At 63.7% G+C, this 107,092-nt stretch carries 100 protein-coding genes and 2 pseudogenes (1 of these 102 only partly in view); 50 read left to right on the top strand and 52 right to left on the bottom strand.

The annotated features are described in order from the left end of the window. Nucleotides 1-142 precede the first annotated feature (142 nt). Nucleotides 143-1,339 carry a formaldehyde dehydrogenase, glutathione-independent gene (gene fdhA, locus NCS00_RS20615; RefSeq protein WP_008354157.1) on the bottom strand — a complete coding sequence of 399 codons (1,197 nt, stop codon included), beginning with the start codon at nt 1,337-1,339 and terminating at the stop codon, nt 143-145. A 227-nt stretch (nt 1,340-1,566) separates the two neighbouring features. On the opposite strand from fdhA, the gene betI reads away from it, so the two are divergent. The 3 genes from betI to betA are packed head-to-tail and all read left to right on the top strand — an operon-like array spanning nt 1,567 to nt 5,366. After that, nucleotides 1,567-2,154 carry a transcriptional regulator BetI gene (betI, locus tag NCS00_RS20610; protein ID WP_250440857.1) on the top strand — a complete coding sequence of 196 codons (588 nt, stop codon included), beginning with the start codon at nt 1,567-1,569 and terminating at the stop codon, nt 2,152-2,154. Nucleotides 2,155-2,183: 29 nt separating this feature from the next. Then, nucleotides 2,184-3,653, top strand: a complete 1,470-nt coding sequence (gene betB / locus NCS00_RS20605; RefSeq protein ID WP_250440856.1) for a betaine-aldehyde dehydrogenase — start codon at nt 2,184-2,186, stop codon at nt 3,651-3,653. Between the two features lie 12 nt (nt 3,654-3,665). Continuing rightward, on the top strand, nt 3,666-5,366 hold the full coding sequence (gene betA / locus NCS00_RS20600; RefSeq protein WP_250440855.1) for a choline dehydrogenase: 1,701 nt from the start codon (nt 3,666-3,668) through the stop codon (nt 5,364-5,366). A gap of 115 nt (nt 5,367-5,481) precedes the next feature. On the opposite strand, the gene NCS00_RS20595 is transcribed toward betA, so the two are convergent. Genes NCS00_RS20595 through NCS00_RS20565 form a run of 7 tightly spaced genes read right to left on the bottom strand, consistent with a single transcriptional unit; the run spans nt 5,482 to nt 12,817 of the window. Continuing rightward, the gene (locus NCS00_RS20595) at nt 5,482-5,748 is read right to left on the bottom strand and encodes a hypothetical protein (protein WP_008354170.1); all 267 of its coding nucleotides are present in this window, start codon (nt 5,746-5,748) and stop codon (nt 5,482-5,484) included. After that, on the bottom strand, nt 5,745-6,188 hold the full coding sequence (locus NCS00_RS20590) for a dihydroneopterin aldolase (protein ID WP_250440854.1): 444 nt from the start codon (nt 6,186-6,188) through the stop codon (nt 5,745-5,747). Before NCS00_RS20590 ends, NCS00_RS20595 begins: the two co-directional genes overlap by 4 nt. Further along, nucleotides 6,185-6,838 carry a sarcosine oxidase subunit gamma gene (locus tag NCS00_RS20585; protein ID WP_175982377.1) on the bottom strand — a complete coding sequence of 218 codons (654 nt, stop codon included), beginning with the start codon at nt 6,836-6,838 and terminating at the stop codon, nt 6,185-6,187. Before NCS00_RS20585 ends, NCS00_RS20590 begins: the two co-directional genes overlap by 4 nt. Continuing rightward, the gene (locus NCS00_RS20580) at nt 6,828-9,830 is read right to left on the bottom strand and encodes a sarcosine oxidase subunit alpha family protein (protein ID WP_250440853.1); all 3,003 of its coding nucleotides are present in this window, start codon (nt 9,828-9,830) and stop codon (nt 6,828-6,830) included. The genes NCS00_RS20585 and NCS00_RS20580 overlap by 11 nt, the downstream gene beginning before the upstream one ends. Continuing rightward, nucleotides 9,827-10,126, bottom strand: a complete 300-nt coding sequence (locus NCS00_RS20575) for a sarcosine oxidase subunit delta (protein ID WP_250440852.1) — start codon at nt 10,124-10,126, stop codon at nt 9,827-9,829. Before NCS00_RS20575 ends, NCS00_RS20580 begins: the two co-directional genes overlap by 4 nt. Nucleotides 10,127-10,146: 20 nt before the next feature. After that, nucleotides 10,147-11,391 (bottom strand): sarcosine oxidase subunit beta family protein, encoded by a 1,245-nt coding sequence (locus NCS00_RS20570; RefSeq protein WP_008354176.1) that lies wholly within the window; start codon nt 11,389-11,391, stop codon nt 10,147-10,149. A 31-nt stretch (nt 11,392-11,422) separates the two neighbouring features. Continuing rightward, nucleotides 11,423-12,817 (bottom strand): L-serine ammonia-lyase, encoded by a 1,395-nt coding sequence (locus tag NCS00_RS20565; RefSeq protein WP_250440851.1) that lies wholly within the window; start codon nt 12,815-12,817, stop codon nt 11,423-11,425. A 368-nt stretch (nt 12,818-13,185) separates the two neighbouring features. Between NCS00_RS20565 and NCS00_RS20560 the strand changes: the two genes are divergently transcribed. From NCS00_RS20560 to NCS00_RS20550, 3 genes are all read left to right on the top strand, one after another. After that, nucleotides 13,186-13,500, top strand: coding sequence for a hypothetical protein (locus NCS00_RS20560; protein WP_033535841.1), 315 nt, complete (start codon nt 13,186-13,188; stop codon nt 13,498-13,500). Nucleotides 13,501-13,637: 137 nt separating this feature from the next. Beyond that, complete coding sequence (locus NCS00_RS20555; protein WP_175982375.1) at nt 13,638-14,726, top strand: GlxA family transcriptional regulator; 1,089 nt, start codon at nt 13,638-13,640, stop codon at nt 14,724-14,726. A 49-nt stretch (nt 14,727-14,775) separates the two neighbouring features. Further along, nucleotides 14,776-15,540: a class II aldolase/adducin family protein gene (locus tag NCS00_RS20550; RefSeq protein WP_008354180.1), complete on the top strand. Its 765-nt coding sequence runs from the start codon at nt 14,776-14,778 to the stop codon at nt 15,538-15,540. 30 nt (nt 15,541-15,570) lie between these two features. On the opposite strand, the gene NCS00_RS20545 is transcribed toward NCS00_RS20550, so the two are convergent. The 7 genes from NCS00_RS20545 to NCS00_RS20515 form a co-directional block, all read right to left on the bottom strand. Continuing rightward, nucleotides 15,571-16,506, bottom strand: a complete 936-nt coding sequence (locus NCS00_RS20545) for a choline ABC transporter substrate-binding protein (RefSeq protein ID WP_033535840.1) — start codon at nt 16,504-16,506, stop codon at nt 15,571-15,573. Nucleotides 16,507-16,600: 94 nt separating this feature from the next. Further along, nucleotides 16,601-17,593: a GlxA family transcriptional regulator gene (locus NCS00_RS20540; protein ID WP_008354182.1), complete on the bottom strand. Its 993-nt coding sequence runs from the start codon at nt 17,591-17,593 to the stop codon at nt 16,601-16,603. 15 nt (nt 17,594-17,608) lie between these two features. Beyond that, nucleotides 17,609-18,511, bottom strand: a complete 903-nt coding sequence (choW, locus tag NCS00_RS20535; RefSeq protein ID WP_008354184.1) for a choline ABC transporter permease subunit — start codon at nt 18,509-18,511, stop codon at nt 17,609-17,611. Continuing rightward, complete coding sequence (locus NCS00_RS20530) at nt 18,504-19,682, bottom strand: quaternary amine ABC transporter ATP-binding protein (RefSeq protein WP_008354185.1); 1,179 nt, start codon at nt 19,680-19,682, stop codon at nt 18,504-18,506. The genes choW and NCS00_RS20530 overlap by 8 nt, the downstream gene beginning before the upstream one ends. Before the next feature lie 456 nt (nt 19,683-20,138). Then, nucleotides 20,139-20,291 carry a hypothetical protein gene (locus NCS00_RS20525; protein ID WP_008354186.1) on the bottom strand — a complete coding sequence of 51 codons (153 nt, stop codon included), beginning with the start codon at nt 20,289-20,291 and terminating at the stop codon, nt 20,139-20,141. A gap of 68 nt (nt 20,292-20,359) precedes the next feature. Continuing rightward, nucleotides 20,360-21,520 carry a hypothetical protein gene (locus NCS00_RS20520; protein WP_250440850.1) on the bottom strand — a complete coding sequence of 387 codons (1,161 nt, stop codon included), beginning with the start codon at nt 21,518-21,520 and terminating at the stop codon, nt 20,360-20,362. Nucleotides 21,521-21,710: 190 nt separating this feature from the next. Further along, nucleotides 21,711-22,394: an MgtC/SapB family protein gene (locus NCS00_RS20515; RefSeq protein ID WP_008354188.1), complete on the bottom strand. Its 684-nt coding sequence runs from the start codon at nt 22,392-22,394 to the stop codon at nt 21,711-21,713. A 124-nt stretch (nt 22,395-22,518) separates the two neighbouring features. Between NCS00_RS20515 and NCS00_RS20510 the strand changes: the two genes are divergently transcribed. Then, nucleotides 22,519-23,631, top strand: a complete 1,113-nt coding sequence (locus NCS00_RS20510; RefSeq protein ID WP_250440849.1) for an AGE family epimerase/isomerase — start codon at nt 22,519-22,521, stop codon at nt 23,629-23,631. 6 nt (nt 23,632-23,637) lie between these two features. Here NCS00_RS20510 and NCS00_RS20505 read toward each other — a convergent pair whose 3' ends face one another. Beyond that, nucleotides 23,638-25,179 (bottom strand): methyl-accepting chemotaxis protein, encoded by a 1,542-nt coding sequence (locus tag NCS00_RS20505; protein WP_250440848.1) that lies wholly within the window; start codon nt 25,177-25,179, stop codon nt 23,638-23,640. A 270-nt stretch (nt 25,180-25,449) separates the two neighbouring features. Between NCS00_RS20505 and NCS00_RS20500 the strand changes: the two genes are divergently transcribed. Further along, nucleotides 25,450-25,890, top strand: coding sequence for a PaaI family thioesterase (locus NCS00_RS20500; RefSeq protein ID WP_008354191.1), 441 nt, complete (start codon nt 25,450-25,452; stop codon nt 25,888-25,890). 72 nt (nt 25,891-25,962) lie between these two features. On the opposite strand, the gene NCS00_RS20495 is transcribed toward NCS00_RS20500, so the two are convergent. Genes NCS00_RS20495 through NCS00_RS20470 form a run of 6 tightly spaced genes read right to left on the bottom strand, consistent with a single transcriptional unit; the run spans nt 25,963 to nt 31,173 of the window. Next, complete coding sequence (locus NCS00_RS20495; RefSeq protein WP_175982371.1) at nt 25,963-26,811, bottom strand: ureidoglycolate lyase; 849 nt, start codon at nt 26,809-26,811, stop codon at nt 25,963-25,965. A gap of 41 nt (nt 26,812-26,852) precedes the next feature. After that, nucleotides 26,853-27,596 (bottom strand): SDR family oxidoreductase, encoded by a 744-nt coding sequence (locus tag NCS00_RS20490; RefSeq protein WP_250440847.1) that lies wholly within the window; start codon nt 27,594-27,596, stop codon nt 26,853-26,855. 43 nt (nt 27,597-27,639) lie between these two features. Continuing rightward, a complete protein-coding gene (locus tag NCS00_RS20485) occupies nt 27,640-28,485 on the bottom strand; it encodes an amidohydrolase family protein (protein WP_175982390.1) in 846 nt (281 codons plus the stop codon). A gap of 8 nt (nt 28,486-28,493) precedes the next feature. Continuing rightward, entirely contained in the window at nt 28,494-29,543 is a 1,050-nt protein-coding gene (locus NCS00_RS20480; protein WP_250440846.1) for an aldo/keto reductase, read from the bottom strand. A gap of 35 nt (nt 29,544-29,578) precedes the next feature. Next, nucleotides 29,579-30,847, bottom strand: a complete 1,269-nt coding sequence (locus tag NCS00_RS20475; protein ID WP_250440845.1) for a UxaA family hydrolase — start codon at nt 30,845-30,847, stop codon at nt 29,579-29,581. Nucleotides 30,848-30,855: 8 nt separating this feature from the next. Continuing rightward, nucleotides 30,856-31,173 carry a UxaA family hydrolase gene (locus tag NCS00_RS20470; RefSeq protein ID WP_175982368.1) on the bottom strand — a complete coding sequence of 106 codons (318 nt, stop codon included), beginning with the start codon at nt 31,171-31,173 and terminating at the stop codon, nt 30,856-30,858. A 211-nt stretch (nt 31,174-31,384) separates the two neighbouring features. Between NCS00_RS20470 and NCS00_RS20465 the strand changes: the two genes are divergently transcribed. Further along, a complete protein-coding gene (locus NCS00_RS20465) occupies nt 31,385-32,182 on the top strand; it encodes an IclR family transcriptional regulator (RefSeq protein ID WP_372492614.1) in 798 nt (265 codons plus the stop codon). A 93-nt stretch (nt 32,183-32,275) separates the two neighbouring features. Further along, complete coding sequence (locus NCS00_RS20460) at nt 32,276-32,821, top strand: hypothetical protein (RefSeq protein ID WP_008354201.1); 546 nt, start codon at nt 32,276-32,278, stop codon at nt 32,819-32,821. On the opposite strand, the gene NCS00_RS20455 is transcribed toward NCS00_RS20460, so the two are convergent. Continuing rightward, nucleotides 32,818-35,217 carry a GNAT family N-acetyltransferase gene (locus NCS00_RS20455; protein WP_239295341.1) on the bottom strand — a complete coding sequence of 800 codons (2,400 nt, stop codon included), beginning with the start codon at nt 35,215-35,217 and terminating at the stop codon, nt 32,818-32,820. The genes NCS00_RS20460 and NCS00_RS20455 overlap by 4 nt on opposite strands. Nucleotides 35,218-35,549: 332 nt before the next feature. Here NCS00_RS20455 and parA point away from each other — a divergent pair, with 332 nt between their 5' ends. The 3 genes and pseudogenes from parA to NCS00_RS20445 form a co-directional block, all read left to right on the top strand. Further along, on the top strand, nt 35,550-36,212 hold the full coding sequence (gene parA, locus NCS00_RS20450; RefSeq protein WP_250440844.1) for a ParA family partition ATPase: 663 nt from the start codon (nt 35,550-35,552) through the stop codon (nt 36,210-36,212). 24 nt (nt 36,213-36,236) lie between these two features. Continuing rightward, a pseudogene (locus tag NCS00_RS33710) lies at nt 36,237-36,342 on the top strand (ParB/RepB/Spo0J family partition protein); the annotation flags it as partial. 77 nt (nt 36,343-36,419) lie between these two features. Then, nucleotides 36,420-37,301, top strand: a pseudogene (locus tag NCS00_RS20445) (ParB/RepB/Spo0J family partition protein); the annotation flags it as partial. 76 nt (nt 37,302-37,377) lie between these two features. On the opposite strand, the gene NCS00_RS20440 reads toward NCS00_RS20445, so the two are convergent. Then, the gene (locus tag NCS00_RS20440; protein WP_008354205.1) at nt 37,378-38,724 is read right to left on the bottom strand and encodes a replication initiation protein; all 1,347 of its coding nucleotides are present in this window, start codon (nt 38,722-38,724) and stop codon (nt 37,378-37,380) included. Nucleotides 38,725-40,465: 1,741 nt separating this feature from the next. On the opposite strand from NCS00_RS20440, the gene NCS00_RS20435 reads away from it, so the two are divergent. Further along, complete coding sequence (locus NCS00_RS20435) at nt 40,466-41,665, top strand: DNA-binding protein (RefSeq protein ID WP_250440842.1); 1,200 nt, start codon at nt 40,466-40,468, stop codon at nt 41,663-41,665. A gap of 24 nt (nt 41,666-41,689) precedes the next feature. Here NCS00_RS20435 and NCS00_RS20430 read toward each other — a convergent pair whose 3' ends face one another. After that, nucleotides 41,690-42,718 (bottom strand): tyrosine-type recombinase/integrase, encoded by a 1,029-nt coding sequence (locus NCS00_RS20430; RefSeq protein WP_250440841.1) that lies wholly within the window; start codon nt 42,716-42,718, stop codon nt 41,690-41,692. Between the two features lie 186 nt (nt 42,719-42,904). On the opposite strand from NCS00_RS20430, the gene NCS00_RS20425 reads away from it, so the two are divergent. Further along, entirely contained in the window at nt 42,905-44,329 is a 1,425-nt protein-coding gene (locus tag NCS00_RS20425) for a DUF2252 domain-containing protein (RefSeq protein WP_250440840.1), read from the top strand. Between the two features lie 64 nt (nt 44,330-44,393). Here the strand turns inward: NCS00_RS20425 and NCS00_RS20420 are convergent, their stop codons facing one another. Continuing rightward, complete coding sequence (locus NCS00_RS20420) at nt 44,394-44,750, bottom strand: DUF2471 family protein (RefSeq protein ID WP_250440839.1); 357 nt, start codon at nt 44,748-44,750, stop codon at nt 44,394-44,396. 264 nt (nt 44,751-45,014) lie between these two features. On the opposite strand from NCS00_RS20420, the gene NCS00_RS20415 reads away from it, so the two are divergent. Beyond that, nucleotides 45,015-45,203 carry a CsbD family protein gene (locus NCS00_RS20415; RefSeq protein WP_008354211.1) on the top strand — a complete coding sequence of 63 codons (189 nt, stop codon included), beginning with the start codon at nt 45,015-45,017 and terminating at the stop codon, nt 45,201-45,203. Between the two features lie 129 nt (nt 45,204-45,332). Here the strand turns inward: NCS00_RS20415 and NCS00_RS20410 are convergent, their stop codons facing one another. Beyond that, nucleotides 45,333-45,935, bottom strand: coding sequence for a helix-turn-helix domain-containing protein (locus tag NCS00_RS20410; protein WP_250440838.1), 603 nt, complete (start codon nt 45,933-45,935; stop codon nt 45,333-45,335). Between the two features lie 155 nt (nt 45,936-46,090). On the opposite strand from NCS00_RS20410, the gene NCS00_RS20405 reads away from it, so the two are divergent. Next, nucleotides 46,091-47,293, top strand: a complete 1,203-nt coding sequence (locus tag NCS00_RS20405; protein ID WP_250440837.1) for a glycine C-acetyltransferase — start codon at nt 46,091-46,093, stop codon at nt 47,291-47,293. Between the two features lie 82 nt (nt 47,294-47,375). Beyond that, nucleotides 47,376-48,413: an L-threonine 3-dehydrogenase gene (tdh, locus tag NCS00_RS20400; protein WP_008354214.1), complete on the top strand. Its 1,038-nt coding sequence runs from the start codon at nt 47,376-47,378 to the stop codon at nt 48,411-48,413. A 10-nt stretch (nt 48,414-48,423) separates the two neighbouring features. Here the strand turns inward: tdh and NCS00_RS20395 are convergent, their stop codons facing one another. Further along, entirely contained in the window at nt 48,424-49,062 is a 639-nt protein-coding gene (locus NCS00_RS20395; RefSeq protein ID WP_034472270.1) for a YceI family protein, read from the bottom strand. A 180-nt stretch (nt 49,063-49,242) separates the two neighbouring features. On the opposite strand from NCS00_RS20395, the gene NCS00_RS20390 reads away from it, so the two are divergent. Continuing rightward, complete coding sequence (locus tag NCS00_RS20390; RefSeq protein ID WP_250440836.1) at nt 49,243-49,761, top strand: hypothetical protein; 519 nt, start codon at nt 49,243-49,245, stop codon at nt 49,759-49,761. A 344-nt stretch (nt 49,762-50,105) separates the two neighbouring features. Beyond that, nucleotides 50,106-50,597: a phosphate-starvation-inducible PsiE family protein gene (locus NCS00_RS20385; protein ID WP_008354218.1), complete on the top strand. Its 492-nt coding sequence runs from the start codon at nt 50,106-50,108 to the stop codon at nt 50,595-50,597. Between the two features lie 33 nt (nt 50,598-50,630). On the opposite strand, the gene NCS00_RS20380 is transcribed toward NCS00_RS20385, so the two are convergent. Further along, nucleotides 50,631-50,873, bottom strand: a complete 243-nt coding sequence (locus NCS00_RS20380) for a hypothetical protein (protein WP_250440835.1) — start codon at nt 50,871-50,873, stop codon at nt 50,631-50,633. 214 nt (nt 50,874-51,087) lie between these two features. Beyond that, nucleotides 51,088-51,981 (bottom strand): LysR substrate-binding domain-containing protein, encoded by an 894-nt coding sequence (locus tag NCS00_RS20375; protein ID WP_033535848.1) that lies wholly within the window; start codon nt 51,979-51,981, stop codon nt 51,088-51,090. A 132-nt stretch (nt 51,982-52,113) separates the two neighbouring features. On the opposite strand from NCS00_RS20375, the gene NCS00_RS20370 reads away from it, so the two are divergent. The 4 genes from NCS00_RS20370 (at nt 52,114) to NCS00_RS20355 (ending at nt 57,420) form a co-directional block, all read left to right on the top strand. Further along, nucleotides 52,114-53,295, top strand: coding sequence for a M20 aminoacylase family protein (locus NCS00_RS20370; RefSeq protein ID WP_250440834.1), 1,182 nt, complete (start codon nt 52,114-52,116; stop codon nt 53,293-53,295). 16 nt (nt 53,296-53,311) lie between these two features. After that, nucleotides 53,312-54,628: an MFS transporter gene (locus NCS00_RS20365; RefSeq protein ID WP_034472267.1), complete on the top strand. Its 1,317-nt coding sequence runs from the start codon at nt 53,312-53,314 to the stop codon at nt 54,626-54,628. 142 nt (nt 54,629-54,770) lie between these two features. Further along, the gene (locus NCS00_RS20360; RefSeq protein WP_008354222.1) at nt 54,771-56,486 is read left to right on the top strand and encodes an IlvD/Edd family dehydratase; all 1,716 of its coding nucleotides are present in this window, start codon (nt 54,771-54,773) and stop codon (nt 56,484-56,486) included. 13 nt (nt 56,487-56,499) lie between these two features. Then, complete coding sequence (locus NCS00_RS20355; protein WP_008354223.1) at nt 56,500-57,420, top strand: dihydrodipicolinate synthase family protein; 921 nt, start codon at nt 56,500-56,502, stop codon at nt 57,418-57,420. 1 nt (nt 57,421) lies between these two features. Here the strand turns inward: NCS00_RS20355 and NCS00_RS20350 are convergent, their stop codons facing one another. Beyond that, nucleotides 57,422-58,408, bottom strand: a complete 987-nt coding sequence (locus tag NCS00_RS20350) for a bifunctional helix-turn-helix transcriptional regulator/GNAT family N-acetyltransferase (protein ID WP_175982358.1) — start codon at nt 58,406-58,408, stop codon at nt 57,422-57,424. Nucleotides 58,409-58,759: 351 nt separating this feature from the next. Beyond that, nucleotides 58,760-59,149 carry a hypothetical protein gene (locus NCS00_RS20345; RefSeq protein WP_250440833.1) on the bottom strand — a complete coding sequence of 130 codons (390 nt, stop codon included), beginning with the start codon at nt 59,147-59,149 and terminating at the stop codon, nt 58,760-58,762. 198 nt (nt 59,150-59,347) lie between these two features. On the opposite strand from NCS00_RS20345, the gene NCS00_RS20340 reads away from it, so the two are divergent. The 4 genes from NCS00_RS20340 (at nt 59,348) to NCS00_RS20325 (ending at nt 62,797) form a co-directional block, all read left to right on the top strand. Then, on the top strand, nt 59,348-60,010 hold the full coding sequence (locus NCS00_RS20340; RefSeq protein ID WP_008354227.1) for a response regulator: 663 nt from the start codon (nt 59,348-59,350) through the stop codon (nt 60,008-60,010). Beyond that, a complete protein-coding gene (locus tag NCS00_RS20335; protein ID WP_008354229.1) occupies nt 60,007-61,386 on the top strand; it encodes an ATP-binding protein in 1,380 nt (459 codons plus the stop codon). The genes NCS00_RS20340 and NCS00_RS20335 overlap by 4 nt, the downstream gene beginning before the upstream one ends. 78 nt (nt 61,387-61,464) lie before the next feature. Next, entirely contained in the window at nt 61,465-61,689 is a 225-nt protein-coding gene (locus tag NCS00_RS20330) for a hypothetical protein (protein WP_239295342.1), read from the top strand. 61 nt (nt 61,690-61,750) lie between these two features. Continuing rightward, complete coding sequence (locus NCS00_RS20325) at nt 61,751-62,797, top strand: Gfo/Idh/MocA family protein (protein ID WP_250440832.1); 1,047 nt, start codon at nt 61,751-61,753, stop codon at nt 62,795-62,797. 21 nt (nt 62,798-62,818) lie between these two features. On the opposite strand, the gene NCS00_RS20320 is transcribed toward NCS00_RS20325, so the two are convergent. Further along, nucleotides 62,819-63,673, bottom strand: coding sequence for a class I SAM-dependent methyltransferase (locus NCS00_RS20320; protein WP_034472261.1), 855 nt, complete (start codon nt 63,671-63,673; stop codon nt 62,819-62,821). A 153-nt stretch (nt 63,674-63,826) separates the two neighbouring features. On the opposite strand from NCS00_RS20320, the gene NCS00_RS20315 reads away from it, so the two are divergent. Continuing rightward, nucleotides 63,827-64,840 carry an AraC family transcriptional regulator gene (locus NCS00_RS20315; protein ID WP_250436292.1) on the top strand — a complete coding sequence of 338 codons (1,014 nt, stop codon included), beginning with the start codon at nt 63,827-63,829 and terminating at the stop codon, nt 64,838-64,840. Between the two features lie 36 nt (nt 64,841-64,876). Then, the gene (locus tag NCS00_RS20310; protein WP_250436290.1) at nt 64,877-65,761 is read left to right on the top strand and encodes a bifunctional helix-turn-helix transcriptional regulator/GNAT family N-acetyltransferase; all 885 of its coding nucleotides are present in this window, start codon (nt 64,877-64,879) and stop codon (nt 65,759-65,761) included. Here NCS00_RS20310 and NCS00_RS20305 read toward each other — a convergent pair. Both NCS00_RS20305 and NCS00_RS20300 read right to left on the bottom strand, forming a co-directional pair. Beyond that, a complete protein-coding gene (locus tag NCS00_RS20305; protein ID WP_250440831.1) occupies nt 65,712-66,671 on the bottom strand; it encodes a LysR family transcriptional regulator in 960 nt (319 codons plus the stop codon). The two genes, NCS00_RS20310 and NCS00_RS20305, sit on opposite strands and share 50 nt — an antisense overlap. Before the next feature lie 99 nt (nt 66,672-66,770). Next, nucleotides 66,771-68,180, bottom strand: a complete 1,410-nt coding sequence (locus NCS00_RS20300) for an MFS transporter (RefSeq protein WP_008354237.1) — start codon at nt 68,178-68,180, stop codon at nt 66,771-66,773. Between the two features lie 267 nt (nt 68,181-68,447). On the opposite strand from NCS00_RS20300, the gene NCS00_RS20295 reads away from it, so the two are divergent. Then, nucleotides 68,448-69,215 (top strand): IclR family transcriptional regulator domain-containing protein, encoded by a 768-nt coding sequence (locus NCS00_RS20295; RefSeq protein ID WP_008354238.1) that lies wholly within the window; start codon nt 68,448-68,450, stop codon nt 69,213-69,215. 236 nt (nt 69,216-69,451) lie between these two features. Beyond that, nucleotides 69,452-69,595, top strand: a complete 144-nt coding sequence (locus NCS00_RS20290) for a hypothetical protein (protein WP_250440830.1) — start codon at nt 69,452-69,454, stop codon at nt 69,593-69,595. 11 nt (nt 69,596-69,606) lie between these two features. On the opposite strand, the gene NCS00_RS20285 is transcribed toward NCS00_RS20290, so the two are convergent. Then, the gene (locus NCS00_RS20285) at nt 69,607-70,278 is read right to left on the bottom strand and encodes a hypothetical protein (RefSeq protein ID WP_008354239.1); all 672 of its coding nucleotides are present in this window, start codon (nt 70,276-70,278) and stop codon (nt 69,607-69,609) included. Further along, nucleotides 70,278-70,760, bottom strand: coding sequence for a glycoside hydrolase family 108 protein (locus NCS00_RS20280; protein WP_008354240.1), 483 nt, complete (start codon nt 70,758-70,760; stop codon nt 70,278-70,280). The genes NCS00_RS20285 and NCS00_RS20280 overlap by 1 nt, the downstream gene beginning before the upstream one ends. 401 nt (nt 70,761-71,161) lie before the next feature. Between NCS00_RS20280 and NCS00_RS20275 the strand changes: the two genes are divergently transcribed. Genes NCS00_RS20275 through NCS00_RS20265 form a run of 3 tightly spaced genes read left to right on the top strand, consistent with a single transcriptional unit; the run spans nt 71,162 to nt 73,740 of the window. Then, nucleotides 71,162-71,548: a tellurite resistance TerB family protein gene (locus NCS00_RS20275; protein WP_250436278.1), complete on the top strand. Its 387-nt coding sequence runs from the start codon at nt 71,162-71,164 to the stop codon at nt 71,546-71,548. 30 nt (nt 71,549-71,578) lie between these two features. Next, the gene (locus NCS00_RS20270; RefSeq protein ID WP_250436277.1) at nt 71,579-72,166 is read left to right on the top strand and encodes a universal stress protein; all 588 of its coding nucleotides are present in this window, start codon (nt 71,579-71,581) and stop codon (nt 72,164-72,166) included. After that, the gene (locus NCS00_RS20265) at nt 72,124-73,740 is read left to right on the top strand and encodes an alkaline phosphatase D family protein (protein ID WP_008354243.1); all 1,617 of its coding nucleotides are present in this window, start codon (nt 72,124-72,126) and stop codon (nt 73,738-73,740) included. Before NCS00_RS20270 ends, NCS00_RS20265 begins: the two co-directional genes overlap by 43 nt. 7 nt (nt 73,741-73,747) lie before the next feature. Here the strand turns inward: NCS00_RS20265 and wrbA are convergent, their stop codons facing one another. Beyond that, a complete protein-coding gene (wrbA, locus tag NCS00_RS20260; protein WP_250440829.1) occupies nt 73,748-74,350 on the bottom strand; it encodes an NAD(P)H:quinone oxidoreductase in 603 nt (200 codons plus the stop codon). 159 nt (nt 74,351-74,509) lie between these two features. Between wrbA and NCS00_RS20255 the strand changes: the two genes are divergently transcribed. Together NCS00_RS20255 and NCS00_RS20250 are read left to right on the top strand one after the other, a co-directional pair. Next, nucleotides 74,510-75,148, top strand: coding sequence for a LysE family translocator (locus NCS00_RS20255; protein WP_175982348.1), 639 nt, complete (start codon nt 74,510-74,512; stop codon nt 75,146-75,148). 88 nt (nt 75,149-75,236) lie between these two features. After that, a complete protein-coding gene (locus tag NCS00_RS20250) occupies nt 75,237-76,523 on the top strand; it encodes an FUSC family protein (RefSeq protein ID WP_175982347.1) in 1,287 nt (428 codons plus the stop codon). A 1-nt stretch (nt 76,524) separates the two neighbouring features. Here the strand turns inward: NCS00_RS20250 and zwf are convergent, their stop codons facing one another. The 5 genes from zwf to NCS00_RS20225 form a co-directional block, all read right to left on the bottom strand. Beyond that, nucleotides 76,525-78,000, bottom strand: a complete 1,476-nt coding sequence (gene zwf, locus NCS00_RS20245; RefSeq protein WP_033535836.1) for a glucose-6-phosphate dehydrogenase — start codon at nt 77,998-78,000, stop codon at nt 76,525-76,527. 174 nt (nt 78,001-78,174) lie between these two features. Then, nucleotides 78,175-79,074: a LysR family transcriptional regulator gene (locus NCS00_RS20240; protein ID WP_008354248.1), complete on the bottom strand. Its 900-nt coding sequence runs from the start codon at nt 79,072-79,074 to the stop codon at nt 78,175-78,177. Nucleotides 79,075-79,143: 69 nt separating this feature from the next. Continuing rightward, nucleotides 79,144-81,228, bottom strand: a complete 2,085-nt coding sequence (locus NCS00_RS20235; RefSeq protein WP_250440828.1) for a 2Fe-2S iron-sulfur cluster-binding protein — start codon at nt 81,226-81,228, stop codon at nt 79,144-79,146. Nucleotides 81,229-81,289: 61 nt separating this feature from the next. Beyond that, the gene (locus NCS00_RS20230; RefSeq protein WP_008354250.1) at nt 81,290-81,919 is read right to left on the bottom strand and encodes a glutathione S-transferase family protein; all 630 of its coding nucleotides are present in this window, start codon (nt 81,917-81,919) and stop codon (nt 81,290-81,292) included. Nucleotides 81,920-82,075: 156 nt separating this feature from the next. After that, nucleotides 82,076-82,378, bottom strand: coding sequence for a hypothetical protein (locus NCS00_RS20225; protein WP_008354251.1), 303 nt, complete (start codon nt 82,376-82,378; stop codon nt 82,076-82,078). 276 nt (nt 82,379-82,654) lie between these two features. On the opposite strand from NCS00_RS20225, the gene NCS00_RS20220 reads away from it, so the two are divergent. After that, entirely contained in the window at nt 82,655-84,643 is a 1,989-nt protein-coding gene (locus NCS00_RS20220) for an AI-2E family transporter (protein WP_008354253.1), read from the top strand. On the opposite strand, the gene NCS00_RS20215 is transcribed toward NCS00_RS20220, so the two are convergent. The 4 genes from NCS00_RS20215 to NCS00_RS20200 form a co-directional block, all read right to left on the bottom strand. Beyond that, nucleotides 84,640-84,873 (bottom strand): hypothetical protein, encoded by a 234-nt coding sequence (locus tag NCS00_RS20215; protein ID WP_008354254.1) that lies wholly within the window; start codon nt 84,871-84,873, stop codon nt 84,640-84,642. The genes NCS00_RS20220 and NCS00_RS20215 overlap by 4 nt on opposite strands. Nucleotides 84,874-84,917: 44 nt before the next feature. Continuing rightward, nucleotides 84,918-86,477 (bottom strand): methyl-accepting chemotaxis protein, encoded by a 1,560-nt coding sequence (locus tag NCS00_RS20210; RefSeq protein WP_250440827.1) that lies wholly within the window; start codon nt 86,475-86,477, stop codon nt 84,918-84,920. 154 nt (nt 86,478-86,631) lie between these two features. Further along, complete coding sequence (locus tag NCS00_RS20205) at nt 86,632-87,426, bottom strand: 3-hydroxybutyrate dehydrogenase (RefSeq protein WP_008354256.1); 795 nt, start codon at nt 87,424-87,426, stop codon at nt 86,632-86,634. Nucleotides 87,427-88,171: 745 nt separating this feature from the next. Then, nucleotides 88,172-89,572 carry a GntP family permease gene (locus NCS00_RS20200; protein ID WP_008354257.1) on the bottom strand — a complete coding sequence of 467 codons (1,401 nt, stop codon included), beginning with the start codon at nt 89,570-89,572 and terminating at the stop codon, nt 88,172-88,174. A 307-nt stretch (nt 89,573-89,879) separates the two neighbouring features. Here NCS00_RS20200 and NCS00_RS33705 point away from each other — a divergent pair, with 307 nt between their 5' ends. The 3 genes from NCS00_RS33705 (at nt 89,880) to NCS00_RS20190 (ending at nt 91,693) form a co-directional block, all read left to right on the top strand. After that, nucleotides 89,880-90,089 carry a PAS domain-containing protein gene (locus tag NCS00_RS33705; RefSeq protein ID WP_502801592.1) on the top strand — a complete coding sequence of 70 codons (210 nt, stop codon included), beginning with the start codon at nt 89,880-89,882 and terminating at the stop codon, nt 90,087-90,089. Beyond that, nucleotides 90,086-91,333: a sigma-54 interaction domain-containing protein gene (locus NCS00_RS20195; RefSeq protein ID WP_502801591.1), complete on the top strand. Its 1,248-nt coding sequence runs from the start codon at nt 90,086-90,088 to the stop codon at nt 91,331-91,333. The genes NCS00_RS33705 and NCS00_RS20195 overlap by 4 nt, the downstream gene beginning before the upstream one ends. A gap of 93 nt (nt 91,334-91,426) precedes the next feature. Beyond that, nucleotides 91,427-91,693, top strand: coding sequence for a hypothetical protein (locus NCS00_RS20190; RefSeq protein ID WP_250440826.1), 267 nt, complete (start codon nt 91,427-91,429; stop codon nt 91,691-91,693). Nucleotides 91,694-91,697: 4 nt separating this feature from the next. Here NCS00_RS20190 and NCS00_RS20185 read toward each other — a convergent pair whose 3' ends face one another. Both NCS00_RS20185 and NCS00_RS20180 read right to left on the bottom strand, forming a co-directional pair. Continuing rightward, entirely contained in the window at nt 91,698-92,267 is a 570-nt protein-coding gene (locus tag NCS00_RS20185) for a lipocalin family protein (protein WP_250440825.1), read from the bottom strand. A gap of 649 nt (nt 92,268-92,916) precedes the next feature. Continuing rightward, nucleotides 92,917-93,156: a DUF4148 domain-containing protein gene (locus NCS00_RS20180; protein ID WP_008354261.1), complete on the bottom strand. Its 240-nt coding sequence runs from the start codon at nt 93,154-93,156 to the stop codon at nt 92,917-92,919. Between the two features lie 499 nt (nt 93,157-93,655). On the opposite strand from NCS00_RS20180, the gene NCS00_RS20175 reads away from it, so the two are divergent. Next, nucleotides 93,656-94,207: an NADPH-dependent FMN reductase gene (locus NCS00_RS20175; RefSeq protein WP_008354262.1), complete on the top strand. Its 552-nt coding sequence runs from the start codon at nt 93,656-93,658 to the stop codon at nt 94,205-94,207. A gap of 65 nt (nt 94,208-94,272) precedes the next feature. Here the strand turns inward: NCS00_RS20175 and NCS00_RS20170 are convergent, their stop codons facing one another. Then, the gene (locus tag NCS00_RS20170) at nt 94,273-95,634 is read right to left on the bottom strand and encodes a hypothetical protein (RefSeq protein ID WP_250440824.1); all 1,362 of its coding nucleotides are present in this window, start codon (nt 95,632-95,634) and stop codon (nt 94,273-94,275) included. Nucleotides 95,635-95,812: 178 nt separating this feature from the next. Then, nucleotides 95,813-98,071: a hybrid sensor histidine kinase/response regulator family protein gene (locus tag NCS00_RS20165; protein ID WP_175982388.1), complete on the bottom strand. Its 2,259-nt coding sequence runs from the start codon at nt 98,069-98,071 to the stop codon at nt 95,813-95,815. A 785-nt stretch (nt 98,072-98,856) separates the two neighbouring features. Here NCS00_RS20165 and NCS00_RS20160 point away from each other — a divergent pair. The 8 genes from NCS00_RS20160 (at nt 98,857) to NCS00_RS20125 (ending at nt 106,421) form a co-directional block, all read left to right on the top strand. Next, nucleotides 98,857-99,225: a response regulator gene (locus NCS00_RS20160; protein WP_008354266.1), complete on the top strand. Its 369-nt coding sequence runs from the start codon at nt 98,857-98,859 to the stop codon at nt 99,223-99,225. Further along, nucleotides 99,218-99,841 carry a chemotaxis protein CheC gene (locus tag NCS00_RS20155; protein ID WP_008354267.1) on the top strand — a complete coding sequence of 208 codons (624 nt, stop codon included), beginning with the start codon at nt 99,218-99,220 and terminating at the stop codon, nt 99,839-99,841. Before NCS00_RS20160 ends, NCS00_RS20155 begins: the two co-directional genes overlap by 8 nt. Nucleotides 99,842-99,844: 3 nt before the next feature. Continuing rightward, nucleotides 99,845-100,786, top strand: coding sequence for a sensor domain-containing diguanylate cyclase (locus NCS00_RS20150; RefSeq protein ID WP_008354268.1), 942 nt, complete (start codon nt 99,845-99,847; stop codon nt 100,784-100,786). 248 nt (nt 100,787-101,034) lie between these two features. Further along, entirely contained in the window at nt 101,035-101,883 is an 849-nt protein-coding gene (hpnD, locus tag NCS00_RS20145; protein WP_250436266.1) for a presqualene diphosphate synthase HpnD, read from the top strand. Next, the gene (gene hpnE, locus NCS00_RS20140) at nt 101,883-103,157 is read left to right on the top strand and encodes a hydroxysqualene dehydroxylase HpnE (protein ID WP_250440823.1); all 1,275 of its coding nucleotides are present in this window, start codon (nt 101,883-101,885) and stop codon (nt 103,155-103,157) included. The genes hpnD and hpnE overlap by 1 nt, the downstream gene beginning before the upstream one ends. Further along, nucleotides 103,157-105,136 (top strand): squalene--hopene cyclase, encoded by a 1,980-nt coding sequence (shc, locus tag NCS00_RS20135; RefSeq protein WP_250440822.1) that lies wholly within the window; start codon nt 103,157-103,159, stop codon nt 105,134-105,136. Before hpnE ends, shc begins: the two co-directional genes overlap by 1 nt. Nucleotides 105,137-105,162: 26 nt before the next feature. Continuing rightward, a complete protein-coding gene (locus tag NCS00_RS20130; protein ID WP_239295351.1) occupies nt 105,163-105,819 on the top strand; it encodes a phosphorylase in 657 nt (218 codons plus the stop codon). 128 nt (nt 105,820-105,947) lie between these two features. Further along, the gene (locus tag NCS00_RS20125; RefSeq protein ID WP_250440821.1) at nt 105,948-106,421 is read left to right on the top strand and encodes an acyl-CoA thioesterase; all 474 of its coding nucleotides are present in this window, start codon (nt 105,948-105,950) and stop codon (nt 106,419-106,421) included. A 44-nt stretch (nt 106,422-106,465) separates the two neighbouring features. Here the strand turns inward: NCS00_RS20125 and NCS00_RS20120 are convergent, their stop codons facing one another. Beyond that, nucleotides 106,466-107,092 carry the 3' portion of an MlaA family lipoprotein gene (locus NCS00_RS20120; RefSeq protein WP_175982338.1) on the bottom strand. Its footprint extends 348 nt past the window's final position, so only the last 627 of its 975 coding nucleotides appear in the window; the start codon falls outside the window, past its right edge; its stop codon occupies nt 106,466-106,468.

Below are 107,092 nucleotides of genomic sequence, written 5' to 3'. Positions count from 1 at the left end.
GAGTCGTGCGCTGTACTTGCTCATGAAAAAACACCCCAAATCGTTGAACGGGTGTCCAACTTTTGGGGTGCAGTTCATAACGGGATCCGGCAACAACAAGAAAACCGAAGGCCCCCAACCCGCCGGGGGCAAAAACAAAGGCTCAAGCCGCCTTCAACAACCCATGCGGATCGATAACAAACTTCCTCGGCGCTCCGCCATCAAACTTCCGATACCCATCCGGCGCTTCATCGAGCGAAACCACCGTCACATTGACGATATCGGCAATCGGCAACCGATCCCACAAAATCGCCTGCATCAGATTGCGGTTGTACTTCATGACCGGCGTCTGCCCCGTATGGAACGAATGCGACTTCGCCCAGCCCAGGCCGAAGCGAATGCTCAAACTCCCCTTCCTCGCCGCAGCATCGACCGCACCGGGATCGTCAGTCACGTAAAGACCCGGAATCCCGATCGCGCCCGCCGCCTTCGTAATCTCCATCAGCGAATTGAGCACCGTCGCGGGCGCTTCGTGACCGGCATCGCTGCCGTGACCGTGCGCTTCGAAACCCACGCAATCGACCGCGCAATCCACTTCCGGCTTGCCGAGAATCTGCTCGATCTGCTCGCCGAGCGTCGCATCCTTCGACAGGTTGATCGTCTCGAAGCCCATCGCGCGCGCATGCGCAAGACGCTCCTCGTTCATGTCGCCGACGATCGTGCAAGCCGCGCCCAGCAAGCGCGCCGACGCAGCCGCCGCCATCCCGACCGGCCCCGCGCCCGCGATATACACCGTCGAGCCCGGCCCCACGCCCGCCATCACCGCGCCGTGGTAACCCGTCGGAAGAATGTCGGAGAGACAAGTCAGATCGCGGATCTTGGACATCGCCTGCGCTTTGTCGGGAAACTTCAGCAGATTGAAGTCCGCGTACGGCACCATCACGTATTCCGCCTGACCGCCGATCCAGCCGCCCATGTCGACATAGCCATACGCGCCGCCCGCACGCGACGGATTCACGTTCAGGCACACGCCCGTATGCTGCGCCTTGCACGTCGGACAACGGCCGCACGCGACGTTGAATGGCACCGAAACCAGATCGCCGATGGCAAGCGTCTCGACATCGCGCCCCACTTCGATCACTTCGCCCGTAATCTCATGGCCGAGCACGAGGCCGACTTCCGCTGTCGTGCGGCCGCGCACCATATGCTGATCCGAGCCGCAAATGTTCGTGCTGACGACCCTCAGAATGACGCCGTGGCCGATGTCCCGCCCGCGTGGATCGACCATCTTCGGATAGTCGATGGATTGCACTTCGACCTTGCCCTGCCCCAGATACACGACGCCGCGATTGCTGCTCATTTATCGTCTCCTTGTTTCGTGGACGGCATGCGCGAACCATCCGACCGATGACCGCGCCCGTGCAACGAGGGTAGCGCTCTCGCGACGCCGCGACTCGCACTCAATGCGACGCACGTTTGACTGAAACCGACATCGCGCGCAGAAAACCTTTCGACCCGCTTTTTATTGATTGACCGTTCAAAATAAAAAAAATAGTATCTGCGCACATCGTCAGTCACGAAAAGACCATGCCCAAGCTCGGAATGCGCGATATCCGCCGCGCGCAACTCATCGACGCCACGTTGCATACCATCGACCAATCCGGACTTTCCGGCGCGACGCTCGCTTCGGTCGCGCAGCGCGCGAGCACGTCGACGGGCATCGTCAGCCATTACTTCGGCGACAAGGACGGTCTGCTCGAAGCCACGATGCGCCATGTGCTGCGCTCGCTATGGCAAGGCACGTCGCGCCGCCGCAAAGCCGCGAAGCCCGATCCGCGATCGAAACTGCGCGCGGTCGTCGCGGCGAATTTCGATGTCGAACAGGTGAACGGGCCCGTCATGAAAACCTGGCTCGCGTTCTGGTCGGAAAGCATGCACAAGCCGGAATTGCGCCGGCTGCAGCGCGTGAACACGCGGCGTCTGCATTCGAACCTGTGCGCGGATTTCGCGCGTGCCTTGACGAAGCCCGCCGCGCGCCGCGCCGCAAGCGGCCTCGCCGCGCTGATCGACGGCCTGTGGCTGCGCGGCGCGCTGGCCGGCGAGCCGTTCGACACGAAGGACGCGCTGCGGCTCGCTTACGAATACATCGACCTCGTGCTGGAAGCGCACGGCTGATTAATCACATTCAAGGAAAGGAGCGCGACATGTCCGCATTCGGAGAGCAACGGCTTTATATCGGCGGCGAATACGTCGATGCGACAAGCGGCGAAACCTTCGACACGCTCGATCCCGCGACCGGCGAAACGCTCGCGCGCGTGCAGCGGGCGTCGCAGGCGGATATCGATCGCGCGGTGAAATCGGCGCGCGAAGGCCAGCGCGAATGGGCCGCGATGACCGCGATGCAGCGCTCGCGCATCCTGCGCCGCGCGGTCGATCTGCTGCGCGCGCGCAACGACGAACTCGCCGCGATCGAAACACGCGATACCGGCAAGCCGATCGCGGAGACGCGCGCCGTCGATATCGTCACGGGCGCGGATGTCATCGAGTATTACGCGGGGCTCGCGACGGCCATCGAAGGTGAGCAGATTCCGCTGCGCGAATCGTCGTTCGTTTATACGCGGCGCGAACCGATCGGCGTGTGCGCGGGCATCGGCGCGTGGAATTATCCGATTCAGATCGCGTGCTGGAAATCCGCGCCCGCGCTCGCGGCGGGCAACGCGATGATCTTCAAGCCGAGCGAAATCACGCCGCTGACTGCGTCGAAGCTCGCGGAAATCTATACGGAAGCGGGCCTGCCCGCGGGCGTCTTCAATGTCGTGCATGGCGACGGACGCGTCGGCGCGATGCTCGCGGAACATGCGGGCATCGAGAAGATATCGTTCACGGGCGGCGTCGAAACCGGCAAAAAAGTGATGGCGCGCGCGGGCGGATCGACGCTCAAGGAAGTGACGATGGAACTCGGCGGCAAGTCGCCGCTCATCGTATTCGACGACGCCAACCTCGAACGCGCCGCCGATATCGCAATGAGCGCGAACTTCTTCAGTTCCGGACAGGTATGCACGAACGGCACGCGCGTGTTCGTCGAACGCGGTGTCATCGGCAAGTTCGAAGCGCTCGTGATGGAGCGCGTGAAGCGCATTCGCATCGGCGCGCCCGATGATCCGCGGACGAATTTCGGGCCGCTCGCGAGCGCCGCGCAGTTGCAGAAGGTGCTGACGTATATCGAGAGCGGCAAGCGCGAAGGCGCGCGGCTCGTCGCGGGCGGTGGGCGCATGACCGACGGCGCATTCGCGCGCGGCCAGTACGTCGAGCCGACCGTGTTCGCTGATTGCCGCGACGACATGCGCATCGTGCGCGAAGAAATTTTCGGGCCTGTGATGAGCATCCTCGCGTTCGATGACGAAGACGAAGTCATCGCGCGCGCCAACGATACCGACTACGGCCTCGCGGCGGGCGTCGTGACGGAGAACCTGTCGCGCGCGCATCGCGTGATTCATCGGCTCGAAGCGGGCATCTGCTGGATCAATACGTGGGGAGAGTCGCCGGCGGAAATGCCCGTCGGCGGATACAAGCAATCGGGCGTCGGGCGCGAGAACGGCATCGTCACGCTGAGCGCCTTTACGCGCATAAAGTCCGTGCAGGTCGAGCTCGGTCCCTATCAGCCTGTGTTTTAAGGAGCATGTGCGATGAGCGCGAACGAATACGATTACATCATCGTCGGTGCGGGATCGGCGGGCAACGTGCTCGCGTCGCGTCTCACGGAAGACGAAGACGTGACGGTGCTGCTGCTCGAAGCGGGCGGGCCGGATTATCGCTTCGACTTTCGCACGCAGATGCCTGCGGCGCTGGCTTATCCGCTGCAAGGGCGGCGATACAACTGGGCCTATGAAACCGAGCCCGAGCCGCATATGAACAACCGTCGGATGGAGTGCGGGCGCGGCAAGGGGCTGGGCGGATCGTCGCTGATCAACGGCATGTGTTATATCCGCGGCAATGCGCTCGATTACGACAACTGGGCGTCGATGCCCGGTCTCGAGAACTGGAGTTATCTCGACTGTCTGCCGTATTTCCGCAAAGCGGAGACGCGCGATATCGGACCGAATGCGTATCACGGCGGCGATGGTCCCGTGCATGTGACGACGAGCAAGCCCGGCAACAATCCGCTTTTCGCCGCGATGGTCGAGGCGGGCGTGCAGGCGGGTTATCCGCGTACCGAGGATCTCAACGGTTATCAGCAGGAAGGCTTCGGTCCGATGGATCGCACCGTGACCGCGAAGGGACGTCGTGCGAGCACGGCGCGCGGGTATCTGGATCGCGCGAAGCATCGTGCCGGGTTGACCATCGTGACGCATGCGATCACGGATCGTGTGTTGTTCTCGGGTAAGCGGGCTATCGGCGTTGCTTATCTGCATGGCGGGCAGCGCGTGACGGCGCATGTGCGGCGCGAAGTGCTCGTGTGCAGCGGGGCGATTGCATCGCCTCAGTTGTTGCAGCGCTCGGGCGTCGGACGGTCTGACTGGCTGAAGGAGTTGGAGATTCCTGTCGTGCATGATCTGCCGGGCGTCGGTGAGAACTTGCAGGATCATCTCGAGATGTACATGCAGTACGAATGCAAGGAGCCGGTGTCCTTATATCCGGCGTTGCAGTGGTGGAATCAGCCGGCGATCGGGCTCGAATGGATGCTGAACGGGACGGGCATCGGCGCGAGCAATCAGTTCGAAGCGGGCGGCTTCATCCGCACGCGCGACGAGGATCTTTGGCCGAACATCCAGTACCACTTTCTTCCGGTCGCGATCAATTACAACGGCTCGAATCCGATAAAGATGCATGGGTTCCAGGCGCATGTCGGATCGATGCGCTCGCCGAGTCGGGGGCGCGTGAAGCTCAAGTCGCGCGATCCGAACGCGCATCCGAGCATTCTTTTCAACTACATGGCCGATCCGCTCGACTGGCGCGAGTTTCGCGATGCCATTCGGATTACGCGCGAGATCATGCGGCAGCCCGCGCTCGCGCGATATCGCGGGCGGGAGTTGCATCCGTCGGATGATCTGCAAAGCGATGCGGAACTCGATGCGTTCGTGAGGGCGAAGGCGGAGACGGCTTTTCACCCTTCGTGCTCGTGCAAGATGGGTTATGACGATATGGCTGTCGTCGACGGCGAAGGACGCGTGCATGGGATGGAAGGATTGCGCGTCGTGGATGCGTCGATCATGCCGCAGATCACGACCGGGAATCTCAATGCGCCGACGATCATGTTGGCGGAGAAGATTGCGGATCGGATTAGAGGCGTTGCTGCGTTGGGGCGGGCGGAGACGGCTTATTTTGTGGCGCGGGGGAAACGGGCGCGGGAGGTGGTGGGGGCGAAGGGGGGGTTGGTGGGGGTTTGAGGTGGGAGCTCCGCTTGGGCGGAGGGGGCTAACGGGGGTTGTAGGTGTGTGGAGACAAATCGGGTCTATCTCCGCGCACGGCTCGATCGTCGCATTCCTCCGCCCCCGCGGAGCTTCAACTCCCCCCAAACCTCCCCCTAGCCGCCTCCACCACCCTAACCACCGCCTCCGCGCTCAACCGCGCCGCCACGACCCTCACATACTCATGATGCCTGGCCTCTAACGGCGCATCGAGATACTGCGCATGCAGATACCGAATCAACGCAATCCGCCGATGCTTCAGCGCGATACTTCGATCCAGCAGCTTAAGCGCCGCATCCGCATCATGCTTCTTGCATGCACGTTCGGAGAGCTGCGCAGCCGAATCACGCGACGCGTTCATCGCCGGACTACAGCCGCATCCCACGCATCGACGCGCAACCGCCAAGCATCGAAATCCGCCCGACGCCAGTCGAGTTCAAGCCCAAGCCGCTTCGTGCCCTCACGAATCTTCGGCTTGTGCAGCACCAAAGTAAGCGCATCCAGCGCCGGCCACTCTTCGAACGACAACGCGGCGATCTCCACCGCGAGCGTCTCCAGCAAGCGCGTATGCGCCTTCCCTTCAAGAAACGCGCTCACGCGATTGCACCACGCCTCGTAATCAATGAGACCATCGTCCGATTCATGCGGCATGCCGCGATAACGCAGGCTCGCATCGATGCACACGGGCTGCGGCCCTTCATGCTCATGCTCATACAAGCCGACGCGCGTCTTCACGATCAACTCATCGACGATCACGCGCCAGCCCAGGCCACCCGCGGCAAGCGGTTCGAACGGCTTCATGAGAGCAACGGCGCGGCGGCGTCGAGCATCATCTTCACGAAGTAATCGGCGAAGCTGCGGCGCACGATTATCTCGAAGCGATCGCCGCCCAGCGGCACGAGCGTAAGCGATGCCTTGAAGTAATGGCTCTGCGCGCATTGTCCTTCGCCGAAAACCTTCGGATGCAGATCGAGCGGACAACCGCGCGAAAGCACGTCACGCGTCTTCGGGCCATCGATTTCGAGCACCGTATAACCGCTGCCGATATCCACCGCCGCCGAGAACTGTCCGACGAACGCGTCGCGCAGTTTCGCTTCGAGCGGCGCGGGACGCGATGCATCGTGCGCCGTATCCGAATGCACGAGCCATTCATCGGGACCGAGCCACAGCATCGTATAACCGTTGCCGCGCGCAATAGTGTTCGCCTTCTCGGGCGGCGTGCAGCCGATCACGCTCTGCACCGCCTTCGCGAACGCCGGATCGCGCGTATCGCCACGCACGTTCACGAGTTCGAGGAACGGCCGCTCGGCCAGACGAAACGCTTTCGGCGAGCCCGACTGATGCGTCTTCATCAACGCATCCGCGCCGACGAGCGGAGACTCCTGCCACACACCCTGTCCGCTGATTGCGCGATCGACGACCGTCGAGGAACCTTTGATCTCATTCAACATGCTGACGTGCTCCTTCGCTGTCGTAGAACACTGAACTGGTGATTTTTGCGTTGACCCGCTTGCCGTTCGCGAGCGGAATCATGACCGATTCGCCGATCTTCTCCAGACCGCCCTTCACGACGGCCAACGCAATCGAGCGCTTCAAAATAGGGCTGTAATAGCTCGACGTGACGTGTCCGAGCATCGGCGCGGTATCGCCCTGAAACGGTCCCGCGACGATCTGCGCGCCTTCCGGCAGCACGAACGAAGGATCGTCGGTGAGCAGGCCGACGAACTGCTTTCGCCCTTGTTTTGCAGTGTCCGAACGCGTGAGCGAGCGCTTGCCGATGAAGTCCTTGGACTTCGCGACAAGCCCGCCCATGCCGAGGTCGTAGGGCGTCATCGAGCCGTCCGTATCCTGTCCGACGATGATGTAGCCCTTCTCCGCGCGCAGCACGTGCATCGTTTCCGTGCCGTACGGCGTAATGTCGAATTCAGCGCCCGCGAGCATCAGCGCTTCCCACACCGCGCGTCCGACATTCGCGGGCACGTTCACTTCATACGCGAGCTCGCCCGAGAAACTGATCCGCATCACGCGCGCCGATGCGCCCGCCACCGTGCCATCGCGATAGCTCATGAACGGGAACGCCGCGTTCGCGAAGTCGATGTCGTGACACACTTTCTGCAGCACCTTGCGGCTGTTCGGTCCGACGACCGCGAACGTCGCCCAGTGATCCGTCACCGATGCGAGACGCACGCGCATGTCGGGCCATTCGGTCTGCAGCCAGCGTTCGAGCCACGTCAGCACGCGCGCCGCGCCGCCGGTGGTCGTCGTCATCATGTAATGCTGTTCGCCGAGACGCACCGTGACGCCATCGTCGAAGATCATGCCGTTCTCGTCGAGCATCAGCCCGTAACGGCACTTGCCGACTTCGAGCTTGCTCCACGGATTCGTGTACATCCAGTTCAGGAGCTTCGCCGAATCGGGGCCTTGAATGTCGATCTTGCCGAGCGTCGATGCATCGAGAATGCCGACGCTCTGACGCACCGCGAGCGACTCGCGCGCGACCGCCGCGTGCATGTCCTCGCCCGCCTTCGGGTAGTACCAGGGACGCTTCCAGTTGCCCACATCCTCGAACATCGCGCCGTTCTCGACGTGCCATTCGTGGATCGCGGTCTTGCGCACCGGATCGAGAAACTCGCCCAGCTCGCGGCCCGCGAACGTGCCGAAAGTGACAGGGGTGTAATTCGGGCGGAACGTCGTCGTGCCGGTCTCGGGAATCGTCTTGCCCAAGGCTTGCGCGAGAATCGCCATGCCGTTGATGTTGCCGAGCTTGCCCTGATCGGTGCCGAAGCCCATCGCCGTATAACGCTTGACGTGCTCGACCGATTCGAAGCCTTCGCGCGCCGCAAGATAGATGTCGGCCGCCGACACGTCGTTCTGGAAGTCGACGAATTGCTTCGGACCGCGCGTCGACAATTCCTTGTTGCCGACGATCCACAGCGGCAACATCGGCGCTTCGACGATTTCAGCGACTTGCACGGCAGCCGGCTTCACGACGATATGACCCGCGGCGCGCGCCGCTTCCGCGCCCGCATCCGCGCCGAGGCGAATGCCGCGCGACAGCGAGAACTCGCCCGCGCATGCGCCGACGCTGCTCTCCAGTTGCATCGCCTTGCCCGGCACGAAGCACGCTTTCTCTTCGTGCCAGTGCGCCTTGCCGCCCGATTGCGCGAAGAGATGCAGCACGGGGCTCCAGCCCCCCGACATGGCGACGAGATCGCATGGCAGGTCTGTCTGCTTCTGACCGACCTGGCCTTTGTCGTACGAAGCCACTTCAACCGATGCAACCCGCAGCTTGCCGCGCGCAGCCGTGATGACCGCGTTGTTCAGCACGCGCACGCCGTAGCGTCGCGCGGCCGCGGGCAACGTGCCCTTCGATTCGGCCGGACGCGGATCGACGACGGTCACATCCGCGCCTGCCGCCTTCAGATCGAGCGCGCATTGATATGCGTCGTCGTTGTTGGTGAACACAACGGCGTTGCGGCCCGGCATCACCGCATAGCGATGCAGATACGTCGACACCGCCGACGCCAGCATGATGCCCGGCAGATCGTTGTTGCCGAAAACGATCGGGCGCTCGTGCGCGCCGGTCGCGAGCACGACGCGTTTCGCGCGCACTTTCCACATCAGTTCGCGCGTGCCGCTGCGGCGCGATATCGGCAGATGCTCCGTCAGACGCTGCGTGACCGTGACGAGGTTGTGATCCTGATAACCGAACGCCGTGCTGCGCGAAAGAACCTTCACATCGGGCATCTTGCGCAGTTCGCCTTCGATTTTCTGCACCCATTGCAGCGCGGGCTTGCCGTCGATCTCCGCGCGGCACGACAGAAGGGATCCGCCGAGTTCGCGCTGATCGTCGACGAGAATCACGCGCGCGCCCGACAAACCCGCCGCATGCGCCGCCGCGAGACCCGAAGGTCCGCCGCCGATCACGAGCACGTCGCAATGCGCGAAGCACTTGTCGTAGCGATCGGCATCGAGTTGCTTCGGCGCTTCGCCGAGACCCGCTGCATCGCGAATCACTTCCTCGTATTTCGGCCACAACTTGCGCGGCCACATGAACGTCTTGTAGTAGAAGCCTGCGGGAATGAAGCGCGCGATCTTCTGATTGACCGCCATGCGATCGTTTTCGATGTTCGGCTTCGCGTTCACGCTCTGCGCGACGAGCCCTTGATACAGCTCGACTTCGGTAGCGCGCGCATTCGGCACGGTGTACGCGCCGGTTTCGAGTTGCACGATTGCGTTCGGCTCTTCGACGCCCGCCGTGATGATCCCGCGCGGACGGTGATACTTCCAGCTGCGCGCGACGAAGCGCTCGCCGTTCGCGAGCAGCGCGGACGCGAGCGTATCGCCTTCGAAGCCCTGATACGTCTTGCCGTTGAACGTGAAGGTGACGGGAATCGCACGATTGATGCGCCCGCCCATGCCGAGTCGGTCTTTCTGGCTCATTTCGACGTGCCTCCGTTGTCATGCATCACAGCCAGCGGACGGTCGAACGTCTCGTAGCCTAGAATTTCATATGAAACCGTATCGCGCTGCACTTTGAACCAGCGGCGGCAGCCTTGCGCATGATTCCATTGCTCGCGATGCACGCCGCGCGGATTCTTGCGCATGAAGAGGTAGTCGCCCCACTCGCGGTCGGAGAGCTTTTCGGTGTCGAGCGGGCGCGCGATATCCGCTTCGCCGCCGCAGGAAAATTCGGTTTCGGCGCGCGGCCCGCACCAGGGGCATTCGATCAGCAACATGTTTTTCGCTCCTAATGCGATTAGTGGGCCACGGCAGCCGCGCCGTGTTCGTCGATCAGATGACCGGTATAGAAACGATCGAGCGAGAACGGCGCGTTCAGCGGATGCGGCTCGTCCTTCGCGATCGTGTGCGCGTAGGCCCAGCCCGAACCCGGCGTCGCCTTGAAGCCGCCCGTGCCCCATCCGCAGTTGAAGTACAGACCCTTCACGTCGGTCTTGGAGATGATCGGGCACGCATCCGGCGATACGTCGACGATGCCGCCCCACTGACGATTCATCCGCACGCGCGAGAACACGGGGAACATCTCGACGATCGCTTCCAGCGTGCCTTCGATGATGTGAAAGCTGCCGCGCTGACCGAAGCCCGTGTATTGATCGACGCCCGCGCCGATCACGAGGTCGCCCTTGTCGGACTGGCTGATGTACGCATGCACCGCGTTCGACATCACGACCGTGTTCACGACCGGCTTGATCGGCTCCGACACGAGCGCCTGCAACGGATGGCTTTCGAGCGGCAGGCGCACGCCGGCCATGTCGGCGAGCGTCGTCGTGTTGCCCGCCGTGACGACCGCGACCTTCTTCGCCTTGATGAAGCCCTTCGTCGTATCGACGCCCGTCACCTGACTGCCGTCGCGGCGAATGCCCACGACCTGGCAGTTCTGGATGATGTCGACGCCCGCGCGATCCGCGCCGCGCGCGAAGCCCCACGCGACCGCATCGTGACGCGCGACGCCGCCGCGACGCTGAATCGACGCGCCCAGCACCGGATAGCGGCTGTTGAGATTGATCGTCGGCTCGATTTCCTTGATCTGCTGCGGCGTGAGGAACTCGGCATCGACGCCGTTGAGACGGTTCGCGTTCACGCGGCGCTCGGTATCGCGCACGTCCTGCAGCGTATGCGCGAGATTCATCACCCCGCGCTGCGAAAACATCACGTTGTAGTTGAGGTCTTGCGAGAGGCCCTCCCACAGCTTCATCGCTTTTTCGTACAACGCCGCCGATTCATCCCACAGATAGTTCGAGCGCACGATGGTCGTGTTGCGCGCGGTATTGCCGCCGCCGATCCAGCCCTTCTCGAGAATCGCGACGTTCGTGATGCCGTGCTCCTTCGCGAGGTAATACGCGGTCGCGAGACCATGACCGCCGCCGCCGACGATCACCACGTCGTACTCGCGCTTCGGCTCGGGACTTCGCCACTGGCGCTCCCAGTTCTCGTGATACGACATGCCGTTGCGTAAGAGGCTGAAGATGGAATAGCGGCTCATGGTGTTTCTCTTCCTTCGTGGGGTCCTGAATTCAGCATTCGATGACGTTCACGGCGAGGCCACCGCGCGACGTCTCCTTGTATTTCGTCTTCATGTCCGCGCCGGTTTCGCGCATCGTCTTGATGACCGAATCGAGCGACACGTAATGCTTGCCGTCGCCCTTCATCGCCATGCGCGCGGCGTTGATCGCCTTGATCGCGCCCATCGCATTGCGCTCGATGCACGGAATCTGCACGAGGCCGCCAACGGGGTCGCACGTCATGCCGAGGTTGTGTTCCATGCCGATTTCCGCGGCGTTTTCGACTTGCGCGGGCGTGCCGCCCATGACGGCGGCGAGCGCGGCGGCGGCCATCGAACAGGCGACGCCGACTTCGCCCTGACAACCCACTTCCGCGCCCGAGATCGACGCCGTTTCCTTGTAGATGATGCCGATGGCCGCGGCTGTCAGAAGGAAGCGCACGATGCCGTCATCGTTCGAGCCGTGCATGAACTTCACGTAGTAATGCAGCACGGCGGGAATCACGCCGGCCGCGCCATTGGTCGGCGCGGTGACGACGCGGCCGCCCGCCGCGTTCTCTTCGTTGACGGCCATCGCGTAGAGATTGACCCAGTCGAGCATCGACAGCGGGTCGCGCAGCGACTCTTCCGAGCGCGACCGCAGCGACGCGGACAGATCGGCGGCGCGGCGCTTGACTTGCATCGGACCGGGCAGCTCGCCGCGCTCCTTGCAGCCGCGCTCCACGCACGCGGCCATCACGCGCCACACCGCGAGCATGCCTTCGCGGACTTCGGATTCGCTGCGATTCGCGCATTCGTTTTGCATGGTCACGTCGGCGATAGACAGACCTGTCTCCCGACAGACGCGCATGAGATCGTCGCCGGTGCGAAACGGGTACGGCACCGTATTGGCCGCGCGCAAGCCGTTCACGCGATCGCCTTCGCGATTCACGACGAAGCCGCCGCCGACCGAGTAATACTCCTTCTCGACGAGAAGCTGGCCGTTCTCGTCGAACGCCTGAAAGCGCATGCCGTTCGGATGCACGATGCTCGATCCCGGCGCGCCCGGCATCAGCTTGCGATAGAAGCCGATATGCTCGCGCTCCTCGAACATCACATCGTGCTTGCCGAGCAGCTTCAGGCGCTTCGTCGCGCGGATTTCCGCGAGACGCGGCGCGATGACGTCCGGATCGATGAGATCGGGCAGATTCCCTTCGAGGCCGAGCAACACGGCCTTGTCGGTGCCGTGGCCTTTGCCGGTCGCGCCGAGCGAGCCGAACAGCTCGGCGCGCACGCGCGTGACGAAGGCGAGCAGATTGGCGTCTTCGATATGCGACGCGAAGCGGCACGCCGCGATCATCGGCCCGACGGTATGCGAACTCGACGGTCCGATGCCGATCTTGAACAGATCGAAGACGCTGACGTTCATTGGCGTGTCCCTTGGGTTGGCGAGATGTTCCGGCATGGCGCTCATTGCACCAAACCCAGAAAAGACCCGATAGAACAAAAACGCCATCGAAATGGGATCGCGGCGTCAGCGCCGTTTTTCGCGCGTGGACGACGTCGGATTTCCGATGATTTCAGGCCCGGCGACGCAAGCGCGACGGCGCGTAACAGAGCATTTCGCGCCCGGCGCGTTTTTGCGCATCTTCGTTGCACATCCCGCATTTTTGAGACTGGTCCGAAGCGTCGCGCCGACAGGCATCGGTATATTCCCTAGGTCTTGAGGTGAGCCACGCCTATAGGTTTCGGATCACTCGTCCTTTCCGCCTTTTCTTGCTTATCCGGTTCGCATCGATGGAAACTCACGCCTTACCCGACCAGTTCTTCAAATCCTGGATCCTCGCTTTCCTTATCAGCGTGGCTGTCGTCGGCACGCTTCAGGCAGTCGATCTGCTCGCCGTCGATCGGGTGCTCACGCGTCAGGTGCCCGTCTGGATCGCGCTGATGCTGCTCTGCTCGATCGATCCCGCCCTGCGCTACTTCGGCGTGTTGAAGGCCGAAGTCGAACAGCGCTGGGCCGATTACACGATCGCGAGCGTGCTCGGCCGCGCGGCGGGCGCGCTCATCGGCGGCGCTTTCGCCTGGGGCTTCGCGGTGCTCGGCGGCTGAAGCGCACCGCTTCGATTCATGGTTATTTGCGCGGCCGGCGTCACACGACGCCGGCCGCGTTCCATTTCTGACGCACGCCCGATGCTCGCGGCCGAGTGATATGCTCGCTGGATAACGTCCAGCCGCATGTCTCCCGCATGAACGCCGCAGAATCTCTTCCGCCGTCGTCTGTCGACGGTCAATCGAAATCGCGCATCCGCTTCGGCATCATCCTGCTGCCGAATTTCACGCTGACCGCGTTCTCCGGTTTCGTCGATCTGCTGCGCCTTTCCGCCGATGAAGGCGATTTCAGCCGACCGGTGCGCTGCTCGTGGAGCGTGATCGGCGAGACGCTCGCGCCCGTTCGCGCGAGTTGCGGCATACAGATCACGCCGTGGGAAACCTACGATCAGGCCGAGCCTTTCGATTACGTCGTCGTGGTCGGCGGCCTGCTGCATTCCGGCCCCGCGACGAGCGATGCGACGCTGCAGTTCATCCGCCGCGCGGCTGCCTCAAATGCAACGCTCGTCGGCATGTGCACCGGCGTGTTCTCGCTGATGCGCGCGGGCGTGCTCGAAGGCCATCGCATCTGCGTGAGCTGGTTTCATTATTGGGACTTCGTCGAGCGATTCCCGCACGCGGATGAGCAATCGCTCGTCGCGGACCGGCTCTTTGTCATCGACAGAAGGCGCATTACGTGTTCGGGCGGGCGCGCATCGATCGATGTCGCCGCCGCCATTCTGCTGCGTCACTTCGAAACGGCGACGGTGCAAAAGGCGCTGCGCATCCTGCTCGTCGATGACATGCAGAAGGGCAACGCGCCGCAGCCGCATCCGCCGGGTCTCGCGCCCGCGACGCATCCGAAAGTAAAACGTGCGATCCTGCTTATGGAGCAGCACGTCGGCCGTTCGCTTACGCTCGATGAACTCGCGCACAAGCTCGATCTTTCGACGCGGCAACTCGAACGGTTATTCAAGGCGGAGACGGGCAAGGCGCCGCAGGCGTATGCGAAGCAGGTGCGGCTGCGCACGGCGGCGTGGCTGCTGACGAGTTCGGACAAGACGGTCGCCGATATCGCATCGAGTTGCGGCTTTTCCGACGCATCGCATCTGGGCCGCGAATTCCGCAAGCAATTCGGCCTGCCGCCGATGATGTATCGCGAGCAGGGCGGCGCGCCGGATGCGCCGGATGCAAATCACGCAATGGATTACGACGAAACTTTCCCGGGCCGCGCGCAGGCAATCTAGCAGGATCTGAATACGTTTTCCGCGGCTCATCAAACCAAGGAGGAACGGCATGGAGACTCACGGATACTCGCAGGAAGAATGGAAAGTGCGCTGTGATCTCGCGGCGCTGTATCGCGTGATCGGGCACTTTCGCTGGACCGACATGATCTTCACGCACATCAGCGCGCGCGTGCCGGGCACCGATCATCACTTTCTGATCAACCGTTATGGCGTGCTTTTCGACGAGATGCGCGCATCGGATCTCGTGAAGATCGATCATGAAGGGCGGCCGGTCGAAGCGGGCGCACGCGATGATCCCGCGCGATATCTCGTGAATCCGGCGGGCTTCACGATTCACTCCGCGATTCACATGGCACGGCCCGATGTGTTTTGCGTCGTGCATACGCATACGGCGGCGGGCGCGGCGGTATCGGCGCAAAAACAGGGCTTATTGCCGATCAGTCAGCATGCGTTGAAGTATTACGGACATATCGCGTATCACGACTATGAAGGCATTGCGCTGGACCTCGCGGAGCGCGATCGCCTCGTCAACGATCTCGGCTCGCATAACGCGATGATCCTGAAGAATCACGGGTTATTGTCGTGCGGAAAGTCCATTCCGGAAGCGTTCCAGGAAATGTACTTTCTTGAACGCGCTTGCGAGATTCAGATTCGCGCGCTGGCGGGCAATGCGGAATTGAATCTGCCGTCGCAGAGGGTTTGCGAGTTGACTGCGGAGCAATATCGGCGCGATGAAGCCGATGGAATCATGGCGTTGCAGTGGCAAGCGGCGTTGAGAATGATCGAAGGCGCGAAGCCGGATTATCGGACCTGACGCGCCTTCGTTGAATCACTGCGTCAGTTTTCAGTTGCCGGCGACATACGCCTTCACTGCCGGCAACCCATCCTTCCCGTCGAACGTCTTTACGCCCGCAAGCCATTTATCGAGCACCGCCGGATTCGCCTTCAGCCATTCGCGCGCCGCCTTGTTCGCATCCGTCTTGTTCATGATCGGCAGCATCACGTGGTTCTCGATATCCGTCGTGAACTGCAGGTTGGACACGAGCTTCGCGACATTCGGACAGCGCGTGTCGTAATCCGTCGGCGTGACGGTCAGCACTTTTGCTTCGCCATAGTTCGGCCCGAAGACATCGTCGCCGCCCGCGAGATAGTCGATCTTCATCTGCACGTTCATCGGATGCGGCTCCCAGCCGAGGAACACGATCGGCTTCTTGTCGCGAATCGCGCGATTCACTTCCACGAGCATGCCCGCCTCGCTCGATTCCACGAGCTTGAACTTGCCGAGCCCGTACAGGTTGTTGTCGATCATCTTCTTGATGAGCGCATTGCCGTCGTTGCCCGGCTCGATGCCGTAGATCTTGCCGTCGAGCTTGTCGTAGTTCTTCGCGATGTCGTTGAAGTTCTTGATGCCCGCCTGATACGCATAATCCGGCACCGCGAGCGTGTACTTCGCGCCCGTCAAGTTCGGCGTCGGCAAGACCTTCACCTGATTCGCTTTCCTGAACGAATCGATCATCGGGTCCATCGTCGGCGACCAGTAGCCGAGGAACACGTCGATCTGCTTGCTCTTCACGCCCGCGAACGTGATCGGCACGGACGCGATCGTCTTCGTCGGGTTGTAGCCCAAGCCCTGAAGAACGGTCGATGCAAGTCCGGTGGTCGCGGCGATATCCGTCCAGCCGACATCCGCAAAGCGCACGTTCCTGCACGCGGCAGGCTCGGCTGCATACGCTCCCGACAAACCAGATAGCAAAGCTGCCGCGATCCACAATCGTTTCATCGATCTCTCTCCGAAGTTATTTTCAAGGCATGACGCGGCCCGCACGCGAGGCTTTCATACCAAGCCCGCGCGGCCAAAAAAGAAAAAGAAAAAGTCAGGCCGATAATCGCCGCTCGACGCTCGGCGCATGTCCGAACTGCGCGCGATACGCCTTGCTGAAGTGACACGGCGAATGGAAGCCGCAGATGCTCGTCACGCGCGCGATCGACGCATCGGTGTTGCGCAACAGTTCGCGTGCGCGACGCAATCGCAACGTCAGGTAGTAATGCGTCGGCGATACGTTGAGGAACATCTTGAACATGCGCTGCAAATGCCGCTGCGACAGATGCACGAGCCGCGCGAGTTCTTCGAGCGACAACGGCTCTTCGATGTTCGCCTCCATCAGCCGCACCACTTCGACGAGTTCCGCACGCGAGAAGCCGACGCGCGCATCGACGGGAATGTGCTGATAATCCGTCGATCCGCGAATTCGCTCGACGATGAACTGCTCCGACACCTGCGCCGCATGCGCCTGCCCGAGCCGCATGCCGACGAGATTGAGCATCAGGTCGAGCGGCGCGGTGCCGCCCGTGCACGTCAGGCGGTCGCGGTCGATCACGAAGAGCTCGTCGGCGAAGCGCACATGCGGAAAGCGCTTGTTGACCGGCGACATGTCTTCCCAGTGCAGCGTGCAGCGATAACCATCGAGCAGTTTCGCCGCGAGCAGCGCATACGGCCCGGTGCAGATTCCGCCGAGCGGAATGCCCGCTTCATGCGCGCGCTGCAGAAGACCGATCACCTTGTCGTCGACATAATCGGCGACATGCCAGCCCGCGCAGACGATCAGCACGTCGGGCATGCCGGCTTCGTCGAGCGTCATCGTCGGCTTGATGGTGATGCCGTTGCTCGCACGCGCGGGCTCGCCGTCCGGCGTGATGATCGACCAGCTGTAGTGCTGCGCGCGGCCGACGTAATTGGCCATGCGCAGCACCTCGACCGCGCTCGTGAACGCGATCATCGAGAAGTTCGGCAGCGTGAGAAAGCCGAAGCGCGAAAGACTGGACAACGGTGATTCGGTACCCGCCGGAACGATCGCGTCGCGCTTCATGGGTCGTGTGCCTTGTTAGCCTTGTTGCGCCGCCGGCTCGCGGCGCACTTTCATCACGCTCTTCAGACCGGCGAAGAGCGGGGCGCGTGCCATGCCGGGCGCCCGTCCGAAGCTCTCGGTGATGCGGTCGAGGATGATCGCCAGCAACACCACCGACAAGCCGCTCTCGAAACCAAGCCCGATATCCAGACGCTGAATCGATGCGAGCACGTCGTTGCCGAGACCGCCCGCGCCGACCATCGACGCGATGATGACCATCGACAGCGCCATCATGATCGTCTGGTTCACGCCGGTCATGATCGACGGCAGCGCGTTCGGAATCTGCACCTTGTAGAGCAGCTGGAACGGCGTGCAGCCGAATGCCTGGCCGGCTTCGACGATCTCGCGATTCACCTGCTTGATGCCGAGCGCGGTGAGGCGCACGGCCGGCGGCATCGCGAAGATGACGGTTGCGAGAATCCCCGGCACCCGGCCGAGACCGAACAGCATCGCGGCCGGAATCAGGTAGACGAAGGCGGGCATCGTCTGCATCAGATCGAGCACCGGGCGCACGCCCATTTCGACGTACTTGCTCTTCGACGTCCAGATGCCGAGCGGAATGCCGAGCAGCAAGCTGATGAACGTCGAGGACAGCGTGAGGCCGAGCGTGATGACCATCTGATCCCAGAAGTTCGTCGCGTAGATCAGCAACAGCGACGCGAGGACGAACACGGCGAATCGCCAGCCCACTCGCCACAAGCCGATGCCGACGAAGATCGCCATGAGCGCCCACATCGGAATGGCCTGCAGGCCGTGCTCGACGGCCGCAGCGAATGTTTCGATGACCTTGCCGATGGAGTCGAAGGTCTTAGCGTCGTGATCGAGGAGATAGTGGACGCCGTGGTCCACCCAACTGCCAAGCGGGATGATTTCAGACATGGGAACCTCGATGGTGCGTAAGGACCTTCAGGACATTGGTCTTGTTGATCGAACCGCAGTACGAACCGTCCGCTTCGACGACCGGCAGCGGGGCGGGACTTGCGACCACGCGATTCACGACCTCGTCGAGCGCGACGTGACGCTCGATGCATTCGATCGGATTGATGCGCGGCGCGGCGTTGCCGTTCGCATCACGTCCGACGAAACCGCGGATGCGGCGCTCGGCGTCGAGCACGAACGCGTAGTCGGCGCTGCCGTTGAGCGTCGCCGCGACGCTCGATGCGTCGATTTGCGGCGAATGTTTGATGAGCGGCACGTCGTCGGTCTGCATCAGATCGCCGGCCGTGAGATAGCGGCTCGTGTCGATGCCTTCGAAGAACGCTTCCACGTAGTCGTCCGCGGGATTCGTGATGATTTCCTGCGGCGTGCCGATCTGCACCACGCGGCCGCCTTCCATGATCGCGATGCGCGTGCCGATGCGCATCGCCTCTTCGAGATCGTGCGACACGAACAGGATCGTGCGGCGCTGCTCGCGTTGCAGATCGAGCAGCACGTTCTGCATTTCCTTGCGCTTCAGCGGATCGAGCGCGGAGAACGCTTCGTCCATGATCATCAGCGAAGGATTCACGGCAAGCGCGCGGGCGAGACCCACGCGCTGCTGCATGCCGCCCGATAGTTGCGCAGGTAACTTTTGGGCGAACGGAGCCAGGCCGACCTGCTCCAGCACGGTCATGGCGCGCGCTTCGCGCTCCTTCTTGCCGACGCCCGCGACCTCGAGGCCGAATGCGGCGTTGGAAAGAACCGTGCGCTGCGGCATCAGCGCGAAGGACTGAAACACCATGCTCATGTCCTTGCGCCGCAGGGACGTGAGTTCGGAGCGCGGCACGGCGGCCACGTCGCGGCCATCGATCAGCACCTTGCCCGCCGTCGGCTCGACCAGCCGGTTGATGAGCCGGATCAGCGTGGATTTGCCCGAGCCGGAAAGGCCCATGAGCACGAAAATCTCACCTTCCTTGACGTCAAAGGAGACGTTATGGACGCCGACGATCTGTCCGGTGCGCTTGAAAACCTCTTCCTTCGTCGCACCACCGGCCAGCATGTCCAGCGCCTGTTTGGGACTGTTGCCGAAAACCTTGCACAGTCCTTCGACTACCACCTTGGGGGAATTCATCGAATATCTCCTGGCGTGTGCGGACGTGCGTCCGCGCTGTGCATACATAGTTGCCAGAAAAAAGTCACATCAGCCGACTATTTGCGACAACCACATGTGGAAATACGACACCGGAATAAGCGCGAAAGTGCCAGCGGTCGATCGAATCCTTGCTGGATAAGGGTTTGCGGGAAGCGCAGCGAACGATCTTGCGATTTTCGGCATGTCGCGCATGAACAAGTCGCGAAGCCTTTTTGCGATGCAGGCGGCTTGCGAACCGCGCGTCAGCAATACGAAAGAAAGAAAAGACTGGCGTCGCGCAGGAAGCGCGAAGAAGGATGCGTCCGGCACGAAGCCGAAGCGATGTGGAATTGCTAGAAAAACTACATAAAACGGAAGAACTGGCGGGCGGGTCGTACGGTTCGTGCCGTCGTAAGTTGCTGGTGTTGTGTTTCCCGCGCCGCCGTTAGCTGCGCATTACAGGCGGAAGCCGAAAGCCGTGCCGCGCGCCTTGCGCTGACGCTCGGATTCACGGAAACGCGCTTGATACGAGTAGTCTTTGTCCATCGGCAGGTGGGCCGATTCGAACATCGAAGCAAATTTTTGCAGCAGGGCGAAGAGGTAGCTCATGACTGACTCCGGTTAGTTACAGAGGGTTTTCCCTTAGAGAGGATTATAGGGTTGTCCCTAACCGATTTCTAGTGCAATGCAACATTTCGTGGCAAGAAACTTGGTAGTTTTTCTACATTCTTACCGGTTTGCCGTCTCCTTGAAACGGGGACGGATCTGCGAAGCCCGTACGACGGCATTCCGATCCGAGGACGAGCGGCTGCGCGACACGCCGCCGCAGAACGGCGTGTCGCGCGAATCTGACAGCGGGAATCAGTGCGCCGAGGAAGTGGCGCGATGGTGCGCGTGACGCGTGTGCTTTTCGGCGCGGGATCGGGCGTCGCGGCGCTGATCGGCCGAACCGGTGATGCGTCCGTCAGGTCGGGAGGACGGCGCACGCTGATATTGGCGGAATCGGTATCGAAGAGCGACGCGAGCGTCGCCTGCTGGTTGAGCATCAGTTGCTCGGTGCGGTCCTGCTGCAGCTTGCTATCGTGGTTCATGCGCAGCAGTACAGCGGTTTGCGCGATGCCCGTCGCCACCGTGACGAGCACCACGCAGACGATGATCGTCAGCATCGTCTTCATGCGGCGCGCGTGGGCGGCCGTCGAAGTGCGCTGCTCCGCGATCACCGCATAGAGCGCGTCGATGGTGTCCGCGAACGCCGTGGCGCGGGCGCGATCGAGTTCGGGCGCGGCGGCATCGCGGATGCCGGGCTGCGCGAACGGCGCCGCTTCGTTGCGGTCGCCGCGAGCCCCGCGATCGCGGGCGATGAGCGCTGAAGCGAGCGCGGCGAGCGATGGCGCCGCATTCTCCGGCGCAACCGACGTGCTGATGCTCGCCGATCGCGTCGTCACCGCGGCCATCGCGCCGGTTCTCGCGGCTGGTTGGCTCGCGTCCGGCGGCGGCGCATCGATTTGAGGCAAATCGTCCCCGAAGAGGCCCTGCTCCGGCGCAACCGATGTCACGCCGCCACGCGCCGCCCGTTTCCCGACGACGGATTCCGGCGCGTTCCCGCCATTCGATTGCACGGCCGCGAGAAACACTTCTGGCAGTTCGAAACCTTCGAACGTGCCTTGGCGGATATCGGTGTTCATCGCCTGAAGTTGCGCGCGCTCGGCGTCTTCGGCGAACAGATCGAGCGTTTCGCCCGCACGCGCGCCTTCGCTCAGTTGTGCGAGACGCTGCGCGGAACGTGCGGCGCGAGCGAGTTTCTTTTCCGTGTCGGCGCTGGTCTGCGGCGCCCGCATCTCATGCTTTTGCGTTGCGCGCCGGCGGCGGGACGAGGCGTCGGCGTCTCTCTTTACTGCGGAATCTGACATAGGTTCGAAAGGCGGCTGCCCGAACCGGCGTGCAAGGCGCACCGGCGCATCGGCGATTATTTCGAGAGGCCGCATTGTCGCATGGCTGCGCGTGCAAACCCGCATCCCGAAGGCGATTTCAGGCGGCATCGTCCTCACGAAACTCGCGCACGACGTCGAGTTGACGCAAACGATCGCAAATCGCGCGATATTCCACCGCAGATGCACGCGACAGTTCGACTCGCACCTCGTCGAGATCGGGCGAATCATCGCTTTGCTGCACGACGAACTGCTTCACGCGCACGCTGCCGGGCCCGAGCGCCTCGTGCAGCGCATGAAAACTGAGCGCGCCGCGATCGACGAGCATCGTCAGTTGACGGCGCTGCTTCACGCTGATGAAGCGGCGTTCGAGCGGCTTGATCCCCGCCAGAATGATGAGGATGATCGCCGTCGCCGCGATCGACGCCGTATAGAGCCCGCCGCCGACCGCGAGGCCAATGGCCGCGACCGACCAGAGGCTCGCCGCGGTCGTCAGGCCGCGCACGATCTCGCCGCGCAGCAGAATCGAGCCCGCGCCGAGAAAGCCGATGCCCGACACGACCTGCGCCGCGACCCGCGACGGATCGAGCACGACGTGGTCGTACTTCAGCGCATCCTCGAAACCGTAAGCCGACACGATCATGATGAGCGCCGAGCCGACGCACACGAGCATGTGCGTGCGCAGTCCCGCCGCCCACGAAAGCCGCTCGCGCTCGAAGCCGATCACGCTGCCGAGCGCCGCGGCCATCATGAGCCGCGACACGAGTTCGATATTTCCTATCATGTTCTCGTCCTCCTCTCGGTGAGTCGCCCGCGAATGCGTCGCGCTGCGGGCCGGTTTTGCTATCCTTTCCCGTTGCGTAGGCGCCTCACGGCCGCGCATCCCCCGAAACAATAAGAGTCGTCCTATGCAGGATCAGCAACCAAACGCATCGCCGGCGATGCAATCGGCGAACCCGGAATCCGCCGCGCCATTGCGCGCGCATTACGCGAACATCGTGCTGCCCATCTGGCGCGGTCCGGGCTTCAACGCGGCGCTCGGCCTCGCCTATGAAGCCGTCGCGCCGGGGGATCACGCGCCGCTGGCGCCGAAGCGCTATCGGGCGATGGCCTGCGCGCGCCAGCTCTTCGTGTTCTCGGAAGCCGGCGATCTCGCGCACGCCGCGACGCTGTTCGAATCGCTACGTCACTATTTTCAGGACAAACGCAACGGCGGATGGTTCTACAGCGTGGACGCGAGCGGCGCGCCGCTGGAGCGTCAAAAGGATCTTTACACGCATGCGTTCGTCGTTTTTGCGTGCGCGCATTACGCGAAGAAAAGCGGTTCCGCCGATGCTTTCACGCTGCTCGATGAAACGTCGCGGCTCGTCGAGGCGCGCTTTTCGAGCGGCGGCGATCTGCTGAACGCGGTGCTTGCCGAGGATTTCGGCGCGACCATCGAGACGCCGCTGCAAAATCCGCTGATGCATCTCGCCGAAGCGTGGCTCGCGGCGCGCGAAGCGACCGGCGAGCCCGCCTACGACAAGCGTCTCGCGCAGCTCGCGAAATCCGTCGCGGATGCGTTCGTGCACGAGCCGAGCGGCTCGATCGCCGAATTGCCGATGGGCACGGCGGGCAACCGGCTGGAGCCGGGCCATCAGTTCGAGTGGTATTTTCTGGCGCTGGGCAGCGGTCACGCCGCATTCGAAGCGGCGGGGCTGAACGAACGGCTCACGCGCGCGTTCGACTTCGCGCAGCGGCACGGCGTGGACGAGCAGACGGGCGGCGTTCATGCCGCCATCGACGAAACCGGGCGCGTGATCGACGGGACGCAGCGCATCTGGGCGCAGACGGAATATCTGCGCGCGCTGGCGACGCGCGGCGACGCCGTCGGTCCGCAAACCGAGCGGTTTCGCGCGCGCTTCCTGCACGAAACCGGCTGGGTGGAATGCCGCTCGGCGACGGGCGAGATCAGCCGCGCCGAGATGCCGTCGACGACGCCGTATCACCTCGCGACGTCGTACGCGGCCTTGCCTCTTTAAGCGAACTCAGACGAGCTGAAACACCGAAACCGCAGCCTTCAGTTGCCGCGTCTGCTCATGCAGCGACGACGCGGCAGCCGCAGCCTGCTCGACGAGCGCCGCGTTCTGCTGCGTCATCTCGTCCATCTGCGTGACCGCCTGATTCACTTGCTCGATGCCCACGCTCTGCTCGAGCGACGACGCGCTGATCTCCGCCATCATCTGCGTGACGCGTGAAATCGACGCCGACACTTCGCGCATCGCCGTGCCCGCGCGCTCGACGAGCACCGAGCCGTCGCTCACTTGCGCGACCGACTCGCCGATCAGTTCCTTGATTTCCTTCGCCGATTGCGCCGAACGCTGCGCGAGACCGCGCACTTCGCCCGCGACGACCGCAAATCCACGGCCCTGCTCGCCCGCGCGCGCCGCTTCGACAGCCGCGTTCAACGCGAGGATGTTGGTCTGGAACGCGATGCCGTCGATGACCGAGATGATTTCCGCGATCTTGTCCGAGCTCGACGCAATGCCACGCATCTTCTCGACGACATCGTCGACCACGCTCGCGCCGCGCGACGTCGCGTTGAGCGCTTCGCCCGCGAGCGTGTTGGCCTCGCGCGCGTGCTCGGCGTTCTGGCGCACCGTCGCGGTCAGCTCTTCCATGCTCGATGCGGTTTCTTCGAGCGACGCCGCCTGATTCTCTGTGCGCGCGGACAAATCCGCGTTGCCACTCGCGATTTCATCGGCGCCGAGGTTGATCGAATCCGACGTTGCGCGCACCGTTTTCACCGTGTTCGCGACGCTTGCCTGCATCGTCGCGAGGCCCGCGAACAGACGGCCGATTTCGTTCGTGCCGCGATCTTCGATACGCTCGTCGAGACGGCCGTTCGCGATGCGCTCGAAATGGCGGCCCGCTTGTTCCAGCGGCTCGATCACGGCACGGCGCAGCGCGACGTGCACGAGCGCGATGCCCGCGACCAGCGTCACCAGAATCGCGATGCCGACCGCGCGGAACCACGCGTAGCGCGTGTCGATCGACGACAGATAGCCGCGGCCCGCTTCATCGCCGAAATCGACGAACTTCTGCTGTTCCGCGAGATAGCGATCCTGGAAGCCTTGCGTCGGCTGGTCGAGGAACGCCTGGAGATTGCCCGCGTCGAGATACTGCACGAGCTCGCTCAGCGCCTTCGAATACTCCGCGTATTTGGCCTGCAGCGCGCTCATGCGCGCCGTGTTTTCATCGCCGGTCTTCGGCGCGTTCAGGAACGCCGTGAACGACTTGTCCGCCGCCGCGATCTGCTCGCGCGCGTGCTGGACGATTTCCGTCGGCTCGGTTCCGCCGCGCACCATGCGCGTGCCCGCGCGCGACAGGTTGATGCGCGCATCCATCAGATGCTGGGTGGTCTTGTTGACCGCGTTGACCTGCTTGAGCGCGATGTTGGACAGACTGCCGACATCGTCATGCGTGCGCGACAGGGACCAGAAACCGAGCCCTTCGGTCACCAGTTGAAAGAGACAGAACACCACCAGAACGGCGAGCAAACCCGATGAAACCTTGATCTTTCCGAACATCACTAGCACCCACACTTTCCGAATTAAGGCCCGCCGATGCGGGGACACTGCGGGTTTACGGCAGTCGGCGACAAAGCTTGAATCGTTTGCCGCAGCGGCTTGTCTATGCGAATGCAGGGAACGCGCCGCTTCGGCGAATCGTCATCGGAGAGCGCGCGTGCCGCCCGAAACGCACCATTGCACAATTTTTGCGTGACTTCCTTGCAGTGCGCGCGATCGCTTCCTATTGTCTTTGCAGGACGGCACCGAACCCACCCAAGGAGTGTCCGAATGGCCGAAATTGTCGATATCGCGCGCGGTGCGCTTAATGCGCAACCGTTCAGCGCCCTGCTCGGAACAAAACTGATGCAGGTCGATTCAGCGAGTCTCACGCTGTGTCTGACGATCAGGGACGAGCTAAGGCAACAACACGGCTTCGTACACGGCGGGGTGGTGAGCTATCTCGTGGACAACGCCCTGACCTTCGCGGGCGCGCTGCGGCTCGGGCCGAAGGTCGTCACCGGCGAATACAAGATCAACTATCTGCGCCCGGCCGTCTCCGGAACGCTGATGGCGCGTGCTCGCGTCGTCCATGCCGGCATGACGCAGGCAACCTGCCAGTGCGACGTGTTCGTCACCGATGGCGGCGCCGAGCGGCTCGTCGCGGTCGCGCAGGGCACGATCACGCGCATCTCCGAAGGCGTTGCGGCGGAGCCGGTCTATCACGCCTGAACTTTTCCAATCCCGTCGTCCGAAACGAAAAACCTCGCCGCGGCGAGGTTTTTTGTCGTTGCTGCGGGCCGATTACTGCGCCGCGACGGTCTTCTGCGTCTGCTCGCCGAGACCCTGAATGCCGAGCTTCATCGTCTGGCCGGCCTTCAGGAAGACCGGGTTCGGCTTCACGCCCATGCCGACGCCCGGCGGCGTGCCCGTCGAGATGACATCGCCCGGCTGCAGGCTCATCACCTTCGACAGATACGCGACCAGTTGCGCGACCGTGAAGACCATGGTCTTCGTGTTGCCGTTCTGATAGCGTTTGCCGTCGACTTCGAGCCACAGATCGAGCTTCTGCGGATCGGCGACTTCGTCCTTCGTGACGAGCCACGGACCGATCGGGCCGAACGTGTCGAAGCCCTTGCCCTTGTCCCATTGCGTGCCGTGTTCGAGCTGCCATTCGCGCTCGGAAACGTCGTTGATCACGCAATAGCCCGCGACGTAATCGAGCGCGTTGGCTTCATCGACATACTTCGCTTCCTTGCCGATGACCACGCCGAGCTCGACTTCCCAATCGGTCTTCACCGAGTTGCGCGGGATTTCGACGTCGTCGTTCGGGCCGCAGATCGCGCTCGTCCATTTGTTGAAGATGACCGGCTCGGTCGGCACCGGCAGATTCGATTCGGCGGCGTGATCCGCGTAGTTCAGGCCGATGCACACGAACTTGCCGACGCGCCCCACGCACGGTCCGATGCGCGGATTGCCGTCGACGACCGGCAGCGTCGCCGGATCGGTCGCGCGCAATTTGGCCAGGCCCGCTTCGGTCAGCGTCGCGCCGGCGATGTCATCGACGACCTTCGACAAGTCGCGAATCTGGCCTTCGGCGTCCAAGAGACCCGGTTTTTCCTGACCCTTGGGGCCGTAACGAAGCAGTTTCATCTGATGTGATCCTCCTGGTTCCAAATAACGTGAGCGGTCGGTCAGTTCGACCAGCCGCCGTCGATGATGTGAATCTGTCCCGTCGTGAACGACGATTCGTCCGAGCCGAGATAAAGCGCGAGCGCCGCGATTTCTTCGGCGCGGCCGACGCGTCCCATCGGCTGGCGCGCGACGAACGCGGCCTGCACCTGATCGACGCTCGCGCCCTGCGCCTTCGCCTGCTCCGCGATGCGGTCCTTGAGCGACGGCGATTCCACCGTGCCCGGACAGATCGCGTTGCAGCGAATGCCGCGCGTGACGAAATCGGCGGCGACGGATTTCGTGAGGCCGATCACCGCCGCCTTCGACGCGCCGTACACGAAGCGGTTCGGCACGCCCTTCACGCTCGATGCCGCCGACGACATGTTGATGATCGAGCCGCCGCCTTTTTCCAGCATCTTCGGCAGGAACGCGCGAATCGTCCGATACATCGCCTTCGCGTTCAGATCGAAGGCGAAGTCCCAGTCTTCCTCGCTCGCCTCCAGAATCGAGCCGGCGTGCACATAGCCCGCGCAGTTGAAGAGCACGTCGATCGCGCCGATCTCGCCGGCCAGCGCGTTGATCGCCTGCGGGTCGCGCACATCGAGCTTGCGCACTTCGAAGGGCTTGCCTTCGAGCGATTCCGTGCGGATGTCGGTGGCGATCACCCGCGCGCCCTGTGCCGCGAACAGTTCGGCGGTCGCGAGCCCGATGCCTTGCCCCGCCGCCGTGATCAGCGCGGTCTTGCCTGCCAGTCTTTGTACCATCTACTGCTCCAGTCGGAAGTGTTTTTGAGACATGCCGGGTATATCAGCCGTTTCTTAGGCGATAGAAGGCGCGGGCGTTCGCGCCGAAAATCGCGTCCTGCTGCGCCTTTTCGAGATGTGACGTGAGATTGCGCGCCGTGTCGTGCCACGCCGCGTAGCTGCCATTCATGTCGAGCACGGGCCAGTCGCTACCCCACATCAGCCGTGCATATCCGAAATGTTCGAGCAGATGCGCGACGTAGGGTTTCAGCGTTTCGTCGGTCCAGTTCGGGTTCGCTTCGGTCGCGAGTCCGGACAATTTGCAATGCAGCTTTTGCGGCAGTTTCGCGAGTTGCGCGATGCCATCGGCCCACGGTTGCCAGCCCACGTCGATGCCGTCGCGGATCGGCGGCTTCGCGCCATGATCCACGACGATTCTTAGTTCTGGATATCGCTCGACGAACTTCACGAGCGACGGCACATGCCGCGCGAAGATCAGCGCGTCGAAGGCGAGATCGAGATCGATCAGACGCTCGATCGCGTCCTTGCGCGGCGCGTGCTCGATCCACGTATCGTCGGGCAAGTCCTGAAGCATCGGGCGCACGGCCTTGAACTTCGGCTCGCGCGCGAGTTCGTCGATGATCGCCGCGGCATCGGCCGAATCGAGCGGCACCCAGCCGACGACGCCCGCGATCGAATCGTCGCTGCGCGCGAGATCGAGCAGATAGCGCGTTTCGTCGACCGTCGGCGCGGCCTGCACGACAACCGTTTTCTGAACGCCGGCCGCCTTGCGCAGCGGCGCGAGATCGTCGGGACCGAACACGCGATACAGCGGCTTCATGTCGGGCGTGAGCCAGCCATAGTCGCCGCGCGCGGGATCCCAATAGTGTTGATGCGCGTCGATGTTCACATTCGATGTCATCGCGGCACCGGTGCATTCGCATGAAGCAGACCTTCCGCGCGCAACGCGTCCCACAGCGCGGACGGAACCGGCGTCGCGAACGATGCAGCGTTCTCGCGCACTTCGACCGGCGTGCGCGCGCCCATCAGAACCGTGGCCACAACTTTATGCGCATAAGGAAACTGGATGGCCGCCGTCGACAGCGCAACGCCATGCGCGCGACATACGCGTTCCAGCTTGCCGACGCGCTCGACGACGTCCTTCGGCGCATCGCCGTAATTGAACTTGAGATCGCCATGCGCGTTGGCATCGAGACCACGCGCGAGAATGCCCGAGTTGAACGCGCCACCCAGCAAAATACTCACGCCGCGCTTCTCGCATTCGGGCAATAAATCATCGAGCGTGTTTTGCTCGAGCAGTGTGTAGCGGCCGGCGAGCAGCGCACAGTCGATGTCGAATTCGGCCATCGCTTCCATCACTGCCGCGCCTTCATTCACGCCGAGGCCGACCGCTTTCACGCCGCGCGATTGCTTCAATTCTTCGAGCGCGCGGAAGCCGCCTGCATCGGTCAGTTGCTTCCAGTAGTGCGCGTTCTTGTCGCCGTGCGTCACGCGGCCGATATCGTGGATCAGCACGATATCGATATCGGTCATGCCGAGCCGCATCTGACTGTCTTCGAATGAACGAAGAATGCCGTCGTAGGTGTAGTCGTAAATCGCCTGAAACGGCAGCGGCGCGGCCCAGCCTTCGCTGCCGTCGTCGGGCGTCGTGCGCGGCACGAAGCGGCGGCCGACTTTCGTCGACAGCACGAAATCGCCGCGCGGATAACGCCGCAATGCATCGCCGAGCCGATGCTCCGCTTTCGTGTGGCCGTAGTGCGGCGCCGTGTCGAAGAAGCGGATGCCCGCCTGCCACGCGGCATCGACGGTCGCGCGCGCCTCGTCTTCCGTCAGCTCGTGATACAGACCGCCGAGCGGCGCGGTGCCGAGCGACAACGCGGTGACTTCCAGCGACGTGCGGCCAATCCTGCGTCGACGTGAAACTGCCTCTTGCGCTTCTGCGGTCATCTGCAAACCCCGAATGATTTTAGAGATGGCGAAACTCAAGCCGCCACAGTAACGCGTCGCGCGGCGCTCGGCAAACACGCGGGGCCGACCGGCTCGAAGGTTTTGTAAGTCAGGATGAACTCCTGATGCCCGAGCGCCTCCGACTTCGACGCCGCGCCCGCCGCCACCGCAACGGTCACGTCGACGATCTCGCGGCCCACCTCGTCGAGCGTCGCGTGGCCCTCGAGGATGCGGCCCGCGTCGACGTCCATGTCGCCGGACAGATTGCGATACGTCGACGGATTCGCGCAGACCTTGATGACGGGCGATATCGCCGAGCCGACGACCGAGCCGCGCCCCGTCGTGAAGAGAATGACGTGGCAGCCGCACGCAATCAGCTCGCCGATCTCCGCGTTGTCGCTGATATTCGGAAAGCCGAAGCGCGGCTCGCCATCGGGCACGACATCGAGCAGATAGAGACCGCCGGTCGGCGGAATATCGCCCGGCTTGATGATGCCGACGATCGGCGACGCCCCGCTCTTCGAATATGCGCCGAGCGATTTCTCTTCCTGCGTCGTCAGTCCGCCGTCCGCGTTGCCGACCGAGAACGAGCCGTGGCCCATCGTCGTGTAATAGCGCGCGGCCTTTTGCACGCATTCGACGATGGCATCGCCCAGTTCGGCCCGCGCCGCGCGCCGTTTCATGTGGAATTCGCAGCCGACCAACTCGCCCGTTTCCTCGAAGATGCACGACGCGCCCTGATCGATGAAAGCATCGAACGCGCGCCCCACGGCCGGATTCGCCGTGATGCCGCTGGTGCCGTCCGAGCCGCCGCAGATCGTCCCGACGATCAGTTCGTCGAGCGCCATCGGCACTTTCTGTTGAGCCGCGAGCGTCGCGCGCGCCTCGCGCACCCAGTCGAGACCGTTCTGGATCGTGCTGCGCGTGCCGCCTTTTTCCTGAATCGTGAGCACGGCGGCGGGACGGCCGCTCGCGCGCACGACATCGGCGAGATAGTGCTTGTTCATGCTCTCGCAGCCGAGCGACACGAACAGCACCGCACCGACGTTCGGATGCGTGCAGATGCGCTCCAGCATCTTTTCGGCGTAGCTATTGGGATAGCAGCCCGGAAAGCCGATCAGATGCACGGGCGGTTCGACTTGCGGATCGAAGGAATCGAAATCATCGAAAGATGGACGGAAGTGCGCGACGATCTCGCGCGCAACGTGATGCGCGCATTCGACGAGATACGCCACCGCGACGACATTGCGGATGCCTTTGCGGCCATCCGCCCGGAGATAGCCCTGCAGTGCGGAAGTGTCCATGGAAGTGTTCAGTGCTGCACGTAGGCGTGTGCGGCGTCGTGCGTGTAAGTGGGTAGGTAGTCGCTTTCCAGGTTGTGCGTATGCAGATGCTCGCCGCGCGCGACATCGACGCTTACGTGGCCGATGATCGCGCCATAACGCAGTACCTTTTCGTCCTTCGACAACGCGCGCCGCGCGATCTTGTGCGCAAGCTCGATGGTCGTCACGAGCGTGACAGACTCGCCTTCGATCATCAGCGTCTCGCCAGCGGGCAGGCGCGCGGCGGCGATCAGGCAGTTGTCTTCCGGACTGAGAAGAATCAGGCGCGGGTCGGTGGTTTCTTGCATCGTCGATCTCAGAAGGAGGATTGCGCCGAACGTCCAAAGCAAGTCGCCGCGGGAAAACGTGGATGCAACGATTCATCAGTGAACGTAATATTCATAGACGCACCAGTCGAAGTCAACAATGACGCAACCCGGATCGATCAGTGATTTCCCTAGCCGGCGCATGCGAATGGGATCGCGCTCCCTGACGGAAGGCTTAAACTCGCGCGAATTCATGAACCAACTCAGACAGCACATGGACGTGGAAGACAACGACGCCGATCGTTATCGCGCGCCCGCGCTCGATAAAGGGCTCGATATTCTCGAATTGCTTTCGGAACAAAAGTCGGGCCTCACGCGTGCGGAAATCACGAAGATGCTCGGGCGCAACGCGAGTGAGATGTATCGGATGCTGGAGCGGCTGGTCGCGCGGCAGTACGTTGTGCGCTCGCCTGAAGGCGATCGTTATTCGTTGAGCCTGAAGCTGTATGCGCTCGCGCATCGGCATCCGCCGATGAATCGGCTCATCGCCGAGGCGCTTCCGGCGATGCAGCGATTCGCAGATGCAGCCGAGCAATCCGTGCATCTCGTCGTCTACGATCGCGGAAATTTGCTCGTCATCGCGCAAGTGGACGGTCCCGGCACGTGGGGCATTTCAGTGCGGCTCGGCTCGCGCGTCGGGTTGATCGACACGGGCTCCGGCCGCGTCATGCTCGCGTTTCAGACCGACGAACAGCGCGAACACATGCTCGCCGAGCATACGAAGGTCAAAGGCGAACTCGCGGTCGATCGCGCCGTGCTCGACGCCGACTACCGGCAAGTTCGCGAACTCGGCTATTCGCAAAAGGATAGCCAGCAGACTTTCGGCGTGACGGACGTGACGTATCCGCTGCTCGGGCCGTCCGGCCAGGCGATCGCCGCTCTCACCTGCCCGTACCTGCGGCGCATCGACGATTACGTGGCGCCGTCGATCGAAGACGTCACGTCCTTGCTGAAAAATGCAGCCGCGTCGCTTTCGATGACGCACGACTGAATGGCGCACGCTTCGCGCGTTAGAATGGCGGCCCTCTCAAAAAGACGGCGCGCCGCGATGGCGTGCCGCCGTATCCAATCCGACGCATTCCCGATGGCGAAACTCCTTTCCGACTCCGAATTCCTCCGCTTCACCGAACTGCAGCAAAAACAGGCGAACTTCACGATCACATCCGAAGAAGCCGACGAACTGCGCGAGATTGTCGCCCGCGCGCAAAAGAAACGCGACGATCGCGCGGCCGCGATGCAGGCGATCGAAACGTATATCGCGCAGTTCGACATCACGCCCGACGAGCTTTTTTCGGCCGAGCAGATCGGCGATGCGGCACGGACATTCGGCCTGATTCCCGCCGCGAAGAAGGAGCGCACGCTGCCGCCGCAACTGACGTACAACGGCAAGCCGTATCAGTGGACGTCGCGCGCGCTGCCCGACGACATTCGCGTGCCGCTCTTCGATGCGTTCACTTCGGGGCAATCGGTGAAGCCGTTCATCGCGACGTTGAAGGACACGTCGCGCTGCGCGTTGACAATCGCGCGCCTCGAAAAGGAAACGGGCAGTTTGTACGCCGAAGCATTGCTCGACGAGCTTTCGCTGTCGCGCGCCCAGATCGACGACGCGCTCGCCAAATTCGCGGCTTAATCGCCGCGCGGCTGTGACGGCGCATCGCACAGCCGCATCCTGAAACCGACGACGCCCGGGTCGTCGGTCTTCGTCACTTCGAAGCCGGTGTTGCGTGCGAGCGCGATCATGCCGGCGTTCTCGCGCAACGCCTCGCCGACCATCCAGCGGGTGCCGCGCTGTCTCGCGTAGTCGATGATGCGCGACAGCAGCAGCGAGCCCAATCCCCTGCCCTTCATATCCGAGCGCGCGGCGACGGCGAATTCCGCGGTCTCGTTGTCAGGATCGGCGATCGCGCGCGCGACACCGAGCGTCTCGCCCGTGCCGTCACCGTTCGCTCGCGTGACGATCAGCGCCATTTCGCGGTCGTAGTCGATTTGCGTCATGCGCGCGAGTTGCGAATGATCGAAGTTACGGACAGCGCCAAAGAAGCGCAGGCGCAAATCCTCGGCGGTATTGGCCGCGACGAACGCCGCGTGCGCTTCTTCGTCTTCGGGACGAATCGGCCTCACGGTGACGCGCATGCCGCGCCAGTCGAGCGTCTCTTCGAGGCAGCGTGGATACGGCACGATCGCCAGCGGCTTGCGATGCGCGCCAAGCGTGAGTTGCGGTTCGTGAACGGCGACTGAATCGCGCGTCACGCGCAACGTGAGACGCAGCGCAACGATTTCTTCGATATAGCAAACGAGTTGCGATAACGCCGTCAGCGCATTGAGCAGCGACTCGGCGGGCAGTTCGCGCGAACGCGGCGAGCGCATGACGAGATCGCGCGAAAGCACGGGATTGAGCGGCGGCAACGCAAACTCGTGAAGTGCGTCGGCAAGGCCGAGCGCGCCTTCGGCCTTGAATTCGAATACCGGACCGAACACGCGATGGTTGAGCAGGCGCGTCTGAATTTCGACGGCATCGCTCGTAAGCGAGTCGGGCGGCCCCGGTTTCACCGAGATGCCGAAACGAGCGAATACGCGCGCCGCACGTTCGCCATTCAATTCGGCGATGCCGTTTGCGAGCGCCGTGCGAATCTCGTTGTGCGCGGCGTCGATGTCTTCGGGAATATTCGCGGGGAGGCCGTCGGGCGTTTGCATCAAGAGTTCGCGGCCCTGCCGGAAATCGACGAGCCGGGCAAAACCGCGCGCCAGCCGATGCGGCGTCGTGTGCACGGGAATGCCGTTCGCGTGCAACTCGTCGCGCGTGGCGGCATCGACACAGCCGAAAAAGCACGCGAGCAATCCGCGATAAGCGTGACGTCGCTCGGCAATCAACGTGCGGGCGACTTCGGCGACGGGCGCGCTATGCGTCGGCGCATGCACGACGAACACTGTGCCGGTCTCGCGATGCGATGCGAGCGCTTCGAGCGCCGCGCCGAAATCCGCGGGCGTGGCGTCGTCGCCGAGAAGAAGAGGATTGCCCGCGCGAGCGCGAGGCAGCGCGGCGGCGACGGCGTCGCGCGCGGCGATCGGCCATTGCGCGAGGTCGTCGCCGGCTGCGCCAAAGGCGTCCTGGGCAAGTGCTGCGACGCCGCGGTCGCTTGTGATGACAGTTGCGACATCGCTTGTCGCGACGCGGCCGATGCCCAAGGTCTCAATCTCATCGAGCAGATCATCGAGCGAATCGACGCGGACGAGTCCGGCACGGCGGAAGGCCGCGCCGTAGAGGCGGTCGAAAGGGTCATCGCGACCCGTGCGCAGCACGAGCACCGGTTTGTTTCGCGCGGCGGCGCGCGCGGCGGACATGAATTTGCGCGCCGACCGAACCGTTTCGATGGCGAGCAGAATCGCACGCGTCGATGCATCGCTTGCAAGGAAATCGAGGATGTCGCCGGAATCGACGTCGGCTTCATCCCCGAGCGCGACGATTCGCGAGAAGCCGAGTCCGCGAGCACGCGCCCATCCCAGTACGCCGTTCGTCAGCGCGTTCGATCCCGACACCCACGCGACGCCGCCCGACTTGACACTGCATGCGGGGGCGCCGAGACATGCGCCGATTGCCGGCGTGACGACGCCGAGACTGGCAGGTCCGATCACGCGCACGAGAAAAGGCCGGGCGGCGGCGAGCGTACGAACGGTCCATTCGTCGGCGTCCGCTGCGGAAGACTCTCCGCGTTGCTTCGCTTCGCCGACGATCACGACGGCTTTCGTTCCGCGTCGGCCGAGGCGCTCGATGAGGTCCGGCCAAGTGTGCGGTCGCGTGCAAATCACGGCAACGTTCGGCGCTTCCGGTAACGCGTCGACGTCGCGGTACACGGTTTCGCCGGTCAGCGAGTCGTATTTTGGATTGACTGGCCAAAGAGAACCTGTGAAGCCAGCGCATTGCACACGCGCCCAGACCATCTCGCCGATGCTGCCCGCACGCGAGGAAGCGCCGACGACAGCGATCGACTTCGGCGCGAACAGGGTGTCCAGGTTGCGAACAGTCATGGAGGCTCCGGCGTAGGCGCAGTTGTGTCAGCGCCTAGGATAGGCGATTTCGTTTTGCAGGTGATGACTGGCGTCCAGGCCACCGAGGGAGTGCGACTTTATGCGCATAAAGGCGAGGCGGCGGTGCTTGTAAGACCCGCCTCGCCATAGGATGGCGGCGGCTTTATGCGCATAAAGTCGGGCACGTCCGACGCCGGCCGCCGGCCGGACAAGGACTTTATGCGCATAAACCTCGGCCGAACGGCTAACGCGAGTCAGTTGTTGCGGAATATCACTGGAAAAACAACAACGACAATGTAGAATTCAACGGACTTCAAAATACGGAGTGGAACGTGGCGGCGGAAATCATAGCGATCACGCAACAAAAGGGCGGCGTCGGCAAAAGCACGATTGCGATGCATCTCGGTGCGGCCTTTCACGAAAAGAAGAAGCGTGTGCTCGTAGTCGACGCCGATGGTCAGAACACGCTGATCCATTGGTCAAGCGCCGCATCGGATGACGCAAGCGGCATCCCGTTTCCAGTCGTCAATCTCTCCGAGGCCGGCGGGCAGATTCATCGGGAAATCAAGAAGTTCGTCAACGACTACGACGTCATCGTCGTGGATTGCCCGCCGTCGATCACCGAGAAGGTATCTGGCGTCGTGTTGCTGGCGGCGAGCGTCGCGGTGATTCCGACTTCGTCATCGCCGGCGGACTATTGGTCGAGCGTCGGCCTTGTCAAGCTCGTTCAGCAAGCGCAGGTGATGAACGAAGATCTGCGCGCCGTCTTTCTGCTCAACAAGACCGAAGAAAAGCGCATGCTCACGCGCGAACTCAAGGTTGCGCTCGAAGAGCTCGGCTTTCCCTTATTGAAAACGCAGATCCCAACGCGCGAGTGTTACAAGCAGGCGATGGCGCTTGGACAGACCGTGCTTCAAATGAGCGATCGCGGCTCGCGCCTCGCAGCGGCGGAAATCCGCTCGGTCGCGGACGAGATCCTCGACATGCTCTCCTGACTTTATGCGCATAAAGGACCCTGAATGAAACCGTCCCAATTTGCCAAGGGCTTCAAGGCTCGGCCCGACACGACGAGCAGCGAGAAGCGCACTGCGCTGGATCGCCTGAATGCGATCGATGGCATCGTCGACATTCAACATGTGGGGCAGGCCGCCGCGAACGGCCGATCGAGCGCCTTCGTGGCCGACGAGCCGGGCGACATCAACGCCGGACCTGAGTCCGATGAATATCGTGCGTGGCGCCGTGCAAACCGCTACACGGCCGGACAGATAATCGAGTTGCCGCTCAAGTCGATCAAGCCCAGCCCGTTCAACCCGCGCCATTTCTATCTGAAGACGTCAATCGCGGAATTGGCCGTCAATCTGGCGAAGCAGGGCCAGCAACAGGCGATTCACGTCATTCCCGATTACGAGCATCCGGGAACGTTCTTCGTCAGCGATGGCGGTCGGCGCGTGCGAGCACTGAAAGAGGCAAACAAGGAAACCGTGAAGGCAGTGGTCGTCGATCTGCCGATCGGCATTCAGAGCTACAAGCTCGGTTATGACCTGAACGTTCAGCGCGACTCGCAGACTGTTTTCGACAACGCCGTGGTCTGGCGACGCTTTCTCGACGAACAGCATTTCCAGAGCCAGCGCGAACTGGCGGATCACCTCGGGCTGGACGAATCGACGATCGCCGTCGCTTTGTCGATCGCGAAGCTTCCTGAGAACGTCATGCACGAGATGGTTGCGCGGCCGGACCGATTCGGCTCGAACATGGCCTATCAGATCGTGCGCTATCACGCCGCGCGCGGCACCGACGCCACGCTGCGGCTGATCAACAAGATCACGTCGGATGACCTGAGCACGCGGCAGGTCGCCGATATCGTCAAGGGCCGCGCGAACGCTCAGGAAGCGCCGAAGACGCCTGGTCGGCAACGCTATGCGCAGCGCCTCGAAATCAAGCTGGACGGCGTCGCAGTCGGCGATCTGAAGTCATACGGCGAAGATCGTCTCGAGTTGCGTTTGCGAGGCTTGTCGCGCGAGAAGCGCGATGAGCTACTGCATCAGATCGAACTGATGCTTCAGCCTGTCGAGACCAAGAAGTAAATGCACACGATGGCCGCCGAGATCATGGACCGGCGGCCATTTTCGAATTGGACGTTTTCGGTTGCGCGCGGAGACTTTAGCGCGATTGACTGAGCGTAAATGCCAGCAAGTCGCCATCGGTCGGCTCGCCCCACGTCTTTCGCGCCAGCCAGTCGAAGAAGGATGTTTCCGCCAGCTTCGAATCCAGTCCGCGCTTGCGCCAGTCGTCGCGCATGTGGGCACCGAGCCCCGGCAAAACGTCCTCCTCGAAGGATTGACGCGCGACCTCCCGTTCTTCCTCACCTTGCTCGTCGTACAGCACGCGCGCTTCCTTGCGGCGGTACGCCGAGAATTCGCTCAACAAGCGGGCTTTGAGATCGTCGGCGGCAGCCGGCGTGCGGGAGGCCGTACCGCTCGTTGCCGGAGGCAGCGCTTCTACCGGTGGCGCGTAGCCCTTTTTGAGCGCGTCCTTGAAAAGCGCCGCGCCGCTGCGAACCGGCGGCAAAGTCGTGCTGCGCATGCGCTGTTCGGTCATCTGCAACGCCGCGCGGATGCGGTTTTCCTCGCTGTCGGCATACAGCGTCTGCGCGTCCTTGAGCGGAATGCCAATCTTCACCATCCGATCCACCAACGTGCTGTCGAAGACGTTCGGATGTTCGTCCAGCGCGAGCATCGGCTGCTTTTGTTCGGTCACGCGGAACTGAATCTCAGCCACGCGGCGCCCTTCGCGGTGTTCCACCAGTTCGACGAAGATATTGGTCACCGCATTCACCTCGGCGATTGCGGGCCGCAGATAATCGCGTTTGAAGTATTTGTATTCGCGCTTGGCTTCGTCGCCGGCTTCGGTATCGGGCGTTCCTGAAAGAATAGGCCGCCACCATTCCCACGTCTCGCGCATCGTCAGATGGCTGGGATTCGTGAGATAGCGAACGCAAATTTCATAGAGTGCGAGGCCGGCGCTGCTGCGCAACTGACTCTGGAATTGCAGGCTCAGGCGCGCATACTGCACAGGATCCAGCAGCTTCTTTTTGATTTTCGGCGCGAATGAAAATTCGACCCAGACGCGGCGCGTCGTCGGATCTTCGAGGATTTCGGCGTCGGCGATCAGCGTCGAGATGCCCCACTTGCGACCCGGCTTCTGACTCGATGTGCCGGTGCTCCATTCGACCTGCACCGACACCATGCGACGCAAATGCTCCTTCACGAGCGCAGTGTCGTTCGAGTCGAACGCAGAATTTGCGACGATATCCGACAGCAACGCGCGATACGTGTCACCCGAGTCGTCGGCTTGTTGAGCAACGGCTAGCAGCACATTGAACAACTTTCTGGTGAGCAGCGTGATCTTGCCGCTTTTCGGCTGAATCGCAATGGCCTCGACTGCCTTGCGCAGTTCCGCCGAACTGGGGCTGACGACATCGGTTTTCTTTGCGCGCTTGGTGGCCATGAAATGGTCAAGATCGATATTGCGAGCAAGGATACCGATTGGGGTGAAGCCCGTCTATAGGGACACCCTCACCACACAGGGGTGATTCCCAGACAGACAGCACGGCTCACTGCGGTGCGCTCCCGAAAACACTCACCGCTCACCGATCGAGGGTATCTTTTAGCTGCAGTGTCCACGCGGGTAAACGGATTGCGACGGTTTTTCGGCGCCATCCGGGAGCTCAAGCAGTCTCCCGAATAGGCTCACCTTAAAAATTTTTCGGCTCGTTGAACGACGTGTGGCGCGGCAGAGACAGCCGAAAGTCCGTCCTTCTCCGCTTCGGCCGCGCATCGGTGCGGTGCAAAGTTATAACGGCGCGCCCTCACTTCGAAAGATCGGCATCGACAGGTCCCGAAAAGTCTCACCTCATCGAGTTTTCTTCAACCCGATCGCCCCCGTTCAGCCCCGTTCTACGGGCTTCGCGCCGCCTATGGCCCCCGAAAACTATCACTTTTGACCTGCTGCACCTCATATCGCCTGTCCCGCAAATGCTCACCCTGCTGCGTCCTGCAAAGCCTCACCTTTTTTCCGTCGTCGCTCAAAAATGGTGCTCTCCCAGGCACTTATCTCGCTTTCGACACAAAACGTGAAGAAGGTGGCTCCCGTAAATCCTCACCGACGGTTTCTTGGCACTATCCCGCACCGACGCTCGTAGCTCCCGCATTCCCTCACCATACCGTGTTTCCGCTAAACGCAACGACAGGCCATCCTGGTCTATCCACTTGTTTCTAATATGTTTTTTCATGCGCGCGATTTCTCATCTAGTGCAGCGACAGCTCTCGTACAGCGCGCGTGATCCCGGATTTCCTCACCATGCGAGGCGCATGACAGGGAAGATGGACTGAAAAAAGCAGGCGCAGACACTCCTGGAAAGGCTCACCTTAGACGCTCTCACCGGCCCTGCGAGCCCATCCAAGAAGAGACTACGGCTGCACCGAGAACGTGAATCTTCCATTTCGCTCCCGGAAAAGCTCACCTCAGGCGTCGGCAGATGAAAATTTCAGCGAAAAGCAGCCTTCGCCCCCGAAAACGCTCACCTTTCTCTCGGGAATTACCCTGAAAGCCCTCACCGATCGGTAAGCTTTACCCGAATCGACTCCAAAATAGTGCGATTCGCATGCTCCCGAAAATTCTCACCGAACGAAGCCGACAGACCAGGGGGGCGCCCTCAGAAATCAACGCGTTAGCGTGCGCGTGCCCCCGAATAAGCTCACCCATCATTTTGGAGCCTCCCCGAACCCGCTCACGATTCTTCCCGAGGGCCCTCACCGATCATCCCGAAGCCCGTCACCGTTCGCTCCCGCAGAGTTTCACCATAGTTCCCGTACAATCTCACCTGACGTCCGGCAAAGCCTTATCCGATAAGGGTTCTGGCTGGCGTTAACGATGTTAACAAGGTTCAAAGGTGTTAACTTCTAATACTCTCTAGCGGTGCAGTGTTTTGCACGCAGTAATTAGAAAAACGAAAAGCTGCGTGAAACAGACGCCCATGGCGCGTATGGGACTAAAATCCGCGACAAATCATCGACTTGCAGGGGTATCTTCAGGATGTTTCACGACGGCGGACATGTGTACCATGCCAAGTTGTCGAAAACGGCCTAAATGCTCTGTTATCGACGTTGGTGTGAACGATCGAACGAAAAACATAACGATCAACACGTAAAACGTTATGATCATCATGTTGAACTGCTAGATTTTCACCATGGATCAATCTACTCGCGACACGCTGCGCCAAGAAATCGAAGCGATGCGCGCCACCGGCGCACGGCGGCAAGACCTCTCTCAACACGCCTGCAAGCGACTCTTCTTCGACCTGGGCGTTCGGCCCTCGGTTACGACTGTCCGCGAACTGACTCAAACCGGCAGCGCAAGCGACATCCCCAAGGACATCGAGGCGTTCTGGGCCAGTCTCCGTTCGACGTTGCGCGTTCGCATCGACGCTGGGGCGATGCCGGAATCATTGCAGGAACGTGCCGGCGAACTGCTGGCGGCTTTATATGACGAGGCTCAAACGGCCGCGCGTGCCGCCCTTAACGAGGAAAAGGCCCGTCTGGACATGGCCATCCAGGCCGCGCAAGCCCAGGCTCGCGATGCCGATATTCGTCGCGAGGCGATCGAGCGGGCTCAGCAGCGTGCCGAGGCGCGCGCCGAAGCAGGCGCTGCTCAAATCGCGGCGCTGGAAGCCGAATTGAAGACGCTGCGCAGTCAAGGCACAGACGCTCAGGCGGGCTTGCGCGAAGTCATCGCCCGATGGGAGAAGGAGAACGAGACGCTCTCGGCGCGTCTGCAGCAGGAGCAGGACGCTGCGGCACGGCTGCGCGACCGCATCGACGAGCTTCAAAACGAGCTGCGCCACAGCACCGAGCACTACGCTCAGCAGATCAAGGACGCGGTCAAGGAGGCCGAACGGCGCGTGCATCCGATGCTCGTCGAACTCGACTCCCTGCGCGGCATGGCCGCCACCTATCAGACCAGCGCACGCGAAGCGAGTCAGAAGGAATTCGATTTCATTCAACAACTTAGCGCAGCCCGAAGCCGCGCCGACCGGCTCGAGTCGCAAGTGCGGGCGCAGTCCGACGAAATCGATGCGCTAGTTCTCGAGCGCGATGCACGGCGGGTTCAATCCGGTGCGAGCGCGGAAGTCGGCGCGTTGATCGCGTCGCTGGCGGCGCAGGGGCGCCTCACTTCCGCCGAGATCGCCCGCCTCGGCACGCAGATTGACGCGCACGTCGCCGCGCCAACTTCCTGTCCGGCGTGCGAGGCTGGCGAACCGGAACTGCAGCGCCACGAAGACGAATACGAGCTCTCCTGCCCGAACTGCGAGCGCACCTCCGGGGCCACGGCATCGAAGCTTGCGGCCGTCGACGAATTTATCCGGTCGGCGCGCGTCAGCACCTCGTAATCGCGCGTCGAGTGAGCGCCGGCGTCAAAGGTGAGGGTTTTCGGGATCGTCGACGGACATGTGCCGTTCCCCGTCGGCGCGCGCGTGAGCAATGTCGCGCTCCCGTATTTGCTCACCCATCCATTCTTGCCAGGCACGATGCAGCCGGTGAACCGAGATCGTCTGCTGGAATCCGAGCCACTGGCCGACGCGATCGGGGTCCGTGCCATCCTCGAACAACTCCGCCGCGTACGTGTTGCGCAAGGTCTGCGGACTTGCGCGCGCGACGCGCGATGCCGCTATCCCGGACGCGGCCACGACGGCGTCGATCGCGCGCAGCATCGTCGCCTTGTGCATGGAGCGTCCCGTCGGTGCTGCCGGGAATAGCAATTCGCCTGCAAGGCCAGCCGTCTTGCGCTCGCTGATCCAGTTGTCGAGCAGTTCGACCGCGAACGGAGCGAGCCGCGCCTGCCGGATCAGCAGCGGATTCGACGCGTCGACGGTCACGTAAGGCGCGCCGGCCGCGTAGCAATCGACGGTCAATTGCGCCGCTTCGCCCGTTTTCACGCCCGCGCCGAGAAAGACGGCGACCAACGCCCGGTCGCGCCGCTCGCGCCAGCGCTGCCCGGCCGACAAGGCGCCGATCGGAGAAAACAGATGCGCGACGAGCAGCGCGCGCTCATCGTGGGTGAGAAAGCCCGTCGGCTCGTTGTCGCGTGCCTTGCGCCATGCCGCGTCGCCGTCCTGAGCGATGAAGCGCGCCGGATTCGTCGCCGCCGAGTCCACTTCCCGAACGTGATCCAGCACGCGCTCGATCAGCCGCAGATACCGCATGCGCTGCGGGCGTCGGATGTCCAGTTGCGCGACGAACTGTTCGATGACCGGACGTTGCACCGTATGCAGCGTCGCGCGTTTGGTGGCCAGCCACTCGAGAAAATTTCCCCATTGCGCGCGATACACATCGGCCGATGACGCCCTGAACGATTGCTGGGCGAGCCATGCATCGAACGCGGCGTGCGGGTCCGCCTGCCAGTCGGCGCGCTGTTGGTCGAAGAGATCGGAAGTGTTCGGCATATTGTTCGAAGGCGCGTTGCGCGCTGTATTGCACTGCGCACAGGGTCGGGCTTCGGGCGGGCGACGTCAAGCGCGTGTGTCCGCCAAAGTGTCGATAACTGTCTTGGCGGGCGTGCGTTTCGTCGACTACTGTCGTCTATACGGCTTCCTTCCATCCACGAACACAAGAGCAAAAAGGAGCGAGCGATGCCCCAGCAATCCTGGCAGGAACGTCGCGCGAATGGACGCGCCAGGCGCGAACGCACACCGCGGGCCGCGCAAGAGGCGATCGGCGATGCCGATCGCGATCCCATCGAGCTTTTGCGGACAAGCAGCAAAGGCCGCGTCGATGCGCTGATTCCCTTGCGTTACGGCCGCATGCTCGTTTCGCCGTTCACGTTTTATCGCGGCAGCGCGATCCTTCAGGCGCACGACCTGGCCGGCACACCGGACAGCGGCATCGCCATTCAGATCTGCGGCGACTGTCATCTTTCCAACTTTGGCGGCTTCGCAACGCCGGAGCGCGCGCTCATTTTCGATCTCAACGACTTCGACGAAACCGCGCCCGGTCCGTGGGAATGGGATTTGAAACGGTTGGTCGCGAGCTTCACGATCGCCGGCCGGCATCTCGGCCACGGCGATCTGGCTGCGGACGAGTTCGCGTTTGTCGCCGCGCGCAGCTATCAGACGCATCTGCGCGAGTACGCTGAAATGAGCGTGCTCGATCTCTGGTACGAGCGCATCACCTTCGATCGCATGTACCAGGCCGTGCAGAGCGAAGACGCGCGGCGGCGCATCAAGCGCGGCATCGAACGGGCTTCGCGCCGCACGCACGAAACGATGCTGCCGAAACTCGCCGACCGAACCGGCGACACGTGGCGCATTCGCGATGCGCCGCCTGCCGTGTTTCACATCCACGGCAAGAGCACGCTGATCGATAAGAACGACGGCTGGATGACGCTCAAAGCCAGTCGTGAAGATGCGCTCGCGACGCTCGTGCGCGATTATGTCGCGACGCTTACGCCGGAGCGCGCGAGATTGCTGTCGCAATTCAGCCTGCAGGACGTCGCGTTCAAGGTGGTCGGCGTGGGCAGCGTCGGCACGCGCTGCCTCGTTTTGCTGCTCACGGATCATCACGACAAGCCGCTTTTCCTGCAGATGAAGGAGGCATCGACGTCGGTCGTCGCGAGATTCACGAAACATGCGAAGCACGCCGACGATATCAAACACGACGGGCACCGCGTCGTTCACGGACAACGTCTGATGCAGGCCGCCACGGACCCGTTTCTCGGCTGGGCGACCGGACCGCTCGGGCGCACGCTCTACATCCGCCAGTTACGCGACATGAAAATTTCCGCAGAACTCGATACTTTCAGCGACGACGTCTTTCGCGAGTACGCCGTGCTTTGCGGCTGGGCGCTTGCCCGCGCGCACGCGAAGTCCGGCGGATGCGCGCCGGAAATCTCGGGCTACCTGGGCAACAGCGATCGAATGGCCGACGTTCTAGTGCGCTACGGTCGCGCCTACGCGGATCAGGTGGAAAAGGACTACGAGGTGTTTCGCGTTGCGTGCCGGGACGGCAAGCTCGAATCGCGTTCGGATGCGGACATCGCGGCGGAGTTCGCGCCGTGAAACGATCCGCTGCGCGATGACATGAACCGGGGCACGCGGGTTCAGTCGCGTGCCGCGGGATGCGTCAATGCGCAGCGCTGACTGCTCGCGGCCGATTCTGTCGCGATGCGCGCTCGTAGGCGTCTACGGCGAAGGCGAAAACGGCGGGCAAGGCATCCGAGGATGCAACGTCGACGACGTCATCGGTTTCGGGGAAATGAAAGTCATCGGGACGCGCGAACAGCTCGCGCAAGGCGGCTTCGTGTCGTCCCGCGAATCCGAGGTCCGCGACGGCCTCCGCCTCGATGGCATGCAACAGCCGCCAGGTCAGCGGCACTCCTTTATCGATGTAACGCCCCGCGATCTGACGCGTGATGCGCTCGAGGTCATGCACCGCGCGGGCGAACTGCCTTCTGCTCAGGTTTTCACCATTCGACTCCATGATCCACCCCTTCCGGCCGGTCTTATTGTACTGTACAAATATACAGTACTTGTTGCAATGAAAATAGCGTCGCGCTAGTCGAACCGGGTGTATGTGCGATTCCGCCTACGTGCGTTTCAGACATGCGCGGCTATGCGCGCCTGCCGACAAAGCGCATCGTTTAACCGTGCTTGGGAAACTCCTGAGCGGAACGCGCAGGCAGTTTCTGCGTTCGTTCGACGGCACCGCGCGGCCAACAGCGCTGCAAACCACGGGAGAACTGACATGAACAAGGATCAAGCCGAAGGCGTTGGCAAGCAGGTCAAGGGAAAGATCAACGAGGGCGTCGGCAAAATGACGGGGGACACGGCTCAGGAAGCCAAGGGCGACATGCAGCAAGCAGCCGGCAAGGTCCAAAAAGGCGTGGGCGATGCACGCGAGGATCTGAAGGACAGCGTGAAAAAGAACCCGTAAGACGGGCCAACCGGCGCCGCGACTCCGGCGCCGCTTTGAGCGGGACGTGCTCGATGCGTCCCGTTTTTATTGGCGGGCGCACGGCGGCGCGCCGACTTTATGCGCAAAAAGTTCCGGACGCTCAACGCATCAGCCGTGGATGACGACGAGCAACGCCTTGGCCTCCGCGCGCCCGACATTCCGGATCGCGTGCGCCTCGTCCGCGGCATACCGCGCGGTTTCCCCCGCCTTCAGACGACGCGTCGCACCCGACGCATCGACCTCAATGGAACCGTTCAGCACTGTGAGATGCTCGCGCGTTCCCGGTTCGTGCGCATTCGACGTGAGCGCGGCGCCCGATTGCAGGGTAAGTTCGTACCACTCGAACTTGCCGGCGAGTTCAATCGGTCCCCACACGCGCAACTGATAGCCGCCGTTGTCCCCACTCAGGGTCGGTATTTCGTGCAGCCCCGAAACGCGGATCGCTTCGGCGGGCCTTTGCTGCGCGAACAATTGGTCGAGGCTGATGCCGAGCGCATTGGTCAGTCGCCACGCGACGGCGATCGTCGGATTGGCCTTGTCGCGCTCGATCTCCGACAGCATCGACTTCGACACGCCGGCCGCGCGCGACAGATCGTCGAGGGTCAGCTTCCGTTCGCTGCGCAAGCGTTGAATGATCTCTCCGACGCGCGGCGGTGTTGCGCCTGCGCCCGCGAGATCGGCTGCTTTTCCCTCTGAACCCGTGCTTGCCATGAATCGACCAATCCCGTAAAGTGTTCGGCATATCGGAAATGCGTTCGAAATATCGAACATGTCCGATGCGATGGATGCACTATAACAGGGCTAAGGACGGCGCGCGCGAGTCACGAGGCGCGGATTGCATTGGCAGGCCCAGAACAAGGATTGCGATGAAAGACCGATATCTCTCCCATTTGCGTTCGACGCTCGACGAAATTCGCGCTGCGGGGTTCTACAAGACAGAGCGCGTCATCGCGAGTCCGCAGTCGTCGGACATTCGGCTCGCGAACGGCGCGGCGGTGCTTAACTTCTGCGCGAACAACTACCTGGGTCTCGCGGACGATCGCCGGCTGATCGAGGCCGCGAAGGACGGACTGGACGCCGATGGTTTCGGCATGGCGTCCGTGCGTTTCATCTGCGGCACGCAGACCGTGCACAAGGAACTCGAACAGGCGATCGCGCGTTTTCTCGAAACGGACGACGCCATTCTTTATTCGAGTTGCTTCGATGCAAACGGCGGCCTCTTCGAAACGCTGCTGACCGAAGAAGACGCGATCATCAGCGACGAACTGAATCACGCCAGCATCATCGACGGCGTGCGGCTCTCGAAGGCCCGGCGTCTGCGCTATAAGAACAACGACCTCGCCGATCTGGAAGCGCGTCTTCAGGAAGCCGATGCAGCCGGCGCACGCTTCAAGCTGATCGCGACCGACGGGGTTTTTTCGATGGACGGCATCATCGCCAACCTTTCCGGCATCTGCGATCTCGCTGACCGTTACGGTGCGCTCGTCATGGTCGACGATTCCCACGCCGTCGGCTTCATCGGCGAGAACGGGCGCGGAACCCCGGAGCAATGCGGCGTGCTCGATCGCGTCGACATCATTACCGGCACGCTCGGCAAGGCGCTTGGCGGCGCGTCAGGCGGCTATGTCGCCGCGCATAAGGAAGTCATCGATTTGCTGCGTCAGCGCAGCCGGCCGTATCTTTTCTCGAACACGTTGGCACCGAACATCGCCGCGGCATCGCTGAAAGTGCTTGAACTGCTCGCGAGCGACGAAGGCGCGACGTTGCGCCGGCGCGTCCGCGAGAACGGGGCGCACTTCCGCAAGGCGATGTCCGCGCTCGGCTTCGATCTTGTCCCCGGTGAACATCCGATCATTCCGGTCATGCTCGGCGACGCTCAACTCGCGTCCAAGATGGCTGATGCGCTGCTCGACGAAGGCGTCTATGTGATTGGCTTTTCCTACCCTGTGGTGCCGAAAGGACGCGCGCGCATCCGGACGCAGATGAGCGCGGCACACACGCCGGAACAGATCGATCGTGCAGTCGATGCGTTCGCTCGCGTCGGCCGATCCCTCGGCGTCATCGGCTGACTTTATGCGCATAAAGGCCCGCGACCTTCGAAGCAGCATCATCAAGACCAAACGCCAGGATCAAACGCCAGGATCAAACGCAATGAAAGCCCTCGCCAAACTCGAACGCGCACCCGGCCTCACCCTGACGCGCGTGAAGCGACCCGAAGTCGGTCACAACGACGTTCTTATCCGCATCCGGAAGACGGCGATCTGCGGCACCGACATCCACATCTGGAAATGGGACGAATGGGCGCAGAAGACGATTCCGGTGCCGATGCATGTCGGTCACGAGTACGTCGGCGAGATCGTGGAGATGGGACAGGAAGTACGCGGCTTCGCCATCGGCGATCGCGTGTCGGGCGAAGGCCATATCACATGCGGTTTTTGTCGTAACTGCCGCGCGGGCCGTCGTCACCTGTGCCGCAACACGGTCGGCGTGGGCGTGAATCGTGAAGGCGCATTTGCGGAGTTTCTCGTGATCCCGGCGTTCAACGCGTTCAAGATTCCGCCTGACATTTCCGACGATCTCGCTGCGATCTTCGATCCCTTCGGCAACGCGACGCACACCGCCCTTTCATTCAATCTCGTCGGCGAGGATGTGCTGATTACCGGCGCCGGGCCGATCGGCGTGATGGCTGCGGCGATCGCGCGGCACGTCGGCGCGCGCAACGTCGTCATCACCGATGTGAACGACTATCGGCTCGAACTTGCCCGCAAGATGGGCGCGACGCGCGCGGTCAACGTGGCCAACGAAAACCTGCGCGACGTGATGAGCGAACTCGGCATGACCGAAGGATTCGACGTGGGCCTGGAAATGTCCGGCGTGCCGAGCGCATTCACGGCGATGCTCGAATCGATGAATCACGGCGGCAAGGTCGCACTGCTCGGCATTCCGCCGGCGCAGACCGCCATCGACTGGAATCAGGTGATTTTCAAGGGACTCGAAATCAAGGGCATCTACGGACGCGAGATGTTCGAGACCTGGTACAAGATGGTCGCGATGCTGCAAAGCGGCCTCGATCTCTCCCCGATCCTCACGCACACGTTTCCCGTCGACGACTATCAGCGCGCATTCGACACGATGCTTTCCGGCAACAGCGGCAAGGTCGTGCTCGACTGGACCGCCGTCGCGGCCTGAGCGGCACGCATCACGGCGCGTTGTCCGCAGACGCCTTCGAAAATTCGGCCTGAATGGCGACGTGCACATCGTCGCCGACGGCCGGATACCACGTCGTCAGTCCGAACTGAGCGCGGCTGAAATGTCCGTCGGCGGAGAAGCCCAGCGTTTCCTGCTTCGTGAGCGGATTGACCGCGTGACCGTTGAACGTCACGTTGAGCGTGACCGGCTTCGTCGTGCCGCGTATCGTCAGATCGCCCGTCAATATGCCCTTGTCTTCGCCGGTGCGTTGAAACGCCGTGCTGACGAAAACGATGTCCGGATAACGCGCGCCATCGAACATGTCCGGCCCTTTCAGCATGCGATCGAGCAGCGGCACATTGGTGTTGACGCTGGACGCGTCGATTCGCGCGCGTACCGAGCTTCCGGACATTCCGTCCGCGTTCCAGTCGAGTTGCGCCGTGGTCTTATCGAATCGGATGACGAAGCGCGAGTAGTGGAAATGATCGACGTCGAAACTCACGTTCCAGTGATGCGGATCGAGCTGATAACGTCCTGCCGGCACGCTCGATTCACTCGACGAAACGTGATGCGTCACGACCTGAAGCGGCGTGCACGCCGTCAATGCGATCGCCGCGAGAAAAAGAACGAGACGCTTATAAGCCTTCATCGCGCATTGCCTCGAAAACAAAAATAGAACGTCGACAAGTTTCGCCGAGATCATCCGAACGCGCGCAAGCCGTCACGGACTTTTCGTCAGCACACACGAAAATGTCGCGATCGGGTAGAGTTCGCCTCGACCTACATCTCAAAAAAGCGGCGCCACCGTACGCGCGTTGGCGGATAAAACATGTGCACATGGCTGTCCCGATTCCGAACGTTTCGCGCGCACTTATCGGCGGTTGCCGCGCTCGTCGCGCTGGGCTGGACGCCCGCCGCGCACGCAAGCTGGTGCGGCGACGGTCTCTGGCTCGACGCGATGGTCGCTTCGCATCACTTTCACCCGGACAAGGACTTCGAGCAATTCAATCCGGGCATCGGCGTGGAATGCTGGGTCGCGCCGCAATGGGCGGTGACAGGCGGCTACTTTCGCAATTCGCTGTCGAAGCCGTCGTTCTACGGCGGCGGCGTGTGGGGACCGGACTTCCTTCACTGGAATTACATCAGGCTCGCAGTCATGGCCGGGCTCATCTCCGGCTATGACTACGGCAGCTACGGCCTCGGCCATAACCATACGGTCGGTCCGGTTGCCGCGCCGCTCATCATGCTGGAATACAAGCGCGTCGGCGCGAACATCATCCTGATTCCGCCGATCCCTTCGAGCGATCTTCCATTCACGCTTGGGTTCATGCTCAGACTGCGATTCTGAACATCGTGCGGGGTTTGTGGTTTGTGACGTACTCCCGAGCTCCAGACGACTGAACGAGAATCCAGCTAACGCCTTCGCGGCCGAGGCAAACCGGCGACGCTGTCAGGCGCGCCGCGCATGCGTTCATTACACCAGCGTTGGCGGCCCAACGATTGCTGAGGGGTGCGATGTGACGCATCGTGCACAGCAGACAAGAGAAAAGAATCAGCACGTAGACGAAAGAAAACGCCGCACGCATGGCTCAACGTCATAGGCCCGGCTTTGGCTCGCTACGCGATGTCGGCGTCACTCCGTGCCCGAGTCTCTCTGCGACCCCATCCATGAGCAAGCCAACCCAGATTCGCATGAAGCTCGACGAATATCGGCTGCAATGGCGCGTGCTGACCTTCTACGAGCGCTTCGAGCAGATCATCGCCCACATCCTGAGCGTCGTGATCTCGGTGATCATCGTCGTATCGCTGTGGCAGTTGATTCGGGCGGTCATAGCGCTGACGCTGTCGGGGGCGCTCGATCCGCTGGATCATGCGATCTTTCAGGCGGTTTTCGGCATGGTGATGACGTTGTTGATCGCGATGGAATTCAAGCATTCGATCACTCGCGTCATGTTAAGACGCGATCACATCGTGCAGGTCAAGACAGTGCTTCTCGTGGCGATGCTCGCGATAGCGCGCAAGTTCATCATCCTTGACCCTGCCACGGACCCGGGCCGCATTGCCGCACTGGCGGCCGCGCTGATCGCGCTCGGCAGCGTCTACTGGCTAATGCGGCAACGCGACGATCCCGTCGATGCGGCGATTGCAGAGCGCGCCGCGCGGGATCGCGAAAAGCGCGATTGATATTCTGTTGGCGTGCTGCCGATGCTTTCAGCGTCAATCTGGCAGCACGAACTCGGTACGCATGTCTTCGATCACCTTCTCGACGTGATGTACATAGTCCGCACCGAGGTCGTTGAGCGGCACGATGTTCCAGTTGCGGCCGGATGCGTCGGGCGGATGCCGCTCTGGCAGCGGTATGCGCATGCGCACAGCTCCCGGCGCGTCAGCGGAGATTTTGGCCATGCGGCTTTGCAGTTCGTCGCGAATCTGCTCAGGGGTTCGAACGGTTGTCGGCATGGGTCTGCCTCCTTCGCTTGCACGTCTGGATCGTGACTGTTTGGGCGCAGACGTTGGACGCATGCACCGACGCCTCTTTGAAGTTTAGTCGCTAATTCGGATAGGCATCGACTGATGCAATGATCGTCCAGAAAAAGTGAGTGCATTCCTCCTCACAGCCCCGATTCTCGCTGTCTATTCCACGAATCCGGAATCTTCTTGAAGCGCACCTGCCTCACTGTCCCCGCGCCGCGTGCCGCAAGCACTCCAGCATCAACGTCGCAGCGGGCGTCAGCGGACTGTCCCTGCGCGTCACGATTCGCACCGACACGGCAGGCAACGGATCAACGATAGGAAAGATCGCGAGCCCTTCGCCGACCCATGGATGTTCCAGCAACGCGGCGGGCATCGCGGCGAGCGCATCCGAGCCACGCAACAACCCGTGCGCGATGATGAAGCTCGGACATTCGATCACGCGTTTGGGCACCATCAGACCGCGCTCGGCGTACGAATCGAGCAGCGCCTGCGTCGAACTTTCCGGCGACGGATTCAGCAGCCACTCCGCATCCGACAACTCCGCGAGCGACGTGCAGTGCCGCAACGGATGATCCGCGCGCCCGACGATCGCCGAGCGGCTCTCGTACAGCTCGATGTGATCGAACTCCGGCGCGAGATGTTCGGGCACGACGACCGCCACGACGAAGTCCAGCGAACCATCGCGCAGACGCGGCATCGCGACGCCCGGAAAGCCTTCGATGAAACTCACGCGCGCGTCCGGCATCTGCTTGCGAAACGCCCGATACGCCTGAGGCAATATCGATAGCGCGGCAGTCGGCGTGACGGCCGCGCTCACGCTGCCCGCGCCGGCGCCTTTCATCTGCGCGATGTCGTCTTCCGCGCGGCGCATTTCGCTGACGATCAGATGCGCCCGCACGCGCAACTGCTGCCCGAACGCCGTCAGTTGCACGCCGCGCGCTGTGCGCAACACGAGCGGTACGCCTAGATCCTGTTCCAGTTCCTTGATCGCCTTAGTCAGCGCCGCTTGCGACAAATGAAGGCTGCGCGCCGCCGCGCGAATGCTGCCTTGCTCGGCGGTCGTCAGGAAAGCGCGCAACTGATGATATTTCATGCTCATGGCCGACATCCTAGGGTTATCGCCGACAACCAATAGTCATCACGCAATAAATTTACCGTCTTTTGGTTTGCTTATCGGCTTTATATGCTTGGCACACATCGAATCGCATCGAGCAAGGAGCGTCATATGTTGTCAGTCGAGCCCGTCATCCCCGGCATTGCCGCCATCGCGTCGGAATTCGTCGATGTGCGCCGGCGCATTCACGCGCATCCGGAACTTGCGTATGAGGAAACGCAAACCGGCGATCTCGTCGCGGGATTGCTCGCGCAATGGGGCTACGAAGTGCATCGCGGGCTGGGCAAGACGGGCGTCGTCGGCGTGTTGACGGAAGGCGAGGGCGGCAAGCGCATCGCACTGCGCGCCGACATGGACGCGTTGCCGATCGAGGAAGCCACCGGCCTGCCGTATTCAAGCAAACACGCGCGCACGATGCACGCATGCGGCCACGACGGCCACACCGCGATGCTTCTGTGCGCCGCGCGCCATCTCGCCGAAAGCCGCCAGTTCTCGGGCACGCTGATCGTGATTTTCCAGCCCGCCGAGGAAGGCGAGGCGGGCGCGCGCGCGATGATCGAAGACGGTCTCTTCGAAAAATTCCCGTGCGACGCCGTGTTCGGCCTGCACAACATGCCCGGCCTGCCCGCGGGCGACATGTTCTTCACGCCGGGTCCGGGCATGGCGTCGTCGGATCGCGTGAACATCACCGTGCGCGGCGTCGGCGGACATGGCGCGATGCCGCACGTCGCATGCGATCCGATGCCCGCGGTCGCATCGATCATGCTCGGTCTCAACAGCATCGTCGCGCGCGAAGTGGATGCGCAGAAATCCGCGGTCGTCACCGTCGGCAGCGTGCAGGCGGGCGAGGCGTGCAACGTGATCCCCGAGACCGCGCTGCTGAAGCTCTCCGTGCGCGCGCTCGACGCGGGCGTGCGCAAGCAGCTTCAGGAGCGCATCACCGCGCTCGTGAACGCGCAGGCATTGGCGTTCGGCTGCACGGCCGACATCGACTACGAGCTCGGCTATCCGGTGCTCGTGAATCACGCGGAACCGACCGCCTTCGCCACCGATGTCGCGACGAAAATGCTCGGCGCGCAACGCGTCGATCCGGCCGCGCGTCCGCTGATGGGCAGCGAAGACTTCGCCTTCATGCTCGAAGCGTGCCCCGGCACGTATGCGTGGATCGGCAACGGCATCGGCTCGAAGGGCGGCTGCATGGTGCACAACCCCGGCTACGATTTCAACGACGACATCCTCGCGATCGGCGCGAGCTACTGGGTGCGCCTGGCCGAAGCCTGGCTCGCCGACTGATCCTTCGGAATCCATCATGAACGCACCTACCTTTGCCAGCGCGCCCGCGAATCCTTCGATGCAAACCAGCCGCGCGGCGCGCACGCGGCTCGTTCTGGCGGCGGCGGTCGGCAACGCGCTCGAGTTTTACGACTTCATCGTCTATGCGTTCTTCGCGCTGACCATCGGCAAGCTGTTCTTTCCGGTGGACGATCCGGTCGGCCAGTTGCTGCTTGCGGTGGCGAGCTTCGGCGTCGGGTTCTTCACGCGGCCGATCGGCGGCTTGCTGATCGGCATGTACGCCGATCGCGCCGGCCGCAAGAAGGCGATGCTCCTCACGCTCGGGCTGATGGCGCTCGGCACCGCGATGATCGCCGTCGCGCCGACTTACGCGCAAGCGGGCATCGCCGCGCCGATCATTCTCGTGATCGCACGGCTGATTCAAGGCTTCTCGGCGGGCGGCGAAGTCGGCGCATCGACGACGCTGTTGCTCGAACAGGCGCCCGCGAACCGGCGCGGCTTCTATGCATCGTGGCAGTTCTCGAGCCAGGGACTCTCGGCGCTCGCCGGCGCGTTGACCGGCGTCGCGCTCACGGCGACGCTCACGACCGCGCAACTCGAAAGCTGGGGCTGGCGCGTGCCGTTCTTCATCGGCACGGCGATCGTGCCCGTCGGCTGGTGGCTGCGTCGCACGATGGAAGAAGCGCCGCCGCAAAACGTCGCCGCCGCGCCCAAGGCACCGAAGATTCCGCTTGTCACCGTGCTGCGCGAACATGGCCGCGCGGTGCTCAACGGACTCGGCCTGACGATCGGCGGCACGTCGGCGCACTTCATCATCGTGTTCTATCTGTCGATCTACGGCGTGAAGACGCTCGGCCTGCCGAGCTGGACGTCGATGCTTTCGGGCTGCGTGTCGGGCGCGATTCTCTTTATCGTCGCGCCGATAGGTGGCTATCTGTCGGACCGCATCGGCCGCAACAAGCTCGCGCAGACGACGCGCATCCTGCTGATGCTCGCGATCTGGCCGGCCTTCGCGCTGCTGAACAAATCGCCGAACGCGACGACGCTGCTCGCGGTCGTCACCGTCCTCTCTATCGTGCATTCGCTCAACGTCGGTCCGACCGGCGCGATGCTCGGCGAGCTGTTCCCGCGTTCGGTGCGCGCGACGGGCGCGGCCATCGTCTACAGCATCGGCGTGGCGATCTTCGGCGGCTTCGCGCAGTTCTTCGTGACGTCGCTCATCGTCATTACGAAGAGCGTGATGGCGCCCGCGTGGTACGTGATCGGTTGCGGCGTGCTCTCCGTGATCGCGGTGGCGTGCATGCGCGAAAGGTCGCAGGAAATGCTCGACTGATCGTCAAATCTTGCGCTGCACGCGCGCCGGATGCGTATGCGAGGTGTATAACTCGACGTGTCCGGGTTTCTGAAAAGGCCGCCCGCGCGGCCTTTTTTACTGGATCCCACACTATGAAGAAAGCGCGATAAAGGGGACTTCCATGCGCAAGAAGCTACGCTCGCAAAGCTGGTTCGGCGGCAACGATAAAGACGCGTTCATCCATCGTTCGTGGATGAAGAACCAGGGCATACCTCACGATCAGTTCGATGGCCGGCCGGTCATCGGCATCTGCAATACATGGTCGGAACTCACGCCGTGCAACGCGCATTTTCGCGAGCTCGCGGAATACGTGAAGCGCGGCGTGCGCGAGGCGGGCGGCTTTCCGCTGGAGTTTCCGGTGATGTCGCTCGGCGAATCGAATCTGCGGCCAACAGCCATGTTGTTCCGCAATCTCGCGTCGATGGACGTCGAAGAATCCATACGCGGCAATCCGATCGATGGCGTCATTCTGCTCGTCGGCTGCGACAAGACCACGCCCGCCTTGCTGATGGGCGCGGCGTCGTGCAATCTGCCCGCGCTCGCGGTGTCGGGCGGACCGATGTTGAACGGCCGCTTTCGCGGCGGCACCATCGGCTCGGGCACGGGCGTCTGGCAGATGTCGGAGGAAGTGCGCGCGGGCACGATGACGCAGGAAGAATTCGTCGAAGCCGAATCGTGCATGAACCGGTCGCGCGGCCATTGCATGACGATGGGCACCGCATCCACGATGGCCTCGATGGTCGAATCGCTCGGCATGGGCTTGCCGCACAATGCCGCGATCCCCGCCGTCGATGCGCGCCGTCAGGTGCTCGCGCACATGGCCGGACGACGCATCGTCGATATGGTCAAGGACGATCTCACGATGGACAAGATCCTCACGCGCGAAGCCTTCGAGAACGCGATTCGCACGAACGCGGCGATCGGCGGATCGACGAATGCGGTCGTGCATCTGATCGCCTTGGCGAAGCGTATCGGCGTGGAGCTCACGCTCGAAGACTGGGAACTCGGCAGCAAGGTGCCTTGCCTCGTGAATCTGCAGCCATCGGGCGAGTATCTGATGGAAGACTTCTATTACGCGGGCGGCTTGCCCGCGGTGTTGCGTCAGCTCGGCGAGCAAGGCTTGCTGCATCGCGATGCGCTCACGGTGAACGGCCGCACGATCTGGGACAACGTCAGCGACGCGCAGAACTACGACGAGAAGGTCATCACGCGGTTCGAGAAGCCGTTCAAGCCGCACGCGGGCATCGCGGTGCTGAAGGGCAATCTCGCACCGAACGGCGCGGTCATCAAGCCATCGGCGGCGACGCAATCGTTGCTGAAGCATCGCGGGCGCGCGGTCGTATTCGAAAACGTCGAAGAGTTGCACGCGAAGGTCGACGACGATTCGCTCGATATCGACGAGCACTGCATCATGGTCCTGAAGGGCGCGGGGCCGAAGGGTTATCCCGGCTTCGCGGAAGTCGGCAACATGCCGCTGCCGAAAAAGGTGCTGCAAAAAGGCATCACCGATATGGTCCGTATCTCCGATGGCCGCATGAGCGGCACCGCCTACGGCGCGGTCGTGCTGCATGTGTCGCCGGAAGCGGCGGCGGGCGGTCCGCTCGCGCTCGTGCAGACCGGCGACATGATCGAACTGGATGTCGAAGCGCGGCGTCTGCATCTCGAAGTATCGGACGAAGAACTGGCGAAGCGCCGCGCCGCATGGCAGGCGCCCGAATTGCCGAAGCGCGGTTATTACCGCTTGTATGTCGAGCATGTCTTGCAGGCGGATCAGGGCGCGGACCTGGACTTTCTCGTCGGTTCGAGCGGCGCGCCCGTGCCGCGCGATTCGCATTGAGCGGAGCCAATCGATGACGAACCTGCAAACGCCGCCGCCCGGCATGTGGCCGGTGCTGTACGCCTATTTCGATGCGCTGAACCGCCTCGACCACGACGCCACGCGCAAGCAGATCGACGCGACCCTCGCGGCGGGCGCGCCGGCGATCGTCACGCTCGGTCTCGCGACGGAAGTGCATCGCCTGTCGGAAGACGAGAAGCGCACGATGATCGACGTATGCGCCGCGCATATCGCCGGTCGCGTGCCGCTCGCGGTCACGATCACCGGCGACAGCGTCGATGCACAAGTCGCGCTCGCAAGCCATGCGCTCGAACGCGGCGCGTCGTGGTTGATCCTTCAACCGCCGTCCAAACGCGGCGAGCCGGAAGCGTTCTACTACGACTTCTTCGCGTCGGTGCTCGAACGGACCGGCGCGAACGCGGGCATTCAGAACGCGCCGGAATATCTGGGCGTGGGTTTGTCGGCGGAATCGATTGCCGCGCTCGCTGCCGAGCGGCCGAACTTCCGTTTGCTGAAGGGCGAGGGCCCGGCTGTGACGATCCGCGCGACCATCGAACGATTGCGCGCGCTCGAACAGACGCTCGCGGTGTTCAACGGGCGCGGTGGCCAGGAACTCGTGGACAACTTGCGTGCGGGCTGCGATGGCCTGATCGTCGCGCCCGACGCGTTCGATCGTCAGGCCGCCATTTACGACGCGTTCGCCGAAGGCCGCGAGGACGATGCCGAATCGCTGTATGCGGAGACGCTGCCGGAAATCGTCTTCGTGATGCAGTCCCTGGAAACGCTCACCTGTTACGGCAAGCGCATCGCGGCGTGGCGCATGGGCTTCGACGTGCAGCACGATCGCGGCGCGCGTCCGACGCCGTTCGGCATCGAATGCGCGCGCCGTTTCGCGCAACGACTAGGGCCGACATCGCGCGTCTTGCGCCGATGAATTAGCGCGCCGCGTGCCGCGTGAAGCGCTGCTCGATCACGGATGTGCCCCATTGCGTGCCTTCGGCTTCATCGCTCAACGTGAATCCGAACGATTCGTACAAGTGGCGCGCGGCGTCCAGGCTCTTGAAGGTCCAGAGATACGTTTCGTCGTAGTGCGCGTCGACGAAGCTCATCGCGCGCGCCATCAATTGCCTGCCTATGCCGCTGCCCCGCAACGAATCGTCGACGATGAACCAGCGCAGATGCGCGACGCGCGTGGTGAGATCGCCATCGATCGCGAGCGAGCCGAGCGTGCGCTCGCCTTCCATCACGAGCCACAACGCGCGGCCTTCGACCGGCAGACTCTCCGCGAATGCGGCCAATTCCGTCGCGACCCTGCGCTCGAAGAACACGCCGAAGCCCGCGTGATGCGCGTAGAAACGCGCGTGCAGGCTCGCCACATCGCCGATGCAGCCGGGCCGGTATCCCTCGACGATGCGCGCGCTTTCCGTATGCGCGGCATGCGGCGTCCTGTGATCGATCTTGTGTTCGTGACCGTGGGCGAGCGCATCGGCGTAGAGCGCGAGCGAGCGCACGAGCGTCTGCTGATCCTCGGGCACCATGCGGCGCAGCGCGTCGGAAACCTGATCGGTCGCGAACTTGTCGATCTTTCTGCGCAGCTTCTGTCCGTTCGCCGTGAGATACAGCTCGGACGAACGCGCGTCTTCGCTCGATGTCTGCCGCGTGACAAGCCCCGCCGCTTCGAGCCGCGCGATCTGCCGGCTGGCGTTGGATTTGTCGAGCCGCAGAATTTGCGCGATGTCGCGCGCCTGAATGCCGGGCGTCGCCCCGATCTCGATGATCGCGTGAACCGCCGAAGGCGCGAGTCCGCTGTCGGCCAGCGTGTTGCGCATGAAGCCCAGTTCGCGCACGAGCTTGCGCGAGAATTCGCGCAGTTCGAGAATGGTTTTGTCGCGCGATTGAACGGGTGTGTCGATGAAGTCCATGTCTTCTCCATCGGTTGCGAGGCGCAACCAAATGCCTCTAATTTAGTTGCGATCTGCAACTTTCGCAAGAAAAATCGCGCTCCCGAAAAGCCTCACCTTTAGCCGCGATCGCGCGCCAATTCGCTCGCGCGCCGCGGTTCCGCCACGCGCAGCAACACGATTGCGATGCCGCCCCACGCGAACTCGCGCACGCGCCGCGCACGATACAGACGGGGATGCTTAGGTAAGCGAACGAACGGACATTGAAATGCGAGCGAAAGCAATGTGTAGTGCGAGACGCGGTAAATATTCGCGGACAAAAAAAACCCGGCTCATGAGCCGGGTCGAAGGAGGTCGGGCGCGATTCCGAGGTCACGCCCGACCGCGTGGCACTCTGCTGGACGCCGCTGCGTGGGGACACGCGTGCGCGGCGCTCGACCGTGAGCCGTCGGGATGAAGCTCCACATGGAGCTGCACGAGCCAGGCGCCGGGACAGGTTCCGTCGATGACGAATCTGTCGGTGGTCCAGGCGATGCGCCTTGCGGCTCTGGCCGCATCGAATTCGAGCTTGGCGATGCGTCGCACGATGAAGACGATGCCTGCCGCGCTCCCGAGCGTCGCGAGACGCATCGTCGTGGTTTCGAGCGCATGCACATGGCCCGTGCAACCGCAGACCGCGAGCCACGCCGCATCCGATGCCGCGACGCACAATGCGATCAGCACGGCGTTCGCACGCAGGGAAACGATAGTGGACGCTCGCATCGGCATCTCCGGGGCCGCACGGCCGCGAATCGGCGCGCTCGACGTATAGTGCGTGGACAAACCTTATGCGATGCTTAAGCCGCCGGCGCCGCAAGGCGTTATCGGGGACATAATGTGCGGCTGCGCGCAAAGCTTAAGTGGCGCTTAAGCATGCAAGCCGGACAATCGGCGGCGACCTGTTGAGCCTGGAGAAAGCGCATGCGCCTGTTATTGGTGGAGGACGACGAGATGATCGCGGAGACCGTGCTCGCCGCGTTGCGCCGCGCCGGTTACACGGTGGATTGGGCGCAGGACGGACGGGCCGCGGAGCTGTCGCTCGGCAACGGCGTGTACGACCTCGTGCTGCTGGACCTGAACCTGCCCAAGCGCGACGGCCTCGACGTGCTCGCCACGTATCGCAAGAACGGCGGCGACGCGCCCGTGATGATCCTGACGGCGCGCGATGCCGTTGATGACCGCATCCGCGGCCTCGACGCCGGCGCGGACGACTATCTGATGAAGCCCTTCGATCTCGACGAGCTCGCGGCTCGCGTCCGCGCATTGTTGAGACGCCGCACCGGGCACAAGCATCCGGTGTACTCGCATGGCGAGCTGACGCTCAATCCGGCCGCGCACGAGGCGACCAAGGGCGGCGTCGCGCTCAATCTCGTGCCGCGCGAGTTCGCGCTGCTGCAGGCGCTGATCGAAGAGCCGTCGCGCGTATTTCGCCGCCCCGAGCTCGAAGAAAAACTGTACGGCTGGGGCGAGGAAGTGGGCAGCAACGCGATCGAAGTCCACGTTCACAGCTTGCGGCGCAAGATCGGCGCGGATGAGATCGTGACGGTGCGCGGCGTCGGCTATCGATTGAAGAGGATCGGATGACAACGATCCGCCGATGGCTGCTCGGCTGGCTCATCTGCAGCCTTGGCATCGCGTGCCTGATTGCGGGCGTCGGCATATTCGACGCCGCGCGCCTCGAAGCCGGCGAACTCTTCGACTACGAACTGCGCACCGTCGCGCTCTCGCTGCCGCATAACATCACCGCCGACGACGTTGCAGAGGGCCGCAATCCCGAACTGCACGGCATCGCGGACGACCGGCTCGTCATCGACATCTGGGATCGGACGGGCCGCCTCATCTATCACTCGCCGCGCGAGCCCGCGTTGCCGCGTTTCGGCGACGGTTTCGAATCGGCGGAGCGGGAAGGGTATCGCTGGCGCGCGTTCGGCGTCGCGCAGCCGGATCGCTTCGTGCAGGTCGCGCAGCCTTATTTCATCCGCGACGATCTCGCCATGGCGCTCGCATTGCGCACGATCTGGCCGCTCGCATTGCTGATTCCGGTGATCGTCGTGATCGTGCTTCTCGTCGTCGCGCGCGGGCTTTCGCCGGTGCGCTGGCTGTCGCAATCGCTCGTCGCGCGCTCGCCGGAATCGCTCGAGCCCGTCGTCTTCCACAAGCCGATGCCCGACGAGCTGCGTCCTCTCGTCGATGCGTTGAATGGCCTGCTCGCGCGTCTCTCGGAGGCATCGCAGGCGCAGCGCACGTTCGTCGCCGATGCCGCGCACGAACTGCGCACGCCGCTCACCGCGCTCAAGCTGCAAATCCAGGGCGCAATCGGCGATGGCTCGCTTCAGGTCGATGCCGCGACGCTCGCGAAGATCGACGGCCGGTTGAATCGCCTCATCCATCTCGCGCAGCAGCTGCTCAGCATGGCGCGCGAAGACGCCGCGCGCGAAGCGGCCATCGCGCCGATGAGCCTGCGCACGCTCTGCGAACTCCGCGTGAGCGATTTCTCGTTGCTGGCCGAAGCACGATCGATCGACCTCGGCCTGGAACTCGAACATGCGCTGGACGATCACGATCCGTTCACGATCATGGGCGACACGCACGCGCTCGCCGTCCTCGTGAACAACCTGCTCGATAACGCGATCCGTCACACGCCGCACGGTGGGCGCGTCGACGTGACCTTGCGGCGCCAAGCGGATGGCATCGCGCTCACCGTGCTGGACTCCGGTCCCGGCATTCCGCCGGACGAGATCGATCGCGTATGCGACCGCTTTTATCGTTGCGTCGGGACGTCGGGACACGGCAGCGGGCTCGGTCTCGCGATCGCGCTGCGCGTCGCGCAACGGCATCACGCGACGCTCGACGTCAGGAACCGCGATGACGCGAGCGGTCTGATCGTCGCGGTGCGCGGCTTGTGTCCGGTTGCGTCGGCGGCGCGCGCGAAGGATGTCGTCAGCGGAATGCATGCCTGAATGAAACCGCAAGAAGCGGGGCGTCGTGCGCTCGCCGCGCGGCGAAGCTGCTCGTTTCATCTTTCATGGCGGTCTGTCATGAAGACACTCGTTCTTCTATGCGCTTGTCTCGCGTGGACCGGCGCCGCGCTTGCAACGGACGCAGCGGAAGCGCCCGTTGCGGCTTCGTCCGCCGCACCGGAACCGAAGACCTTGAAGGAACGTCTCGGCGACAAGGCCAGCGACGATCAACGCGTGGACAATTGCCACGTCCCGGCGGACCGGCGCGGCACGAAAGTTCGTCCCGACAAGTGCATGCCTTGAAGCACGCGATTGTGTTACCTTTGACGTGGTGAACCATTTGGTACAAATTCAGGAGCCCGCCTTGTCATCCACTCAAGCATCGTCCGTCCTGCGCCTCGGCATTCTCGGTGGCGCGAACATCGCCAGACAATTCACGCGTGACGTGAGACCGAGCGAGCGCGTGCGCGTCGTCGCGGTCGCGAGCCGCAGCGACGAGAATGCGCAAGCCTTCGCGCAAGCAAACGGCATCGAAAAATGGTTCGGCAGCTACGACGCGCTGCTTGCGAGCCCGGACATCGACGCGGTTTACGTTCCGCTGCCGAACAGCCTGCATGCCGAATGGGCGATCAAGGCCGCGGATCACGGCAAGCACATCCTGTGCGAGAAGCCGCTCGCGCTGGATCGCGACGAAGCCGCGCGCATGTTCGAGGCCGCCGATCGCAACGGCGTGCTGCTGCTCGAAGCGTTCCCATACTATTTCCAGCCGCAGACCGCGACGATGATGGCGCTAATCGGCGAAGGCGCGATCGGCGACGTGCGCGCGATTCAGGCGAACTTCGGCTTCACCGTCGGCAATCCCGGCGCAAACATCCGCATGAAGCCCGAGCTCGGCGGCGGCGCGCTGCTCGATGCGGGGAGTTATCCGCTGAGCCTCATTCGTCTCGTGATGGGCAGCGCGCCGCAACGCGTCGATGCAATCGCGACATGGGCCGACAGCAACGTCGACATCAGCCTCATGGCGACGCTCATCTACGCCGATGGCCGCCGCGCGCAAGTCTCGTGCTCGATGGATGCGGCGAATCATCGGCACGCGACGATCATCGGCACGCAGGGCACGATCGACACCGAATATCTGAATCACACGAGCGCGCAGACGGCGGGCGATCAATACGGCTATCTGCCGAGCCAGATGCGCGTGCGTCGCGGCATTCCGAATTCGGTGCCGTTCGAGACGGTCGAGTCGGACACCGGAAGCGGCTTCTTCTTCGCGGCGGAAAGCTTCGCGCGCATGGTCGCAACGCACGATGCCGCCGCCATCGAGTACTACGCGCAAGTGAGTCTCGACAATGCCGCGACGCTCGCCGCGATCATCGCAAGCGCGCGCAGCGGCAAGCCCGTCACGCTGTGATTCGCGCGCGAGCGCATCTCGTCAACGCCTGACGATCACCACTTCCATGTATTCGCTCGGCACGACGAGCGAAGACGGTCCCGCAACATTGCAGCGTTCGAGCAGGCCGCCGATCTCGCGTTCGAGATCGGCCTGCTTCGCTGCATCGAGCGCCGCGAACGCGCGATGCACGGGCCCGTAGAAATCGCGGAACACCTGTATCCAGTGCGCCGGCGATTCATAGCGCATGTTGAAGTACTTGCGTACGCAACGAATATCGGCTGCCTCGGCGCCGAAGAGCGCGACGAGATGCGGCTCGGTGCCCCAAAGCGCGGGCGATTGCAGCCCCGCGGGCGGCGGCACGTAAGCGCCGATGATCTTGAACAACTGGCCGATGAAACCCTCGGGCGTCCAGTTCGCCATGCCGATGCGTCCGCCGCTCTTCGCCACGCGCAGCATTTCGCTCGCCGAGCGCCTGTGATCCGGCGTGAACATCGCGCCGAATGTCGACAGCACCACATCGAAGCTGCCGTCGTCGAAGGGCAGGTTCTCGGCATCGGCGACCTCGAAGTCGATCGCGAGTCCTTCGGCTTGCGCGCGCGCACGGCCTTTTTCGAGCAGCGCCGGAACGTAATCGGTCGATGTCACGCGGGCAAAACGTCGCGCGGCGGCGAGCGTCGCATTGCCGTTGCCGGCGGCCATATCGAGCACGCGCTCGCCGGCGCGCACATCGATCGATTCGGCAAGCATCTCGCCGACGATCTGCAATGTCGTGCCGATCACCGCGAAGTCGCCACTCGCCCAGGTGGCTTGCTGGCGGGCCTTGATCGCGGCGAAATCGGGTTGCTGTGATTTGGCCGGCTCGTCGCAGACCGCGGATGTATTCAACGCATGCATGGTTCGTTCTCCAGTTCCGGATGATGTGTCGAGCGTCGCCCTGATAGCGGGCAGATGCAGTATCCCGTTACCATCGCTTCGACGCCTGTCCGCAAGTCGCCGCGAATTGTCCGTTCGTCCGCTTTGCGATGCTTACGATCACCGGGAGACGCCATGAGTCTCGACATCCTGTCCGACGTGCTGCGCACCGTGCGCTTGCGCGGCGCGCTGTTCTTTCACGTGAGCGGCAATCGAAGCTGGGCGGCCGAAGCGCCGCCCGCGCGCGACATCGCGAGCATCGTCATGCCGGATTGCGAGCATGTGATGGAGTATCACGTCGTGACGCACGGCAACTGCTGGGGCGCGCTCGTCGGCGAAGCGCCGGTGCGTCTTGCGAGCGGCGACATCATCGTGTTTCCGCACGGCGACGCGCATGTGATTTCGAGCGCGCCGGGCATTCGCGCCGAAGCGGATATCGATCCGTTCTCGATGAAGATCGATCAGCTGCCCTTCACGCTGACCTACGACGCGGTCGAGGCGCGCAACAATCGACGCCCCGACGACGCGTATGAAACGATGCTCGTATGCGGCTTTCTCGGCTGCGATCTGCGTCCGTTCAATCCGCTGATCGCGACGTTGCCGCGCCTCTTGCATCTGAAGGAATCGGGCGCGCAGGGCTGGATTAATCACTTCATGCAGCAGGCCGTCGTCGAATCGCGTCACAAGCGGCCGGGCGGCGAAGCGATGCTCGAACGCATGAGCGAGATGATGTTCGTCGATGCCGTGCGCCGTTACGTCGATGTACTGCCCGATGAAAGCCGCGGCTGGCTCGCGGGCCTGCGCGACCGATTCGTCGGGCGCGCGCTCGCCGTCATGCACGATGCGCCCGCGCACGAGTGGACCGTCGAAGAACTGGGCGAGCGCGTGGGCCTCTCGCGTTCGGCGTTGCACGAGCGCTTCAGCGAGATCATCGGCTTGCCGCCGATGCAGTACCTCGTCAACTGGCGCATGCAGGTCGCGGCCGGACTGCTGCGCAACACGAACGCGACGATCGCAGCGGTCGCGCAGGACGTCGGCTATGCATCCGAAGCGGCGTTCATTCGTGCGTTCAAGCGCCTCGTCGGCAAGCCGCCCGCGACGTGGCGCCGGGAGAAAACGCGCGTGGAAGCCGAGACGCAAGCACATTGATTGACGCCGGGCGATTCTCTGACTAGAGTCAGAGATATGAACCCGACCGACATCAGCCAGATTCGCAGCTTCAATCGCACCGTTGCCGAGGGCATCGGCGCGCTCAACGAGCATTTTCTCGGGCGCGGCCGTCCGATGGGCGAATCACGGCTCATCTGGGAAATCGGTGCGCAGGGCGTCGATCTTCGCGTGTTGCGCGAGCGTCTCGGTCTCGATTCGGGTTACGTGAGCCGCACGCTCGCCGCGCTGCAGCGACAAGGTCTCGTCGCGGTCGAGTCTCGTCCCGATGACCGCCGCGTGCGCCGCGCGAGCCTCACCGATGCGGGCTGCGCCGAACGTGAAGAACTCGAAAGGTTATCGGACGCGGTCGCCGGGGGCATGCTCGCGCCGTTGAACGATGCGCAGCGCAAGCGGCTGATCGCGGCGATGGCCGAAGTCGAGCGCTTGCTGCAACCTTCGCTGATGCGCTTCGCGATCGAAGACCCGACGAGCGAGGATGCGCAATGGTGCATCGACCAATACTTCGCGGAGTTGAACGCGCGCTTCGAAGCGGGCTTCGATCCGTCCGTCAGCCTGTCCGCCGATGCGCGCGAATTGACGGCGCCGCAGGGCGCGCTGATCGTTGCGAGGCTGCGCGGCGCGGCGATAGGCTGCGTCGCGCTCAAGTTCCACGGCGCGTCGCCGGCCGAGTTGAAGCGCATGTGGGTGAGCGCCGGCGCACGCGGACTCGGCGTCGGACGTCGGCTGCTCGAAGAGGCCGAACGGCTCGCGTCGAAGAACGGAGCGAAAGCCGTGCGTCTGGAGACGAACAAGGCGCTCGGGGAAGCGATCGGCCTGTATCGGCGATCCGGCTATGTCGAGGTCGCGCCGTTCAGCGACGAGGCTTACGCGCATCACTGGTTCGAGAAGAGTTTGCGTTGACGCCTCCCGTCAGCGCGATGACGAGATCGAGAAACGCGCGCGTCTTCGCCGGCGGATGATGCCGCGACGGATAAAACGCATACAGCGGAAAGCGCTCGTCGGGCCAGTCGGGGAAGAGGTCGATGAGCTTGGCATCGGCGATCAGATGTTCGTGACCCAGCAGCAGAATCTGCGCGACGCCATAGCCTGAGAGCAGCGTGCTCAGCATCGTGCCGGGATCGTTGAGCGTGAGACGGCCGTGCGTTTCCACCGTGATGCGCTTCTTCTTGCGATGAAACTCCCACGCGAACGGCCGTCCCGTTTCGGGATCGCGAAACTCGATGCACGTATGCGTGCCGTCTGCGAGCGCCTGCGGGGTAGCGGGCGTGCCGCATCGCTTGATATACGACGGCGCGGCGACGGTCCGCACCGGCGTATCGAGCAGCTTGCGCGCGACGAGACTCGAATCGCGCGGCTCGCCGAAGCGCACGGCGAGATCGAAACCATCCGCGATCATGTCGCCGAGACGGTCGCTCGTGATGAGTTCGAGTTGCAGATCGGCATGCGCCTTCAGAAACGCGTCGAGCTTCGGGCCGAGCAGAAGCCGCGAGAAGATCGGATCGACGTTCACGCGCAAGCGGCCGCGCACCGCCGTCGCGCCTTCGGATGCCGTGGCCGCCGCTTCCTCCAGTCCCGCGAGATGCGGCATGACGTGCTCGAAGAAGCGCCGGCCATCGTCGGTGAGCGAAACGCTGCGCGTCGTGCGATCGAAAAGACGAATCTTCAGACGCGCTTCGAGACGCGCGATCGCGCGGCTCACGCCGGGCTGCGACATGCCGAGCCGATCGCTCGCCGCGGCGAACGTGCCTGCATCGACGATCGCAGCGAACACGCTGATGCCGTTGAGGATGCGTTCGTTGAAGCCGGCCATTCATGCCTCCGCGTCATGGATGAGAAGGCATTCATGTTATCGCGTCACGCAAAAAAACGGGCCCCGAAGGGCCCGGAAGATCACTCCAACACGGTCAACTCATGCGTGGTGCGCTTTCGCGACCTTGTCCACGGAGATCGAATCGGCGCGCAGGCGCTCGTATTCCTGCTGGCTCATCGGCACGGCGTCCTTCTTGCCGAGATCGCTCAGGCGGATGCGATACGTCTCACGCGCCGAGTAAGCCGCGATCGCCGCGATGATCGTCACGCCGAACGCAATGGCGCCGACCGTCAGCGGAATGTTGTCCGACCCCGGCGGCGCAACGGCCGCGAAGAGTGCGGGCAACAGCGCGGTGATCGTCGTGCCGATGTTCTGCGAGATCGCCATCGCCGAAACGCGCGAACGGGTCGGGAAGAGTTCCGGATAGAAGCTCGGGAAGATCGCGTTATAGCCTTGATACACGACACCCCACATCAGCAGCGACATCAGGAACGCGAGCGGCACGCTATGGATGCTGATCGCGTAGAGATACGCGAAGGCGAGCAGACCGGAGATGAGCGAGCCGCCGATCATCATCGGGCGACGGCCGATCTTGTCCGACAGATTGCCGACGAACGGAATCACCAGCACCGCGACGATGTTGCCGACGACCGGAATCCACAGATACACGCTCTTGTGGAAGCCGATGCCGTAGGAAGACTGCACCGCATACGCCGCACCGAAGATCGTCGCGACCACGGGAATCACGTTCATCAGCGCCATGCAGACGACGCGGATCATGTCGGGCGTGCTGTTGGCGAACGCTTCCTTGATCGGCGACTTCGGCACACCGCCATGCGATTCCTCGGACGTGAACGCGGGCGTTTCATGCACTTCCTTACGGATGATGTAGCCCGCGACCAGCACGAAGGCCGACAGCAGGAACGGCACACGCCAGCCCCACGAGTTGAACATGTCTTCCGGCATGAACGTGGCGAGCGGCAGGAAAACGGCGGCCGCGAGAATCTGGCCGGCCTGCACGCCTTGCAGCGTGAAGCTCGCGTAGTAGCCGCGTCGGCCGAACGGCGCGTGCTCGAGAATCATCGAGCTCGCACCGGAGATTTCACCGGCCACCGCGAAGCCTTGAAGCAGGCGCAACACGACGAGCAGCGCGGGCGCGGCCATGCCGATCTGGTGATACGTCGGCAGCAGGCCGACAGCCATCGTCGAGATACCCATCAGGAACATGCAGACGAGCAGCACGTTCTTGCGGCCGTGCGTATCGCCCAGATGACCGAGCACGAATGCGCCGATGGGACGCGCCACGTAGCCGACGCCGTAGGTCGCGAGCGACGCGATGATCGCCACCTTCGGATTGCCCGACGGGAAGAACAACTGCGGGAAAATGAGTGCAGCAGCCTGGGCGTAAATGAAGAAGTCGTAATACTCCAGCGCCGAGCCGATCCAGCCGCTCGCGGTCGCTTTTTTCGCCTGGCGGCCGCCGTGCGCGTCTTCCTTAGGGCTAGCCATAGAGATGTCTCCGAACAATGGGTTTATGGAGTTGAGCCTGGAATCTGGCCGAGCGGCGGAGCGTTTTGGTTTGTCGCAATACGCGCGCTCTGAAAGTGATTGGAGAATAAGAGCGCAACCCTTTTCGATCAACGATTTATGATAAATTTTGCGCGATTATCGCACGCGCGTGTCCGATAATCGATCACTTTGGGGGTTAGCACTAGCAATTGACTTTGATGGAGCGCCGAAACATCGGCCCATCCATAACTAAACAAGCATGCAAGCATGACTAAACCGGAACTCGACAAGCGCGACTGGATCGCCGGACTGGAGAAGGGACTGGCGATCCTCGAAGCCTTCGACGATCAGCACGCGCGCATGACGCCGACGCAAGCCGCGGCGCGCACCGGCCTCACGCGCACGGCGGCGCGGCGTTATCTGCTGACGCTTGCGCATCTCGGTTACGTGCAGACCGACGGCAAGCTCTTCAATCTCACGCCGCGCGTGCTGCGCATGGGCTGGTCGTATTTCGAGTCGGCGCGGCTGCCGCGCATCGTGCAGCCTTATCTGCAGCAATTGAGCGCGCTGATTCACGAGTCGGTGTATGTCAGCGTGCTCGATGACTGGGACCTCGTGATCATCGCGCGCAATGGTTCGACGCGCGTGATGACGACCGGCTTCGTGCTCGGCGCGCGCGTGCCGGCCGCGCTGATGTCGGGCGGCATCGCAATGCTCGCGTATATGGACGAGGCATCGGTGCGCGGCTGGCTCGAAGCGACCGAGTTCAAGCCCTTCACGCCGCTCACGATCACGAACAAGGAAAAGCTATACGAGAAGATCAGGCAGGCGCGCGTGGATGGCTACGTCGCGATCGAGCAGCAATTGCAGATGGGCGTGCGCGGCATCGCGGTGCCGATGAAGAACCGGCACGGCGAAGTGGTCGCGGCGTTGTCGGCGAACATGCCGATCGGAAAGGAAACCGCCGAGGCAGCGCTTGCCCGCGTGCTGCCGCCGTTGCAGGAGACGGCGTTGTCGATGTTGAACGTGATCTGACCGCGGCGAGATCGCGCAAAGGTGAGGGTTTTCGGGAATGCGTGTCGAATGGCGCTCGCAGCCCTTGTTTAAAGGTAATTTCTGAATCGCCTATGACGTAAAGGTGAGCGTTTTCGGGATCAGACCGCATCATCCTCACTTTTACCTAATTCCCCAGCTCCACATTCCCCCCACGGTTGCAGCGACCAGCGTTCGCAACGCCAAGCGGATATCGACACAAGGAAAGGGGAATCGACATGACTCAGTTCGACGCGAAACGGCTTCTCAATCTGTCGGCAGCAACGGTCGCCACCGCGCTTTCACTCGGAGTCGGCTCAGCGCCGGTTTATGCGCAGACATCGCCGATCAACATGCGCGTTGCACGACCAACTGAGCTCTGACACGATGACGCTCACGACGCGCCCGTGAAGATCGGGCCTTGCCCGCCCGGCACGAATGCGCGATGCGCGCTATCGCCGTTCGCGCCCGACGCGGGCGCCGGATCGCGCAACGTCACCGCCGTTTCGGGCGTGATCGGCACGCTCGGTTGCGCGAGCAGTTCGGTCTTGCGCATCGAGCCCGCCGACGTCCCGAAGTAATACCCGATGATGCTGATCCACGCGGTCCCGAGCGCGCCGACCACGACGTTCACGAGATCGCGATTCGCCTCGGGCAACGCGCGCAACGCCATCAGCAGCAGAATGCCGAAGAAGCCGCCGGTCACGGCCATCGCGAGGAACTTGGGCACCCAGTCCCTGTTCGCGATGCCCATTGCGCGCGCATCGGCGCGGTCGCCCGCCGAGATGCGCGCCATGTCCGCTTCGAACGACAGACGCGCCTGCGCCGCCGCCACCACGAGTTGTTGCAACTGCAACGAGTTCGCGTTTTCTGCCTGGCTGATCTTGTCGAGCGCGGCGGGATCGTTGAGCGCGGTCGCGACGATATCCGGATCGTTAGGCGTCCCGAGCGCATGGGAGATGATCGCGGCCGCCGTGCTGACGCCAAGCCCGACGGGCCCGCCGATGAGACCCGCGAGAAGAGGCGCCTTCGCGCCGATGGTTGCCGCCACTTTCGACCAGTCCATCATGCTGCTCCCAAAAGAAGATTCGTCGCCATGCGCTCGGTCCAGCCGCGGCTGAACGTCGGCCATGCATGCAGGCCCTTCAGATAACGCAATCGATACGCGATGAAGCGCAGGACGAAGCGCATCGGATCGGCGGCTTTCACGGCATCGACGGTATCGGGGCCGAACTTGCCGTCTTCCTTTGCACCCGATGCCTTCTGCATCCACAGCACGACGAGCCCGCCGTTGTAGTTGGCATCGAAGATCTGGAACGCGACGCGCGGATCGAATTCGTCGAGATGCAGCGGGTCCCAGTACTTCTGCTTCGCGATTCGCTTCGCGAGATCGAGCGGCAAGTCCTTCATCGCGCCCGCATAGCCATAGCCGCGTGCGACGCGCGCCGTCACGCCCCACATCGTTTCGCCGCCCGGGTCCGCCGGATGGAATGAGTAGCCGCCTTCGCTGCCGATCAGCGCTTCGAAGGCGTCGTCGAAGCTGTTCATGTCGATCTCCTTGGCGCCTGCGCGTGCCGCCGGAACCATCGTCGCGGCGCCGGAAGAAACGGGCCGGCGCGCGAGGCGTCGGCCCGGTCGCGTCAAACAGTGGCAGGCAGTCATGACGCGACGGCAGGCCTTATGCATCCGCCATGCCAGTCGCTGCATCGCGCGCGCGAAAGCCTTGTGTGGCAAGGCGCACAGAACGGGAGTAGCAGGCGCGCGGAGATGCGAACTGTCGTGCCAAGGCCAACGCTTTTTCGGCGCCGCTGTGCGGCTCGCGCAGACATCGCACGCTCATTAGACGCTCATTGTCCTCGCCTACGATGCAAGGCATCCGGGCGGCGCGGTCCTGAACGAAACCATCGCACTGCCTTTCATTGACGACGTTTCATCGAAGGAGAAATGCCATGCGCCACTATCCATCGGACAGTCCTCGCGCGGCCGCGCGCATCGTCGTGATGTCGCTGATCGCGGACGGGCATATCGGCAGTGCGGAAATCGAAGCGCTCGAACGGCGCGGCTTCTATGCGCGGCTCGGGCTTCATGCGGGCGAGTTGCACGACGTCGTGCGCGAGGTCTGCGAGGATCTCACGCGATGCTCGTATCTCACATGGGACGACGTGTGCCGCGTCGACCCGCATGTCGTGCATCAGCTCGCGCAGGAAGTATCCGACGAGCGCGTGCGACGCGATGTGCTCACGCTGTGCGAATCGGCGGTGGTCGCGGATGGCGTCATGAGTTGCACGGAAGCCGCCGTGATCGATGCCGTGAAGCGCGCGTGGCGCATGCACTGAACCGCGCGAAACTCAACCGGAGACGACATCATGCAACAACACGTTCTCGTCGCAGTGGGACCGGATGGCAGCCATGCAGCGCTTGCGCTCGGCATCGCGCGGGCCCGCGAATGCAACGCGCGCCTCACGGCGCTTCATGTCGTGGACCGCGCGCCGTTCTGGGCGATATCGTCCGCGCAATACGACTTCGGCGCGGCGCTCGCGCAGGTCGACGAACTCGCGCGCGAAGTCGAGAAGCGCACGCTTCAGGCGATACGCGCATCGAGCATCAACGGCATGTGCGTGACGATGGACCTGCCGGGCGGCACGACGCTCGCGCGCACGATCGCGCAGGCGGCGCGCGAGTTCGACGCGGATCTCATCGTGATAGGCCGCACGAAAGCCACGCACTGGCGTTTCTGGGAAGAACGCGTGGCCGATGCCGTGAGCCGCCACAGCAATCGCCGCGTGCTGATCGCATCGAACCGCGCGGGTAATGAAGCGAGCGTTGAAACAAAAGCGACACCGTTACGCTTTACCATCGTCGATTCGACGCAGCGCACAACCCCATCATTCAGTTCGAGAGGAAGCTCGCCATGCCGGATCGCATCATCAAACCGTCCCGACGCACCTTGCTGAAGGGCCTCGTTTCCGGCACGGGCCTCGCCCTGACAGGCGCGGGTCTCGCCGATGCCCTCGCGCAAGGCGTCGCGCCCGCCGTCGTCACCGCCGACAAGTTGCGTCCGCAACTACCCAGCGGCGTGATGAGCGGCGACGTCACCGCGACGAGCGGCATCGTCTGGAGCCGCACGGACCGGCCCGCGCGCATGATCGTCGAGTATTCGACGAGCGAAAGCTTCAGGACGATTCAACGGCGCATCGGACCGGCCGCGCTCGAAAGCAGCGGTTTCACGGCGCGCGTCGATCTGACCGGCCTGCCGCCCGGCGCCGATGTGTTCTATCGCGTGCGCTTCGCCGATCTCGTCGATGGCAAAGCCTACAGCGAGCCGGTGACGGGACGTCTGCGCACGGCATCGATCGAAGCGGAGAAGCCGATCTGCTTCGTATTTTCCGGCGATGAAGCGGGGCAGGGCTGGGGCATCAACGAGCGCTTCGGCGGCTATCGCATCTATGAAGCGATGCGTCGCGAAGCGCCGGATTTCTTCATCCATCAGGGCGATCAGATCTATGCGGACAGCGTGATCGAACCGGAAGTGAAGCTGCCCGACGGCACGATGTGGACGAACATCGTGACCGAAGGGAAGTCGCATGTCGCGCAGACGCTCGACGACTATCGCGCGGCGTTCGCCTATAACCAGCTCGATAAAAACAAGCGCCGCTTCGCAGCCGAAGTGCCGTTCCTCGTGCAATGGGACGATCACGAAGTGCGCAACAACTGGTATCCGGGACAAGTGATCGGCGAAGCGGAGAAGCGTTATCAGACGCGTTCGATCAACCTGCTCGAAGCGCGCGCGAAGCAGGCGATGTTCGAGTACAACCCGTATCGCATCAATCAGCTCGATCCGGAACAGGTGTATCGCGGCTTTCAGTTCGGGCCGCTGCTCGATGTGTTCATGCTCGACGAGCGTTCGTATCGCGGCGCGAACTCGCCGAACACGCAAACGCGTCTCGACGCGGATTCGGCATTTCTCGGCTCGCAGCAGACCGCGTGGCTGAAGGCATCGCTCAAGGCATCGCGCGCGACGTGGAAGGTGATTGCGAGCGACATGCCGATCTCGCTCGTCGTGCCCGATGCGAACCCCGATGTGCCCAAAGGCACCTTCGAGGCATGGGCCAACGCGGACAACGGCGCGCCGTCCGGCCGCGAACTGGAGCTTGCCGACATCCTGCGCTTCATCAAGCAGGAAGACATCAGGAACGTCGTGTGGATTACGGCGGACGTGCACTACGCGCAGGCGACGCACTACGATCCGTCGCGCGCGAAGTTCACGGAGTTCAAGCCGTTCTGGGAATTCGTCGGCGGGCCGATCAACGCGGGCACGTTCGGCCCGAACGATCTCGACATGACGTTCGGTCCCGAACTGCGCTATGTCAGCGTGCCGAAGGACAATCCGCAGAACCGTTCGCCCGCGGCCATGCAGCAGTTCTATGGCCGCGCGAAGATCGATCCCGCGAGCCGCGCGCTGACGGTCTCGCTGCACGACCTCAACGGCAAGTCGCTGTACGAAGTGAAGCTCGACGTCGAGGCGTGAGCGTCGCTTAAGCGGCGAGCTTCGCGGCCAGCTCGGCGACGTGCTTGCCCTGATAACGCGCGATATCGAGTTCGTTCTGCGATGGCTGACGGCTGCCGTCGGACGAAGCGAGCGTCGTCGCGCCGTAGGGCGTGCCGCCGGACACCTCGCTCATGTTCGTGAGTCCCGCGCACGCATACGGCACGCCGACGATCACCATGCCGTGATGCAGCAGCGTCGTATGGAACGATGTGATCGTGGTTTCCTGTCCGCCGTGTTGCGAAGCCGTCGATGAAAACACGCTGCCGATCTTGCCGACGAGCGCGCCTTTCACCCAGAGCCCGCCCGTCTGATCGAGAAACGTGCGCATCTGGCCGGCCATGTTGCCGAAGCGCGTCGGCGTGCCGAAGATGATCGCGTCGTAGCCGGCGAGTTCGTCGACGGTCGCGACCGGCGCCTGCTGATCGAGCTTCACGCCGATCTTCGCGGCCTGATCGGCGGGAATCGTTTCGGGCACGCGTTTGAGGGTGACTTCCGTGCCCGCGACGCCGCGCGCGCCTTCGGCTATCGCTTGCGCCATCGTTTCCACGTGGCCGTACATCGAATAATAGAGAACCAGTACTTTCGCCATGATGTGTCCTTGTGAGAGTGGCTTGTGCGCATTCAAAGATAGCACCGGCGAGTGCGTGCGCAAGGAACTGGCCTGCCCGCAAAAATGCGAAGCGTTCATGGACGCGCGCGTCTGCCTTCGACGACACTGCCCGAAACCCGAACCGGAGACGCACACGCCATGAACGGCCACGCCTTGCTCAGCGCGAATCTGCTCATCGCTTATTCGGCGTATTTCGTCGGCACCGCGAGTCCCGGGCCGAGCAATCTCGCGATCATGTCGATCGCGAGCACGTCCGGGCGGCGCGCGGCCTTCGCGTTCGCGGCGGGCGTGATGTCCGGCTCCTTCTTCTGGGCGATGCTCGCCGCGCTCGGCCTCTCCGCCGCGCTGACGGCGTACTCGGGCTTTCTCGTCGGCGTGAAGATCTGCGGCGGGCTGTATCTGTTGTGGCTCGCGTTCAAGTCGGGACGCGCGGCGTTGAAGCCGCCGCTGCGCGCTTCGTCGGCGGATGCGCAAGGGCAGAGCGCGCGCAGGCTCTACGCGCGCGGCGCACTACTGCATCTCACGAATCCGAAAGCGATTCTCGTGTGGATGTCCGTGGCGGCGCTCGGATCGTCGGCGGGGGAAGGGCCGGGACACATGCTCGTCGTCGTCGCGGGGTGCCTCTGCATCGGCGTATGCGTGTTCGGCGGCTATGCCGCGCTCTTCTCGATGGCCTCCGCGCGGCGCATGTACAAACGCATCCAGCGCGGCCTCGATGCATGTCTCGCGCTCGTGTTCGGCGCGGCGGGCCTGCGTCTGCTCACTTCGCGCGTGTAGCGGATTTGCCGCACTTTCGCGGTTCGGCTTTGCATCCGGACGATCGGCGGCTACGCTCAAGCCAGACGTCCGAACAATCGCGAGAACGATGCCGACCGACGATTCTTCCCGAAGCGCCCGCCCGATCCCGCACGAAACCGCCGCAGCCGCGTTCGTCCACATCGTCCGCGACGCCTTCGCCGCGCTCGGGCGCGAACTCGTCGCGATCAGGCCGACGCCCGCCCGTGCGCTCTTCGCCACGCAGGCGATGCTTTCCGTCGGACTTGCCGTCGCGCTCGCCTACGCTTTCCATTTGAGCAACATCTGGTGGGCCGCGATCAGCGGCTTCGCGGTGATGCAGTCGAAATTCTCGGCGTGCGCGCAACGCGGCGTGCATCGCGTGGTCGGGACGATCGCCGGCGCGCTGATCGGCGCGGTCGCCGGGCCGATCATCGGCGACGTGCCGTGGCTCTTCGTGCCGCTGCTCGGGGCGATCGTCGGGATGTCGGTGTATCGGGCGCTCGTTTCCGATGCGGGCTACGCGTGGGTGCTCGGCGGCGTGACCTCGCTCATGGTCACGTTCGAGGCGCATCGGCTCGAATCCGCGGCGGCGACGGCGTCGTTTGCGCTCTTGCGCGTCGCCGAAGTGATGGTCGGGACGGCCGCGTGCGTGGCCGTGTCGGCGCTTGTGCATGCGGGCGTGCAGCACTATCGCAAGTCGCGCGGCGCGCCGCCGGTGCCGCGCGCGCAGGCGGCATCCACCGTGGATCGCGTCGATGGCGTCAACGCGCAAACCGTCACCGTCATTCCTTCCGATGCCGCCCGCGCCGTGCAGGCGCTCGACGCGACGCACCTCGCGCGCGCCGAGCAGACCGCGCTCGCGATGCGCAAGCGGCTCGCGTGGCAAGGCGCATGGTCGGTGATGATCCTCGCGGCGATCGCGTATGCGTGGAATCTGCCCGGCTTCGCGCAGGCGATGGTGACGGCGGTTGCCGTGCTGATCTTGCCGACATCGGCGCTCGGCAAGCCGACGCGAAAGCCGATCGCCGAGCGCATGATTCAGCGTTTCATCGGCTGTCTCCTGGCGGGCGCGGCGAGTCTCGCGCTGTTGCCGCTACTCGGCGACAACGCGTTCGCCTGCATGATCGCGCTATGCGTGGGCGTGTGGATCGGCTGTCATGTGCAGACGGGCACGCAGGGCGCGAGCTATGTCGGACGGCAGTTCAGCATCGCGTTCATCATGGTGTTCGTGCAGGACCACCATTGGTCGTCGGACCCGATGCCCGCGCTGATGCGGCTCGAAGGCATTCTCGCGGGCATCGTGGTGTTGTCCGCGGTGATGGCCGCGGGCGCGGCGTGGGCCTCGAAACGGGGGCCGCACGCCGCGATGCGGTGAATCAGGCTTCTTCCGCCCAGGCGAGATTCTCGCGCGCCATCAACGCGCTCGAAGCGGCCGGGCCGAACGTTCCCGCCGTATAACCGCGCGGACGGTCGCCGAGTTCCTTCCAGCCGTTGAGAATCGGCTCCACCCACGTCCATGCCGCTTCCAGTTCGTCGCGCCGCATGAAGTGCGTGAGGCGGCCGCGAATCACGTCGATGAGCAAGCGCTCGTACGCTTCCGCGCGCCGCTGCGTCATGGCCTGCTGCAGGTCGAGATTGAGCGTGACGGGCTGCATGTGCATGCCGCTGCCGGGTTCCTTCGCCATCATCTGGAGTTGGATCGATTCTTCCGGCTGCAGCGTGATCGTCAGGCGGTTGCCGTAATGGCGCGGGCCTTCGGGGATGATCGAGAACGGCAGGTCCGCGAAGTCGATGACGATCTCCGAGCGGCGATTCTGCATGCGCTTGCCCGTGCGCAGGAAGAACGGCACGTTGGCCCAGCGCCAGTTGTTGATATGCGCGCGCAGCGCCACGAAGGTTTCCGCGCGGCTGTCGGCGGGCACGTTCTGCTCTTCGAGATAACCCTTCACCGCCTCGCCGCCGACCGCGCCCGCCGTGTACTGGCCCCGCACGGTGTCGCGTGCGATATCGGCGACGGTCATCGGCCGCAGCGACTTCAGCACCTTCAGCTTTTCGTCGCGCACGGCGTCCGGATCGAGCGAGACGGGCGGCTCCATCGCGACAATGCAAAGCAGTTGCAGCAAGTGGTTCTGCACCATGTCGCGCAATGCGCCGGTGTGATCGTAGAAGCCCGCGCGGCTGCCGACGCCCACCGTCTCCGACACCGTGATCTGCACGCTCTTGATGTACGGCGCCTGCCACAGCGGGCCGAAGATCGCGTTGCCGAAGCGCAGCACCATCAGGTTCTGCACGGTTTCCTTGCCGAGATAATGGTCGATGCGATAGATCTGCTCTTCCTTGAAGTGCTTGCCGACCGCATCGTTGATGGCGCGCGCCGATGCGAGATCGTGGCCGAGCGGCTTTTCAAGCACGACGCGGGCGTTTTCGTCGAGAATGCCGGCGTTATCGAGGTTGGTGCAGATCGTCACGAACAGTTCCGGCGACGTCGACAGATACAGCACGCGCTGCGAGCCAGGACGCACGGCCTGTGCGAGACGCTCGAAATCGCCGGGATTCTCGACGTCGATGCGCACGTAATCGAAGAGCGCGAGAAATTTGTCCCACGACTGGGCATCGAAAACCTTGGAATCGATGAAAGGGCGCGCCTGCTCTTCCATGAAATTCTTGAGGTAATCCTCGCGCGTCCAGTCCTTGCGGCCGATGGCGAGAATGCGCGTGTCCGCGGGCAGGTTGCAGTGCGTGTGCGCCATGTAGAGCGCCGGCAGCAGCTTGCGCGCCGCCAGGTCTCCGCCGCCGCCGAAGATGATCATGTCGAGCGGGCGTTCATTCACGGGAGAAGTTGGATTCGTCATGGTGCGTGAGCCGGTAAGGGTTCAGATAAGCCGAAAGCGCGGCGATCGAAGCGATCGTTCGAGACAGCTATGTTGCATGTTTTGCCGGCATTTTGCACGGCAGTCGTGCTAACGGCCGTTCGATTCGGCGAGCGATGGACGATTTGTCACCGAAGACGTGTTTGTTTAACGCGCTCAGCGCAACGATTCGTTCGCGCGCAGCGTCGTCACGGCGAGGTCGAGAAATGCGCGGACCTTCTGCGTGACGTGACGCCCTTCGCGATGCACGAGATGGATCGGCAGGGGCGGCGTCTCGAACTCCGGCAGCACGATTGCGAGACGCCCGTCGGCAACGTGTTGCGCGATCTGATACGACAGGAGCCGCGCGATGCCGAAATCCGCGAGCGCGGCGGCGATGGCCGAGTCGTTGGTGGTCGTCGTCAGGCGAGGATGCGAGCGCACGAGAAACTGCCGCTCGCCATCGGAGAGACGCCATTCCGGGGGCGTCGACGAACCCGTCGACGCAATCACGACATGCTCCGCGAGATCGTCCGGATGACGTGGCGTGCCGTGCTTCGCGAGATAAGCGGGCGAGGCGCACAGCACGCGCCGCACGCGCCCGACGTTGATCGCCTGCAACGACGAGTCCGGCAATTGCGCGATCCGCACCGCCACGTCGATGCCTTCATCGACGAGATTCACCACGCGATCGACGAACCAGCAGCTTGCGTCCGCTTCGGGATAACGGCCCAGATAATCGAGGACGATCGGCGTGACGTGCAGGCGGCCGAACATCACCGGCGCGGTGATCGAAAGCAGTCCGCGCGGCGAGGAATGCGTGCCGGTCGCGGAAAGTTCGGCGTTATCGATTTCGCCGAGAATGCGGCGGCAGTCCTCGAAATAGCCGCTGCCGGCGTCGGTGAGACGCACGACGCGTGTGGTGCGCGTGAGCAGGCGCACGCCGAGATGTTCTTCGAGTTCCGTCACGACGCGGCTCACGACCGACGGCGACACGTCGAGCTTGCGCGCCGCCGATGCGAAGCCGCCGGTTTCGACCACCGTGACGAAAGTCGTCATTGCCTGTAAACGGTCCATGGGAAAGCACGAGACATGCAGGCTTGAGATGCCGTGCATTCTCACGGATATGCGCGCGGGGCACAATCGTTACAGATCGAGTTCGAGCGTGTCTCCTTCGGCGGCGGGCATCGCGCAGCAGATCAGCGCTTCGTCATCGCCGACATGAAACGCCGGCTCGCTTTCATACGACACCGCGCCTTTCGCGATGCGCGTCCGGCATGTGCCGCAAGTGCCGCCGCGGCAGTTGAACTCGGGCGACAGACCGCTCGCTTCGGCGAGTTCCAGCAAGGTGCCGCTGCCCGGCTGCCATTGCGCGCTCGCGCCCGACTTCAGGAATTCGATCTTCACGGACTCGGTCGCGGCGGGACGCATCGGCTTGACGTCGGCGCCGCGATCCGCCGTGCGCTTGAGCGCCGATGGACCGAACGCTTCCGCATGCACGCGCGCATCGGCGACATTGAGCGCGCGCAGGCCATCGTAGATCGACTGCATGAACGCGCCCGGCCCGCACAGATAGAAGTCGTAGTCGTTGAAGGGCAGACGGCTCGTCAGCAGATCGATGTCGATGCGCCCGGACACGTCGTAATCGCGGTCCATTTGCGCGCCGTTCGTGTCGCTGAGCACGCGGATCACGGTCACCGCGCCGCCCGCGCTCTGCGCGAGCGCATCGATTTCGCGCGAGAACGCGCGGCTCGCGAGCGAATGCGCCGACACGATCATCCACACCGGCCGCACGCGGCGCTTCCTCAAGCCTTCGTAGACGATGTGCCGCAACATCGCGAGCATCGGCGTGATGCCGACGCCCGCCGCCATCAGCACGGCGGGACGCTGCTCGAACGGATCGATCGTGAAGTCTCCGGCGGGCGCGCGCGCCTCGATGACGTCGCCCGCTTTCAGCGTGTCGTGCAGATGTGCCGACACGCGCCCGTCGCGCTTCACGCTGATGCGATACACGCCGTCCGACGGCGCGACCGACAGCGTGTACGTGCGAATCTGCGGTTTCGCCTCGCCCGGCAGCGTCACGCGGATCGGCAGATGCTGACCGGCCTTGTGCGGAACGATGCCCGCGCCATCGGCGGGTTCGAGATGGAACGAGCGGATCGCATCGCTCTCATCGACGATTCTGCTCACGCGAAACGCGCGCCACACGTTCGCGAGCGTGGCCGCCTTCAGGCGCTCGGCCACTTGCGTCCAGTCGCCGGTCATCAGCGAATTGGGCGATGCGCCGTCGCTGCGCGCTTTCCATCGCAAGGGCAGCGCCTCGGCGCGATACACGATGCGGCGCGGCGTGAAGCGCCACAGCCGTTCCGCGCCCTGAAATGCGGCGGTTTCGGGCGAGTCGAGCAGCACTTCCGCGTCGCCCGCGAGCTGCATCATGTCGCCGGTTTCGAAGTCCGCGAACACGAGTCCCGCGCGAGCGTTCACGAGAATGTTGCCGAGCGTGTTGAAGAAGAGATTGCCGGCGAAATCGGGAATCGTGAGCGAGCCGTCGTCCGACAGGCGCACGAAACCCGGTTTGCCGCCGCGATGCGACACGTCCACTTGCCGATGCCCGTCCTCGCGATCGAAATACGACGCGACGAAGAACGTATCCGCGTTCGCGATCATCGCTTTTGCGCGCGGCGAAAGGGCGTCGGATTCGAGCGGCTCGACCGGCGACGGCAAGGAAGGATCGCGCACGAACTCGAAATCGCGCAACTGGATGTACTGCGGGCAATTGCCGAAGCTCTGTTCGACGGCCACGTCGAACGCGAGGTTCGCGCCATCGCGATGAATCACGCCGTTCATGCGATTGCGGCGGCGCGTGTGCATTTCGATGCCGAGCAGGCCGATCGACGCGCCATCGTGCATGCCGGCGTCGGCGGGATCGAGCGGATCGCGGGCGGGGCTCATCGACAGCGTTTTGGCATCGGTCGCGTGCATGAAGCCGGGATGCCCGGCGAGCAGCGTCGCCCACGGATCGCCGCGTTCATCGACGGAACCGGCCACGATGAACGGCAGTTGCCCGAAGAACTGGCGATGCTGATCCGGCATGTAATCGCGCACGACGCGCCGGCCGACGCCGTCCATGCGCTCGTCGACGCCGAAAGCCTTCTGAATGGCGAGTTCGCCGCGATGCCACGGCGAGGGCGTGGCGACCTGTTTGACATTGCCAAGCGCGGAAGCGGACATGATCGTATGCCTCTTCGATTCGGGCGCGGCGGCACGGCGCGAGCCGGCCGCCGCGCTCACTTTACGCCGCGAGACCCGCGGCCGTCTTTTGGAACGGAACGAAACCTTTCAGCGCTTCGACGCGCTTCAGCCACGCGTTCACGTTCGCGTAGGCGGAAAGGTCGACGTTGCCTTCGGGCGCGCTCGAGATATAGCTGTAGAGCGCGACATCCGCGATGGTCGGGTGCGCGGCGGCGGTCTCGTCGATATCGGCGATCCAGTCGCGATTCGCCAGTTCCGCGTCGAGCACCTTGAGGACGTTGTGCGCGCGGGCGATGACTTCGTTCGCGTCGAACTTCGCGCCGAACACGGTGATGAGACGCGCGGCGGCGGGACCGAACGCGATCTGCCCGGCCGCGACGGAGAGCCAGCGCTGCACGGCGGCGGCTTCGGCGGGCGTTTCGGGCAGCCACTTCGTGTTGCCGGCTTTTTTCGCGAGATAGACGAGGATCGCGTTCGAATCGGCGATAACCGTGTCGCCATCGACGAGCACGGGAATCTGGCCGAAGCGGTTCAGCTTCAGATAGTCGGGCGTCTTGTGCGCGGCGGCGGCGAGATCGACGAACGCTTCTTCGTGTTCGACGCCCAGCAGATTCAGGAAGAGACGCGCGCGGTGCGAGTGCCCGGACAGCGGATGGTGATAGATCTTCACGGCAGATTCCCTGATTCGGTTGATGGCCGGGAGACGTCCCGTCCTGTGAATCGAGTATCGGTTCTTGCCGCGATGAGGAGAATCCCGTCGATTTTCAAATCACCATTCTCGAAACGAGAATGGTGAGCGCGCTTTCGGTGCGCGGACCCACGTCATTTATTCGCCGCGCGGCACGTTCGCCTTGTTGCCGGCGAGCGGCGAACCGTATCCGCCGCTGTTGGCGTTGTTCGGCAGGCCGTTGACGAGCTGCGCGCGCGGATCGCTCGGATTGAGATTGAGCTCGCCGGCCTGCGCGTTGCCGTGCGTCGGGTATTGACTGCCGAGCGGCGCGTTCGGCATGAGCTTGGTGCTGTTTTGCGGCGCGTACATGTCGGTTTCGGCGCTCGGATGAAGCTGCGCGAACGCCGATGTGACGGCGAATGCCGATATGACTACGACTGAAGCGCGGATCGCGTTCATGGCGGACTCCAATGCAGAGCGTGATTCAGTGTAGTCCGCGCGCCGGTGCATTGGCCGATCACCCTTCTTACAACCAGACCAGCGTTTGTTCCGGCGCGCTCGCTCCCGTATTGCCTCACCATTGAACCGATCGCAGCCGAATTTGAATCCCGGAGGCGCTCACCTTATTCGCGGCGAACGGCTTATCGACGGCACGCGTCTTGCATAATGCAACGTTGCTCCGGCCTGCGCACTGGCCGTTCCACGCCGACCACACACTAAAAGCGAGCCGTTTCCATGCCGCAAGCACCCGGGCCGCGCCGGCCACCCGCGAAGATCCTGCCGCCGGAAGCGCCCGGCGTGCGCGCGCTGGCGTCGCTCGTGACAGGCGTCATCGTCATTTGCGCGCTGTACTTCGGCCGCGCGGTGATGATCCCGATCATCCTCGCGATTCTGCTGAGCTTTCTGCTCGCGCCGTTCGTCGATTTCCTGCGGCGGCTGCGGTTCGGGCAAGTGCCTTCCGTGATCGTCGCCGTAGTGGTCGCGCTGTCGGTGCTGACGGCGGTCGGCGCGCTGATCGGCGCTCAGGTCGCGCAGCTCGCGGGCGATCTGCCGAAGTATCAGGTCGCCGTCGAGCGCAAAATCGATTCCGTGCAGAAGATGACTGTCGGCCGCGCCGATGAGTTTCTCGGCCGCGCATCGCGCGCGCTGAAGCGGATTTCGCCCGCGCGCGAGCAGGAGCCGAAGAACGAGGACAATCCGGCCGCTTCGCCGATCGACCAGCCGATGCCCGTCGAAGTGCACGAGCCCACGCCGACGCCGCTGGAACTCGCGCAGCGCTTTCTGTCGCCGATCATCAGTCCGCTGGAAACCACCGGCATCGTGCTCGTGGTCGCGGTGTTCATCCTGCTTCAGCGCGAAGATCTGCGCGACCGGCTGATACGGCTTTTCGGCTCGCGCGACCTGCATCGGGCGACCACCGCGATGGACGAAGCCGCGCGGCGCCTGTCGCGCTACTTCCTCGCGCAGCTCGGCATCAACGTGGGCGTGGGCATCGTCATTTCGATCGGGCTCGCGATCATCGGCGTGCCGGGCGCGCTGCTCTTCGGCGTGATGACCGCGCTTCTGCGCTTCGTGCCGTATGTCGGAACGTGGATCGCGGCGATCGTCGCGGTCGTGTTCGCGGCGGCCGTCGGTCCCGGCTGGGCGATGCTCGTGTGGACCATCGTGCTCTTCGGCGTGACGGACATCGTCGCGGGTCAAGTCGTCGAGCCGCTGCTGTACGGGCATAGCACGGGCCTGTCGCCGTTCGCGGTGATCGTCGCGGCGATTTTCTGGAGCTGGATCTGGGGGCCGATCGGCCTCGTGCTCTCGACGCCGCTCACGCTCTGCCTCGTGATTCTCGGCCGCCATGTCGATCGCCTCGAATTTCTCGACGTGCTGTTCGGCGACCGGCCCGCGCTCACGCCCGCCGAGAACTTCTATCAGCGCCTGCTCGCGAACGATCCCGACGAGGCGCTCGTGCAGGCCGAGACGTTGCTCAAGGAACGCTCTCTGATCGCGTATTACGACGATGTCGCGCTCGAAGGCTTGCGCTACGCGCATAACGACGTGCTGCGCGGCGTCGTCACGGCGGATCAGTTGCGGCGCATCAACGAGTCGGCGCTCGACATCATCGAAGGGCTGGAGGATGCGGAGGACACGGCCGTCACCGTCGCGCCGAAAGAGGACTTGCCCGCGAGTTTCGAATCGCCCGACGACGGGCCGCGCATCGCGCCCGAGACGCCGCCCGCGCGCTTCGATGCGCAGAAGGAAGGCCACACGGCGTCGGTGCTCTGCATCGCGGGGAGAAGCGAGCTCGACGATCTCGCGGCGACCATCGCCGTGCAGCTGTTTCGCAAGCACGGCCTGTACGCGGACCTCGCGGGCTACGAGCGCTTTTCGCGCGGACGCTTCGGCGAGGTCGATCTCGCCGGCGTGACGATCATCTGCGTCGTGTCGTTCGATGCCGCCGAGTCGCCGCCGTATCTGCGCAACCTGCTGCGGCGTCTGCATCAGCGCGCGCCGTCGGCGGAACTGATCGTCGGCTTGATCTTCCCCGAAAGTTCGCTGCAAGGCGAAGTGCTCGTGCGTACGAGTTCGGCGGCGGTGTCGTTCAGGGAGCTGGTCGAAGCGTGCGTGGCCGCCGCGCGCCGCCAGTCCGCCGACGGCGTGCCGTGGGCGGGCCTCAACGACGCCGGCGATGAAACCGCGCTGAACGGCCCGCGCGAGAACGTGGCGATTTAGCGGTTGCCGTCGAACAGATCGTTGAGCATGGTGTCGAAGGCGGCTTGCGCGTCTTCGAGTTCCTGAAGCGCGGCGTCGAAGGTCTGCAGCGCCATCTGCGAAGGCCGGCCGTCGCCTTCGGGCGGAAACTGCTTTTGCAGCGCCAGGAAAGCGGACTGAACCTGGCGCGTCGCGTTGACGATACGTTCCATCGCTCGCGCTTCTTCCGTGCGATTGTTCTCAGCGGTCATCGGAGACACTCCTCGTGGGCAATGTCCGATAGTACCAAGCGATCCTAAGCCTTCGCCACGGTAAAGAGGCGCACGGCTTCGTCGAGCACGACCGCGCGTTCCGCGAGGCGCTGCGCGGTGGCCGCCGCCTGCTCGACGAGCGCGGCGTTCTGCTGGGTCGAATCGTCGAGATGCGCGACCGCCTGATTCACCTGCGCGATGCCCTCGGCCTGCTCGCCGCTCGCCTTCGCGACTTCCATGATGATCGCCGATACGCGGTTCACCGCTTCGTCGATGGCGCGCATCTGGCTCGTCGTGCGCGCGACGAGGCTCGTGCCTTCCGCGATCTGCGCGACGCTCGTCGCGACGACGCCTTCGATTTCCTTCGCCGATGCCGCGCAGCGCTGCGCCAGATTGCGCACTTCGGTCGCGACGACCGCGAACGAGCGGCCCGCTTCGCCCGCGCGCGCCGCCTCGACGGCCGCGTTTAGCGCGAGGATGTTGGTCTGGAACGCGATGCCGTCGATGACATCGGTGATGTCCGCGATGCGCCGCGACGCCGCCGTGATGCCTGCCATCGTCTGCTCGACCTGGCTCGCGATGCGCCCGCCGTCGTCCGCCGCGGCCTGCGCTTCCTTGACGACTTCCAGCGCGCGCACGGTGGCGTCGGCGTTGCCTTGCACGGTCGTCGTGAGCTGATCCATCGTCGCGGCCGTCTGTTCGAGCGATGCGGCCTGCATCTCCGTGCGGCGCGACAAGTCCGTGTTGCCGCTCGAAATCTCGTTGGCGGCCTCGAGCATGCCGCCGATCTGGCCGCGCACGTCGAAGACGATCGCCGCGAGATTCGCCTTCAACTGCCCGAGCGCGCGCTGCACGTCGCCGAGATCGTCGTGACGCGCATCGGGCATGTCGGCGGTCAGATCGCCCGCGGCCATGCGCGCCGCGAAACCGGACATCGTGCGGACGGGCGCATCGACCTGACGCGAAAGCGCGAGCCAGCCCACGAAGCTCGCAACGGAACTCACGCCGAGCGCGATCCAGAAGGGCAGCGGCGGCGCGCCGCGCCATCCTGCCAGCGCCGCGACCAGCATGCTGACGGGCACGGCGGCGAAAGCCGTGGCGAGACGCGAACTCACCGGCAGGTTCGCGAGCGCCGCGAGCTTGCCCGCAATGCCGTTCTTCACGAGCGCGCCGCGCACGAGGCGTCGCGACGCGTTGCCGGCCTTGATCTGCGCGTAGAGCGCGGTGGCGTCGCGGACTTCATCGCGCGTCGGCTTCACGCGCACGGAGAGATAGCCGACGACCTTGCCGTGGTCCATCACCGGCGTGACGTTCGCGCGCACCCAGTAGTGATCGCCGTTCTTGCGGCGATTCTTGACGAGCGCGGTCCACGAGCGGCCGGCGCGCACGGTCGACCAGAGATCGGCGAACGCTTCGCGCGGCATGTCGGGATGCCGGATGAGGTTGTGCGGCTGGCCGACCAGCTCGTCGCGCGAGAAGCCCGACACCGACACGAAAGCCGGATTGCAGTACTGGATGTTGCCGGAAAGGTCGGTGGCGGAGACGAGCATCGCCGAGGCGGGGAATTCGAACTCTTGCTGGGTTACGGGCTGATTATTGCGCATGGTGTCCTTGATTCTTCTTCGCGTCGCGCGCCGCTTTTCGAAGGCGGCGCGCGTCTTATTACAAGGACATAACGGCGATTGGCCCCACAATCTTTAGGGGAATCCGACTGAAACGCTCAAGTGTGGCGATTTGTCGCCGATAGGGGCGCGTCAGTTACTGCGCGCTCCATCCGCCGTCGATTTGCAGCGCCGAGCCGCGCATTTCGCTGGCGGCATCGGAGCAGAGGAACACGGCCATATCGCCGATCTGCTGCGCCGTCACGAATTGCGCGGACGGCTGTTTGTCGCCGAGCAGCTTGGCGCGGGCCGCGTCCGGCGTGAGCGAGTCGCGGGCGGCGAGATCGTCGATCTGTTTCTGCACGAGCGGCGTGAGCACGAAGCCTGGGCAGATTGCGTTGACGGTCACGCCGGTGCGGGCGTTTTCGAGCGCGGCGACTTTGGTCAGGCCGAGAATGCCGTGTTTCGCGGCGACGTACGCCGATTTGCCCGCCGAGCCGACGAGCCCGTGCACCGACGCGATATTGATGACGCGGCCCCAGTTGCGCGCGCGCATTTGCGGCAGCGCGACGCGCATCGTGTGGAACGCCGAGCTGAGGTTAATCGCGATGATCGCGTCCCAGCGATCGACCGGGAATTCGTCGATGGTCGCGACGTGCTGGATGCCGGCGTTGTTGACGAGGACATCGACGGCGCCGAATTGCTCGTTTGCGAAGGCGATCATCGCTTCGATTTCTTCGGGCTTCGTCATGTCGGCGGGATGGTGGACCGCTTTCACGCCGGTGGCTTCGATCTGCTTCAGCGCGCCTTCGATATCGCCGAAACCGTTGAGCACGAGATTCGCGCCTGCCTGTGCGAGTGCCGTCGCGATGCCGAGGCCGATGCCGCTCGTCGAGCCGGTGACCAATGCCGTCTTGCCGGCGAGCGCTTTGTTCAATGCGGTTTGGGTCATATGCGGGTTTTTTCCTTCTTTCCGGGGTTTTGATCGGGTTCTGCGGAGTTTGGTGTGTTGGCTTGCTGTGCGTAAATTAGGGTTTTTTCTTTTTTTTCGCCGGATCCCGTGATCGTGTCGGTCTATTAGCACTGCCCCTGTGCGGGGCGGCACTCACTTTCTTTGCTGCTGCAAAGAAAGTAAGCAAAGAAAGCAGCTACTGATACGCCCGCGGTCACACGCAATTTGGGTAGTCCTCTCGTCCATCGTGGGCTGCCTAAAGAGTGCCCTCAAACACCTAATCGGGCTTGGCTCGCGCACGGTCTGTAACATCGCACCACATAACAAACTGGTTCAGCACGAAATAGCTCCAGCCCGCTTCGCGGCCGACCGGTCAAGCGGGGATGCATGCGCTTCTTCACTAACGCCTCCATCTCACTGCACTTGCCTCACGTTGGTTTCCCTTGCGGACCCGGCGGCAGCGCGTAGCGCTGTGCCGAAGCCATTTCGTGCTGAACCAGCGTTCTCAACGGTTTCGGGCGGCAGACCGTGCGCGAGCCAAGCCCGGTTAGTCCTTCGAGGGCACTCTTTAGGCGAGTGCCGCCTAGGACGAGAGTACTACCCAACGTGCGTGTGACCGCGGGCTTGAAAAGCTGCTTTCTTTGCCTACTTTCTTTGCATCAGCAAAGAAAGTAGGTGCCGCCCCGCACAGGGGCAACGCTAATAGACCACTAAGAAAACGGGATCCGGCGTAAACCGAAAAAAATCAAACAATTCCGGTCGCGTAATAAACCGCGATAACAAAGAACACAGCCAAAGTCTTGATGATGGTCACAGCGAAAATATCGCGATAAGACTCGCGATGCGTGAGCCCGGTCACGGCCAGAAGAGTAATAACAGCACCGTTATGCGGCAGCGTATCCATACCACCGGAGGCCATAGCCACAACGCGATGCAGCACTTCCAAAGGAATATGTGCAGCTTGAGCGCCAGCGATAAACGTATCCGACATGGCAGCAAGCGCGATACTCATCCCGCCGGAAGCAGACCCCGTAATCCCCGCGAGTGACGAAACGGAGATAGCCGCATTGACGAGCGGATTGGGAATGCTCTTGAGCGCATCGCTGACCACGAGAAACCCTGGCAAAGCCGCGATCACACCACCGAAGCCATATTCGGAAGCCGTGTTCATCGCCGCGAGGAGCGCCCCCGCAACGGCCGCCCGCGTCCCCACCGCGAACCGCTCCTTCACGCGCGAAAACGCGGTCAGCAGAACGAGCACGATGCCAAGCAGCAACGCACCTTCCACCGCCCAGATCGCGACGACGGTTTTGACAGCCGTCGTGACAGGCGCATGCACGCCCGGCAGCACTTCCGGCGGCACGGTATAGCTCGCGCCATACCACGTCGGAATCCACTTCGTCAGCGCGAAGTTGGCAACGCCGACGAGAATCAGCGGCGCGATCGCGAGCATCGGATTCGGCAGCGACGTCGATTCCACACGCTCCGGCTCATTCACGAGCGACGTGCCGTAGCCTTCGCCCTTGGCCATCGCCGAGCGCCGGCGCCATTCGAGAAACGCCAGGCCGACGACGATAATGAACAGCGAACCGATCACGCCGAGCCACGGCGCGGCCCAGCCAGTCGTCTTGAAGAACGTCGTCGGGATGATGTTCTGAATCTGCGGCGTGCCCGGCAGCGAATCCATCGTGAACGAGAACGCGCCCAGCGCAATCGCGCCCGGCATCAGACGCTTCGGAATATTGCTCTGCCGATACATCTCAGCCGCGAACGGATACACCGCGAACACGACGACGAACAGCGACACGCCGCCATAGGTGAGCAACGCGCACACCGCGACGATCACCGCATTCACGCGCGACTTGCCGATGTATCGAATGGCTGCGGCGACGATCGACTCCGAGAATCCCGACAGCTCGATGACCTTGCCGAACACCGCGCCGAGCAGAAACACAGGAAAGTAGAGCTTCACGAAGCCGACCATCTTCTCCATGAAGATGCCGGAGAAAACGGGCGCGACGGCAGCGGGATCGGTGAGGAGGACGGCCGCGAGCGCGGCGATCGGCGCAAAAAGAATGACGCTGTAGCCGCGATAGGCGGCGAGCATCAGGAACGCCAGGGCGGCGAGCACGATGATGAACGACATTGAGTCTCCGTGATGGTTGTTCTTTGAAACTGTCAGCGCGCCTCTTCCGGAAGCGCTGCCGGCGCATGGATAACGCACCGCGCGTGCAAAATGCACTTTCCGTGCCAGTGTGCTGAAACTCAGGCGCGACAGGCATCAGGGGAAGATGACATCGCAAGGTTTCAGGAAAATGTCTCCGAAAGGAGACATCCTCGTCTATCGAAACAGCTGCATACAGCATTGAGAACTAGTGCAGATGCGGATAGCGGGCGCGTCTCCGGATTGAGATAGTCGTCTCGATATGGAGAAAACGGAGACTTTGGGCGCCATGCGCAACGACTGGATCAACGTGCCGGCGGACTACAGCGACGTGATGCGCCGCGCGATGGAGTCGCTTTTCAAGACCTTCGAGAATCTGAGCGAAGGCACCTTCATCGTCGACGCGGACGCGCGCGTCGTGTGGATCAACAAGCGCTACGCGGCGCGCTTCGGCTTCGACGTCCGCTCGACGCGATCGGACTCGACTGCGAAGCGGTGATTCCGAACAGCCTGATGCGCGAGGTCGTCGCGACCGGCAAGCCGATTCTGCTCGACGTGCTGGAAACGGATCGCGAGCCGCTCGTCGTCACGCGTCTGCCGCTAAAGGACGACTCGGGCGCGACGGTCGGCGCGATCGGCTTCGCGCTCTTCGACGAGATGAAGGCGCTCACGCCGCTGTTCGCGCATTACTCGCGCGTGCAGCAGGAACTGATCGCGACGCGCCAGTCGCTCGCGCAGGCGCGGCGCGCGAAGTATACGTTTTCGAGCTTCGTCGGCACGAGCCCGGTCAGTCTCGAAGTGAAACGTCAGGCGCGGCGTGCGGCGCTCGTCGATTCGCCCGTGCTTCTGCTCGGCGAAACCGGCACCGGCAAGGAACTGCTCGCGCATTCGATCCACGGCGCGTCGACGCGCGCGGGTAAGCCGCTCGTGACCGTCAACGTCGCGGCGATCCCCGACACGCTGCTCGAAGTCGAGTTCTTCGGCGCGGCGGCGGGCGCGTACACGGGCGCGGAGCGGAAAGGGCGCGTCGGCAAGTTCGAACTCGCCGATGGCGGCACGCTTTTCCTCGACGAAATCGGCGATATGCCGCTGCCGCTTCAGGGCAAGCTGCTGCGCGTGCTGCAGGACAAGGAGTTCGAGCCGCTCGGCTCGAATCGCATCGTGCGCGCGGATGTCCGCATCATCGCGGCGACCTCCGCCGATCTGCCCGCGCTCGTCGCGGCGGGACGCTTTCGCGCGGACCTGTTCTATCGGCTGAACGTGCTGACGATCCACGCGCCGCCGTTGCGCGACCGGCTCGCCGATATCGAAGCGCTCGCTTACGCGATCCTCGAAGACCTGTCCGCCGATACGCGGCCGGGGCACGTCGGCCATTTCGTGCTGCATAAAGATGGCCTCCAACTGCTCGAGGCGTATTCCTGGCCCGGCAATGTCCGCGAACTGCGCAACACGCTCGAACGCGCGTTGATGCTGTCCGAAACCGAGCACATCGACGCCCGCGCGCTCTCCGCGTTCATCGATGCGGGGCGAGTGGCGATCGCGGCGCAGGCCGAACCCGTCGCCCAGGAAGGCGACGAGCCGCCGAACGTGTCGTACGCCGACGCGATGGCCGATTTCGAGCGGCGCTTTCTCTCGGATGCGTTGCGCGCGAGCGGCGGTCGGGTCGCGGATGCGGCGGAGAAAATCGGCATCGGACGGGCGACGTTGTACAAGAAGATCGCGGCGCTCGGCATCGCCGTCTGACGCACTTTTGCGAACAGGCGAATTGTCGCGAAAGCTTCGCGTGGCATACTCCCGAAATCGAAAAATAACGACCAAGAATCAAAGGGGTAGCGGATGAAAAGCGCGACGGAACTCGGCAGAAAACTCGGCCTTTTGATCATGCTGGCGGGCAGCGCGTGGGCGCTCGCCGGATGCAGCAGCGCGCCGCCGCTTTTCTCCGCCGACGGGCGTCCGACGCAACAGATTCAATGCCCCGCCTACGGCGGATGGCGCAATTGCACGGACAACGCGAAGGCGCTCTGTCCGAACGGCTACGACGTGCTTGGCCAGTCGACCGAGAACAATCAGAACTCGCTGCTCGTCGCTTGCAAGGCAAGCTGAAAAGTCAGCCTTGCTGCGTTTCGCGCAGCATCGTGACGTCGTAACCGAGCGCGCGCGTGCGCTCGATCAGCGTGCGACGCAACTCCGCCGAAGGCTTCGCCTCGCGCGTCAAAATCCACAGATAACGCCCGGTCGGTTCGCCGACGATGGACCACGTGTAATCGTCGGCGTGATCGAGAATCCAGTAGTCGCCGACATAGAACGGACCGAAGAACGACACCTTCAGCTTCGTCCCATTCGATCCGGGGACGATCTTCGCGCGTCCTTCCGCCGACCGGTACGGACCGCTCAGCCCGCCTTGCCTGCACGCGTTGACGACGGATACGAGCCCGTCCTCGCGACGCGCGTAGTTCGCCGTGACGGCTTCGCAATTGCGCTCGAAGCGATTTTCGTAACGCGCGAACTCGTGCCAGTGACCGAGATAGCGATCGATGTCGACGGCCTTCGACGGTTCGGGCACGTTGTCGTTGCCGCTTGGGCGCGCCCCGTTCGACGCGCATGCAGCCAGCGTCGCGACGCCGCCGATCAGAGCCAGCGCCGCAGCGCCGTATGTCCAAGGTCTTTTGATGGTCATGTTGCCGGGGTGGGTGAGAAGTACGAGGGCTGACAGAGCAGCAAGTGCCGTTCCGTCCGCCGAGTGGCTCCCGAATTTCCTCACCTCAAGGCGTATCCATGACGCGGGTAAATAACCGCGGGAAGCGCAAGTAGCTGTGCCGACTGGGTTTTATTCCTGGGCTGCGGCCTGGCGACAAGGCCTTTTCCTGACTCCCGAATCTGCTCACCTTTAGCGGAGCGCGTCGCATAGCCGAAGCCGGCGCGTTTCGAAACGATGACCGGGCGGCTCGAAGTACATGCCGCGCCGCATCGTGGTCAAGCAAGTCGAATGCGTTAAAGAACAATGGCTTGGGTGGTCCACTTAAGAATGTGACTGAGCTGCCGAAATTGCTTCGCGATCCCGATGATCCGGCTATAAGTGAGGCGCGGCTGTATCGGCTGGCTCACCGTGGGGAGGCTCCCGAAACGTCTCACCTTTTTCCCTCGGAGCTCGCCATCATGCTGCCGGTCTTCGGTCTCATCATCGCGGGCTACGCGTACTGAACGTGGCTTTGCTCTGACCGCGAAAAAAAAGCCCGGCGCGGGGGCACCGGGCGAACCACCTTCATTCCGACGGTGGAGGAGGGCCAGTTCAGACTGCTTCCTCTGATTATCGAAATCGCTGCTGTTCAGTGCGCGCTGGAACCGTCGCGCACGCCGGCCTGAAGCTGTGCGTGGCGTTCCTGATAAGGACGCAATTGCGGATAGCTCAGCGCGTTGACCGCATCCAGATCGCCCGCGCGACGCGCGCTCTGTAGCTCCGCTTTCACTTCGGCGCGGGTCTTGCCCACAGGCGTCGATTGCGCAAAAGCGGGCGCGGTGGCGAGAAGCGCCGACAAAACGAGACCGCCGATCAATGAGCTTTTCATTTGAATCTCCTGGATGCGTGTGCGTCGGGCCGACGCTTGAGAGGCAGTCTAGGAGGATTCCTATTGGACAAAAATACTGATTGAGCCAACACATTGTTGTTCAGAGTGGATGAATGCGGGCCCGCGATGGCAAGTAATCGCTCACTTAATGCGGAGATTTTTACGCGATCAGCAAGGATGCGTTCCGATTCGTACGACCTTTTTGCGCGACTTGGGGCGCTTTGTTTCGTGGTTGAATCAGAAAATTACCGGAATGAAAGTTACTCTCGACTTATCCACAGAAACTGTGGATAACCATGGGGATAGCTCACTGTGAACCGCGTAGTGGCGCGGCGCGAGGTACATTGCTCGATTCATCGCAAAAATAGTCCCGATTGACTGCGCGCATTGAAGACGGCCGACCCGCGATGCGCCTATCATGTGCACGCGCGTCGTCGCGAGGACGGCGTTGTCCGGAACGCTTCATCCGCCTTTTCATACCTTTGACGGGGAAGATCTCATGGCCTTAAAGATCGCGGTGGTCGTCGGCAGTCTGCGACAGGGTTCGTTCAACAAGCAGCTCGCGCATGCGCTCGTGTCGCTCGCGCCGGGCGATTTCTCGTTCGAGTTTCTCGACATCGGTAGCCTGCCGTTGTACAGCCAGGACTACGACAGCGACTTTCCCGAAGCCGCGCGCACGTTCAAGCAGAAGATCGCCGAAGCAAACGGCCTCTTGATCGTCACGCCGGAATACAACCGCTCGATTCCCGGTGTGCTGAAGAACGCGCTCGACTGGGGCTCGCGTCCGTGGGGACAAAGCGCGTGGGGCGGCAAGCCGGGCGCGATCATCGGGACGTCGGTCGGGGCGATCGGCACGGCGATCGCGCAGTCGCATCTGCGCGGCGTGTGCGCGTACCTCGACATCGTGCTGATGAATCAGCCGGAGATGTACATCAAGCACGACGAAAAGCGCATCGACGAAAACGGCAATATCGTGAGCGAAGACACGCGCAAATATCTGCAGACGTTCATGGACAAGTACGTCGCATGGGTGCGGGATCGGGCGGCCTGAGCGCTCACCGTTCACACGAAAAGACGGCCCGCGCAAGCGGGCCGTTGTCGTGAGCGGCTCGGAACTCAGACGTGATGATGTCCCGTCACACGATCCCAGCCGTGACGAATCGCCGCCTTGAAGCGTTCCCACGTATCGCCTTCGGGGTGCTTGCTCTCCCAGTCGCGGCGCGTTTCGTATTCCATCTGATCGTCCCAGGTGCGGCTGCGGAATCGATCGTCGTTGCCGAGCGTCGCGCCGTAGCGATACGCGCCCTGATAGTCCTCGTAAGGCTCGCCCGTCGCCGAATACTTCGATGCGTAATCGGCGCGGAAGTCGTCTTCGTACTCCATGAATTCATTGGGCACGTTTTGCGGATTTCCGATGGGTCCGACCGGCCCGCCCGCCTGCGTTCCCGCCGAAGCGACAACCGGATCGGGCGACGATCCCGCCGCGCGCGCCGCGCCCGCCTGAGACGGCGTCGCGGGTTCGTCGAGCGGGCTCAACGGTTCGACGGAGCGCCATTCGGACGCCGTGTCGGTACGCACGCCGGGCAACGGAGCGCGCTCGGGCGGCACCGCGCCGGTCGTGCGCAGCGGATCGCGGCCCGCGATGGCGTCGCGCTCCGATAGCGAATCGCCCGCGAGTTCGGTGCGCGCCGCGAGCGGATCGGCGGGCGTCCCGGCGAGCGGATCGGCGAGCGGATCGGCGCCGGTCGTCGCGTACGAATCCCGGCCCGTGACCGGGTCGCGACCGGCGAGCGGATCGCGGGCGGTGCGTTCGGCGTCGCTCGTCATCGACTGGGATTGGGACTGCGATTGCGACATGCCGCCGCGCGGCATCAGCGGATCGTCGGCGGGATCGCTGACGTAATCGCGCGGCGTCAGCGCGGCCGGATCGCCGACATCGGCGTGCGGATAAGCCCGCGCACGCGACGGCGTCTGGTCGGGATCGTTCACCGGCTCGCGTCCCGGCACCGCGCTGCCGCGTCCGAGGCCCAGTTCGTCGAGCACCGAATGATCGCGGTCATCGGCGGCCGCCGCGGACGTGCCGTGTTCGAGCGTCGTCCAGCTTGCCGCGCGTTCATCGATATCGATCGCGCCCTGATCGGACAGCGTCGCGCGCGCGATGTCGGCCTGCTCGACGCTCGGCGTTTCGACGGCGACGAGGATCGCACCGCGCCGCACGGCCTCGGAATAGTGCGCGACTTCCGGCGGCTGATCGCGTCCGCCGAAGAGCATGCTGAAGAAGCGCTCGATGTTGGCGAGCACGCCCGGCTCCTGATGCGTGACGGCATCGGGCATGTCGGACGGCGCGGCTGCATCGTCGCGCTTGGGATTGGCCTGTAGTTCGATATCCGCGCGCAGGAAGCCGGCGGCGATCAGGGCCGAGCGCGCGTCCTCGGCCTGTGCATAGGTGTCGAAAACTCCGATGACGGTGTGTCGCATGTACGCCTCCTGCGGATGGGCGAATTCCGAAAATCGGCGACGTCGGTCGCCGCGCATGTCGGCATTCACGCAACTCGCGTGCCGGATGCGCGTGAACCGGCGCGAGCGGCACGGCGCGGGAAAAGGAGCCGGCGCTTTTACAAACGCGCGTGCAAAAGTCGATTGCAGCGCGGGCGGTTCAGCGATCGACCGAACGCGCCGCGCGCAGATCGGAAGGCGTCGCGCCGTCGCGGATCGCGCGCAGGAGCGCGTCGAGCAGCGCGATGTCGAACGGCTTCGACAGCACGCGCGCGCCGACCTGCCGCGCGCGGTCGAGCTCTTCCGCGTAACCCGTGACGAGGATCACCGGAATGCGCGGGTGAAAGCGCTGCATCATTTCGGCGAGATCGATGCCGTTCATCTGCCCCGGCATGTGAATGTCGGAGAGCACGACATCGAACGGAAAACCGGCCGATGCGTCGGCGCGCGCGGCTTCGAGCATCGTCGCGGCGGCATCGGCGTTGAAGAGGTAGGTGACGTGGTGGCCCATCATCGTGAGCAGCGCTTCGGTGCCGGCGGCGACTTCCTCGTTGTCCTCGACGAGCAGCACGCGCAAGCCGTCCGCTTCCTGCGACGCCGCTTGTTCGTGCTTCGCGGCCGCGCCGGGCGCCGCCGCCGTCGCGCGCGGCAGGTACAGACGCACGGCGGTGCCCGCGCCGATCGCGCTGTCGATGGTCGCGAGCCCGCCCGCGCGCTCGCAGAACGCGAACACCTGCGGCAGGCCGAGGCCCGTGCCCATGCCTTTCGGCTTGGTCGTGAAAAGCGGTTCGAACGCGCGCCCGAGCACTTCGGCGCTCATGCCGAAGCCGTTGTCTTCGAGCGTGATCTGCACGAATTCGCCGGTGATCGGAAAGCCGTCCTCGTGGCGAAAGCGCACGTTGCCGGCGCGCACGGTGAAGGTGCCGCCGTTGGGCATCGCGTCGCGCGCGTTCACCGCGACGTTGATGAGCGCGAGCTCCAGTTCCGCCGGATCGACGCGGATCGCCCACACCTCCGGCGCGACTTCGACGCTGAGCGCCACCTTCGCGCCGAGCGATGCGCGCAGCAACTCGCGCCCCGCCGGCACCCATTTGCCGATCGCGATGATCTCGCTGCGCAACGGCTGCTTGCGCGCGACGCCGAGCAGTTGCCGCGTGAGCGACTGGCCGCTTTTCAGCGCGCGTTCCATCGCCGTGAGTTCGCGATCGAGGCCGGGCGCGCCGCGCCGCCGCGCGATCTGCACGTTGGTCGAGACGATCATCAGCAGATTGTTGAAGTCGTGCGCTACGCTGCCGACGAGATTGCCGAGCGCCTCCATCTTGCGCGCCTGCCGATACGCCGATTCGATCGAGCGGCGCATCGACGCTTCGGCCTGCCAGCGCTCCCACGCTTCCTCTTCGGTCGCGAGGCGCCGCAACGACTGCGCGATTACGCCCCACAGCACGACGCACGGCGCGAAGATCGAGAGCGCGAGCACGCTCAGATGCTTCCACCATGCCGACCAGATCGTCGCGATCGGATAGCCGCTCGATACATAGGCCGGATACCCGCCGACGCGCCGGAACGCGACGATCTTCAGCTGATCGTCCAGCCCCGAAACCATCCTGACGACGCCGCTTCGGCCGCCCGCGCGGTACGCCTCGCGCAGCGGCGAGCTGGCCGCGAGCGCCATGCGATCGGCCGGGCGCGGCGGATACCACGCGAGCACTTCGCCGTCCGCGCGCGTCAGACCGAGCGACACGCTCGGGTTATCGCCGATCAGCTCGCGATAGAACGCGCTGAAATACGATGGGCGCAGCGCGATCGTCACCATGCCGTCGAACGCGCCCGCCGGCGTGCGCCGCGCGATGGCCGTGTTGAACACCTGCTCGCCGGCGACGCGGCCGACCATCACGCGCGAAATCCGCTGGCTCTGGCCGGCGCGCAGGCCGCCGAAATCGTCGCGCTCGGCAACGGAGATGTCGGGCGTCGGCCAGATGCGGCTCGTCGCGAGCAGCTTGCCGTCGGCGCCGAACACGGATGCCGCCGCAACTTGCTGATAGGAGCCGCTGATCGCCTTGAGGCGCTGATGGATCGTGGCGCTTTCTCGCCGGATCGCGGCGGCGTCGAGGCCGTCGAGCAGATCGACGATGCGCTCGTTGAGCGTCACGTTCAGATCGAAGACTTTCAGCGCGTGTTCTTCCGCGACGCGGGCGTTGCGCGCGACCAGATCGGAGGCGTCGGCGACGCGCGCGTGGTAATCGGTGTATGCGGTGATGGCGACGTACACGCACGGCAGCACGACCGCCGCGACCAGCAACGCGTAGAGCGTGAGGCGCTGCGCGGCGAAGTTGCGCTCGGGCACCACCGGAAAAGGCGGTTCCTCCTGCCACGACTGCGCGGCGGGAACGGCGTCGGACTCCTCACGTTGCAGCGTCATTTTTGGCAGCGAATTGGAAAACTTACTCATGGCCCGTACCTTTCGTAAGCGGTAGCGGGCGTGGACGGTGCAACCGCAACTAGGACGCACGAAGCATGCCGGATCGGCGCGATTCAGCCTTCCCGGCCGTCGAACGAAGCTTGCACGCGGCGCGCAGTTAGCGAGATTTTTGGAAGCGCAAACGTACACAAAAGCATGGACTGACAGCGCATCGGAACACATCGAGCAGAATTCACCCGTATCGAACCTTATTTCATCATATTAATTCTCGCTTGGCGCCTCATCGAGTTGCTTTGACATTCTGATAATCAGACAATGCAATCCTCCGATCCGAAACGCCGCTGAGAGCGTCGGCCGGGGAATACAAGCAGCCTCCCGGCGCGCGTCGGGGCGAAGTACCGCTTGCCCGGCAGATGCGGGCAGGCAGCGCGACCGAGCGAGGAGAAAAAGGCCAAGTTCCGGAATCTCCGGATCACGCACGGGGCAGGCAACATGACGCCGATCGAGAGCCAGCATCCATCGCGCACTGGGCGCGCGCTGATTACACAGCGCCCGCCCGCCGCGTGGCGCGCCGACGTCGACAGGCGACGCGCCTGGCTCATCGCCGCCGATCTGCATCACCGACAGCGCCCGCATTCCCGCCGGGCCCAAGTGCTCACGCCGGTTCTTCCGTGAACATCGCTATAAAGATCGCTGCGCGGATGCCGTAATCCATACGAGAGCCCGCCGTGTCCGTCGACACGACCGTTCTCCGCCCGAAAACAGCCTAAAAGATCCTGCCGACCATGCCGTTGCCGATTGTCATTGCCGATGATTCACTGCTCGCGCGCAAGGTGCTGACGCGCGCGCTGCCCCCGGACTGGGACGTCGAGATCTCCTACGCGACCAACGGGCGCGAGGCGCTCGAGCACTATCGGGCCGGCCGCGCCTCGGTGATGTTCCTCGATCTGACGATGCCCGACATGACGGGCTATCAGGTTCTCGACGCCTTGCAGCACGAAGATCTGAATACGTTCGTGATTGTGGTATCCGCCGATGTGCAGCCGATGGCCCAGGAACGCGTACGCGCGCTCGGCGCGATCGCCTTCCTGCCGAAGCCGGTGACGCCCGAAGCGCTGCGCCCCGTATTGAAGGAGTACGGTCTCCATGCTTGAAACCGCCCTCAACGAAGATCAGCGCGACGCGCTGCAGGAAGTGGCCAACATGGCGATGGGCCAGGCCGCGACGCGTCTTTCGAAGCTGCTCGGCACGTTCATCGAGCTGTCGGTGCCGCGCGTGCGCGTCGTGAGCGTGGCGGAGGCATCCGCGGCGCTTTCGGAGATGACCGGCATCACCGATACCGTCACCGCCGTGCGCCAGGGCTTCCGCTCGGACATCAAGGGCGAGGCGATCGTGCTCTGCAAGAGCGGCAGCGTCGATCAGCTGTGCGCGCTCGTCGACGATCCCTACACGAAGTCCACGTACACGACGACGACGCGCACCGAGCTCGTCTTCGATATCGCGACGGTGCTGATGGGCGCGTGCGTGTCGTGCATTCTCGACCGCCTTGGCCGTTCGCCGATTTTTTCGCCGCCCGGCATGCTCGGCTCGGACATCGGGCTCGACGAGGTCTTTCAGCCCGCGATGCTCGCGTGGAAGACGGCGCTCCTGCTCGAAGTGAATTTCGCGCTCGAAGACCACAGTTTTCGCGCGCATCTCGTGATGCTGATGGCCGAGGACGCGATCGCGCATCTGAGCGAAGCGCTCGATGCGCTGCTGTCGAGCCTCTGACGAATGGAAGACCTGCGCCATCTGCTGAGCGAGCTGGTGATCGAGCGTGTCGGATTCGGCATCTTCGTGCTCGATCGCGACCTCAACGTGCTGATGTGGAACCGCTTCATGCAGGACCACAGCGGCAAGACGGCCGAGCAAGTGATCGGCAAATCGATTTTCGCGAGCTTTCCGGAACTGCCGCGCGTGTGGTTCACGCGCAAGGTCGAAAGCGTGTTCCAGCTCGGGAGCTTCGCGTTCAGTTCGTGGGAGCAGCGCCCGTATCTCTTCAAGTTCGACCACGACCGGCCGATCACCGGCGGCGTCGATTACATGCAGCAGGACTGCACGTTCATGCCGCTCACGCTGGAGGGCGACGTGCGCGCCGTCTGCGTGACGATTTCCGACGTGACGCACGCGAGCATGATGCAGCGCGCCCGGGACGAAGCCGTCGCGAAACTGCAGGAATTCGCGGACCGCGACGGCTTGACCGGCATCGCGAACCGGCGCTATTTCGAGCTGCGATTGCGCGACGAATTCCAGCGCTGGCATCGCTACGGCGGCGAACTGTCGATGCTGCTCTTCGATCTCGACCATTTCAAACGCATCAACGACGATCGCGGCCACCTCGTCGGCGATACGGTCCTGCGCGTGATGGCCGAGCGCGTCGCCAAAGCCGTGCGCGTGCAGGACGTGTTCGGGCGTTTTGGCGGCGAGGAATTCGCGCTGCTCTTGCCGTGCACGAATTTCGACGACGCGATGATCGTAGCGGAGAAAGTGCGGAGGGAGATCGGCGAGACGCCCGTCGACGTGCAGAACGCGCGCGTGCCCGTGACGGCGAGCGTCGGCGTGGCGCGTGCGCGTACCGGCGTGACGTCGTCGTACGAAGCGCTCATCAACGAGGCGGATGCGGCGCTTTACACGGCCAAGCGCGAAGGGCGCAATCGCTCGGTGGGATTTGCCTGAAAACGCGCCTGAATCCGCCCCTGAAACCGCGCCCGATGCGCCGCGCCATGTCCCGCGCGGCTCCGGCGCAATCGGGCAAAGTATTGATATACTCTTTGCCGCTTCCGGCGCAGTCGCAGCCGGCTCGCGCCGGCTTTCTTCCTTGATCGTCCCGCTCAGCGCCAGGTGGTTCCGCGCGCGCCGGGCCGCGTCGGGTCCGGCGCCCGATCTCTTAATTTGCCCGTGGGGGCGCCACAGCGGAGTTCGTCTTGGCCGTTTCCAACATCATCGCTGACGATCCTGCCCCCGACGCCGCGAAAACGTCGTCGGGAAGCTCGTTTTATCTCGCGATGCGTATCCTTCCGGCTGCGCAGCGCGACGCGATGTACCAGATTTACGCGTTCTGCCGCGCGGTCGACGACATCGCCGACGAAGGCACGCTGCCGCGCCGCGAGCGCGCGCTCGCGCTCGACCAGTGGCGCGAGGACATCGATGCGTGCTACGCCGGCGCGCCGAAGAAATCGCTCGAAGCGCTCACGCAGCACATCCAGGCTTTCCGGCTTTCCCGCGACGACTTCCACGCCGTGATCGACGGCATGGCGATGGACGCCGCCGGCGATATCGTCGCACCCGACGAAGCCACGCTCGACCTCTATTGCGACCGCGTGGCGAGCGCCGTCGGCCGGCTGTCGGTGAGGATCTTCGGGATGCACGAGGACGCCGGCCGGCGGCTCGCGCATCATCTGGGGCGCGCGCTGCAACTCACCAACATCCTGCGCGACATCGACGAAGACGCCGAAATCGGCCGCGTGTATCTGCCGCGCGAGTTGCTCGCGCGCGAAGGCATTTCGACGAGCGATCCGGCGAGCATCGTCGGCGACGCACGCCTGCCGCGCGTGTGCGCCGTGCTGGCCGAGCGCGCGAAGGGCCACTACGCGCAGTCCGACGCGATCATGGCGGCTTCGCCGCGATCGCAGGTGCGCGCGCCGCGCATCATGTCGGCGGCGTATCGCACCGTGCTCGACGCCAATCTCAAACGCGGTTTCGACCTGCCGCGCACGCGCGTGCGGACGCCGCGCTCGCGCCTGCTGTGGATCGTGGCGCGCAATCTGATCTGATGTCCCGGCGGGTTTTCGTCGTCGGAGCGGGCATCGCCGGTCTTGCCGCCGCGGTCGAGGCGCAACGGCGCGGCGCGCGCGTCGTGCTGCTCGACGCCGCGCCTCACGCGGGCGGACGCTGCCGCTCTTTCTTCGATACGAAGCTCGGCGTCACGCTCGACAACGGCAATCATCTGCTGCTTTCGGGCTACCAATCGACGATGGCGTACCTGCGCGCGATCGGCGCAACCGATACGCTGATCGGCCCGACGCAGCCCGACTATCCTTTTTTCGATGTCGCGAGCGGCGACGCGTGGACGATCCGCATGTCGTCCGGACGCCTGCCGCGCTGGATCTTCGATGCCGACGCGCGCGTGCCCGGCACGCAGCCGGCCGACTACCTGCCGTTTCTGCCGCTCCTGTGGGCGAAACCGGGCCGCACGGTCGAAGAATGCGTGCGGCGCAAGGATCGCGTATGGAACCTGCTCGCGCGCCCGCTCTTGCGCGCGATGCTCAGCGCCGATCCGTCCGAGGCGAGCGCGGAACTCGCGGCCGGCCTGCTGCGCGAAACCGTCGCGCAAGGCGGCCAGGCGTGCCGTCCGCTCATCGCGAGAAGCGGGTTGTCGCACGCGTTCGTCGAGCCCGCGCTGCGGCTCTTGCAGTACGGCGGCGCGGAGATCCGGCTCGGCTCGCGCGTCGCGGCCGTCGGGGTATCCGGCACGGATTCGACGGAGCGTGTAAGCTCGCTCGCTTTCGACGGCGCAGACCCGCTGACGCTCGCGCCCGGCGACGGCGTGGTGCTCGCCGTGCCGCCCGATGCGGCCCGGCGCCTCGTGCCGGGGTTGAGCGCGCCGGACGCATCGCGCGCGATCGTCACCGTGCATTTTGCCGTCGATGCACCCGTGGGCTTCGAGCCGCTGACGTGTCTCGTCAACGGCATGTCGGACCGGCTTTTCGCGGCCGACGGACGGCTCTCGGTCACGCTGTCGAGCGCCGGCCAATGGCTCGCGACGCCGCACGAAGAGCTCGCGCAGGCGGTCTGGCGCGAAGCGGCGAAGGCCGTGCGGATGCCCGCCGTGCCGACGCCGCCCTGGCAAGTCGTCGTCGATGAACATGCGACGTTTGCCGCCGTGCCGGCGCAGGAAGGCTTGCGGGCCGCCACGCGCACCCGCTGGCGCAATTTCACGCTCGCGGGCGACTGGACGGCGACCGGCCTGCCCGCGACGATCGAAGGCGCGATCCGCTCCGGCCAGAAGGCCGCGGATGCGCTGTTGAATCAATCGATGGAACGCTGATGAACGATTTATCCCTTTCGGCCGTGGGCGCGCAGGTGTCGGGCGCGCCGCTCGACGCCGCCGTCAACCACGCCACCGATGCGCTGCTCGCGGCGCAACATCCGGAAGGCTACTGGCTCTACGAACTCGAAGCGGACGCAACGATTCCCGCCGAATACGTGCTGCTCGTCCACTATCTCGGCGAGACCGCCGACGAAAAGCTCGAAGCGAAGATCGGCCGCTATCTGCGCCGCATTCAGCGCGAGGACGGCGGCTGGCCGCTTTTCACCGACGGCGCGATGGATGTCTCCGCGACCGTGAAGGCGTATTTCGCGCTGAAGATGATCGGCGATTCGCCCGACGCACCGCACATGGAGCGCGCCCGCGCAGCAATCCTCGCCGCGGGCGGCGCGGAGAAAGTGAACGTGTTCACGCGTATCCTGCTCGCGCTGTTCGGCGTCGTGTCGTGGCGCGCGGTGCCGATGATGCCCGTCGAGATCATGCGTCTGCCGATGTGGTTCCCGTTCCATCTGTCGAAGGTGTCGTACTGGGCGCGCACGGTGATCGTGCCGATGCTCGTGCTCAACGCCAAGCGCCCGCGCGCCCGCAATCCGCGCGGCGTGCGTATCGACGAAGTGTTCACGAACCCGCCGGTCAATACCGGGATGCCGTCGCGCGCCGGGCACCAGAGCCGCGGCTGGTTCGCCTTTTTCCGCGTGGTCGATTCGATTCTGCGCGTCGCCGATCCGCTTCTGCCGAAAGCCGGCCGCGAACGCGCGATCGATGAAGCCGTGCGTTTCGTCGACGAGCGGCTGAACGGCGAGGACGGCCTCGGCGCGATTTTCCCGGCGATGGCCAACTCGGTGATGATGTACGACGTGCTCGGCTATCCGCCCGAGCATCCGAACCGCGCGATCGCGCGCAAGTCGCTCGACAAGCTGCTCGTCATCGACCCGGCCGACGACGGCGAAGCGTATTGCCAGCCGTGTCTGTCGCCGGTGTGGGACACGTCGCTCGCGGCGCACGCGCTGCTCGAAACCGGCGTGCCGAAGGCGCGCGCGGCGGTCCGGCGCGGCCTCGACTGGCTGGTGCCGCTGCAGATTCTCGACGTGCGCGGCGACTGGATTTCGCGCCGCCCGGACGTGCGGCCCGGCGGCTGGGCGTTCCAGTTCGCGAACCCGCACTATCCGGATGTCGACGACACCGCCGTCGTCGCGATGGCGATGGAACGCGCCGATCGCGAAAACGGCACGGCGCTGTACGGCGAGTCGATTGCGCGCGCGCGCGAATGGGTCGTCGGCATGCAGAGCAGCGACGGCGGCTGGGGCGCGTTCGAGCCCGAAAACACGCAGTTTTACCTGAACAACATCCCGTTCTCGGATCACGGCGCGCTGCTCGATCCGCCGACCGTCGACGTTTCCGCGCGCTGCCTGTCGATGCTCGCGCAACTCGGCGAGACGTCGTTGAACAGCGAGCCGGCGCGTCGCGCGTTCGAGTACATCGTGCGAGATCAGGAGCGCGACGGAAGCTGGTACGGGCGCTGGGGCATGAATTTCATCTACGGCACCTGGTCGGCGATGTCCGCGCTGAACGCGGCGGGCGTCGCGCCGACGGACACGCGCATGAAGCGCGCGGCGGACTGGCTCATCGGCATCCAGAACGACGACGGCGGCTGGGGCGAGGACGGCGACAGCTACAAGCTCGACTATCGCGGTTATGAGCAGGCGCCGAGCACCGCGTCGCAGACGGCGTGGGCGCTGCTCGGGCTGATGGCGGCCGGTCTCGTCGAGCATCCGGCGGTCGCGCGCGGCGTCGGCTATCTGCTGAAGACGCAGCAAAAGCACGGCCTGTGGGATGAAACGCGCTTCACCGCGACCGGTTTTCCGCGCGTGTTCTATCTGCGATACCACGGCTATCGCAAGTTCTTCCCGCTGTGGGCGCTCGCGCGCTATCGCAATCTGACGCGCGACGGGCTCACGCGCGTGACGGCGGCGATGTGAACGCGCCCGTCGTCGCCGTGACCGGCATGGCGTTCGAGGCGAAGATCGTGCGCGGACGCGGCGTCGATGTCGTATTCGCGGCGCGCGCCGATCTGCTCGAGCGCGCGCTGTCCGATGCGCTCACGCGCGGCTGTTCGGGGATCGTCAGCTTCGGCACGGCGGGCGGGCTCGCACCGGATCTGAAGCCGGGCGCGCTGATCGTCGCCGACAGCGTGTGCGGTCCTTTCGGCGAGCTGCATACCGATGCGGCGTGGTCGGCGCGCATCGTCGATGCGTTCGCGGGCACGCCCGTCGAGCGCGTCACGCGGCGCGGCAAGACGGCTGGCGTCACGGCGCCCGTCAAGACCGAGGCGGAAAAGCGCTCGCTGCATTCGTCGACGGGCGCGCTGGCCGTCGATATGGAATCGCATATCGCCGGGGCCATCGCGACGGCGCGCGGCTTGCCGTTCGCAGTGTGCCGCGCCGTGGTCGATCCCGCGTGGCGAACGTTGCCGACCGCCGCGACGGCCGGTTTGCGCGATGACGGCACGACGGCGATCGGTCCGATTTTGCGCGAATTGGTCCGCGATCCCGCGCAGTTGGGCGCGCTTCTGCGCCTTGCATCCGATGCCCGCGCCGCCCGCGCGACGCTCGTGCAGGCGCGGCACGCGATGGAATCGGCGCGGGCGTTGGTGGTGGCATAGCGCTTCGGTCTCATCCCTTGCTTTCTGCGGGTTAACCCTCATCTCGGTATAATCAGGGAAAACCCTGATCGAGCGCGCGTCTACAAGAACTCCGCGACGCGCGCAGCAATGAAAGCGAGGTACCGCAAATGAATTTCCACACCCGTAAATGGGTCAAGCCCGAAGACCTGAACCCGAACGGCACGCTCTTCGGCGGCAGCCTGTTGCGCTGGATCGACGAAGAAGCCGCGATCTACGCCATCTCGCAGCTGGGCAATCAGCGCGTCGTGACCAAGTTCATGTCGGAAATCAACTTCGTGAGCTCGGCGCGGCAGGGCGACATCATCGAACTCGGCATCACCGCGACGCAATTCGGCCGCACGTCGATCACACTGCGCGCCGAAGTGCGCAACAAGATCACGCGAAAAAGCATTCTGACCGTCGAGAAGATGGTGTTCGTCAATCTGAACGAACAGGGCGAGCCCGCGCCGCACGGCCGGACGCAAATTCGCTACGCGGATGAATTGTTCGAAGCCTATCGCCGCGATCAGGGCGTCGTCGAAGCGCCGAAAGTGTCGCGCGACGACTTGCTCGAAGAAGTCGCGGAAGAAGCCGCACATTAAAGAGAAAACGGGCGCCGAAGCGCCCGTTTCGTTTTACGAGCTCGTCACTTCGCAGGCTGCGCTGCGGGATCGTCGTACTGCGGCAATCCCTGCGCCTTGCTCGAACTCGGCGACGGCTGAGTCTTCGGCGCGTTCTCTTCCGGCGCAGGCGATTTCCCGCCGACGCCACCGGCCGGCGATGCCGCCGCGCCCGGATCCACATACGTCGGCAAGCCTTGCTCCGTGCTGCCGCCGCCGGTTTCGCCCGGCGCGCTCGCGCCTTCGGGCGCCGATGCGCCTTCGTCGCCGTAGTCGGGCAGCGAGCTCGCGCCGCCGCCCGTCAGCAGATACTGACGCCGCTGCGTATACGCGTCGCGCACGAACGCGTATTTGTCGAGGGCGGCAGCGGAAAGCAGATCGGTCGCGCCGATCAGGTCGGCCCGCGCGCTCACGAAGTTCAGGCCGAAGAGCGGCCAGCGAATCTCCGCATCGGAATAGCTCAACGGATTCACGCGCCAGTCGACGAGCCACGTCGTCGAGTCGCGGAACGAGCTCGGGCCGAGCAGCGGCAGCACCAAATACGGTCCCGATGGCATGCCGTAGTGCCCGAGCGTCAGCCCGAAATCCTGATGATGCTTCGGCAGACCCGCCGGCGATGCGATATCGATCAGACCGCCGATGCCGAATACCGA

The sequence above is a fragment of the Caballeronia sp. AZ1_KS37 genome, from assembly GCF_023631165.1.
GTDB lineage: Bacteria > Pseudomonadota > Gammaproteobacteria > Burkholderiales > Burkholderiaceae > Caballeronia > Caballeronia zhejiangensis.
The sequence above is the reverse complement of the archived record's forward strand: the minus strand, read 5'-3'. Positions and strand labels throughout refer to the sequence as shown.

What these genes read in the sequence shown, in the direction of transcription:
- fdhA (WP_008354157.1), bottom strand. Translation starts at nt 1,339, where the DNA reads ATGAGCAGCAATCGCGGCGTCGTGTATCTGGGGCAGGGCAAGGTCGAA.
- betI (WP_250440857.1), top strand. Translation starts at nt 1,567, where the DNA reads ATGCCCAAGCTCGGAATGCGCGATATCCGCCGCGCGCAACTCATCGAC.
- betB (WP_250440856.1), top strand. Translation starts at nt 2,184, where the DNA reads ATGTCCGCATTCGGAGAGCAACGGCTTTATATCGGCGGCGAATACGTC.
- betA (WP_250440855.1), top strand. Translation starts at nt 3,666, where the DNA reads ATGAGCGCGAACGAATACGATTACATCATCGTCGGTGCGGGATCGGCG.
- NCS00_RS20595 (WP_008354170.1), bottom strand. Translation starts at nt 5,748, where the DNA reads ATGAACGCGTCGCGTGATTCGGCTGCGCAGCTCTCCGAACGTGCATGC.
- NCS00_RS20590 (WP_250440854.1), bottom strand. Translation starts at nt 6,188, where the DNA reads ATGAAGCCGTTCGAACCGCTTGCCGCGGGTGGCCTGGGCTGGCGCGTG.
- NCS00_RS20585 (WP_175982377.1), bottom strand. Translation starts at nt 6,838, where the DNA reads ATGTTGAATGAGATCAAAGGTTCCTCGACGGTCGTCGATCGCGCAATC.
- NCS00_RS20580 (WP_250440853.1), bottom strand. Translation starts at nt 9,830, where the DNA reads ATGAGCCAGAAAGACCGACTCGGCATGGGCGGGCGCATCAATCGTGCG.
- NCS00_RS20575 (WP_250440852.1), bottom strand. Translation starts at nt 10,126, where the DNA reads ATGTTGCTGATCGAATGCCCCTGGTGCGGGCCGCGCGCCGAAACCGAA.
- NCS00_RS20570 (WP_008354176.1), bottom strand. Translation starts at nt 11,391, where the DNA reads ATGAGCCGCTATTCCATCTTCAGCCTCTTACGCAACGGCATGTCGTAT.
- NCS00_RS20565 (WP_250440851.1), bottom strand. Translation starts at nt 12,817, where the DNA reads ATGAACGTCAGCGTCTTCGATCTGTTCAAGATCGGCATCGGACCGTCG.
- NCS00_RS20560 (WP_033535841.1), top strand. Translation starts at nt 13,186, where the DNA reads ATGGAAACTCACGCCTTACCCGACCAGTTCTTCAAATCCTGGATCCTC.
- NCS00_RS20555 (WP_175982375.1), top strand. Translation starts at nt 13,638, where the DNA reads ATGAACGCCGCAGAATCTCTTCCGCCGTCGTCTGTCGACGGTCAATCG.
- NCS00_RS20550 (WP_008354180.1), top strand. Translation starts at nt 14,776, where the DNA reads ATGGAGACTCACGGATACTCGCAGGAAGAATGGAAAGTGCGCTGTGAT.
- NCS00_RS20545 (WP_033535840.1), bottom strand. Translation starts at nt 16,506, where the DNA reads ATGAAACGATTGTGGATCGCGGCAGCTTTGCTATCTGGTTTGTCGGGA.
- NCS00_RS20540 (WP_008354182.1), bottom strand. Translation starts at nt 17,593, where the DNA reads ATGAAGCGCGACGCGATCGTTCCGGCGGGTACCGAATCACCGTTGTCC.
- choW (WP_008354184.1), bottom strand. Translation starts at nt 18,511, where the DNA reads ATGTCTGAAATCATCCCGCTTGGCAGTTGGGTGGACCACGGCGTCCAC.
- NCS00_RS20530 (WP_008354185.1), bottom strand. Translation starts at nt 19,682, where the DNA reads ATGAATTCCCCCAAGGTGGTAGTCGAAGGACTGTGCAAGGTTTTCGGC.
- NCS00_RS20525 (WP_008354186.1), bottom strand. Translation starts at nt 20,291, where the DNA reads ATGAGCTACCTCTTCGCCCTGCTGCAAAAATTTGCTTCGATGTTCGAA.
- NCS00_RS20520 (WP_250440850.1), bottom strand. Translation starts at nt 21,520, where the DNA reads ATGCGGGCGCCGCAGACCAGCGCCGACACGGAAAAGAAACTCGCTCGC.
- NCS00_RS20515 (WP_008354188.1), bottom strand. Translation starts at nt 22,394, where the DNA reads ATGATAGGAAATATCGAACTCGTGTCGCGGCTCATGATGGCCGCGGCG.
- NCS00_RS20510 (WP_250440849.1), top strand. Translation starts at nt 22,519, where the DNA reads ATGCAGGATCAGCAACCAAACGCATCGCCGGCGATGCAATCGGCGAAC.
- NCS00_RS20505 (WP_250440848.1), bottom strand. Translation starts at nt 25,179, where the DNA reads ATGTTCGGAAAGATCAAGGTTTCATCGGGTTTGCTCGCCGTTCTGGTG.
- NCS00_RS20500 (WP_008354191.1), top strand. Translation starts at nt 25,450, where the DNA reads ATGGCCGAAATTGTCGATATCGCGCGCGGTGCGCTTAATGCGCAACCG.
- NCS00_RS20495 (WP_175982371.1), bottom strand. Translation starts at nt 26,811, where the DNA reads ATGAAACTGCTTCGTTACGGCCCCAAGGGTCAGGAAAAACCGGGTCTC.
- NCS00_RS20490 (WP_250440847.1), bottom strand. Translation starts at nt 27,596, where the DNA reads ATGGTACAAAGACTGGCAGGCAAGACCGCGCTGATCACGGCGGCGGGG.
- NCS00_RS20480 (WP_250440846.1), bottom strand. Translation starts at nt 29,543, where the DNA reads ATGACCGCAGAAGCGCAAGAGGCAGTTTCACGTCGACGCAGGATTGGC.
- NCS00_RS20475 (WP_250440845.1), bottom strand. Translation starts at nt 30,847, where the DNA reads ATGGACACTTCCGCACTGCAGGGCTATCTCCGGGCGGATGGCCGCAAA.
- NCS00_RS20470 (WP_175982368.1), bottom strand. Translation starts at nt 31,173, where the DNA reads ATGCAAGAAACCACCGACCCGCGCCTGATTCTTCTCAGTCCGGAAGAC.
- NCS00_RS20465 (WP_372492614.1), top strand. Translation starts at nt 31,385, where the DNA reads ATGAACCAACTCAGACAGCACATGGACGTGGAAGACAACGACGCCGAT.
- NCS00_RS20460 (WP_008354201.1), top strand. Translation starts at nt 32,276, where the DNA reads ATGGCGAAACTCCTTTCCGACTCCGAATTCCTCCGCTTCACCGAACTG.
- NCS00_RS20455 (WP_239295341.1), bottom strand. Translation starts at nt 35,217, where the DNA reads ATGACTGTTCGCAACCTGGACACCCTGTTCGCGCCGAAGTCGATCGCT.
- NCS00_RS20440 (WP_008354205.1), bottom strand. Translation starts at nt 38,724, where the DNA reads ATGGCCACCAAGCGCGCAAAGAAAACCGATGTCGTCAGCCCCAGTTCG.
- NCS00_RS20435 (WP_250440842.1), top strand. Translation starts at nt 40,466, where the DNA reads ATGGATCAATCTACTCGCGACACGCTGCGCCAAGAAATCGAAGCGATG.
- NCS00_RS20430 (WP_250440841.1), bottom strand. Translation starts at nt 42,718, where the DNA reads ATGCCGAACACTTCCGATCTCTTCGACCAACAGCGCGCCGACTGGCAG.
- NCS00_RS20425 (WP_250440840.1), top strand. Translation starts at nt 42,905, where the DNA reads ATGCCCCAGCAATCCTGGCAGGAACGTCGCGCGAATGGACGCGCCAGG.
- NCS00_RS20420 (WP_250440839.1), bottom strand. Translation starts at nt 44,750, where the DNA reads ATGGAGTCGAATGGTGAAAACCTGAGCAGAAGGCAGTTCGCCCGCGCG.
- NCS00_RS20415 (WP_008354211.1), top strand. Translation starts at nt 45,015, where the DNA reads ATGAACAAGGATCAAGCCGAAGGCGTTGGCAAGCAGGTCAAGGGAAAG.
- NCS00_RS20410 (WP_250440838.1), bottom strand. Translation starts at nt 45,935, where the DNA reads ATGGCAAGCACGGGTTCAGAGGGAAAAGCAGCCGATCTCGCGGGCGCA.
- NCS00_RS20405 (WP_250440837.1), top strand. Translation starts at nt 46,091, where the DNA reads ATGAAAGACCGATATCTCTCCCATTTGCGTTCGACGCTCGACGAAATT.
- tdh (WP_008354214.1), top strand. Translation starts at nt 47,376, where the DNA reads ATGAAAGCCCTCGCCAAACTCGAACGCGCACCCGGCCTCACCCTGACG.
- NCS00_RS20395 (WP_034472270.1), bottom strand. Translation starts at nt 49,062, where the DNA reads ATGAAGGCTTATAAGCGTCTCGTTCTTTTTCTCGCGGCGATCGCATTG.
- NCS00_RS20390 (WP_250440836.1), top strand. Translation starts at nt 49,243, where the DNA reads ATGTGCACATGGCTGTCCCGATTCCGAACGTTTCGCGCGCACTTATCG.
- NCS00_RS20385 (WP_008354218.1), top strand. Translation starts at nt 50,106, where the DNA reads ATGAAGCTCGACGAATATCGGCTGCAATGGCGCGTGCTGACCTTCTAC.
- NCS00_RS20380 (WP_250440835.1), bottom strand. Translation starts at nt 50,873, where the DNA reads ATGCCGACAACCGTTCGAACCCCTGAGCAGATTCGCGACGAACTGCAA.
- NCS00_RS20375 (WP_033535848.1), bottom strand. Translation starts at nt 51,981, where the DNA reads ATGAAATATCATCAGTTGCGCGCTTTCCTGACGACCGCCGAGCAAGGC.
- NCS00_RS20370 (WP_250440834.1), top strand. Translation starts at nt 52,114, where the DNA reads ATGTTGTCAGTCGAGCCCGTCATCCCCGGCATTGCCGCCATCGCGTCG.
- NCS00_RS20365 (WP_034472267.1), top strand. Translation starts at nt 53,312, where the DNA reads ATGAACGCACCTACCTTTGCCAGCGCGCCCGCGAATCCTTCGATGCAA.
- NCS00_RS20360 (WP_008354222.1), top strand. Translation starts at nt 54,771, where the DNA reads ATGCGCAAGAAGCTACGCTCGCAAAGCTGGTTCGGCGGCAACGATAAA.
- NCS00_RS20355 (WP_008354223.1), top strand. Translation starts at nt 56,500, where the DNA reads ATGACGAACCTGCAAACGCCGCCGCCCGGCATGTGGCCGGTGCTGTAC.
- NCS00_RS20350 (WP_175982358.1), bottom strand. Translation starts at nt 58,408, where the DNA reads ATGGACTTCATCGACACACCCGTTCAATCGCGCGACAAAACCATTCTC.
- NCS00_RS20345 (WP_250440833.1), bottom strand. Translation starts at nt 59,149, where the DNA reads ATGCGAGCGTCCACTATCGTTTCCCTGCGTGCGAACGCCGTGCTGATC.
- NCS00_RS20340 (WP_008354227.1), top strand. Translation starts at nt 59,348, where the DNA reads ATGCGCCTGTTATTGGTGGAGGACGACGAGATGATCGCGGAGACCGTG.
- NCS00_RS20335 (WP_008354229.1), top strand. Translation starts at nt 60,007, where the DNA reads ATGACAACGATCCGCCGATGGCTGCTCGGCTGGCTCATCTGCAGCCTT.
- NCS00_RS20330 (WP_239295342.1), top strand. Translation starts at nt 61,465, where the DNA reads ATGAAGACACTCGTTCTTCTATGCGCTTGTCTCGCGTGGACCGGCGCC.
- NCS00_RS20320 (WP_034472261.1), bottom strand. Translation starts at nt 63,673, where the DNA reads ATGCATGCGTTGAATACATCCGCGGTCTGCGACGAGCCGGCCAAATCA.
- NCS00_RS20315 (WP_250436292.1), top strand. Translation starts at nt 63,827, where the DNA reads ATGAGTCTCGACATCCTGTCCGACGTGCTGCGCACCGTGCGCTTGCGC.
- NCS00_RS20310 (WP_250436290.1), top strand. Translation starts at nt 64,877, where the DNA reads ATGAACCCGACCGACATCAGCCAGATTCGCAGCTTCAATCGCACCGTT.
- NCS00_RS20305 (WP_250440831.1), bottom strand. Translation starts at nt 66,671, where the DNA reads ATGGCCGGCTTCAACGAACGCATCCTCAACGGCATCAGCGTGTTCGCT.
- NCS00_RS20300 (WP_008354237.1), bottom strand. Translation starts at nt 68,180, where the DNA reads ATGGCTAGCCCTAAGGAAGACGCGCACGGCGGCCGCCAGGCGAAAAAA.
- NCS00_RS20295 (WP_008354238.1), top strand. Translation starts at nt 68,448, where the DNA reads ATGACTAAACCGGAACTCGACAAGCGCGACTGGATCGCCGGACTGGAG.
- NCS00_RS20290 (WP_250440830.1), top strand. Translation starts at nt 69,452, where the DNA reads ATGACTCAGTTCGACGCGAAACGGCTTCTCAATCTGTCGGCAGCAACG.
- NCS00_RS20285 (WP_008354239.1), bottom strand. Translation starts at nt 70,278, where the DNA reads ATGGACTGGTCGAAAGTGGCGGCAACCATCGGCGCGAAGGCGCCTCTT.
- NCS00_RS20280 (WP_008354240.1), bottom strand. Translation starts at nt 70,760, where the DNA reads ATGAACAGCTTCGACGACGCCTTCGAAGCGCTGATCGGCAGCGAAGGC.
- NCS00_RS20275 (WP_250436278.1), top strand. Translation starts at nt 71,162, where the DNA reads ATGCGCCACTATCCATCGGACAGTCCTCGCGCGGCCGCGCGCATCGTC.
- NCS00_RS20270 (WP_250436277.1), top strand. Translation starts at nt 71,579, where the DNA reads ATGCAACAACACGTTCTCGTCGCAGTGGGACCGGATGGCAGCCATGCA.
- NCS00_RS20265 (WP_008354243.1), top strand. Translation starts at nt 72,124, where the DNA reads ATGCCGGATCGCATCATCAAACCGTCCCGACGCACCTTGCTGAAGGGC.
- wrbA (WP_250440829.1), bottom strand. Translation starts at nt 74,350, where the DNA reads ATGGCGAAAGTACTGGTTCTCTATTATTCGATGTACGGCCACGTGGAA.
- NCS00_RS20255 (WP_175982348.1), top strand. Translation starts at nt 74,510, where the DNA reads ATGAACGGCCACGCCTTGCTCAGCGCGAATCTGCTCATCGCTTATTCG.
- NCS00_RS20250 (WP_175982347.1), top strand. Translation starts at nt 75,237, where the DNA reads ATGCCGACCGACGATTCTTCCCGAAGCGCCCGCCCGATCCCGCACGAA.
- zwf (WP_033535836.1), bottom strand. Translation starts at nt 78,000, where the DNA reads ATGACGAATCCAACTTCTCCCGTGAATGAACGCCCGCTCGACATGATC.
- NCS00_RS20240 (WP_008354248.1), bottom strand. Translation starts at nt 79,074, where the DNA reads ATGGACCGTTTACAGGCAATGACGACTTTCGTCACGGTGGTCGAAACC.
- NCS00_RS20235 (WP_250440828.1), bottom strand. Translation starts at nt 81,228, where the DNA reads ATGTCCGCTTCCGCGCTTGGCAATGTCAAACAGGTCGCCACGCCCTCG.
- NCS00_RS20225 (WP_008354251.1), bottom strand. Translation starts at nt 82,378, where the DNA reads ATGAACGCGATCCGCGCTTCAGTCGTAGTCATATCGGCATTCGCCGTC.
- NCS00_RS20220 (WP_008354253.1), top strand. Translation starts at nt 82,655, where the DNA reads ATGCCGCAAGCACCCGGGCCGCGCCGGCCACCCGCGAAGATCCTGCCG.
- NCS00_RS20215 (WP_008354254.1), bottom strand. Translation starts at nt 84,873, where the DNA reads ATGACCGCTGAGAACAATCGCACGGAAGAAGCGCGAGCGATGGAACGT.
- NCS00_RS20210 (WP_250440827.1), bottom strand. Translation starts at nt 86,477, where the DNA reads ATGCGCAATAATCAGCCCGTAACCCAGCAAGAGTTCGAATTCCCCGCC.
- NCS00_RS20205 (WP_008354256.1), bottom strand. Translation starts at nt 87,426, where the DNA reads ATGACCCAAACCGCATTGAACAAAGCGCTCGCCGGCAAGACGGCATTG.
- NCS00_RS20200 (WP_008354257.1), bottom strand. Translation starts at nt 89,572, where the DNA reads ATGTCGTTCATCATCGTGCTCGCCGCCCTGGCGTTCCTGATGCTCGCC.
- NCS00_RS33705 (WP_502801592.1), top strand. Translation starts at nt 89,880, where the DNA reads ATGCGCAACGACTGGATCAACGTGCCGGCGGACTACAGCGACGTGATG.
- NCS00_RS20190 (WP_250440826.1), top strand. Translation starts at nt 91,427, where the DNA reads ATGAAAAGCGCGACGGAACTCGGCAGAAAACTCGGCCTTTTGATCATG.
- NCS00_RS20185 (WP_250440825.1), bottom strand. Translation starts at nt 92,267, where the DNA reads ATGACCATCAAAAGACCTTGGACATACGGCGCTGCGGCGCTGGCTCTG.
- NCS00_RS20180 (WP_008354261.1), bottom strand. Translation starts at nt 93,156, where the DNA reads ATGAAAAGCTCATTGATCGGCGGTCTCGTTTTGTCGGCGCTTCTCGCC.
- NCS00_RS20175 (WP_008354262.1), top strand. Translation starts at nt 93,656, where the DNA reads ATGGCCTTAAAGATCGCGGTGGTCGTCGGCAGTCTGCGACAGGGTTCG.
- NCS00_RS20170 (WP_250440824.1), bottom strand. Translation starts at nt 95,634, where the DNA reads ATGCGACACACCGTCATCGGAGTTTTCGACACCTATGCACAGGCCGAG.
- NCS00_RS20165 (WP_175982388.1), bottom strand. Translation starts at nt 98,071, where the DNA reads ATGACGCTGCAACGTGAGGAGTCCGACGCCGTTCCCGCCGCGCAGTCG.
- NCS00_RS20160 (WP_008354266.1), top strand. Translation starts at nt 98,857, where the DNA reads ATGCCGTTGCCGATTGTCATTGCCGATGATTCACTGCTCGCGCGCAAG.
- NCS00_RS20155 (WP_008354267.1), top strand. Translation starts at nt 99,218, where the DNA reads ATGCTTGAAACCGCCCTCAACGAAGATCAGCGCGACGCGCTGCAGGAA.
- NCS00_RS20150 (WP_008354268.1), top strand. Translation starts at nt 99,845, where the DNA reads ATGGAAGACCTGCGCCATCTGCTGAGCGAGCTGGTGATCGAGCGTGTC.
- hpnE (WP_250440823.1), top strand. Translation starts at nt 101,883, where the DNA reads ATGTCCCGGCGGGTTTTCGTCGTCGGAGCGGGCATCGCCGGTCTTGCC.
- shc (WP_250440822.1), top strand. Translation starts at nt 103,157, where the DNA reads ATGAACGATTTATCCCTTTCGGCCGTGGGCGCGCAGGTGTCGGGCGCG.
- NCS00_RS20130 (WP_239295351.1), top strand. Translation starts at nt 105,163, where the DNA reads ATGGCGTTCGAGGCGAAGATCGTGCGCGGACGCGGCGTCGATGTCGTA.
- NCS00_RS20125 (WP_250440821.1), top strand. Translation starts at nt 105,948, where the DNA reads ATGAATTTCCACACCCGTAAATGGGTCAAGCCCGAAGACCTGAACCCG.